General features: G+C 55.7%; 92 protein-coding genes and 1 other RNA gene (2 of these 93 running past the window's edge). 50 read left to right on the top strand and 43 right to left on the bottom strand.

The window, feature by feature from the left end; all coding sequences use genetic code 11:
- Both O2597_RS05650 and O2597_RS05645 read right to left on the bottom strand, forming a co-directional pair.
- A protein-coding gene (locus tag O2597_RS05650) for a hypothetical protein (protein ID WP_269523271.1) crosses the window boundary here: on the bottom strand, nt 1-634 show its beginning. Its footprint begins 1,457 nt before the window's first position; only the first 634 of its 2,091 coding nucleotides appear in the window; the start codon lies at nt 632-634; the stop codon falls past the left edge of the window.
- 105 nt (nt 635-739) lie between these two features.
- Nucleotides 740-1,615, bottom strand: a complete 876-nt coding sequence (locus O2597_RS05645; protein WP_269523268.1) for a substrate-binding domain-containing protein — start codon at nt 1,613-1,615, stop codon at nt 740-742.
- Between the two features lie 117 nt (nt 1,616-1,732).
- On the opposite strand from O2597_RS05645, the gene O2597_RS05640 reads away from it, so the two are divergent.
- On the top strand, nt 1,733-2,887 hold the full coding sequence (locus O2597_RS05640; protein ID WP_269523266.1) for a LacI family DNA-binding transcriptional regulator: 1,155 nt from the start codon (nt 1,733-1,735) through the stop codon (nt 2,885-2,887).
- A gap of 44 nt (nt 2,888-2,931) precedes the next feature.
- Here O2597_RS05640 and O2597_RS05635 read toward each other — a convergent pair whose 3' ends face one another.
- Nucleotides 2,932-4,653 carry a sugar phosphorylase gene (locus O2597_RS05635; protein ID WP_269523264.1) on the bottom strand — a complete coding sequence of 574 codons (1,722 nt, stop codon included), beginning with the start codon at nt 4,651-4,653 and terminating at the stop codon, nt 2,932-2,934.
- Nucleotides 4,654-4,968: 315 nt separating this feature from the next.
- On the opposite strand from O2597_RS05635, the gene O2597_RS05630 reads away from it, so the two are divergent.
- From O2597_RS05630 to O2597_RS05620, 3 genes are all read left to right on the top strand, one after another.
- Nucleotides 4,969-6,234 (top strand): SGNH/GDSL hydrolase family protein, encoded by a 1,266-nt coding sequence (locus O2597_RS05630; protein WP_269523262.1) that lies wholly within the window; start codon nt 4,969-4,971, stop codon nt 6,232-6,234.
- On the top strand, nt 6,231-10,463 hold the full coding sequence (locus O2597_RS05625; protein WP_269523260.1) for a carboxypeptidase-like regulatory domain-containing protein: 4,233 nt from the start codon (nt 6,231-6,233) through the stop codon (nt 10,461-10,463). The genes O2597_RS05630 and O2597_RS05625 overlap by 4 nt, the downstream gene beginning before the upstream one ends.
- Nucleotides 10,464-10,617: 154 nt before the next feature.
- Nucleotides 10,618-11,664, top strand: coding sequence for a glycoside hydrolase family 130 protein (locus O2597_RS05620; protein ID WP_269523258.1), 1,047 nt, complete (start codon nt 10,618-10,620; stop codon nt 11,662-11,664).
- A gap of 211 nt (nt 11,665-11,875) precedes the next feature.
- On the opposite strand, the gene O2597_RS05615 is transcribed toward O2597_RS05620, so the two are convergent.
- The 12 genes from O2597_RS05615 to O2597_RS05560 all read right to left on the bottom strand — a co-directional run bounded on the left by O2597_RS05615 (nt 11,876) and on the right by O2597_RS05560 (nt 35,428).
- Nucleotides 11,876-12,283 carry a GxxExxY protein gene (locus O2597_RS05615; protein WP_269523256.1) on the bottom strand — a complete coding sequence of 136 codons (408 nt, stop codon included), beginning with the start codon at nt 12,281-12,283 and terminating at the stop codon, nt 11,876-11,878.
- A 210-nt stretch (nt 12,284-12,493) separates the two neighbouring features.
- Nucleotides 12,494-14,107, bottom strand: a complete 1,614-nt coding sequence (locus tag O2597_RS05610; RefSeq protein WP_269523254.1) for a beta strand repeat-containing protein — start codon at nt 14,105-14,107, stop codon at nt 12,494-12,496.
- A 321-nt stretch (nt 14,108-14,428) separates the two neighbouring features.
- Nucleotides 14,429-15,751: an FAD-dependent oxidoreductase gene (locus O2597_RS05605; protein ID WP_269523252.1), complete on the bottom strand. Its 1,323-nt coding sequence runs from the start codon at nt 15,749-15,751 to the stop codon at nt 14,429-14,431.
- A gap of 12 nt (nt 15,752-15,763) precedes the next feature.
- On the bottom strand, nt 15,764-16,633 hold the full coding sequence (locus tag O2597_RS05600) for an SGNH/GDSL hydrolase family protein (RefSeq protein ID WP_269523250.1): 870 nt from the start codon (nt 16,631-16,633) through the stop codon (nt 15,764-15,766).
- Nucleotides 16,634-16,639: 6 nt separating this feature from the next.
- Complete coding sequence (locus O2597_RS05595; protein ID WP_269523248.1) at nt 16,640-17,518, bottom strand: SGNH/GDSL hydrolase family protein; 879 nt, start codon at nt 17,516-17,518, stop codon at nt 16,640-16,642.
- 9 nt (nt 17,519-17,527) lie between these two features.
- Nucleotides 17,528-19,045 carry a sialate O-acetylesterase gene (locus O2597_RS05590; RefSeq protein ID WP_269523246.1) on the bottom strand — a complete coding sequence of 506 codons (1,518 nt, stop codon included), beginning with the start codon at nt 19,043-19,045 and terminating at the stop codon, nt 17,528-17,530.
- Between the two features lie 3 nt (nt 19,046-19,048).
- Complete coding sequence (locus O2597_RS05585; protein ID WP_269523244.1) at nt 19,049-20,788, bottom strand: NHL repeat-containing protein; 1,740 nt, start codon at nt 20,786-20,788, stop codon at nt 19,049-19,051.
- A gap of 16 nt (nt 20,789-20,804) precedes the next feature.
- A complete protein-coding gene (locus O2597_RS05580; protein WP_269523242.1) occupies nt 20,805-24,332 on the bottom strand; it encodes a FlgD immunoglobulin-like domain containing protein in 3,528 nt (1,175 codons plus the stop codon).
- 175 nt (nt 24,333-24,507) lie between these two features.
- The gene (locus tag O2597_RS05575) at nt 24,508-28,512 is read right to left on the bottom strand and encodes a FlgD immunoglobulin-like domain containing protein (protein WP_269523240.1); all 4,005 of its coding nucleotides are present in this window, start codon (nt 28,510-28,512) and stop codon (nt 24,508-24,510) included.
- 99 nt (nt 28,513-28,611) lie between these two features.
- Nucleotides 28,612-30,744, bottom strand: coding sequence for a glycoside hydrolase family 36 protein (locus O2597_RS05570; RefSeq protein WP_269523238.1), 2,133 nt, complete (start codon nt 30,742-30,744; stop codon nt 28,612-28,614).
- A 116-nt stretch (nt 30,745-30,860) separates the two neighbouring features.
- On the bottom strand, nt 30,861-31,565 hold the full coding sequence (locus tag O2597_RS05565; RefSeq protein ID WP_269523236.1) for a hypothetical protein: 705 nt from the start codon (nt 31,563-31,565) through the stop codon (nt 30,861-30,863).
- Complete coding sequence (locus tag O2597_RS05560) at nt 31,565-35,428, bottom strand: hypothetical protein (RefSeq protein WP_269523234.1); 3,864 nt, start codon at nt 35,426-35,428, stop codon at nt 31,565-31,567. The genes O2597_RS05565 and O2597_RS05560 overlap by 1 nt, the downstream gene beginning before the upstream one ends.
- A 626-nt stretch (nt 35,429-36,054) precedes the next feature.
- Here O2597_RS05560 and O2597_RS05555 point away from each other — a divergent pair.
- Nucleotides 36,055-36,714: a Crp/Fnr family transcriptional regulator gene (locus O2597_RS05555; RefSeq protein ID WP_269523232.1), complete on the top strand. Its 660-nt coding sequence runs from the start codon at nt 36,055-36,057 to the stop codon at nt 36,712-36,714.
- A gap of 271 nt (nt 36,715-36,985) precedes the next feature.
- Here the strand turns inward: O2597_RS05555 and O2597_RS05550 are convergent, their stop codons facing one another.
- The 5 genes from O2597_RS05550 to O2597_RS05530 form a co-directional block, all read right to left on the bottom strand.
- On the bottom strand, nt 36,986-37,621 hold the full coding sequence (locus O2597_RS05550; RefSeq protein ID WP_269523230.1) for an anaerobic carbon-monoxide dehydrogenase catalytic subunit: 636 nt from the start codon (nt 37,619-37,621) through the stop codon (nt 36,986-36,988).
- Nucleotides 37,622-37,829: 208 nt separating this feature from the next.
- Entirely contained in the window at nt 37,830-38,252 is a 423-nt protein-coding gene (locus O2597_RS05545; RefSeq protein WP_269523229.1) for a hypothetical protein, read from the bottom strand.
- Nucleotides 38,253-38,295: 43 nt separating this feature from the next.
- Nucleotides 38,296-38,847: a hypothetical protein gene (locus tag O2597_RS05540; protein ID WP_269523227.1), complete on the bottom strand. Its 552-nt coding sequence runs from the start codon at nt 38,845-38,847 to the stop codon at nt 38,296-38,298.
- Nucleotides 38,848-39,166: 319 nt separating this feature from the next.
- Nucleotides 39,167-39,961 carry a transglutaminase family protein gene (locus tag O2597_RS05535; RefSeq protein WP_269523225.1) on the bottom strand — a complete coding sequence of 265 codons (795 nt, stop codon included), beginning with the start codon at nt 39,959-39,961 and terminating at the stop codon, nt 39,167-39,169.
- Nucleotides 39,962-40,730: 769 nt separating this feature from the next.
- Nucleotides 40,731-41,831 carry an AraC family transcriptional regulator gene (locus tag O2597_RS05530; RefSeq protein ID WP_269523223.1) on the bottom strand — a complete coding sequence of 367 codons (1,101 nt, stop codon included), beginning with the start codon at nt 41,829-41,831 and terminating at the stop codon, nt 40,731-40,733.
- A gap of 159 nt (nt 41,832-41,990) precedes the next feature.
- Here O2597_RS05530 and O2597_RS05525 point away from each other — a divergent pair, with 159 nt between their 5' ends.
- A complete protein-coding gene (locus tag O2597_RS05525) occupies nt 41,991-43,088 on the top strand; it encodes a sugar kinase (protein ID WP_269523222.1) in 1,098 nt (365 codons plus the stop codon).
- Nucleotides 43,089-43,196: 108 nt separating this feature from the next.
- On the top strand, nt 43,197-43,823 hold the full coding sequence (locus O2597_RS05520) for a bifunctional 4-hydroxy-2-oxoglutarate aldolase/2-dehydro-3-deoxy-phosphogluconate aldolase (protein WP_269523221.1): 627 nt from the start codon (nt 43,197-43,199) through the stop codon (nt 43,821-43,823).
- Between the two features lie 15 nt (nt 43,824-43,838).
- Here the strand turns inward: O2597_RS05520 and O2597_RS05515 are convergent, their stop codons facing one another.
- Genes O2597_RS05515 through O2597_RS05500 form a run of 4 tightly spaced genes read right to left on the bottom strand, consistent with a single transcriptional unit; the run spans nt 43,839 to nt 47,051 of the window.
- A complete protein-coding gene (locus O2597_RS05515; protein WP_269523219.1) occupies nt 43,839-44,588 on the bottom strand; it encodes a polyamine aminopropyltransferase in 750 nt (249 codons plus the stop codon).
- Nucleotides 44,588-45,724, bottom strand: a complete 1,137-nt coding sequence (locus tag O2597_RS05510) for a hypothetical protein (protein WP_269523218.1) — start codon at nt 45,722-45,724, stop codon at nt 44,588-44,590. Before O2597_RS05510 ends, O2597_RS05515 begins: the two co-directional genes overlap by 1 nt.
- The gene (locus tag O2597_RS05505; RefSeq protein ID WP_269523216.1) at nt 45,724-46,431 is read right to left on the bottom strand and encodes a hypothetical protein; all 708 of its coding nucleotides are present in this window, start codon (nt 46,429-46,431) and stop codon (nt 45,724-45,726) included. The genes O2597_RS05510 and O2597_RS05505 overlap by 1 nt, the downstream gene beginning before the upstream one ends.
- A gap of 20 nt (nt 46,432-46,451) precedes the next feature.
- Nucleotides 46,452-47,051 carry a DUF4013 domain-containing protein gene (locus tag O2597_RS05500; protein WP_269523214.1) on the bottom strand — a complete coding sequence of 200 codons (600 nt, stop codon included), beginning with the start codon at nt 47,049-47,051 and terminating at the stop codon, nt 46,452-46,454.
- Nucleotides 47,052-47,058: 7 nt separating this feature from the next.
- Between O2597_RS05500 and O2597_RS05495 the strand changes: the two genes are divergently transcribed.
- A complete protein-coding gene (locus tag O2597_RS05495; RefSeq protein WP_269523212.1) occupies nt 47,059-47,961 on the top strand; it encodes a polyprenyl synthetase family protein in 903 nt (300 codons plus the stop codon).
- Nucleotides 47,962-47,964: 3 nt separating this feature from the next.
- Here O2597_RS05495 and O2597_RS05490 read toward each other — a convergent pair whose 3' ends face one another.
- The gene (locus O2597_RS05490; RefSeq protein ID WP_269523210.1) at nt 47,965-50,250 is read right to left on the bottom strand and encodes a zinc-dependent metalloprotease family protein; all 2,286 of its coding nucleotides are present in this window, start codon (nt 50,248-50,250) and stop codon (nt 47,965-47,967) included.
- A 226-nt stretch (nt 50,251-50,476) separates the two neighbouring features.
- Here O2597_RS05490 and O2597_RS05485 point away from each other — a divergent pair, with 226 nt between their 5' ends.
- Together O2597_RS05485 and O2597_RS05480 are read left to right on the top strand one after the other, a co-directional pair.
- Entirely contained in the window at nt 50,477-50,944 is a 468-nt protein-coding gene (locus O2597_RS05485; protein ID WP_269523208.1) for a hypothetical protein, read from the top strand.
- Nucleotides 50,941-52,746, top strand: coding sequence for a PA domain-containing protein (locus tag O2597_RS05480; protein ID WP_269523206.1), 1,806 nt, complete (start codon nt 50,941-50,943; stop codon nt 52,744-52,746). Before O2597_RS05485 ends, O2597_RS05480 begins: the two co-directional genes overlap by 4 nt.
- Here the strand turns inward: O2597_RS05480 and O2597_RS05475 are convergent.
- The 5 genes from O2597_RS05475 to ffs all read right to left on the bottom strand — a co-directional run bounded on the left by O2597_RS05475 (nt 52,743) and on the right by ffs (nt 56,823).
- Complete coding sequence (locus O2597_RS05475; protein WP_269523204.1) at nt 52,743-54,134, bottom strand: alkaline phosphatase; 1,392 nt, start codon at nt 54,132-54,134, stop codon at nt 52,743-52,745. The two genes, O2597_RS05480 and O2597_RS05475, sit on opposite strands and share 4 nt — an antisense overlap.
- A 77-nt stretch (nt 54,135-54,211) precedes the next feature.
- Nucleotides 54,212-54,862, bottom strand: a complete 651-nt coding sequence (msrB, locus tag O2597_RS05470; protein ID WP_269523202.1) for a peptide-methionine (R)-S-oxide reductase MsrB — start codon at nt 54,860-54,862, stop codon at nt 54,212-54,214.
- 86 nt (nt 54,863-54,948) lie between these two features.
- Nucleotides 54,949-55,155 (bottom strand): hypothetical protein, encoded by a 207-nt coding sequence (locus tag O2597_RS05465; RefSeq protein ID WP_269523201.1) that lies wholly within the window; start codon nt 55,153-55,155, stop codon nt 54,949-54,951.
- Nucleotides 55,156-55,283: 128 nt separating this feature from the next.
- Nucleotides 55,284-56,417 (bottom strand): DNA polymerase III subunit gamma/tau, encoded by a 1,134-nt coding sequence (dnaX, locus tag O2597_RS05460; RefSeq protein ID WP_269523200.1) that lies wholly within the window; start codon nt 56,415-56,417, stop codon nt 55,284-55,286.
- Nucleotides 56,418-56,725: 308 nt separating this feature from the next.
- Nucleotides 56,726-56,823, bottom strand: an RNA gene (gene ffs, locus O2597_RS05455) — signal recognition particle sRNA small type.
- Nucleotides 56,824-56,981: 158 nt separating this feature from the next.
- On the opposite strand from ffs, the gene O2597_RS05450 reads away from it, so the two are divergent.
- The 4 genes from O2597_RS05450 (at nt 56,982) to O2597_RS05435 (ending at nt 60,313) form a co-directional block, all read left to right on the top strand.
- The gene (locus O2597_RS05450) at nt 56,982-58,043 is read left to right on the top strand and encodes a hypothetical protein (protein ID WP_269523198.1); all 1,062 of its coding nucleotides are present in this window, start codon (nt 56,982-56,984) and stop codon (nt 58,041-58,043) included.
- Between the two features lie 36 nt (nt 58,044-58,079).
- Nucleotides 58,080-58,490 carry a PGPGW domain-containing protein gene (locus O2597_RS05445; protein WP_269523196.1) on the top strand — a complete coding sequence of 137 codons (411 nt, stop codon included), beginning with the start codon at nt 58,080-58,082 and terminating at the stop codon, nt 58,488-58,490.
- A 226-nt stretch (nt 58,491-58,716) separates the two neighbouring features.
- Complete coding sequence (locus O2597_RS05440) at nt 58,717-59,685, top strand: MBL fold metallo-hydrolase (protein WP_269523194.1); 969 nt, start codon at nt 58,717-58,719, stop codon at nt 59,683-59,685.
- Nucleotides 59,686-59,704: 19 nt separating this feature from the next.
- Nucleotides 59,705-60,313, top strand: a complete 609-nt coding sequence (locus tag O2597_RS05435; RefSeq protein ID WP_269523192.1) for a 3'-5' exonuclease — start codon at nt 59,705-59,707, stop codon at nt 60,311-60,313.
- A 27-nt stretch (nt 60,314-60,340) separates the two neighbouring features.
- Here the strand turns inward: O2597_RS05435 and O2597_RS05430 are convergent, their stop codons facing one another.
- The gene (locus O2597_RS05430) at nt 60,341-61,966 is read right to left on the bottom strand and encodes a sigma 54-interacting transcriptional regulator (RefSeq protein ID WP_269523190.1); all 1,626 of its coding nucleotides are present in this window, start codon (nt 61,964-61,966) and stop codon (nt 60,341-60,343) included.
- 458 nt (nt 61,967-62,424) lie between these two features.
- On the opposite strand from O2597_RS05430, the gene nifH reads away from it, so the two are divergent.
- The 14 genes from nifH to O2597_RS05360 all read left to right on the top strand — a co-directional run bounded on the left by nifH (nt 62,425) and on the right by O2597_RS05360 (nt 79,806).
- Nucleotides 62,425-63,249 (top strand): nitrogenase iron protein, encoded by an 825-nt coding sequence (gene nifH, locus O2597_RS05425; RefSeq protein ID WP_345783003.1) that lies wholly within the window; start codon nt 62,425-62,427, stop codon nt 63,247-63,249.
- A gap of 100 nt (nt 63,250-63,349) precedes the next feature.
- Nucleotides 63,350-65,008: a nitrogenase molybdenum-iron protein alpha chain gene (gene nifD / locus O2597_RS05420; RefSeq protein ID WP_269523186.1), complete on the top strand. Its 1,659-nt coding sequence runs from the start codon at nt 63,350-63,352 to the stop codon at nt 65,006-65,008.
- 27 nt (nt 65,009-65,035) lie between these two features.
- Entirely contained in the window at nt 65,036-66,412 is a 1,377-nt protein-coding gene (gene nifK, locus O2597_RS05415) for a nitrogenase molybdenum-iron protein subunit beta (RefSeq protein ID WP_345783001.1), read from the top strand.
- A 205-nt stretch (nt 66,413-66,617) separates the two neighbouring features.
- Nucleotides 66,618-67,103 (top strand): ferritin, encoded by a 486-nt coding sequence (locus O2597_RS05410; RefSeq protein WP_269523182.1) that lies wholly within the window; start codon nt 66,618-66,620, stop codon nt 67,101-67,103.
- A gap of 119 nt (nt 67,104-67,222) precedes the next feature.
- Entirely contained in the window at nt 67,223-68,620 is a 1,398-nt protein-coding gene (nifE, locus tag O2597_RS05405; RefSeq protein WP_269523181.1) for a nitrogenase iron-molybdenum cofactor biosynthesis protein NifE, read from the top strand.
- 25 nt (nt 68,621-68,645) lie between these two features.
- The gene (locus tag O2597_RS05400) at nt 68,646-70,052 is read left to right on the top strand and encodes a nitrogenase component 1 (protein WP_269523180.1); all 1,407 of its coding nucleotides are present in this window, start codon (nt 68,646-68,648) and stop codon (nt 70,050-70,052) included.
- 35 nt (nt 70,053-70,087) lie between these two features.
- On the top strand, nt 70,088-71,410 hold the full coding sequence (locus O2597_RS05395) for a radical SAM protein (protein WP_269523179.1): 1,323 nt from the start codon (nt 70,088-70,090) through the stop codon (nt 71,408-71,410).
- A gap of 63 nt (nt 71,411-71,473) precedes the next feature.
- The gene (locus O2597_RS05390) at nt 71,474-71,782 is read left to right on the top strand and encodes a (2Fe-2S) ferredoxin domain-containing protein (protein WP_269523178.1); all 309 of its coding nucleotides are present in this window, start codon (nt 71,474-71,476) and stop codon (nt 71,780-71,782) included.
- 118 nt (nt 71,783-71,900) lie between these two features.
- Entirely contained in the window at nt 71,901-73,034 is a 1,134-nt protein-coding gene (locus tag O2597_RS05385) for a homocitrate synthase/isopropylmalate synthase family protein (RefSeq protein WP_269523177.1), read from the top strand.
- 3 nt (nt 73,035-73,037) lie between these two features.
- Entirely contained in the window at nt 73,038-73,580 is a 543-nt protein-coding gene (locus O2597_RS05380; protein WP_269523176.1) for a hypothetical protein, read from the top strand.
- A gap of 49 nt (nt 73,581-73,629) precedes the next feature.
- Nucleotides 73,630-74,088, top strand: coding sequence for a flavodoxin family protein (locus tag O2597_RS05375; protein WP_269523175.1), 459 nt, complete (start codon nt 73,630-73,632; stop codon nt 74,086-74,088).
- A 107-nt stretch (nt 74,089-74,195) separates the two neighbouring features.
- Nucleotides 74,196-77,780 (top strand): pyruvate:ferredoxin (flavodoxin) oxidoreductase, encoded by a 3,585-nt coding sequence (gene nifJ / locus O2597_RS05370; protein ID WP_269523174.1) that lies wholly within the window; start codon nt 74,196-74,198, stop codon nt 77,778-77,780.
- Nucleotides 77,781-77,981: 201 nt separating this feature from the next.
- Nucleotides 77,982-78,755, top strand: a complete 774-nt coding sequence (locus tag O2597_RS05365; RefSeq protein ID WP_269523173.1) for an NAD(+)--dinitrogen-reductase ADP-D-ribosyltransferase — start codon at nt 77,982-77,984, stop codon at nt 78,753-78,755.
- 109 nt (nt 78,756-78,864) lie between these two features.
- Nucleotides 78,865-79,806, top strand: a complete 942-nt coding sequence (locus O2597_RS05360; protein ID WP_269523172.1) for an ADP-ribosylglycohydrolase family protein — start codon at nt 78,865-78,867, stop codon at nt 79,804-79,806.
- 136 nt (nt 79,807-79,942) lie between these two features.
- Here the strand turns inward: O2597_RS05360 and O2597_RS05355 are convergent, their stop codons facing one another.
- The 4 genes from O2597_RS05355 to dnaK all read right to left on the bottom strand — a co-directional run bounded on the left by O2597_RS05355 (nt 79,943) and on the right by dnaK (nt 84,804).
- Entirely contained in the window at nt 79,943-80,593 is a 651-nt protein-coding gene (locus O2597_RS05355; protein ID WP_269523171.1) for a hypothetical protein, read from the bottom strand.
- A 197-nt stretch (nt 80,594-80,790) separates the two neighbouring features.
- Nucleotides 80,791-82,440 (bottom strand): chaperonin GroEL, encoded by a 1,650-nt coding sequence (gene groL / locus O2597_RS05350; RefSeq protein ID WP_269523170.1) that lies wholly within the window; start codon nt 82,438-82,440, stop codon nt 80,791-80,793.
- A 43-nt stretch (nt 82,441-82,483) separates the two neighbouring features.
- Entirely contained in the window at nt 82,484-82,759 is a 276-nt protein-coding gene (locus O2597_RS05345) for a co-chaperone GroES (RefSeq protein ID WP_269523169.1), read from the bottom strand.
- Nucleotides 82,760-82,854: 95 nt separating this feature from the next.
- Nucleotides 82,855-84,804, bottom strand: a complete 1,950-nt coding sequence (gene dnaK / locus O2597_RS05340) for a molecular chaperone DnaK (protein ID WP_269523168.1) — start codon at nt 84,802-84,804, stop codon at nt 82,855-82,857.
- 232 nt (nt 84,805-85,036) lie between these two features.
- Here dnaK and O2597_RS05335 point away from each other — a divergent pair, with 232 nt between their 5' ends.
- Both O2597_RS05335 and O2597_RS05330 read left to right on the top strand, forming a co-directional pair.
- Nucleotides 85,037-85,324 (top strand): helix-hairpin-helix domain-containing protein, encoded by a 288-nt coding sequence (locus O2597_RS05335; RefSeq protein WP_269523167.1) that lies wholly within the window; start codon nt 85,037-85,039, stop codon nt 85,322-85,324.
- Nucleotides 85,325-85,350: 26 nt separating this feature from the next.
- On the top strand, nt 85,351-86,031 hold the full coding sequence (locus O2597_RS05330; RefSeq protein WP_269523166.1) for an LON peptidase substrate-binding domain-containing protein: 681 nt from the start codon (nt 85,351-85,353) through the stop codon (nt 86,029-86,031).
- Here O2597_RS05330 and O2597_RS05325 read toward each other — a convergent pair.
- Nucleotides 86,028-86,762, bottom strand: a complete 735-nt coding sequence (locus O2597_RS05325) for a hypothetical protein (RefSeq protein ID WP_269523165.1) — start codon at nt 86,760-86,762, stop codon at nt 86,028-86,030. The two genes, O2597_RS05330 and O2597_RS05325, sit on opposite strands and share 4 nt — an antisense overlap.
- Before the next feature lie 98 nt (nt 86,763-86,860).
- Between O2597_RS05325 and O2597_RS05320 the strand changes: the two genes are divergently transcribed.
- Complete coding sequence (locus O2597_RS05320; protein ID WP_269523164.1) at nt 86,861-88,132, top strand: mechanosensitive ion channel family protein; 1,272 nt, start codon at nt 86,861-86,863, stop codon at nt 88,130-88,132.
- A 5-nt stretch (nt 88,133-88,137) separates the two neighbouring features.
- Here the strand turns inward: O2597_RS05320 and O2597_RS05315 are convergent, their stop codons facing one another.
- Nucleotides 88,138-89,499, bottom strand: coding sequence for an Lcl C-terminal domain-containing protein (locus tag O2597_RS05315; RefSeq protein ID WP_269523163.1), 1,362 nt, complete (start codon nt 89,497-89,499; stop codon nt 88,138-88,140).
- A gap of 165 nt (nt 89,500-89,664) precedes the next feature.
- On the opposite strand from O2597_RS05315, the gene O2597_RS05310 reads away from it, so the two are divergent.
- Nucleotides 89,665-90,066: a hypothetical protein gene (locus O2597_RS05310; RefSeq protein ID WP_269523162.1), complete on the top strand. Its 402-nt coding sequence runs from the start codon at nt 89,665-89,667 to the stop codon at nt 90,064-90,066.
- A 50-nt stretch (nt 90,067-90,116) separates the two neighbouring features.
- Complete coding sequence (locus tag O2597_RS05305) at nt 90,117-90,449, top strand: DUF2288 domain-containing protein (RefSeq protein WP_269523161.1); 333 nt, start codon at nt 90,117-90,119, stop codon at nt 90,447-90,449.
- A gap of 21 nt (nt 90,450-90,470) precedes the next feature.
- Here the strand turns inward: O2597_RS05305 and O2597_RS05300 are convergent, their stop codons facing one another.
- The gene (locus tag O2597_RS05300; RefSeq protein ID WP_269523160.1) at nt 90,471-91,181 is read right to left on the bottom strand and encodes a DUF6901 family protein; all 711 of its coding nucleotides are present in this window, start codon (nt 91,179-91,181) and stop codon (nt 90,471-90,473) included.
- Nucleotides 91,182-91,257: 76 nt separating this feature from the next.
- Here O2597_RS05300 and dinB point away from each other — a divergent pair, with 76 nt between their 5' ends.
- The 3 genes from dinB (at nt 91,258) to O2597_RS05285 (ending at nt 93,752) form a co-directional block, all read left to right on the top strand.
- Complete coding sequence (gene dinB, locus O2597_RS05295) at nt 91,258-92,307, top strand: DNA polymerase IV (RefSeq protein WP_269523159.1); 1,050 nt, start codon at nt 91,258-91,260, stop codon at nt 92,305-92,307.
- 98 nt (nt 92,308-92,405) lie between these two features.
- The gene (locus tag O2597_RS05290) at nt 92,406-93,257 is read left to right on the top strand and encodes a glycine betaine ABC transporter substrate-binding protein (RefSeq protein WP_269523158.1); all 852 of its coding nucleotides are present in this window, start codon (nt 92,406-92,408) and stop codon (nt 93,255-93,257) included.
- Nucleotides 93,258-93,287: 30 nt separating this feature from the next.
- The gene (locus O2597_RS05285) at nt 93,288-93,752 is read left to right on the top strand and encodes a hypothetical protein (protein ID WP_269523157.1); all 465 of its coding nucleotides are present in this window, start codon (nt 93,288-93,290) and stop codon (nt 93,750-93,752) included.
- Nucleotides 93,753-93,789: 37 nt separating this feature from the next.
- Here O2597_RS05285 and O2597_RS05280 read toward each other — a convergent pair whose 3' ends face one another.
- Nucleotides 93,790-94,866, bottom strand: coding sequence for an alpha/beta fold hydrolase (locus O2597_RS05280; RefSeq protein WP_269523156.1), 1,077 nt, complete (start codon nt 94,864-94,866; stop codon nt 93,790-93,792).
- A gap of 147 nt (nt 94,867-95,013) precedes the next feature.
- On the opposite strand from O2597_RS05280, the gene O2597_RS05275 reads away from it, so the two are divergent.
- The 3 genes from O2597_RS05275 (at nt 95,014) to O2597_RS05265 (ending at nt 97,817) form a co-directional block, all read left to right on the top strand.
- Complete coding sequence (locus O2597_RS05275; RefSeq protein ID WP_269523155.1) at nt 95,014-95,481, top strand: hypothetical protein; 468 nt, start codon at nt 95,014-95,016, stop codon at nt 95,479-95,481.
- A gap of 561 nt (nt 95,482-96,042) precedes the next feature.
- Nucleotides 96,043-97,443: an ammonium transporter gene (locus O2597_RS05270; RefSeq protein WP_269523154.1), complete on the top strand. Its 1,401-nt coding sequence runs from the start codon at nt 96,043-96,045 to the stop codon at nt 97,441-97,443.
- A 35-nt stretch (nt 97,444-97,478) separates the two neighbouring features.
- Entirely contained in the window at nt 97,479-97,817 is a 339-nt protein-coding gene (locus O2597_RS05265; protein ID WP_269523153.1) for a P-II family nitrogen regulator, read from the top strand.
- Between the two features lie 119 nt (nt 97,818-97,936).
- Here the strand turns inward: O2597_RS05265 and add are convergent, their stop codons facing one another.
- Together add and O2597_RS05255 are read right to left on the bottom strand one after the other, a co-directional pair.
- A complete protein-coding gene (gene add / locus O2597_RS05260) occupies nt 97,937-99,046 on the bottom strand; it encodes an adenosine deaminase (protein ID WP_269523152.1) in 1,110 nt (369 codons plus the stop codon).
- 425 nt (nt 99,047-99,471) lie between these two features.
- Nucleotides 99,472-99,681, bottom strand: a complete 210-nt coding sequence (locus O2597_RS05255; RefSeq protein ID WP_269523151.1) for a hypothetical protein — start codon at nt 99,679-99,681, stop codon at nt 99,472-99,474.
- Nucleotides 99,682-99,883: 202 nt separating this feature from the next.
- On the opposite strand from O2597_RS05255, the gene ppk1 reads away from it, so the two are divergent.
- From ppk1 to O2597_RS05240, 3 genes are all read left to right on the top strand, one after another.
- Complete coding sequence (gene ppk1 / locus O2597_RS05250; protein ID WP_269523150.1) at nt 99,884-102,046, top strand: polyphosphate kinase 1; 2,163 nt, start codon at nt 99,884-99,886, stop codon at nt 102,044-102,046.
- 145 nt (nt 102,047-102,191) lie between these two features.
- A complete protein-coding gene (locus O2597_RS05245) occupies nt 102,192-103,133 on the top strand; it encodes a L,D-transpeptidase family protein (RefSeq protein WP_269523149.1) in 942 nt (313 codons plus the stop codon).
- A 383-nt stretch (nt 103,134-103,516) separates the two neighbouring features.
- The gene (locus tag O2597_RS05240) at nt 103,517-103,972 is read left to right on the top strand and encodes a DUF5069 domain-containing protein (protein WP_269523148.1); all 456 of its coding nucleotides are present in this window, start codon (nt 103,517-103,519) and stop codon (nt 103,970-103,972) included.
- Nucleotides 103,973-104,024: 52 nt separating this feature from the next.
- Here O2597_RS05240 and O2597_RS05235 read toward each other — a convergent pair whose 3' ends face one another.
- Entirely contained in the window at nt 104,025-105,026 is a 1,002-nt protein-coding gene (locus O2597_RS05235) for a hydroxyacid dehydrogenase (protein ID WP_269523147.1), read from the bottom strand.
- Nucleotides 105,027-105,158: 132 nt separating this feature from the next.
- Nucleotides 105,159-106,175, bottom strand: coding sequence for a LacI family DNA-binding transcriptional regulator (locus O2597_RS05230; RefSeq protein WP_269523146.1), 1,017 nt, complete (start codon nt 106,173-106,175; stop codon nt 105,159-105,161).
- 186 nt (nt 106,176-106,361) lie between these two features.
- On the opposite strand from O2597_RS05230, the gene O2597_RS05225 reads away from it, so the two are divergent.
- The 8 genes in view from O2597_RS05225 to O2597_RS05190 are tightly spaced (at most 57 nt apart) and all read left to right on the top strand, a layout consistent with a single transcriptional unit that may run on beyond the window.
- The gene (locus O2597_RS05225) at nt 106,362-107,681 is read left to right on the top strand and encodes a sulfatase family protein (protein WP_269523145.1); all 1,320 of its coding nucleotides are present in this window, start codon (nt 106,362-106,364) and stop codon (nt 107,679-107,681) included.
- Nucleotides 107,682-107,723: 42 nt separating this feature from the next.
- Nucleotides 107,724-108,605, top strand: a complete 882-nt coding sequence (locus O2597_RS05220) for a tetratricopeptide repeat protein (RefSeq protein WP_269523144.1) — start codon at nt 107,724-107,726, stop codon at nt 108,603-108,605.
- A 45-nt stretch (nt 108,606-108,650) separates the two neighbouring features.
- Complete coding sequence (locus tag O2597_RS05215) at nt 108,651-110,495, top strand: ABC transporter substrate-binding protein (RefSeq protein WP_269523143.1); 1,845 nt, start codon at nt 108,651-108,653, stop codon at nt 110,493-110,495.
- A gap of 35 nt (nt 110,496-110,530) precedes the next feature.
- Entirely contained in the window at nt 110,531-112,039 is a 1,509-nt protein-coding gene (locus tag O2597_RS05210; RefSeq protein WP_269523142.1) for a carbohydrate ABC transporter permease, read from the top strand.
- 21 nt (nt 112,040-112,060) lie between these two features.
- Nucleotides 112,061-112,900, top strand: a complete 840-nt coding sequence (locus O2597_RS05205; protein WP_269523141.1) for a carbohydrate ABC transporter permease — start codon at nt 112,061-112,063, stop codon at nt 112,898-112,900.
- 57 nt (nt 112,901-112,957) lie between these two features.
- The gene (locus O2597_RS05200; RefSeq protein WP_269523140.1) at nt 112,958-114,073 is read left to right on the top strand and encodes an ABC transporter ATP-binding protein; all 1,116 of its coding nucleotides are present in this window, start codon (nt 112,958-112,960) and stop codon (nt 114,071-114,073) included.
- A 36-nt stretch (nt 114,074-114,109) separates the two neighbouring features.
- On the top strand, nt 114,110-115,105 hold the full coding sequence (locus O2597_RS05195; protein ID WP_269523139.1) for a glycoside hydrolase family 130 protein: 996 nt from the start codon (nt 114,110-114,112) through the stop codon (nt 115,103-115,105).
- A 37-nt stretch (nt 115,106-115,142) separates the two neighbouring features.
- Nucleotides 115,143-115,343, top strand: the 5' end (the start) of a protein-coding gene (locus tag O2597_RS05190) for a glycoside hydrolase family 31 protein (RefSeq protein WP_269523138.1). The gene runs 1,893 nt beyond the window's last position; only the first 201 of its 2,094 coding nucleotides appear in the window; the start codon lies at nt 115,143-115,145; the stop codon falls past the right edge of the window.

Raw genomic sequence — 115,343 nt, 5'->3', positions numbered from 1 at the left:
GAAAGTCGCAGATAGCTGCACCCGCCGCACGTGGCAGCATATCCATCGGATAACTCCCGCCCCATCCATCGGTAAAGAATTTCTCGATCGTGGAAAAGGCATCCCCGGCATCAACGACTTTCTCCAATTCCAAGGTCGAGACATCTTGCTGGATTAAAGTCGCGCCTTCGGCCACACCACCGATCTCCCAAGTGGATTGCTCTAACATCCAGTGTATCGGCATACCCGAACATTCGTAGCTGAGCTGCATGGTTAGGCCTTGCCACTCATTTTCGTAGAGCGTCTCGGCAATTGGCTCAAAGCGCCAGATAAACAACGCTTCCGGCTGCTCGACACGACGGCTCTTCACCCGTGCCTCTCCCATGGCATCTGCTTGTTGGATACGCGGCAAGGCCACACCTTTGGATTTTAAAACCAATTCGACAGCTTCACCCGCCTGCCGAACCTCTTCCAAACTGAAAGTCTCGAAGCGAACCGCACGTTCCTCCACTTCCGACTCGGTGTAAAAATTCCAAGGCAAAACGGAAGCTCGTAAAGGCACCCCCTGATATTCGACGACACCGATGCCGAGAAATTTATCCTCCTCAAGTATGAGCTGTAGCGATATGCCGTTCGAGAATGCGAGGTCTTTCATGAGCCCTCAAACTAATAGCCCCCTGACAAACGAACAGGACAACAGTATACACACAGCTAAAAACTGTATCAATCCGCAGAGGCAATGCGATCTCAACGGGAGGGATTAGAATTCGCGGGCGCCCTCACCTTTGACGAGATGAAACTCAATCAACTGTCGTTCCGGAGTCTCACCCCGTAACTTGACTTGTAGCGCCTGCAACAAGGCATCCGCAATGGGATTGACACTCACTTCCATCCAATCACAAGGAAAAGGCACGAGGTAAGGCGACTCCACATTACGGTGCAGGATCAACTTCAAATCCTCGGGCACCCGCACATGGCGCTCGACAATGGCGGAGACGACCCCACGCGCCGTCACATCCGGGTAGATAAACAACCCGTCCGGACGCGATTTCAGATCCCAAAGGGATTCAAACTGATGATACCCCTTTGTTTCCATCGCTTCACGCGAAACAATGATCCATTCGTAATTGATGTTGATTCCGATTTCAGCACTCAGGTCGTCCAACATTTCCAGCACCTTGGAATTGGCAGGTTCCGAAGGGATCATAAGCCCTACAGAACGGCATCCCAATTCGGCCAGCCGACGAACGGCTTTTTCAATCATCCCTCGTGAATCGAAGACAACATCCACGCTGCTGCCATGAAGAATCGTCATGGGAACGCCCGAGTCCCGGATCCACTCGACCATGGATTCATAGGCCATAATGGCAATGTAACCATCGACCGCCCCCCCCTTTTGAACCTGGGCATTCTCCGGTGGAGCACCGTAACGATTCTTCTCGGGCCGCGTATCCATGAGCGGAACCATCTCAAAGCCCAATTGACGCCCCCGCTCCATAATCGCCCAAAATAAATGCAGATAAAACAAGGAACTCTGCTGCTTCCGAGCATCGGCCCCCGAATAGACCACAACCCGCGGTGCTGCGGATTGCGCCAAGGTATTCGTCTGCGAAGCTTTTTCGGGGCAACTGCTCATGATTAAGTCGAGTATTGAGGCAGGTGCTTGGATGTCCACACCATACACTATGATACAGTATGCTTATCTGTGTAATGCGACTTGTCATCGCATCGACATGGCCCATTCTCGAACCCAATGGCACGCCATCGTCTCAACAAGAACCTCCCCCCACTCGCTGAAGCATTTTCCGGATTTGATGGCTTTCCGGAAAACTGTAGTCGTCAGAAGATTCTGACTGACTGTTTGAGACAAGGCGCACTCGAGATGCAGGGCGACAGCCCCTGCCCCTTCTATTCCATGCGGGAAGTGGCTGAATATTTCGGGGTCCCTCTGCGCACGGTCGCACTCGCCTATGAATCCCTCGACCTGGAAGGGATTCTCCACAGAATCCGGGGCTCGCAAACCATGCTGACCGGTCGCAAACCGAGCACCCGCCAACCGGTTAACGCCATCGTGGGGCTCCCGATATGGTTGCAAGCCATGATCACTTCCCCCTTTGAGTGTAACTTGCAGATTGAACTGGAGGAACGCCTGCGGGCGCGGGGATATGTCGCGGACTCAATTTTCTACAGAAGCCGTGAAGACTTCGATCCTGATTTCACCGAACGACTACTACGCCACAATCTCGATCTGATTATCTGGCAATCCCCGCACCCACTGTCGTCGCACGTGCTGATGTCATTACGCGAGCGGGGCATGCGTTTGATCCTGCTACAACCAACAGAGAATACACTCAACCTGCCTTCACGCACCCATTTACTGGACTGGCAACCCGCCTATCATCAATTGTTAAAGCACTGGACTGAGCTGGGCATCAAACGTGTTGTCGTCCCTGAACCGGACAACTTGGTCGCGCGCCGTGCCATCCGGAAATTCAAGACACAACTCGCTGAGTCTGGGTTGACATACGTATCAGTCGAGGCCAGCCCCGAAGGCTTGCAATCATCAAAAATGGAGCCAAACAGCGAAAAATCAGTCCTCGCCTTCTTTGACTTCCAGATCGCCGACAACCTCTGCAACGGCTACTCCGATCTAATCGAACAAATTGCCTCGGAACACCGATTGGCCTTCTGCCGTGGCCCCGTCCGTGTGCCACGCTTGACGACTTTAAAAACCGAAATCGATCTGGTACAGCTCAACCCGATCGAGTTGGCCGAAAAGGTTGTCGAGGACCTCTGCGACCCACATCAGACACAGGAAGGCACGCGCAGCACCATCACCGCGACTTTCCATGTCATGCAAAGCATGCCCGGGTTAAATGACTTCGACCGCTTCCAGTTGAATATGTAAACGGGAAAGCACTGGTAGGGAAAACGCGCCAGAGACTGGCGCGGCTACAACGAACGCGAGAGCATATTGCACTGGAGCCAATAGATTCCGTAGGGCTCGACCGACAGTTCTCCTGCCTCAAGCGACTTGCAGCTGAGCACATCCGTTGCGGCATGACTCAAGTCGAAGGATTGCGGATCGGACGTCACATTGTGCACGCAAAACATCACCTCACCAGTAACTATAGTCTCACGACGCACGACAAAAAGCCCCGGCCCCGTATCGACAATCACCTGCTTCGCATTCGGATGCAAAGCCGACAGCGACCGACGACAAGCCAGTAAGTGCTTGTAAGCGGCAAAGACCTGACTGCGCAGACTGGACTCATCACCGAGCGCGGCCTTCAATTCCACCTCACACAACTGTTCGCGGTTAATACTACGCGCACGGCCCGTTACTTTCACCCCATCGTAGTCATTGCGTGAGCCAAGCAAACTGTGGATATAAATCCCCGGGATTCCCATCAGAACAATTGGGATGGATTGCGAGACCATAAACCGCTTGACCTGCAACGACTTCGACTCGTCAGCATTCGGATCATTGATGGCATCGAAGTAAGTCAAATTCAATTCATAGGGGGAGACGGAGCCATCACTGTTCCGCTTCCCCGTCATATCGCCGCCGCGGTCGTAAGACATTTGCACCAGCTCGTTGCGTTCATCCTCAGTTAAAATCCCTTCAGTCGGACGCATCCCGATACCATCATGAGTTGCCGTGATATTGAGATAAGTTGCCTTCGGACCGATGTATTCCAGCTCCCGGGCCCAGTTGGACAAAACAGAAGCATCCCCCTTGAACAGGCTCCAAACGATTAAGGGTGCCAGGGAAAAGTTGTAGATCATTTGCGCCTCATCGCCCTCCTGACCGAAGTAACTGACGTTCTCCTGGTGCGGCACATTCGTCTCGGTCAACAATAAGACATGCGGCGCAACCTGATCATAGATATCCCGCATCAATTTAATCAGTTCGTGGGTTTGCGGCAGATGCGCGCAGGATGTGCCGAGTTCCTTCCACAGGTAGGGTATGGCATCGAGACGAATCATACCGGCCCCTTTGACAGCATAAAGCAACAGTACATCCAGTATCTCCAACAGAACTTTTGGGTTGTCGTAGTTGAGATCCACTTGGTCGGCAGAAAAAGTCGTCCACAACCATTCGCCCCCACGGCAAGTCTCGAACTCATGAAGCAAAGGTAGATTACGTGTCCGAAGCACAGAAGAGGTATCAGTCTCCGGATCCAGAGAGACAAAGAAGTTTTCGTATTCTAAATCACCGGAAGCGTAAGCTTTCATATAGCCACTGGAGGCAGAGACGTGATTGATCACCCCATCGTAAACCAAACGATAATCAGCTGACATCGCTTCCAAGTCCGACCAATCGCCGAGGTCCTCACGAACCGCTCGAAAGTCGACTACGGAAAAGCCATCGTCACTGGTGTAGGGATAGAACGGCAACAAATGAACAAAGGTCAGCAAGTCCCCCACTTCCGACTGAAGAAAGGCATGCAGCGACGGCAAAGGAGCCGTGTCCTCCCCCAGAATGGAATCTCCATAGGTGATCAGGAAAGTGTCCCGCTGCGACCAGCCAGCCTGCCCCAGGGGAATCTTGCATGCATATTTGTCCATCAATGCCTGCAATTCATCCAAGATAGCCGGAGTCCGCTCTGCCCCGTAGACAAATTCCAGGCGCCGGCGGATCATCGAAAGGTCGATCGCATGTTTTTCCATTCAAGGATGACAAGAAATCAAGCGCATCAAAACAAGACCCTGAACAGGGGACAGATTGTATACAGGCATCTTTCTGCTGGAATTGTAGCCGTCTCAGTCTCTGAGGCGCATCGCCCAAGCAGCCAAGGTAAGCGAGCCGGAAACTGTATCTCAATGCCGAGACAAGAAGAAATCAATATATAGCATTCATTGCTAAAAACTTACGTCGATTGAAATGAATCATCGTATCGTTCCGGTATTTTCACAGAATAGTATCCGTCTGTATTCTGTATAGCTTATCCCTAAAGCCCCGATCTGCGAGCATGTTAGCTGAACATGCAAAAATCCCGAATCATCCGTGCTGGTCTGGCCTTGGCGGCCGTTTTCCTATCTGCCTGTGCCTCCACAACCTCAACGCAAATGAACGCCCCCGCTTCCCCGGCGAAACAAGCCTCTGTAGCCAGCTTCCATCAACGCGCGCAAGCCGGCGAACCATTGAATATTGTCTTTTTAGGCGGTTCATTAACTTGGGGGGCCAATGCCAGCGACCCTCAGATCACCAGCTATCGCGGGCGCATGACGTCATGGCTACGGGAGCAATATCCCAACACCCCTTTACACATTCATGACGCCGCCATCGGTGGCACCGGTTCGGACCTAGCCCTATTTCGTCTGGAGCGCGACGTGCTCGCTCATGATCCGGACCTGGTTTTCCTCGATTTCACGGTCAACGACAACGCAGGCGGCACGGACCATGAACGACTCGCCTGCTACGAAACGCTCATGCGCCGCATTCTCGACTCGGACGCGGCGTTGATCCAGGTCACCATGATGTTCAAATGGCATGTAAGCCCGGAAAAGGACGGCAATGAATTCCCGCCCCGCCTCCGCGATCATATTGCACTGGGCAAAACCTACAATGTTCCTGTGGCGAACGTCATCCCGCACGTGCGCCAAACCGTTAAAGAAGGCACTGCGATCGAAACACTCTGGCCTTTCGACGGCGCACACCCCGACGACCCCGGCTATGAACTCTTTTTTGAAGCGGTTCGCGACCGCTATGTAGAAGCAGCACAGGACAAAAGCCTTGTCGCCACCATCCCGAACACTCCCGTGTATGGTGATCGCTATGCCATACAAACACGCGCCCTGTTGAAGGATCATCCTTTACCCGACGGCTGGGAAATCAAAAAGACCTGGCGCACAGCGCTCTGGTTTGACGGACAGGCCAGTCGTTGGATGGGCGACGTCGCAACCGCATCGAAGGAAAACGAATCAGCCGCACTTGACTTTGAATTTAAGGGCTCGCTGGTCGGCTTCTTCGGCGAGCGAGATAGCATCGCACCGGATGTGAAAATCTGGATCGACGGGGAACTCGTGCTCCCTCCGAATGCGAAGAAAGATCAAACCACCTGGCACATGGCCAGCGATCGTTTTGCACCGGTCAAAAAGGGGAGCGGCAGGTTGTTTATCTGGAACCTGATCGCCGATGATTTGGAAGACGGACCGCACACACTCAAGATCGAACCGGTCTGGGATGGCGCCGACGACTCAGCCGAGCTTCGCATCGAAAGCATCTGCTATGCAGGAAAGGCACAATGAATTTATCTTTACTCTGTGAAAAGTTGGCCGCCGGTCACTTTGAAACCGCCCGCCGAATCGGACTCCAGCTTCTAGCCGAAGACACGGAGCCCAAAGATGAGGTGCTCCTCATCCTACACGATGCACTCGTCAATCTCGCCGACTTCAAGGGTGCACGCGAACTCCTGGAGAACCACAGCGAAGCCCTGGCCAAGCGCCAATTCGAGAGCAGCTTGAGGCTCGCTCAGGATCTCCGAACCCTAGCCAGCGAGAATCACTACCGTCTTTCCGAAGAAGCCGGGCAGGGTTACAGCTGGGATGAGTATATTGCTAAATACCGTAAACTTTCCGCGGAAGCTTTGATCGAAGCCCGTAAATTGGCACAGACCCCCGACCAGGAAGAACAAGTCGACCACGCCCATGCGGAACAAGGACGCGGGCCCTACGACAATCCGAAGCCACTGGAAGTGCCCGAATTCCCGCCCAATCCGGGCAGTAGTCTCAGCGGAACCATTCAATGGCCCGACGGCAGTCCGGTCGCCGGGGCCACAGTAACCCTTGGCCTCAAGGTCGAAGTCGAAGTCCCCGATCCGGACACTTTCACTTCGTCAGCCATGGACTTCGCCCCCCGCATCGGCCCGATGCGAAAAATGACAGCAAGGACCGACGCCAAAGGTCACTTCTCGATTCAAGATGTGCCCGTAGGCGTGCACGACTTTCTCGCGGTCACGATGGACCCGCTCCAACACGCCTTACCGACACGATTCTTAACCCGCGGCATTCAAATCGAACAGGCAGGTCATACCGAACTCGGCACACTGACCATCGAGAAATGGACCAGTGCACCCGCCAAAGCAATCGAATCCCCCCATCCAAATCAGTTTGAAGCTAACGGCACACAATGGATCAAATGCGCCGAGTGGACTCTCGAAAACCCATTCTACTATGATTTCCCCACCCAGCTATTAACGCTACCGATGGATTCCACATCGGGCTCTCTGCGTGTGCGTATTGAATCCGAGGAAGATCATCCCTTTCAAATCAATGCCCGGAACGAAGTCTGCCTGTTGACAGGACTACCCCGGAATCAGCAACGGGTCATTGCAGTTTATCAATCGGAGTCGAGGGACTACACACCCACCGATCCGGCCACATCGATCCAAATCGAAACCGACTCGGATGGTATCCTACAAATCGATACAGGTTGTGCCAGCTTCCGCATGCCCGGGCCCGAGGCGGCCATCGGGACAGCACCGCTCTTAGCAGTCAAGGGTGTCGACGCCCTCTGGCGCGGAGAGGGACGCTTTCAACTCCCCGAGGGTGTCCAGATCTCAGAGCAATCGTCATGTATCGTCGAGACAGGTCCGATTCTGGTCACAGTCGCACACGACTACCGACTGAGTGACGACAGCCAACTCTCACTCTCATTCACCGCACTCGCCGGACAAGCGCTGCTACTGGCCGAAGAGCGCACGACTGCAGCCGACGCCGCTTTTGAGTTTTCCCTTCGCGAGTTTTCCGGTGGACGCAGCTACCTGCATTGGTGTGTCGAAAACGGCTCTCGCCATTGGACTCAAATCGAAGCGAAAGACAGCACACTGGCCCAACTTCAGGAATCCATCGCCTGGTGGATCCCGCCCAATGGCTTTGCCTGTGCCATGACTCCGGAGGGGCTCGAGAAAAAGGACTACATCGGCGTCTTCAGCCGCCTGCGCGGGCAATGGGACGACAAGCTGTTCGAGTCCTACTCCAAGGGTCCCCTGGACCGCGATGGAACACGAAACCGCGAACTCGAATGGCCTTACCCGGAAATGGTGGGGTCAACCGTCTCTATGATTTCAGCTCACAGCTCGGCCGACGCCGACGCTTATTTCCGCTTTCCCTTCTTTGAAGGCACTCGTCACTGGGGCCTGCTGGTGTCATCCTTCGACCAGAATGATGGACATGATAAAGCTCTCGGACGCATTCAACACGCCTATTCCTCCCCGCGCCTGCAGGAGCTTAAAGACTGGCACTTTGATGAACCGGATCAAGTCGAGCGACCTCACCTCATCACCGAACGCAAGGATTTGATCCACCTGCGCAAGAAGGCACAATCCGGTCCTTTTTCCGGTTTGTGGCAAAAGATACAATCAGAAGAAAAAACACCGGGCCCCCGTGACGGAGTGGTCTTTGCCATCGACGCCGACCCCATGCTGGCTTGGAAAAAACGGATTCAGTTGACCGAGGAGGTGAATATCCGGTCCAAGATGACGCTTCTTGGGCGTGATTGGGGCGACATGTATTCACCGGTTGGCGGACGCAGCATCACAACCGCAGTCGAAGAATACGACTGTCTCGCCCCCAGCGGTGTCTTTACGAAGAAGGAGGAACGCCGTATCCGCGCACACTTCATCCTCATGGCCCACATGTTTATGGAGCCGGACTTCATGAATTGGAAGTATGGTGGTCGTAACGCCAACTTCGAAGCCGACCGGGTCGACATTGTCGGTGCGATCGGGCTGGTCTTCCTCGGACATCCGGATGCGGAGAAATTCACCCAGCACGTCATCGAACGCAACCAAAGCGCCCTGCTCGCCTATTGCACTCCGGGCAGTGGCCGCTGGTATGAGAACCCGGCCTGCTACTACCTGCACGCCTCGCGCTGCCGGATCAATCTGATCTTCCACCTCGCCCACAAGGGCTTGATCGACATCAACGAAATCCCGCGCTTAAAGGACTTCCTCCGCTGGGGCATCCATCTGCTCACGCCGCCGCATCCGGTCGACTACCAAGTCATGCACGCCGGCGACGCCGAGAGCTACGCTGCAGCTGATAAAGTGCGCAAAGTGCCGCCCGTGGGTGACCATGCTGGCATCGGACGCTGGCTCTCCGAGCACTATGCATTCATCAGCAAGCTCTACGAGACGTCGGATCCGGAATTCGCCGAGGAGCTCAAGCAGGCCTACTTTGCCGCCAACGCCGATGGGCAACGCCTGTTGGGGCAAGGCTCCTGGGAAAACAACGGCCCGGAAACCGGACCGCATTCCGAGTTCACTTCTGCCAATTTCGGTAACCTTCCGCTGTTCTTCTGTAATTTCGAAGCAGACGACTTGCCGTCCACATTAACCGTGAAGCCGACCGGCCGACGTCTGGAAGGCTTCGGTGCGGTCTTCCGCAATCAAGTGAACCAATCCGATGAAAGCTATCTCTTAACATATCAAGGACCGGGGGGCTATCGCTACCAGCGTTCCCAAGGCAGCTTCATCTACTTTGCCAAGGGCATCCCTTTAGTCTTCGACGGTGGTGAAGCCGGCGAGACATGGCGTCACAACACCCTCTCCTTCCATGACGTGCACATGCCACTGTCCTCAGGACATGTCGAACGACACTTCGATGCTGAAGGGATTCAGTTTTGCCAGGGCGTGCACCCGGTCATTCTCAAACCGGGCGATCCCGTTTTCCTCAATGACGACTGCCGCCACACACTTGTCGAGGAATGCTACCGTCGCTTCGAGATCGAACAACCCGCGGTCTCTCGCTGCTTCACCTGGATCGATGACGACTATCTCATTATCCACGACGACCTACAACACGCCCAGACCGTAAAATCACACTGGCACATTCAAGTCGCGGGCGAAGCCCCTCAGGCGATGGAAAACAATGGCTTCCGTTTCCCCGGACGCTTTGGACTGGACCTTCAAGTCATCCTTCCTGATCAGACCTTTATCGCCCAGAAAAGCGAGAAGATACCCGTTTCCTATTACTCCGGCACACCCGACGAGTGGTTTGCCATGCAGCATTTGCAGCTGAGTGGCTCCAATCAAACGAGCTACTTGGCCGCGCTCAAGCCGCTCGAGGCCGGAGCGACCTCTGACTTCAAATGCGAATCCCTGAAACAAGGCGAGCAGATCATCGGTAGCCACATCACCGAGGCAGCCAATGAGGACTTCCTATGGTTCCAACGCGACGGTCTGACCTGGAACAACGATCAGCTTTCATTCGCAGGCAGCTTCGGCGCCTACCTACAAAGACCGGATACAACCCGCTGGGTGCTACTGGCAGCCGGCAGCCTCACTACCGACGAACTAAAGCTGGAAAGCGACGGCCCTTCCGTCGTCCTCAACCTGAAAGATGGCCAGCTATCGATCCACGCCGAAGGACAAGGCAGCATCCGTATCCAAAGTTGCGACGTCTCACAACCGACCGAGATTAATGTCGACGGTTCTATTCACGAATCCATCGATCCCAGCGCTGTGCTGACCACATGACTGAAAGGCCAGAGCGACGCGATAAAAATTCAAACCAAAAGGTAGGGATCGTTATCCTTAACGATCCGCCCATGGTTTCCCACGTGGCCTCGGTTCTCAGAACCGGGGTCCGAACAACATTCAACTTTCAACAAGCAACTAACAACCACTTCACATGAACATCGAACGTCTTCCCACCAACCCGCTCTTCACTCCGGACAATATCAAGCCGTCCCGCCCGGACGTCGAAATCATGTGTGCCTTCAATCCCGGGGCCACGCGATTCAACGGCAAACGCCTCCTACTCCTCCGCGTTGCGGAAAAAGCGATACCGGATGAAGGCTGCGTGGCCACCCCGATCTTCGATCCGGAAACCGGCGAGGTGCACATCCAACAGTTCAAACTGGATGACCCTGACCTGGAGCTCTCCGATCCGCGTTTCTTCAAGCACAAAGGCACGATCTACCTAACCAGTCTCAGTCACTTCCGTATCGCCACCTCGGACGACGGATTGAATTTCACCATCGACGATAAGCCCAGCATCTTCCCGGTCGGGCCCTACGAGGCCTTCGGTATCGAGGACGCCCGGATCACTGAAATCGAAGGAACTTACTATATCAATTACACCGCAGCTTCTGACTTCGGCGTGGTCACCGCACTGATCACGACCACCGACTTCAAGCACTTCGAGCGAAAGGGCATCATCTTCGGGCCGGACAACAAGGACGTCGCGCTCTTCCCTGAGAAAATCCACGGGCGCTTTCAGGTCTTTCACCGCCCGGCCGTCGTCCACACGGGTAAGCCCTCCATCTGGACCGCTGCTTCGGAGAACATGCTCGACTGGGGACGTCATGAATACGTTATCGGCCCACGCAGCGCCCACTGGGACTGCGAACGCGTCGGTGCCGGCAGCGCCCCCATCAAGACCTCAGAGGGCTGGCTCGCGTTCTACCACGCGGCGGACTACAACACACGTTATTGCCTCGGCTTACTCCTGCTCGACTTGGAAAAGCCCTGGAAAGTCCTCGCCCGTTCCAACGAGCCCTTCTTTATCCCCGAGCTGCCCTACGAATGCGAAGGCGGCTTCATGCCGAATGTCGTCTTCCACAACGGCACGATCGACCTCGGCAACGGTAATCTCGAACTCTACTACGGCGGTGGCGACCTCGTCACCTGCGGCGCCAAAGTGAAGCTCGACGATCTGATGAATCAGTTGAAGTAGCTGTTTCCCTGCGTCTTAGGAAGATCGCGAAGGGATTCAAAGCTTTCGCTCAAACCATGATGTATTCTCTTTGAACCGTTAATGGACATTCATTAGCACACATTGAGAAGCATAAGCGCAAATGAGCGAACATAAGCGGTCGCCAGCTAGGCTGGCCTTCCAGCACGTTGTCCGGCAGAGCCGGAGACTACTTATCTTCGCTTATTTACGCTTATATTTCATCGGGGATAAACTCTTTGATCAGATATCGCTTCCATTCCAACTGGTCGAGTGGACCAAAATTGATGAGATAGCCGACAGCTTTCCTCGTCACACGCATGTAATTCAATAATTGTCGCTCATGGTCCTTATTGAGTCCTTTGACCGCCTTCAACTCGACCACAACTCCACTGCTGACGTAGAGATCCGGAACAAACTTCTTCTCCAGAATATGACCTTTGTAGTAAACTGAAAGCTCCTGCTTGGAAACAAAGGGTATCGAGCGAAAACCAAGCTCCATTTCCAAACTTTCATGATAGATTTCTTCACTCAAGCCACCTCCCTGTTCTCGATGCACCTCAAATGCAGCACCGATCAAAGTATAGCCTACACTTCCCATATATTCTCTGTTTTCATTCATAGTGAACACCTCATCGGAATAATTCTGAATGGAAAAGATAAAATAACGTAGTTATCATATTACATAAGCGTCAATAAGCGAACATAAGCGGTCGCCAGCTACGCTGGCCTTTTCACACGTTGTCGGACGAAGTTCCAGAAACATGATCGAAACCCACAAAAAAGGAGGCACCCATACGGATACCTCCTTTGTAGATATGGTTTAAAGTTCTTAGGCCCGACGGGGACGCTTCGCGATGAAGAGGAAGCAGAATCCACCGAGAATCGCAGCAAAGGCTGAGGGCTCGGGAATGGCTGAGATAGTCAGAACACCGGTAGACTCGGTGAAGGTGTAATCACCCAAAGTCCACACACCCGCTTCCGACTCGGTAAAGTCCTGTACGGCAAAGGTCGCTCCATACGATTCGGCGACGCCTGCCCCGATAATCGTCCAGCTGTTACCGGCGGTGGCATCGGCGCCGGACAAGTCAAAGATCAGAAGACCATCCAGAGCGAGATTGGCAGTGCCCAAGAATCCATTGTTCACCCCGTTGGCGCCAATGTAGACTGTCATGCTCGCACCGTCGGCCAAAGTCACCGTGCCGGCGTTGACCGTTACGTCGCCCGTGAAGGTATTGGTTTCGGCGAGGGTGAAGTTGGAATTGCCGGCTTGAATCAGAGAGAGGTTGCCGGTGATGATCGTGTCGTCATCGCCGCCTGCCATCATGCTACGGTCCGTCGATCCGGTCAGGGTCAGCACCGAAGCATTGCCGTTGTCCGTATTGGTCAAGGTCCGCGTGCTGGCACCAGCTTGGTTATTAAAGATACCGTCGAGGGATTGGTCCGTGCCGTTCAAATCGAGTGTCGAATCTGAGCTGACTTGCCCCAACTGCACAACCGTCGACGTCGGCAAACGGTTATCCCCATCAGCCAGCTGCATCGTGCCACGGTAAATGAAAGTGCTACCGGTGTAGGTATTCGCGCCGGAAAGAATCAAGGTGCCCTGTGTTGCGGAATCATTATCGTGGCTGAGGCTGAGGTTCTGTCCTCCAGCCCCTGAAATCACCCCGCTGAGTTCCAGTGTGGCGCCGCCTTGGGTGCCGAATCGAGTGCTGCCGTCCATGACGATATTCCCGGCCACTTCGGCGGTGTCGCCATCCATAGCGAGAATCGCCCCGAAGGAACTGGACCCTCCACTACCAGTAGTATGAATGGTTTCTCCGGCGTCTAGAACGACGCCATCACCGACACGGATTGCGCCATTAGCGGAAGTGATTGTTGTTGTGTCCGATCCTGCGACGCCTGAAGTGGCGCCAAAGGCGGTGTTGCTGGTCACATGGATGATGCCGTCATCGACGGTAGTGGCGCCCTCGTAGGTATTGGCGCCGCCCAGCACGAGATCGCCGTCACTCGTCGCACTTAAGTCCAAACCGTCGTTGCCGGCCAGGATGACATTGACGGTCAGGTCACGCCCGTTCGATAGATTCGTGGTAATGCTCGCCGCGCCGCTGGAAACGTCCATCGTAAGCGTACTGGGCCCGTTAATGGTGAAGTTGTGGGTGCTGCCGCTACCACTGCCATTGGCAATGATATTGCCGATCGTAAAGGGGCTGTCCAAGGAGATGGTGGCGTCATTTGCACCACCACTGCCACTCGCAGTAAAATACTCGATCGTAGCCGTGGCATCCGTGCCCGAAGCGATGGTGCCACCGCTCCAGTTGATCGAATCCGACCAGTTGCCGGTATAATCGGGATCGGAATTGGCAGTATCCCAGGTGCCATCCAGCGCGTAGGTGGCAGAAACGGTTAAGAGTAGAGCAGAAGCAAGGGGGTAAACAGTCTTCATGAAAGCCGATGAAATGGAAAAACAGGACCTACGACAAGACGAACTACTTACCAATATTACCTAAATAGTTATCTATATTGAGAATCTATATCCCCTATCGGTTCTGTATCTTTATCGGGAGCAAAGGCTTCGATAAGTCCTTCACGATGAATTCACGGGATCGCTAGAAAACGCCATCCTCGCCGAGCTACACCCTCACGGGCTCCGCTTCGGATGGCACACTGTAAACAGGGACTGGAGTCACTATAAGCATCGCGCTACCCATGCCCCCGAACCAAGTTCGGAGGCCACAACACGACGGCGCGATAGGGATATCGCGCCCTACCGTTCGAAGCATTGCGACAAACGAAGAACACACGACACCACATGCTCCGTCGGCCAATTGGTCACGCGCTCTCCGACTCGAACCGCATCTGCGGCGAAGGCACCGGCGGCTTCACCCATCGCGACGGAGTTTCCCGTGACCCGGTAGCTGGAGTGGGCAATAAAGTCTCCGCTGATATTGCGGCCGGCCATCATCAGGTTGTCGACGTCTGCGGCGATCAAGGACCGGAGCGGCACATCGTAGGGCTGGGTCCGGATCTGGTTTTCTTCGTCGAAATCACTGCTCTGCCCTTCTTTCCTGGTCGAGTGCACATCGATGGGAAAATGCACCCGGCAGACGGCATCGGGGTGACTGCGCCCTTCGATCATGTCGTCGACCGTCACCGTATAACGGCCACGAATGCGACGCCCTTCGCGCACACCGATCTGGTTGGCAGTCGCGACCACACGCAATCCTTCCCAAGCCCCCCCCGCCTCCCGAAGCGATTCGATCGTACGCATGACTTCATCCCGTGCCTCGAAAGTCGCTTGGCTCAGCTCGCCTGCATTGAGGGCGCTGCCGTGCTTATGGTTGAGCATGAGTGCATAGAGATCCGGACGGACTTCAAAGAAGACCGGCGAGGCATAGCTGGTCACCACCCCACTCTCGGCAAAGGCTTCCCGTAATTCTTTGCCGGAGAGCCGTGACATCGGTTGCAGCCGTTCCGGAAAAGGCGTCTGCACCAAGCACATCAAAGTTAAGGGCTGCACCTCGCCGGTCCCGGGACGCCCCAAGTCAAAATTACATCCCGCCTGCGCCGCGACATCGCCGTCGCCGGTGGTGTCGATATAGACCTTCCCTTGCCAAGCCTCACGCCCGGATTTCGATTCGGTGATGACCGCTTCGATCTCGCGTTCGTTATCCGACCGCTTGACCACGTCGCAGACCCGGGTGTGCAGGCGCACATGAATCCCGAATTCAAGACAGAGGCGCTCCAAGACCCATTTCATACTCTCGGGTTCATAGATAAAACTATCCTTGGCCCAATCCAAGTTCGCGACACGATCGTTTTCGTGCCAGCGTGCATGCTGGCCCTCGCGCTTGTTCAACTCGTCGAGAATACGGCGTGTCACCGGGCTCTGTCCCTTGCCATCCAACACGTAGGTCAACAGGCCCGAAGTCCAAACGCCACCCAGGCAACCGGCACTTTCAATCAGCACTGTTTCGGCGCCCGAGGCAGCCGCTGCGATGGCTGCGGACACTCCAGCCGGCCCCGCGCCACAAACAACGACATCCGCCTGACGGACCAAAGGAGTTTGGCGAGATGGTTCTGAGATCATGATCGTGTCAAATTATTGAATCGGTGCCTCGATCAAGGCTTCGACATCCTTAGAGAAAGCGTCAGTCAGCATATCCCCAACCGAAGACTCGTCAGCGGCGACCGCATTTAGCTTTATGTAATCGGCGACAGTTACATTGGCATACACATTCAGTCGCACCGGACGCTGCAACCAGACAGTTCGGCCCTTAGCAATCTGATCCTCGCTCAAGCCGAAAGCCTTAAGGATTTCGGCGGCCATGAGCATATCACCGAGCGGATTCATGTGTACGCCGTCGCCCGTCAAATAGAGACCTTCGGGACGGGGTCCGGAGGGCTGGTTGAGTTTCTTCCAAAAGGCCGCGTTCAGATCGACTAATGGCAGATCGCGTTCGGCCGCCAGTTCACGGAGAAAGGCATTATACCCCGCCAACTTTTCGTTCAGCTCATTGGGGACTTCCTTAATCGGAGTCGCAGTCAGGATCATCACCGTCACACCTGCTGCTTCACAACGGTCCACGATTTCGGTGATGTTCGTCTTGTAATCCTCAAGCGGGACTCCACGTTCCCCGTGCCAGACATCGTTGACGCCACAGCTCAGCGTCATCCAGTCCGGCTGCTTACTCAACACATCGCGCTCCAGGCGTGCCAACATTTGGTTGGACTTGTGACCACTGATGCCTGCAAACACATATTCGGCATTCACTCCGTTTTCCATCAGACCGATTTTCACGAGACGGGCGTAGCCACTCGGGTTGTTCGCACCATACTGCGTGATGGAGTCACCGAGGAAGGCCAACTTTTGGCCGGACTGGATCCGGATGCCCTCTGCATGAAGGGAGGCTGCACTGACAAGCAAGGCAACGCATGCCGCAAGTCGACGAAGATGTGTTAGGGTGGTCATGGAAATTTATTCGGTTGGTTCTGTAAGGAGCTCCTTCACCGCATTCTTATAAGTCAGATTGAGGAGATGGCCGGGAGAATCCTCCTTTTGCTCCGCTAATTGACGGAGCTTCATGTAGTCCTCAACCCGTAGATTCGTGCCCGCGTTAACTCGAGTTTGCACGTTCATCCAAGCGGCTTCGGCCTTGGCCAGTTGCGCTTCGTCCAAGCCGAAGGCTTTGAGAACTTCTGTGGCCATTAGCATATCGCCGACTGGATTCATGTGCACACCGTCCACGGTCAGGAATAAGCCCTTGTAACTTGGTTTCGATTCGGTTTCCAAGGTCTGCCAAAATGCGGCGCTGGTATCAGCTAAGGGCAGGTTCCGTTCGACCGCCAGTTCTCTTAAAAAATCATTATATCCGACCAGCTTTTGATTCAGTTCGTTCTCGACTTCCTTGATCGGCGTCGCCGTCAGGAGCAAGATCTTCACGCCTGCGGCTTCGCATTGATCGACAATCTTGGTGATATTCTCCTTGTATGCAGGAAGGAGCACTCCGGCATTTCGGCTCTGGTGCCAAACATCGTTGACCCCACAGCTCAAGGTCATCCAATCCGGTTGCTTCTCAAGCACATCACGCTGCAGGCGGCCCAACATCTGATTCGATTTGTGCCCGCTCTTGCCTGCCGGAATCACCTCGATTTTGAGATCGTTGGCTTCCAAGCCCATCCGCACGAGATTGACATAGCCGCTGCTCGTGCGAAAGCCCTGCTCGGTGATCGAGTCACCAAGGAAAGCAATTTTCTGTCCTGATCGAACCAAGGGTTCTGCCGACATAAATTGTGTGGTAAACAGACAGGCAACCGCCATCAATGCGGAACGTGCGGACTTCGTGGACGTGAACATTCTAGTAAATTATTTGATGGTTTGACTGAAAGGAGCGATCGGCAGTTTGGCTGCGTTGTAGACATTAACCACCGGGACATTCGACCATGCATAGCGGACGTATTTGGGCGCTTCGATCCCCTCTGCAGAGAGAATGACCCGGTCCTCATTGATACGCGCAGAGGCCGGCACAAACTTCTTATCGACACCCGACAGCTCGAAGCCTTTGGCCGGTCCATCCACCGCCATCAGCCCATCCGCATCCGCAAAATAGAGTGTCAGCTCGGCCCCCTCGACTTCGACCGACTCCAGTTGCGGGCTGTAACCCAGAATCGGCTCACCGTAGGCTAAAACCCGCGCGGCCAATGCAGAACGCACACCGACCGGTTCCTTATTGGGCGGATGGATATCCTGTGGATCGCCAACATCCATGGTGACCACTATAGCCGTGTTGGGCACATATTCTGCGCCTTCCTGCTGAACGACACGGAAGATGGCTTCGGTTTTCTCATGATCCGGAAGTTGAATCACAATAAAAGGAAAATCCCCCCGTCCCCATGCTTCGCGCCAGGAACCAATCAAACTGCGTAGATAATAGGGGTAGTTACGAGGATGGTTCCGGTCCTGCTCCCCCTGATACCACAATGCGCCTTTGATCGCATAGGGCATGAGTGGTGCGATCTTGCCATTGTAGTTGGCCCCCATTCGATAAGGATCCGTAAAGGGGTTACGCGGTTCGTGGGGCTTCTTCGGCTTTTCTCCACCGTTGACCTCGTAGGCTTTGAGCCTCGCTTCATATTCGACCATATCGGCTTCATACTTTTCCAAGGCCGCCGGATAGCGTGCATGCACCTTAGCAAAATATGCCATGGTTGGTTCCAAACCCGGTTCTGCATTGAGCGCATCCAGACTCATCCAGTTGGCGATCCCGGTGGCGCCGACGGCAGCCGTGATGATGCCGACGGGCACATCACCGCGCGCTTTACTCAAATCGCGGGCAAAGAAATAGCCGACCGCGGAAAACCCTCGAGCATTTTCCGGAGTGCACACTTCCCACTCGCCAGTGCTTAAGGCATGCGGTTCATCGGCTGTTCTCCCCCGCACCTTGAACTCACGAATCTGCGGATAGTCCGCTTCGGCCGCCGAGGCCTCCCAGTAATCACGACGCGGCAGCACCTGCGGCGGAGGCACCAGCGTGCGCGCCATGTTGGACTGTCCACTGCAAAGCCAGACTTCACCGACTAAAACATCCTCAAAAGTAAGACGCTCATTGGCACCTGAAATGACCATCTCATAGGGGCCTCCTGGCTCCAGTGGCTCCAGTTTCACTCGCCACTGCCCGTGAGCATCGGCTTGAGCCTGCTGCCTCTGCCCTAGAAAATCAACCGTGACGGTTTCACCGGCCTCAGCCAATCCCCAGATCGGACAAACCACACCATGTTGCAACACGGTATGATCCGAAAAAAGCGGATCCGGTTGCAGACCGGATCCCATCAGCCGTAGACAGCTGGCCGCCACCACAGATGACATAACTAAAAGTTCTTTCATGAGTTATTCAGACAATTCGAGTTTCACGATACGTTGGTTAGCTGAATCAAAAACCACTGCGCGATGTCCATTGACTGCAATCACCTCGGGCGCATCCAAGTCATTGATGCCATCTCCCGATACATCCGTAGTACCGAATCCTCCCAAAGGAGTCAGTTGCCCCTCACTCACATCAAACACTCCCACACGATTACGCTCGGTATCCGAGATCCAAAGACGATCCTCATCGGTATCAAGATAGAAGCGGCTACCAAAGGAACGTGCCGCATCTGCCCCCCAGCCTTTCCAACGACGGGTCTCCTGCCAACTATTCCCGTTTTGCGCGAGTAAGAGCAATTCACCGTCAGCCGCCACCCAAAGCGAATTCCTCGGACCGGCTGCAATTGAGTCGAGGCGTTGGATCGGCTTCGACGTTTTCAAGCTAAGATCAGCTATTTCCCCACCTAAACTACCATCCGAATTCACGGAAAATAGCTTACCCGAACCGTCGGCCCGCACCAGAAGAGCGGCATTGCGCTTGTTGATTTTGATCAATGCCATGGAGGCATAATCTTCCATCGGATCCCCTGTGCTACTTCGGCGAGCGGGACCATCCAAAGAGCCGCTATAGGACATCCCCCTTCCACCACGAAAGGGCCCCACCGCAACGAGCATATCGTTGTCCAAGACATCGGCGCCGAACGGTCCTCTGTAATCCGGGCTTTTAGTCGACAAGGGCGCGCCGGCATCAGGGATCCCATGTTCAAGCGGGGCATCCGGCCCATCGCTCCACTTCCACACGCCCCCATGAAACCAGACATTCCCCAGACTATCCATAGCGAGCGCCTTACAACGGCGCACAGAACCGATGCGACGAATGATTTTAAAACGCAAGGCATCCGGTTGCCATTGCAGGAGATGCAGAATTCCGGTACTACCGGCAACCGCATAGATGTGGTTCTCCAGATAAGCCATACCATTCCCATGATTGATCTCGTAGTTGCCTGGCACATAACCAATGAAAGAGCCTGAATTGCCGCCCAGCACCACGCCGGGATCCATTTCAAGATCCGCATTGAAACGGCGTATAGTGCCGTGATAGCCATGCCCAAACCAGAAACCATTCAGCCATTGAAATTTCAAACCGGGCATCTCCAATGGGGTACCCATGTTTTTAATATTTTTATACTTCCAATTTTGAAAGACGAATACTTCTCCATCGCTACCGACTTCCACTTCCCGCGGACTCCCGTCCAGCGTGGCCAAGGGTTCAACCACGCCGTCCAGATTAAAACGGAAGATCTCTCCTTCTTTAGCAGCAACCCCCCAACCATCGGGCGTCGTATTAAACGAAATAAGGTCGGCACGCGTCGATAGCTCCACGGGCTCCGTACCAACCAACGCATCCAGGGGAAGTGTGTAGAGGCGGTCACCGAAATTAAATACCAGAGTGTCCCCCAGACGGGTCATTTTGTCTAAAAACGACTGTCTCCCCTTATAATTGGCCGAATAGGTTCCAACCTGACGTCCGTCAACCGTGTAGCGCTTGATTTCAGATTTGCCGCCACTGGACCACAATGTACCGGAGCTTTCGTCGTAGACCACTCCCATGCCGTCGACAATCCCCGGAGCGAAGCGGACCAGTGTCTCACCTTGTTCGCCGGAATTGCCAAAGACACCGGCCACCTCGACTGAAGCGGCTGGTAAGCTCAACCCAAGTGTGAGTAGAAATCCTGAGAAAAGAAAGTTACGTTTGGTCAACATAGGTAAAGATCTTTGATTATTCATCCAAAGTGCCTCCAAACTTGATTTCGCTCCACAAGGAAGGCTGGAGCATAATTTCACCCGGCACGTCATTGACGAGGCCGGTTGCCTGATTCGACCAGTAGTGACGGAAGGTATTGATCGTGCCCTCGGCATCGCCAAAGATCACACCGAAATCACCTCGTAACGATTTGCCGTCGAGATTCTCCAATCCGAGTTCAACCAGCGGTATCGCAACTTCCACTTCATAGCGTCGACTGTATGTCCGTACGGCAATCTCTGTGTCAGCGAGGCGTTTGACCACATCCACGCGCTCGCTGCGCCACGGGCTCTGAAAGAGCACACCGTCTTCCTCAGCAGCCCCCGGCACACGATGACGATAGAGCACGGCAACATCGCCTTCAGCACTCGGGGCGATAAACAATCGTAGGTCACCCTCGACCGGGCTCTGACGTTTCGGATTGGCCTCCACATCGGTCTGCATTTGCAGGTCAATACCATCACCGGTTTTGAAGAGGGACTGCCAGTCACTGCCTTGGTTGCGCCATGGGGATTCGTCCTCCACCACGTAATAGAGATAAAGGTTGGTTGCATCATAGGCCGCTTTGACTTCGACCGGAAACTTATTCCCCTCGGACCATTCGATGGTATTGGCCTTCGGCCAGTCGTCTGGCTTACCATCGATCTGTGGAGCTTCCGAACGCAGTTCGATTTCAGCCAAGAGCACCGAGGAGGCCTCAGCCTGCTGTCGAGCCACATTGCGCTCCACCGCCTGCACCTGCTCGGCCTTGACTTCGAGCTTACCGTTCTGACGCACGGTCTCGCCGAGTCCCTGAACTTCGTAAATGCGGTATTCGATGCCACCGCCCTGGAAGTAGTATTTACCGGTTTTTTCAGATCTGCCAAAGGCACCGCCGAAGCACTCGCCCCCCAGAATCCCGATGCCGGACGAGAAGGAGTTTTTCATCATTCGGACATCCGGAAACATCTCGTCGAGATAGAGTCCATCGGAAGTCATGACAAAGGCGCGGCCATGATTACCGTTTAACACAAAGACATCCGACTGGTTATCCAGCGATGCCATACCACTGAAGAACAGCGCACCTTGCAGTTCTCCGACACTCGGAAGCGGCGCTCTATGAGAGCCGTGCACACCGACCCAGTTATTCGGGTAGGTCCAGAGCGTCTTGCCATCCGGCGCGTAAGCTGTCATCGGCGATTGGTTCACGATCAAGTTACCAAAGCGATCAACCGCCGTGTCATGCCGCAACATACGTTCCTGCTCAACTGGAATGCCTGCCTTCACCGCTTCATTCAGATCAGGATAATTCGGAGCACCGCTCGACAACCAGCCCTCCGGATCCATTTGAACCAAACGCACTTCTCCATCGACATTTGCGAGAAAACGCAGCGTCAGATCATGAAAATCGTGACTCCAGCCGCTTCCCGCCATTCGGTGAGCGGCGGTGGCGAATTGAACTTCATCTGCTTGCAGTTCACCGTCACCATTCTGATCGACCCAAAGCGCCCCATAACCTTTGCCCGGTTGGATGCGTTCAATACCGGAACGTTTTCCGTATTCAATTTTGATATCAGGATATTCGCGCTTGAGTGCGTCGATAAATTCCATCGGTGGCTTCCAGCCTTTGCTGTAGGCATACTGGTGTGCAGTCGATATAAACGCCAGTGGCTTCATCGTACCGTCATCCAGAACTTCCTGAATATACGTAGCTTTGCCGGACGTGATGACAAAGGTGCGCCCATCCTCACGATGAAAGACATGGCGGCGTCCACCTTCACCCCCTAATAATTGAAGCGGCTTGGAGGTTTTATTTTCGAAATCGAGTTCGAACAAGGTATTCTGACCAATCCAGTAGCGCTCATCCTCATAGTCGAAGCCGGCACCTTGAGCACCGTAGTTCGTCGGGCCGAAAAACTCTTTCGCAACTTCGCGCGACTCGGTGTCGATGGCCACATAACGCTTAGGTAACCAGCGGTCCTCCTCGGTCACCCAGAGGAGCCCATCAAGAACAGTCATGCCGGCCGGATTGGTGAATTCCAAGGGATCATAAGGCCCCGGACCGGAGCCACCGGGCTTGCCAATCACCGCCAATTCTTTGCCATTCGCATCCAGTTCGCGTATCACCTCGTCCCCATCGTCGCTGACATAAAAGTGTCCATTCGGTGCAAGCGCCAAACCCGCGGGCTGACCGGGCACTTTGGCTAGTTTAGACATACGGCCCGTCGCGGGATCCACTTGCAACAATGTACCCGACTCATTCAATGCAAACATCTGATCCCCCAGGACTGCTAGTCCAACCGGAGACTCAAATGGCGTTTCGCGAAGAATTTCCCCGGTCTCGGGATCGATCACCAGAAGACAGTCATTAAAGGTATCGCCTAGATACAGTTTGCCGTCGAACAGCACGAGCCCACTTGCGGCGTACTTTTCCATACGCGCGTCAGGCGAACCGGGTCCCACTTCATACTGCATCAGCTTTTTCCACTGCTCACGCGGGCCGAAGCCTTGGATTTTGCCACTGCTAATGTCGAAGCGAACCAGTGAAGTCTCCTTTTTGACCTTCCAGTCCGGCTGACTTTTGTCAGTCTTAGTGCCCCATTTGCTTCCATCATAGATCGCGTAAACATATTCATCGTCGGCCGCGACCTGTATCCGCTGAAGGCCGACACCATGCGGGGCATTCATCCCACGAATAAATTCTCCGTCAGAATTAAGCACGATCACCTGATACCCGCCTTCACTGACCGAAGTGGCGAGAACCACCTGCGATCCGTTGTTCGTCGCGGCATGCAGCGTGCCGTGATTGGAGCCCTTCGCATCGACAAAGGACATCTGATACACGGGTTTGAGACCAGGATGCGAAATCGAACGCCATACATACTCCCCGGGAAGCACGACGAGACCGGCTTCATCCAAACCATCCCAGACGACACGATGCAGCCCCTTCTCTTTAAACTGCCCAGAGACCAGATTACGCACCCGATTGCCTTCCGTGTCTTCAATCACAATGGTGGCTTTGCCATCCATCGGCTGGTTGAACATGAAAGCAATCTCCAGACGACGATCCTCCAATAAGCGCTCGAACTCGATAATATCCAGCGGTGCCCAATTCACCGAATCATCGGCCAAGCCTGCGTGTGCAGCCCTCGAACCGTTCTGCAGATAGCGTTGCTCTAACCGGGGAAAACTCTCAGCGCCCTGCCCCGCCCATTGGACGGCGAAGGCAAAACGCAAGCGACTCCAGTCGTCAGCGGTTTCAATCAAATCCTCGAAGGGAACCACAAAGGTGAAGCGGGCCGTATTGCTGTCCTCTTTGGTTTCACGTTTCGCGTTGTCGATACTGTTCAATCGAAGCGTCTTAGCGGCCTCCAATCCGACCTCCACGGAAACATCCTGAGCACCCACAGCATAGCCTGCCACCTCGACTTCGACCAGCAGTTGATCGCCCTTGCGCATCAAACGATAGGCCACATCCGGCGTCAATGGATTGGAAACCGGAAGCAGTTCCGAGATCGCCGGCATCGGAGCTGCCTGCGTCGAATCGGCCCTTGAACTCGTTATCGAACCATCCGGCTGCTTCGACAAGTCAGACGTTTCTGGTGTGCAGGCAGCAAGCGCAAACAGTGTTGCGAGAATAGCGAAAGATCGGAAAAGAGTCATAAATAATCGAGGAATGAACAGGCTAAGAGGAGGCCAATTACTTCACCTGCACTTCCCCCCAGTATTCAGGATACAGGCGGGCTTCTGTCGGCACGTCATCTACCATTGTCGTCGACGAAGTGGAGGGTGTGAAAAGATAATTGCGGCTGACTGCCTGCAATCCCCGTTGGCCCGCACCAGAAAGGCGAACTTCGACGTCGCCGATCAGTTCGTCACTCTCAAGGTCGAATTCAAGGAATTCACGTGGCACCGCAATGGTGGCGACATAGCCGCCATCGACCTCTTCGAAGCCGACCTTGGCTCCCGGAACTTCGCCAACGAAGTCGAACTCCCAACGGCCTGCAGCCGGTGTTTCATACACATCAGGCTGTTTGTGCTGCTCGGACACCGCCTTCATGGCAATCACCCGTGGCTCGCCCTGAATGGAGGCCGCCATGATACGCACATCGCCGAGTTCCGGATCCTTACGCTCCCCCTTTGGCCCAAGCACAAAGCCCACACTGTCGCCGCCCTTGAAGGCGAGCTTGTTTTCAATTGCACCGTTTTCAAGCGGCGTCGCATCGACCACTTGGATGCGTGCAAAGAGGAACTCGTCGTTGTAGACAAATTGTGCTTCAGCCAAGTCTTCATCATTGCGGGTCAGAGAGGAAACCGGGACATTCTTCCACGCGTCCGAGGCGAGAGCGTGATCTCCATTGAGCGAAACAATCTGAATCGGATCGGCCACCGCATCCGCTCCAGCCAGCGCATAGACTTTATCGAGCTCGACGGTGCCGTAGCTGCGACTCTCGTTTTCGACCCGACCATCCTTGAAGCCTTCGACCTTGTAAGCCATGCCCGAAGAGTAGGCCCAGACTTCGCCGCTGTCTTCAAAGTAAGCCACGCGGCCCCCGCTGGTTTCGCCACCGAAGGTATAAGGTCCAGGGCCGGAGGGATCGCCGGGGTTGTTCATCAGGGCGTCGACGAAGAAGCCGTCCTTGGTGTAGAAGTAAATCTGCCCCCACTCGCTACCGGAGGCGATATATTCATCACCGACGATGCCAGCCATATTCCAGTGGTGATACATCTCCCCCGGCTTGGCACCGGCAGTCGCCTTACGGCCCGCCATCCAGATGAGTTCACCCTCAGGATTGAATTTTGCAAACTTAACGACGTTAAAGCGCGAGGTGTGGCCCATGCCTTCCTTCATTCGTTTGGCCGTGGCTTCATCCGCGAAGTCATATTTGCCGCCCTCACCCGGTAAACTGTGATTGAAGGCCACGTAAATATTGCCTTCGGAATCGAGGCGTGTGCCAAGCAGACCGGTGCGGTAGGTCGTAAAAACTTTATCTTGTCCCGGAAAAACGACCGGAACCGCCTTATGCGCTTTGGAGAGATCCCATTGGATCTGCCCCTTATCATCAAAACCCGTGGCCGGCACGCGAACAATCCGGTTACTCTGGGTCGTAAAGTAAAGGTCACCATTCGGCTCCATATGCAGGCCCGCGGTCGAATGTGTCATCCCACCAATCATGTCATCATCGGCCAGCTTGCGCCACTCGTGCACTTCGGAGTCTTGCTCCATGCCATCCGCATTTTCGTCGATCCAAGCACGAACCCAGCGCTTATCCATGGGTAAATGCCTGCCATTATCATCCCGATCTTGCGGCTCCCACAAGGCGATCGGACGCATAGTGTCTCCTTCAAACACCGCAATCATGTGCTGCTTGGAGTCTTTGACAAAATAGAGTTTTCCGTTATCGGCATAAAGAACCTCAGGCTGCGGAATGGCACCTTCGATATTCCCCACGTGTTCATAACCCGCTTCGGCAAGGTCCCAGTAGGCGTTCGGCACGCCGACTTTTCCTTCGCCGCCGAGATCGGCACGACCGATGGCATGCACCAGTTGATAAAAGACGTTGCGCGGGTTGTCCGGCATGGGCCATGTGCCATTCCAGTAGACGCCGGGTCCATACCAGCGGTTTTCAAGTTTGCCGTTTTCGAGGTCAATCTTCGAGAAGACTTTGGGCGGAGAAGACTCAGTCACCAAAAGGCTGCCATCGCGATCGATCGCCAAACCTGCTGGGCGCAGGAAAGAAATTGCTTCAGGATCATATGCGCCCTGCCAAAGACGCCCACCCTCGTTGCCAATGGCGTCGACAGCTTGTCCTTTGTGATTAAAGACTTTAACGCGTTGTGACTTTCCAAGATCACTGACATAGATGCTGCCGTCTTTGTGAACTGAGACATCCCACGGGGCTTCCAAGTTTTGATTGATGACAGTTGTGGACGTTCCTTTTGCATGGGCAAACTTCACGACTGCCCCCTTTCCGACTTCCGGGAAGGAAACCGCATAGAGGTCACCATTGGGTGCCAGTGATACACCTCGAACACCGGGGCAATCGAGCACATCCAGTTGCTCACCACTTTCAGTATCCATCACGAAAATCTTACCGGCACCGTAGCTGCCTACGTAAACCTTTTCATCCTCCGCCGCCATGCCAGCGCCATCTGGTTGGCGCGCCAGTCCATCCGTGTAAAGTGGCGAGTATTTGCCACTGGGCTTCGGAATCGGTGAAGCAATCGTTTCCTTCGGAAGGAGTTTATTGTCCGCGACGACGACCTCGATTTCGTCGCTACGTGTAGCGGGGTCCCAGACAGTCAACGCGCCCGTGTCTTTGAGCAAACGCACGAGACGCACCGAAACTTTATCATCATCGGCCAACACTCCGCTGTCGGAGCGTGAAAGGAAGATATACTTGTCATTTTCGGCAATCGAATAGAACGGGCCAAAACCACCACCTACAAAGGGATCCTTGCGCCAGACGACTTTGCCGTCCTTATCCGTTTTCACGAGAGACTGCCCCGCTTCCGCCACAGACCAGAGGAAATAGATATGATCCGCATCCGTCGTCACATCGATCGGATCGGAGTGGTCGCCCCCCCATCCGCCTTTGTTGTCCAGAGTCTTGTAAAAAGGAATGCCCGAGGAACCGACGCCGCCCTGATAGACCGCCTTGATCGGCTTGCGGAAATAAGCAGCCCAGCGGTATTCACCGACAGGCAGTGACTTCATGAAAGCGTCGCGACCATCCCAGTAGACAGTCAGTGGGCCTTTCGGATGTGACTCTGCTGCAATCACCTCGCGCACCACGGCGCCATTTTCATCCACGATATTGACGGAAACTTTCAAGCCATCGCCCGGCACTTCAACCGTAAAGGGCACCCCGACTTTTGCGGGCTCGACTTGCAACTCCGCCTTGGCATCGGCAATAATGGTTTCCATGCTTGGACTGAGTCGTTCAGCAGGTGCTTTGGCAACGTACTTGAGTTTACCCCACGTATTCGGACTACGGAATGCAAAGGTGCCCGGATGCTTGTTGTAATTGACTAAGGAACGTGACTTATCTCCACCGATCCAAAGAGACTCCGCCGTGAAAACACCCGTCTCACCAACTTTAAATGGATTCTTCCCCTCCGGCACATTCACCGCCGACCAGGGAATTTTCGCTTCCAAGACATAATGATCCGAGGATGCCACATCCATGGCGATGGCGGAGCCTTCCGGGTTAATAGAACTGCCCTGTTTAAATTTCGTTCCAAACTGAAGCGCAATAAACGGCTGCCCGGTTTGCGTATTGGTCCAGAAACTAGCGTGCACTATCCGGTCGCTTTCCTCATCGCGATTCCAATCCAGCGGATACTTCAAAGAGGCATCGGAGCTAAAGCGTATTTGCGCGATATCCTGCGACCAATAGGCATCCTGCGGGTTATTGTTATTGGTGAAGGGGCGATTCGGCATCGCAGCCACACAGGACACATAAAGGGCTTCGTCATCATACATGACCGCCCATTCGGCATTCATAAGTTCCGCCGTCTGGGCGGAGATGTACAGCGGCTCCTGAGCCGTCAGGGTCCAATCCGACAAATCGGCATCAATTGTCGGCGCACCCGACTCAGGAACAGGCACCGCCAGCATTTCGCCCTGGGCGAAATCGACCGCAAATACCGCATTAGAGACTAGAATTGTGCTTACCGCGAGACAGAGGGGAACAGACTTCAAAGAGATCATAATTTAAGGTTCACAATCCATCGAGACAATGCGGCAACACAAAGCATACAATTCACATACAGCATGACACAGTTATGAATAGGGTGCCTTCTACCTGCGTTCCAGATGTAGAGCGTAACCTCGATACTCGGCACCTAGCGGCAAGTGTAAACGCCCCTCGTCCCAAGTTGGGGCATCGGTGGTCTGGTCCGACAAGCCATCCACCAGCGCCCACTGCCCGGAAAGCGGCAAGGCAATCTCCCGGGGCATCGAATGGGGCTGTTTGTACTCATGAATCACCACCAAAGCGGCCCTTCCGTCCCGGCTCAACCGACAGATGCCCGACCATCCATCGGGTTCCATCCAATCCAGCGGCGTGTCACCCAGGTAATGCGTGACACCCTCGCGGATGATCATTGCCACCGACTCATAAAAGGCCACCGCGCGGTGAACGATTGCCACCTGGGCATCCGAGAGATCGTGCACCGGACCGGAGAGACACATGCGCCCGTAGAATGTTGCGGTCAATGAATACATGAATCGCTCCGGGCTGTCAGAGGTATAGAGCACCGCCCAGATCTGCGATTGCCGTGGCGGCATCAGGTGATGCAACTGCCGGGCGATAATCGGAATATTCATCGACTCATGGGCGTCCGAAAACGAGCTCATCGAGCTCAAGGCCATCATAGACGGCTCGAGACGGTGGCCGCCGGAGGAACAGTTCTCGATGACAAACTCACCCAAGATGTCCTTGATACGCTTAAAATAACGATGGATCCCCTCCACGTGGTGACGCAGTCCCTCACCCAGCGAGTCGGCATGATCGCAGCCGACTCCAAAGGTATCGTTATAGTCAACCTTCAGGTAGCCGAATCCATTCTCCTTGAGAAACCCGATCAGCTTTTCATCCAGATAGTCTACAACCCAGGGGTCATTCAAATCCCAGAATCGACGCGAACCAACCGACAAGGCCTCCCCATCCCGCTGCAAATGGTGCGCAGTTTGCCGGAATGCCTCCGAGGCTGGATTACAGACCTCGAATTCAAACCATACACCGGGAATGAAGCCCATCTCACGGATCGCATCGCAAGTGGCCCGCATCCCATGGGGAAATTTCTCCGTATCCAGAATCCAATCGCCATTCGACTGCATTTTCGCCTCAGGCGGACGCTTGGCCCAACCATCATCGATCACGATATACTTGACCCCGGAACCTTGTAAACGCCTGGCCAGGGCGAGGGTCTTGTCATGACTCGGCGAGCCCCAATTGGTGCACCACTCGTTAAAAACCACCGGTAAACTCTTTTCGCATTCCGGCGGCTCCGGCAGCAGTGCTTCCTGCAGTTGGACCAATCGCCCCGTCAAATCAGCCAAGCCACCTGACACGCAAGCGATATGTGCTTTGGGGCTTTTAAAACGTTCTCCCGGTTGGAGTGCTTTCTTCCAATGCCCGAATTCAAAATCGGCCAAACCTCCACTGATCGAGACACTGTCAGCCCGTCGAGTCACTTCAATTTGCCAGGAACCGGCCCAAGCCAATTGCGCACCCCAGAGCACACCGGCTTCCGTATCTTCGATGGCCACAAATGGGAAAAACTTGCGCACGGGCATGGTGCCAACCTGACCGAAACGCTCGACGATTTGATTATTTCCGTGCCAATTTCGTATCAAGTGGATGTCCTCGAGACGTACACATTCATGGCGCCCCTCATTACTCCACCAGGAACGAAAGCGGTGCAGCTTTAAACGTCCGGGCGCATCATCCACCGCATACGGCGTGATCCCCGAAAGGACAAAACTGGACAGAAGCTCGAGCGACAAGGGCTGATCGGATGTATTGGCAACCGTAGTCCATGAGATTAAAGTGCCCTCGACAGGAGTGGGCGCCAAATGCTGACAAACCCGCAAGCCGGACTCGGTGATAAAACTCGTGGTAAGCACCTCCTCCGAAAGTCCTTCGGTATCCGATGGCTCCGTCGCCACGGACTTCAAGCCGAGGGTCGTCATGCTGTCCTGCATCGTAATCCCAGGCAGAAACATGCCACTCATGGAATCCGAGCTCAGCTTGACCTGAACCATGCGATCCGGCTTTTCAGAAACGGCATAGTTTTCACCTCGGTCTGGGCGACGAGGCACCATGAGGCCCTGCTGATCGAGGGGGCTCAAGCGCAATTCGAGCCCTTCCTCTTCGACTGGAATTCGAACGATTTGAAGACCGTTAAGTTCAGACTGTGTTGTGTTCATTGACATAGAAAAACAAATCCAAAGAAAGTTTTCGCAGGAACGGTAAACAGAATCCGCACCTCGATAAACAAACGAAAGATCCTACCCCAAAACAGTATTCGGAATGCTCGAAACGGTTAATTCAAAAGATTCGGCACCGACTCGCCCAAAAAGCTGACCGTCGCAGGTGTAGGCACTGAATTTGGAGGCATGAGGGGATCCACCATATAATCAAAGACTAATAGATACGCACGCCGATTAGCATAGGCGATTCTGTTTTTGCGGAAGGTCATATTCCAGCCACCTCCTTTGTTCGCAGCAACTTTCAAAGTCGTAGCACCATCTCCGTAGGGAACAGTCAAAGACGCACCACTCTTGATTTGATACATCTCTTTATTCACCGCCAGCGCTGCATCCATTTTAGAGAAGTTAATCAACCTAAGTTGGCCGGCACCATGCGAGCCATAATCATCCTTAACTGGAAAGACTTGGTATGAAAAACCCTCACCGGCCAACACCACCAGAATAAACCGCTGGACATCAATGGGTAAATCGACACGGGCTACAACGACTTTTACCGGCTTTGCATCAGTCGGACTATCAGGAGGAGGCGGGACCAGGCGATACAGTTCCAACGGCCCATCGGGCAATTCTATCGGCTCGGACAACTTCGATCCGATTCGCAAGGCATGACTTTCATCTTTCGTGTCATATCGCAAATTTGAAATAGACCCAACAGGTGTGAAAACACGAAAAACACGTGGTTGCTCCTGAGCCGTCACATTGCAGAGAAGACATGCAAAGATGGTGCAAAGAAAGAAGATGAGATGGTAAGGTTTCATTAAATTTCAGAATCATCCAACCAGCGAAACTTCACGATTTTAAACTTACGTCCAAATTTAAGATTTGTTCCGGAAATATTCGGATCATTCAACGCAGTTTCAGGCGAATTCTGATCATCCACAAACTCCGGAATCCTCTGAACAATCGCCTCACACCACACATGGGCAATCACCGATTGCGAAACCGGATCAACCGTCTCCCCGTAAGCTCTAATTTTGAAGCTATCGGACCGCGGCGAAAGTGCCGGGCCTATCGTTGAAAGCACGTCCGCTTGCGTCAAATACTTTGGGCCATTCGCATAGAGTGCTGTATATGAAGCACTTTCAGGTATGCTGGTGATGTCTTCCGCGCTGCCACCGATAAACATTTCTTCATCGTAATCATCGAACCACTTTGTTTTCCCGTTATACTTAAGCGGCGGCATTTTCATATTCCCCCCCTTGATGGAAGTCCATAGCTCATGAGGATTCGCACTGGAGCTTTTCATACGATCAATCGCAGATTGCAACGCACCTTTAATTCCTTCCGGGTCGGAATCGTTATCTGTGAGAGAGCGATTCACAAAATCAGAGAGTGACAAAAAAGGCCCACGAAGACGAACTTGCTCGACCATCGTCCGCGCCAGCTCATTAACCAAGCTATTCACATTGTCATTCTGAGTCGTGTCATCTGGATTGTTCAGATAAAGTCCACGGTTTCCGTAGTAATATTGTTCATCAAACCCACGACTTCCCCCGGTATCGAGTGTCATAGTAACCGTGTAATCCAGATAAGGCCCACCCGAATGACTCGTATCAACCAGTGACGATGAAAAGCGTGAGAAAGGAATAATCTCTCCGACTTCATCACCAGCCACAGCAAAGTCCTCATTGCTGGGAATATCATATGTTCCCGCTAAGACGGCTCTCCATGCTTCCTCCGAGGTCGAATTTACATTAAATGCGCCCGCATTCAGCAAATTCGCGGCAGCTTTGTCATATGCGGCGTTCCCCCCCGATATGTATTTGATATCATCTAATTGAAGGCTGCCAGCAGGTGAATCTGCAAACGGTACTAACCTTGAATTATGCATTGCCTTACCGGAATCCAAATCGGATTGCGAGTAATCCATCGGAACTGTGGAAAGAAAATACTTATCCCACATCGAACGATTGAGATGATAAGACAAATCATAGAGCGTATCATCACCACCATCATCGAACCGAGGAACGTTATTTGCACGATACGAGGTTCTACGATCCAGTCGGTATTCTCCATACGAGTTCGCAAAGGGATAGGTCGTATTGTGTGTATAACGAGCGAAAGGAACATGTTGAAATTGCCCGATCGAGAGCAAGCGCTCGGAATCTTTTAACACATCGAAATAGACACCAAGCAAAGCAGGAGACGTAGCACTAGGAGACGACGTCATGCTCAAAGCATATTCATTTACAGAAGGGTATATATTAACATCGCCATACTTCAGCGCCCATTCACTTGCCAATACAAATCCGTAAATGCCATTTCCACGACAGGCAGTGTTATTATAATGACTTTCTCCAAGCTCGGACATTGTCGAGGTTCCAAAAGGAGCGCGGAAGTTCCCATGCCGAAGCCAGGCTCTAGCATGGTAAGGCAAGCCGATTAAATTCGGATCCGAATAAGTGCCGCCGCGGCCTTCCCCGGCATTACCATAGCGTAAAGCCATCCGAGGCCCTGTCGTTACATCCCACCAGATATCTTCATCCGTAGTCTTGAGTCTTAAATTTGCATATTTAAATGGCATCGTATACGGCCCGATATCCGTGGCCGGATCAATAACATCTCCCGTTACCGGATCAACAACCTCATCCGTCTGACCTAAAACATTAATAATCTGCCTCCAATTACCTGGCCCGTACGTAGCGCAGTAAATATCTTTTGTGTAACTAATATAATTCTCTTCATCGAGAATCCCACTACCCTGATCCAAGGCTAAAATGACATCAGCTTTAGGGCTCCCTCTAGAATATGAGAAATCCCACACATAATTAACTTCATTAATTTTAGTGCGCCCATTCACATACATATAATAGTCAACATTATCAGGATCTAAAATGACACTGCCGGGCATCTTACAGAAATTTAGAGCTGTGACCTCCTCATCATCTTTACCACGGACCATTGTCAATCCATTGCTGTATTCAGCGCCAGTCGTGCTTAGCTCATAAACATGCGTCTCACCTGGGGGAATTTCCAAACCTTCAATATTGAAATATATAATGTCACCGTCACTGGTAACATCTGCTGTCGTTTCAATCCGGTTCTTCGCCCAGTTGATGTAACACTTTGTTGTCAGGTCGATGTATTCATCTTCGGAATCCTTGGGTTCCCCGGTCACAGGATCGATTTCCTTTTTAGCCGTAGCCACCTCAAAAATAGCACCTTCTGAAAAGCGGAAACCAAGCTGGTAATCCTCAGCTTTAATCGCCACTGGATAAGGGTTACACAGAGCCATAGTCGGAAACAATAAAACATTCAATTCTCCTGAAGGCGCAACTCGGATGTCGAAGCCAATAGATGCCAAAAGCAAAACCGGTCCTAGCCCTGCATTTGTATCCGAAGCGACCTGAGGCGTAATCGCTCCATCCGCATCCGGGTGTGTGCGCGCCCAAGTCCTCAAGTGCCCCCACGTCGGCAAGTGCTCCTCGCCTGTAGAAATCGGTGTAAAAATCGGATCCGAATCGTCCGGACGATAGCTAAAATTAGGAGACGTATCAGCAATATCAGAAGTCAGATCCTTTTTGAGTCCTCCCGCATAAGTATCGGCCAACACACCAAAACTATTTGCTGTTAGGTTATGAAAGTGTCTGGAAGCAATCGTCTTCAGTCGATCCTGGGCTGCCGTATCCGTCAAAGTTAGCGGCAACCCATCTAGCCAAGTGATACGGCTGATGGTATCACTATTAAGGTCGTAATCACTACCAATATAAGTCCCGTTCAAAACTCCTTCGAGGAACTCAACACCACTGCGCTGCGAGATGATAAAACTCTTAATCTCGTCGTCAGGGTCGGCAGACTTAAGGTAACCGTTTTGAAGATCCACACGTGCTTTCACCCCTTCATCGCCAACCCACCAAGCATAACGACCGGAAGGACTCCCCCCAGTTCCGTCAATATCGACCAGCGGGGCCACTACGTATTCCTGATTATCACGATTCGTATCAAGCGCGCTCCCCCCGCCGACCAGCATCACAGCGGGTTGACCAGCCACTGTCGGATTCGACGGGTCGCTTAAATTGACTGCCGCGGCCGGACTGTAATTGACCTGCGGATTCCCGGCACCATCGTCGCCAACTGTCACTCCCCCATTATTTCCACTCAAAGAATAAGCAGCGCCTTCATTACCACTAATCAGCCAAGTCATTAGAGCCGGTGTGATCCCCCGGACATTGCCATTCGCCGTCGGCATGTCATCCGGTGAGATTTCGTAACCAATCTTCGGCTGTTCATTCCCCCAGATTCCGGTCCAATAACGAGTCCCCGGTGTAACCGTCATGCGAGGTGTCGTTGCTGTATAGAGCGGAGCCGGTGTCGCATTGCCATTGATGTCCGTCTCGGCCAACAAATCCGCGGTAGTCGACACCCGCTGGTCCGGCCCCGCATATTTCTGAAGCTCACCGATCGCAATCTGCATTGCGAGTAAGGCATTATTTTGCGCAGATGCATGATACGAAGCCGACTGGGAAACAGTACTTTCGACTTTAACCATTGATGCAATCGTGACTAGCAACAGGACCATGAACGACATGAGCATGATGGCCACGATGAGTGCGAATCCCTCCCGACGACGAGCGGGTGCATCCTGCTCATGATATTCGAGAGGTGAAGCGTTATACATCATGTTAGGGGACGTGGAGGTCAACAGGTGGACAGGTCTCTTCACTGCTCCTCTTAAAGGCGAGCAGTCATGGTCGTGGGAATGCAAATGAATCTAAGGGGAAAGTAATGAAACGGGGATAGGAACGTACGGTGATAGCGCTCGCTCAAACCATCCGCTATGCTTGTTTTCAGGTATTCTAAAATCAATGGAAAACCGGCACCTGAAAAGCTAGCCTGGGCGGGCACGAACCCAGCATTAAAACCCGAAACAAAGAACATACTTCCATTTGCCTGACAGCAACTTACAAATTTTCAAATACGCGGAAAAAGCAAGATTCAAGGCTCTAGTAAGCATGCTGTATGTTTACTGTTTCCTAGCTGCCCACGCCTAGATCCATCTGATCGAAGATACAATCAGCGGTGCTGACTCTAACTGTATACAAGTGTATCACCCCGATATGAAACCTGCCCTGACTGTCGGCTTGAGCCGGCCGTCATACTGTAGAGGACAAGCAGCTCCTCTACTTATACGGAGAAGACTGACTGGAAAGTTGCTTCGGAAACAAGTTCGAATGCCAAGGGGAATAGGTCCTGCTAAAGCGCATCCGAATCACTTGCCACCTATGTTGGGCAGCAGCACACGAAGCGATGAGATTTTTGGATGAGAACCTGTTGGAGCACCTTCAGCGGCCTGAGTTTGCGGAGCTCTATGCTTCCCTGACGAAGCGAAGCTATCCCAAAGGTGCGTTCCTATGTCAGCCGGGCATGGGCGACAACCGGGTGTTCCTCATCGCGAAAGGGCGTGCACGGGTCTACCTCGGCTACGAGGACAAGGAATTCAACCTCGGCATCCTCAGTAAAGGCGACATCTACTCGACCCATACGCCCGCCTTCGTACAGTCTCTGGAAAAGGTCGAGATCCTCACCACGGACGCGATGACCTTCCGGCAAAAGATGCTGGATGACCCGGAAGTCGCCAAATCCATGGTCGGGGTCCTGGGCGGCATGCTCTCCACTTCCTTCCAGATCATTGAGGGCTTGGTCTTCAAGGACGTGAACAGTCGCCTAGCCACCCTGCTCAGTTCGGAAGCTACGCGACACGGTGTCACCGGTCCCGATGGCATCGTGGTGCAAATCGATCTCTCGATCGAACAGATCGCCAACCTGCTCGGCTCCACCCGACAGACCGTCTCTACTCTGCTCAATGAGCTCTCGCGCAAGGGCCTGATCCAGAAACTGGAGCGCGGCAAGTTTCTCATCCCCGATCCGGCCGCACTCGAATGCCTGGCCAATCCGCAGGGGTTTTGAATCACTAGGCATGACAAACCACCCCGTCTCCCGCGTTGCGGGATCCACCCCTCCTGGAAAAGGCGGGGAACTTTAAAAGGGTTAAAGCATTAAATTGAGCTAAAATGGCAACGAAAGACGAAGTTCCTTCCCTTGGTTAAGGGAAGGTGGGCTCGCAGAAGCGAGCTCGGAAGGGTTCGTCTGAAGCTAGATCAGTGCGGACTAACCACCTCCCCTCCTAACGTCGGGACTCCTCCTGCCATGGAGGAGAATTACATCGGGCCAGCCCCGCTCAGGAATACGTCTCCATGCTGCAGTGGTAGCGGTCCGACCAACCCAGCGCCAAACGTTTCTCGTGGATGTAGTCGTCCAGGCTGTCGGTGGTCTGCTGCACGTCACTGGCCATCGTAAACACGCGATCATAAGCCCCCGGCAGAACACCGTCAATAGCAGTGGCCATCCCCACGAACGGCAGCCCCTTCAACTCCTTCGAAGACTGTCCCGAAAGCAGCGTGAACAATTCGGCCGAATCCGCGTCATGCTCTGTCCCTTCGAGCGCGATCACAGGCATGATCTCAATATAGTCGCAAATCTCGGCCAGACCTTCCCCCGCATAATCGAAGGCGTCCTCGCCCAGCAAGCCGGCAGCTTCAAAGTCCTCCGCAAGACGCCCAGTCACCGCGACCAGAATGTCCCGCTGGATCAGCTCCTGCGTCAAGGCGAGGAACGGAGCCTCCGAACTGTCGTGATTGCCACTGAACAGGGTCACCACGCCCCGTACCCGTCCGAATTGGAGGGACTTGTAAAAGACATCGGAAAACTCCGTGCTCGGACGCCAAGGCTTACGGTCGCCTTCGACAGTCGCGTTCATACTTTCCTGCCCGTGGTTCACGGCAGACGGTTCGGCTAAATCTAAATTCGGGTTCATGCTGTTTCTCTGGGTTACAGTACCGAAGCATAGCAGCTTGCGCCGCGGACGTCTGTCAGCTGGCTGACAGAAACGCCACTTTTTGGAGCAATTTGGTAGAAGCGTCTCGTCCATCCCGGACGGTCGCACGGCTAAAGCAGTGCGACTACGTAGGCGGCAATTCCACAGCTGCCCCCTCCCCCAAAACATCCGTTCCGCAGATCCACCCCTAGTGCTCGGGCTTCGAGGCGACAATTTTGTAAGCCCCGTCCTTGATCCCCAGTCTGTAAGTGGTAGCGGTCACCCTCGCGTCGTCCTTGGTGGGCTTATATTTGACAACAAATTCCTTTTCAATGCGAAGGGTCGGAACGTAGGCAACTCCCTCATAAGTGAACCCTGTCTTCGAATCCTTGGGAAGCTCCCGAAACGCAACGCCTTCGATCTCCTTTACCCGATCTTCACGCAGGCTTTCCTTCAGCATGTCATTGAAAAGCCCCGGCGCTTCCTCGGAAAATTCAACGAGTGCATACATCGCTTCATCGCCTTCCGATATCGCATGGAAGAATGCGCGTTCGAAGCGGTCCTCCTGCTCTCCGGCAAAGAGACCCAAAGCGCAAAGCAGAAGTGAGATGACAAAAAGCTTGGTTTTCATATACTTTATTGGACGTAAGTGAGAAGCGCACCAAAGACGAGACTCACTCACTGGTTCGGTCTCCTTTGCGTTGCTCAAGTTCATCAACGCTCAATCTTATCTGTGCAGCGTTCCACTCTAACTCTTCATCTCCTGGAGAAGTCAAAATCTCTTTAACTCCTTGGAGGTCACACGTTCTCGGGGCCGTGATTTCGGACCGAATCAATTCAACTTTTGAGACCATTTCGAAAACATTATTTCCAACTTCACCATCCGCGAAGTATAACTTTTGAGTTCGATCAATTCCATCGCTGTCACGCTCGGAAACAATCTCAATGCTCAAACCTGATCTGAACAAACTGAGATAACTCTCTTTCTTCTCTTCGTTTCCCTGGCTGAGAAATTCTGCGATCTCAACCGCATCCATGCCAAGTGCAACTCTTAGATCAATATCTTCTGCGGGATAAAATGTGAGTTGGAGTTCTGTTTTCTCTTTTTCGTGCCAAGGGCCGTTAAGCGCTTCCTCAACTTTTTCTCCAAAGATGAACAACGCGCCCAGTGCGACACATGCCAATGCCGCTATCGCTGAGATAAATCCGAATATGAAGTTCTTCATTTTTCTGCACAACAAGTTATTATCGCGTCTTGTGAGTTTCTGCCGCACCTTACAAGGCAAACCTTATTTAGACTAGTAAATTTTCGTATTCCGAATAAGATATCATTCCAGTTCGGAAGTATCCACATTTTGTGAGATCCCTCCAGTAATTCGGTGACCGGAAAACGCGAAATCGTCGGCACTGTATGCCCCATAGGGGGCAGCTTCACCGTTTCGACAGGCTCAAGGCCCCGAGTGAGTCGAAGGGCGGCACCCGCGATAGCTCGAGCACTCACACAAGTCCAAACTGACTAATTTTCCAGTAAGGGTCCGAGGCTCCTCAGTAAGACGTCTCGATACGATCCACACTTACATTCATGGCCAGTAACTCTACCGGGTCGCCAAATTGCGTGTAGATGGCAACATCCGCGGCGTCCCGACCATAGGCGATCGCCACACGCCCACCCTGCAAGTCATCTCGGGTGGGATCGAAGGTATACCATCGACCACCGACATAGGCCTCAAACCAGGCATGCAGATCCATCGGTTCAAGATTCTCCAAATAGCCGACCACCATCCGTGCCGGGATGGAAAGTGCGCGACAACAGGCAATACCAAAATGCGCCATGTCGCGGCAGACCCCCTCGGTTCTCTCATGGACCTCGCAGGCACTCACAATGTCCTGACCAGCACCCGGCGTGTAGCATGTCGTCTGGCGAATGTAATCGACGATCGCAGCGCACTGGTCGTATCCGGGAAACCGGCCCGCGACGATCGAAGCCGCAATCTGGCTGAAGCGATCGGATTCGCAATACCGACTGGGCAGCAGGAACGGCAATGTTTCGTCAGGGAGTTGTTGCACCTCGATAAAGGGAGCCCCGGGAGTCGCATCGGATGCCACGGCGCATTCGACATCAACCGAAGTATGGACGGAAAATCTACCAGGCGGGGCCATGAGCCGCTGGCAAAGATTGCCAAACGGATCGGTAAACTCGACCGCCGGAACGCTGGGGTTCAAAACATATTCTTCGCGCCCCACCCACTGCTGCCACCCACTGCGCGGGCGCAGCATAAACAGGAACGGAGTCGCAACCGGAATATGGAAGTCAAGAAAACAGGTTGCATTGATCCACATGGCAGCTTGATCCCATCAGAAGAAATGATTCGGCTAAGGGCCCAAAAGAGACAGACATAATGGAACTCGAGCAAGCTTGCCGGCGCAAGTGTAATCGCGAACGACACCGGGAACCAGGCCGGACTGAAGGGTCTAAAAAAAGCTCATGCTCGATTTCCGGGAAAGTGCGGCATTGGACATGAGTGCTCGTATATCCCGACCCCTCCGTCTCCGCTGCGCGGATCCACCTCCCCTTGACAAGAGGAGGAGCTTTTATGTTGCAGCCTCCACTTGGAATGGATCGTGAGGCACCCCTGCTAAACAAGTTGCCATCAGGAGCAAACCACACCCTGGAACTCCTCCTCCATGGCTCGGCGTAGTCTTAGACGAAGACGGGTGCTTGCAGGGAAGGCCTGTTACGGCGTATCGGAGAGAAGCCGGATGGCCCGGCTCGTCCGGGACGGAGGGGTTCACAATCAAGCCCTCCCATAGAATCACTCGGCTGGATCGAGCCCATGGATAACCTTTACGCAAGTCTGCCCCTCTGGAATCCGTCCATTCCAACAAGCCCTTTCCCGGTAAGTGACGATGAGCTTGAATGGCACGGACTTAAGGCAATGATCCGTAGTGGCGACTTCAGTCGCCAGCAAGTCGACGCACCTGCAGGACGTAATATGGCAGCTGAAGCAGCCACTACCGCCCCAAGCCTCTATCGGCCCAAATATTCAATTCCCCTCATTAAGTCCGTGCTATTCACGATGAGCTTAAAAAAGCTGTGCGACGACGCATCCTACGCTTTCCTAAACTGGGTCGGCGAGAGGCCGACGATTTTTTTAAAGGTGCTGCTGAAATGCGGGGCGTGGCAAAATCCGGTCATGGCGGCGATGGTTTCGATCGGCTCCTTGGAATAGTTGAGCAAAGCCTTGGCTTCATTGATCCGCAAGCGGATGAGGAACTCTCGGATGCTGCTGTGCATTTGCTCGCGGAAGCGCAGCTCGAGAGAACGGCGGCTGAGCTTGAATTGCTCGGCGATCTCGGCGGTTCCAATGGAGCGGCGATAATGGCTCTTCAAATATACGAGCACCTCACGGATCAGGGGATCGGTTACGGCCAGGGCATCGGTGCTCTTGCGCACGGAGATGCCGCGCGGTTTGATCAGCTTGAGGCGCTCCGTCAGCGGCTGGTCGGCCATCAGCTGGTCCAACATGGCGGCCCCCTCGTAGCCGATGCGCTTCAGGTCATGGCGCACGCTGGAAAGCGGCACCGCCTGACTCTCGCAGATCAGCGGATTGTCGTCGGCCCCGAGAATGGCGATATCGTCGGGCACACGGAGGTCGACGTCGAAGCAGAGGTTACAGAGCCAGGCGGAGTCGTAGTCGCTCTTGGTATAGATCGCGCAGGGCTTGGGCAGTTCAAGCAGCCGCTGTCGGATAAAGGCGGCGTCCTGCGGACGCTGGGTATCGAGACGGATACATTCGATCCCGGCCTTGGCCAGCTCGTCGCTATAGCCCTGATAGCGGGTCTGGCTAACCGGATTGCTGGCGAGGGCAAACCAGGCGCAGTTCCGGTGCCCCATTTCGATAAAGTGCTGCGCCCCCACCCGCCCGATCTCGTCGTTATCGGCGGCCACACGGGGCAAATCAATGTCCTCACGCCAGATCGAGAGGTCGACCGTCGGCACCTTGGCATTGAGGATAAAGTCCTCCAGCTGCCGGCTGTTGTTCATGGAGGTGATGATGCCGTCGCCCTGCCAGTGCTCAGGCAGCTGGAAATCCTTCAAGATACTGACATTCAGGTGCCAAGCATGTTGCCCTGCATAGCGGGCAATGCCTTCATGGGCCGATTGATCATAGCTCCCCAAAACCATGAGGACATGCTTGGTCTGAATCATTGCGCATTTTTGTAAATATTTTCTACAATATGCAATTTTAATTCATTAACAGAACTTCGTATCTTCATTTCGTCTTGAAGAAGCCGCTCCCGCGTCTTGTCTTCCTGAACACGACTCCCCAACTTTCAACAAACAAGCTTAACACAGAACTCCCCCCTTATGGCTATCGATATCAAACCTGCTGAATCTTGCGAATACGCCTGCGTTTCCCTTGGCGAAGTGATGCTTCGTCTGGATCCGGGTGAAGGCCGTGTGCACACCACACGCCAGTTCACCGCCTGGGAAGGTGGCGGTGAATACAATGTGACCCGTGGCCTGCGCCGCTGCTTCGGTCTCAAGACAGCAGTGGTCACCGCCTTTGCCGACAATCCGGTCGGCCGTCTGGTCGAGGACTTCATCCTGCAGGGCGGCGTCGACACGCAATACATCAAGTGGGTGGACTACGACGGCATCGGCCGCACCGTCCGCAATGGATTGAACTTTACCGAGCGCGGCTTCGGGATCCGCGGTGCCGTGGGCTGCCCGGACCGTGGCAATACCGCCGCCAGCCAGCTCAAACCCGGCGACATCGACTGGGAGGAAATCTTCGGCAAGCGCGGCGCCCAGTGGTTCCACACCGGCGGCATCTACGCCGCCCTGAGCGCCACCACTCCGGACGTCGTGCTGGAAGCCGTGAAGTGTGCGAAGAAGCACGGTACGATCGTCAGCTACGACCTGAACTACCGCCCTTCCCTCTGGAAGGATTTCGGCGGCCTGAAGAAGTGCCAGGAAGTGAACCGCGAGATCGCGAAGTATGTCGACGTGATGATCGGCAACGAAGAAGACTTTACCGCCTGCCTCGGCTTCGAAGTCGAAGGGGTGGACGAAAATATCTCCCACATCCCGGTCGAAGCCTTTAAGGCCATGATCAATACCGCGATCAAGGAGTTCCCAAACTTCAAGGCCACCGCCACCACCCTGCGCGCGGTGAAGACCGCCACCGTGAACGACTGGGCCGCCATGGCCTGGCACGACGGTGAATTCTACGAATCCCTCCAGTTCCCGGGACTCGAGATCCTCGACCGTGTGGGCGGCGGCGACAGCTTCGCTTCCGGCTTCATTTACGGGTTCCTTTCCGAGAACGACCCGCAGGAAGCGGTCGACTACGGCTGCGTGCATGGCGCGCTGGCCATGACCACACCGGGCGACACCACCATGGCTTCACTCAAGGAAGTGAAGAAGATCAAGGCTGGCGGCGGTGCCCGCGTGGATCGGTAGCGCGCATTGCGCGCTACAGTTGCCGGTTGTTGGTGATCGTTGATTGGCAGCAACCGACTTCACTGGTCAGAAGAACCATCTAACAACTTTCAACAAACAACTGACAACATGTCCCAACTCGATCAATTTCCCGTCATTCCGGTCATCGTCATCGACGATGCCAACGATGCCGAACCGCTCGCCGAAGCACTCATTGCCGGCGGCCTGAACATCATTGAGGTGACCTTCCGCACCGCGGCGGCCGCAGAAGCCATTGAGCGCATCGCCAAGGCCTTCCCCGACATGATGGTCGGTGCCGGCACGGTGGTCACTCCCGAACAAGCCAAACGCGCGATTGATGCGGGCAGCAAGTTCGGTCTGGCCCCGGGCACGGATCCGGAAACCATCGCCTACTTCAAGGCGCAGGGCGTGCCCTTCATTCCGGGCATCATGACCCCGTCCGACATCCAGGCCGCGGTCAAGGCCGGTTGCCAGCATCTCAAGTTCTTCCCGGCCGGCGCCGCAGGCGGTCCCAAGCTGCTCAGCGCCATGGCGGCCCCCTACGGCAACCTCGGTGTGAAGTTCTGCCCGACCGGCGGGGTCTCGCTCGACAACATGCTCGACTACCTCTCGATGAAGGAGGTCTTCGCCATCGGCGGATCCTGGCTCGCCACCAAGGCCCAAATCGCCGCCAAGGACTGGGGCGCGATCACCCAACAGGTGAAGGACGCACTGGCCAAGGCCGAGCAAGCCTAGGTCTACTTTCGGGGATTACCTCAAGGCGTCAATTTTGTAGCGACGGCCGACCCCATAGCTGGCGGGGTATTGCCGACAGATCGCGCGGAGTTGCGCCTTGTAGGTGTCCTTATCTAATTCAACCGGACTGAAGGCCACAATCCTGTTTTCGTAGCCTTCGATCAAGCAGACCATGGCATGCGGAAATCGCTTTCGTAGATCCGCACGCTTGAAGGGTGGCAAGTGCTTCACCTTTTCAGGCTCGACCAAATTGTAAACCAGCATTCCCTCCGGCTTGAGCAGGCTGACCATGGATTCGGCCCATTCCGCATCCAGCGGCGCGCAGCGTACCGGCAAGCCATTCTCTTCCGCATACAGGTCGTCGACCACATAATCGAATTGCCCCTCGCAGGAACCGGAACGCACCCACTCGACCGCATCTGCCGCAACCAGCTCGCAGCCTTCGGCACAGTCGAAAAAACCGTCCGCGATCGACAAGTGTATCTCGTCCAGATCGACGCCCACGATTCGATCCGGCTGGATCAACTCACGCATCTGGCGGCCCACCGCACCGGCGCCGAAGCCAAGGATACAGATCTCACGCAACGAACCGACAGGCCGGTGTAAGGCCGGCAGTGTAATGAGATCCCAGATACAACCGGCCAGTGGCCGGTTTGGATTCCATTGGGAGTGGTTCACCCCGTTGCGGTAAAGACGCAGGGTCGCCCCAGCCGTCCGCACCTCGTAATAGTTGCCTTCGATATTCCGCTGCCAGACAATCGCCATTAGCCTGCCGACTCCAATTCCAGCCGAATCGTCTCGTGCGTCCGTTTCATGTCCTCGAACTCACCTAGAAACTTGGCCAAGGCACCGATATACTCGAATTTCTGTTCCGAATCCAACAGTGTCTGGTAGAGAATGCCGAGGGTCACGGCACTGTTGTAATAGGCCGGGTTGATACGGGGCAGGCGCAACTGGATGAGCTCGACCCGGGCCTGAAGGGCCACACGAACCGGATCTTCGGAGCGATGTGTCCATATCCTCCGGAGGTTCAAGGGGGCATCCCCTTCCAATTCAACAGTGCTCAAGTCCGCCACTTGCTCCATCCATGCCCTCGACTCGTCCAGACTCTCAAATACGAAATGGCTGCGTCCCAGCAATTCCTGCAGGCAAGCCTGCCACCAGCCGTCCAAACTCCCCAGATCGGACTCGTCCGGCTGCAGAATTGCCTCCAGAACCGGTGCGATGTCCTGCCCCTGGAGGGAACGCAGCATCAACTCCCTCACACGGACCGGTGCCAAGCGAATCAAGCGGTCCAGTGAAACCCAAAGCCAGTAACCATCACGACTGGCATACGCAGCTGTCGCATCGTAGCCTTTGAGTTCCAGGATCCGGTTCAATTGTAACGGGATCTCCTGCCGGGACGACTCGACCATGGTGGAGATTTGCCCCGGACGCAACTGCAGGTAGCTGCGTGTGGCCAAGGCTGCGACCGGCCAGGTCCGGGTATTGGCGAGTGATTTCAATCCCGCATCATAGTACAAGTAGCGTGTCACATAGGCGAGAGTCAGCGCATAGCAGGTTTGTTCCAGCGACAAAGTCTCGTCCCACCGGAAATCGAGGGCGATTTCGCCGTGGGCACCGATACTCAGTAAATAATGCTCGCTGAACCCGGCCTTATCAGCGGGGCGCAAAGAAACTTGAATGCTGCCTCCGTAATCAGAAGACCGGATGCCCAGATCACGACGCAAGTTTTCAGCGATAAACCTGCCCAGCTCATGCATGCGCACGACGGAGCGCCGGTCCAAGCCGAGGACCTCAAAATCAGCGTCTTGCTCAATGTAGAAATCATCCGCGGCCAAGAGGCCCAGCGGTAGCCCCAAGACGCAGAACAGCCATGCAATGCAAGCGATGCGGCGCATTAGCGCAAATTCAAGCGGATGCTACCATCCTTCAGCTCGAGACTTTCCACACGCTCCCAGACGCCCTGAAGGGAAAGGTATTCTTCAGAACTGCTGTATGCGCTAACCAGAAAATCACCGAGTTTCTTTGCCAGGCCAGCCTGCACCGGCACCGAGGCAGAGTTAACATGAAATTCGTCGACGATAAAGTCAGGGCTGGGGCCGGAGGTAAAGTGACCTTTGGCAAATGCGGTAAACTCAAGATCGAGACCATAGAAGAGCAACTGCGAAGGCAGGCTGATATACATGGCTTGCCCCTCGGTGTAGAAATTGGGAATCCCCGGAACCACCAGAATGTTCGCTTCGCCTTCAAGCTCATTGGCATTGCCGGGCTTGAAGCGTGCCCCCATCCAGGCATTCAGCTCTCCGGCGGTCAACTGGAGCGTCACCGGATCCCCACTCAGGGCCTGAAGGCGCTTGGACACCCAGCTGTTCGTACGTAACTCAGGGCCCTGCATGTAATAGGCATCCCCCGGCATGGGGTACGAATCCAGTTTGGAGGACACGAATTCCTCAGTCTCGGCGGGGGTGGAAAACGCCCGGGCCGGGAAGGAGGCCAGACAGAGAAACCCGAGCAGGCTTCCGATCAGGGCCATCAGGACCCCAAGGATGAGTATCCCAATCAAAGTGGGTTCTTTTTCAGCGTTCTTGGCAAGTGCGGCAGACATGGTAGATACGTTTTCGCTCTTTATGCACTTTGTCTTTCAATCTGACGATAACAAAGACTTGTAAAAGCGAGCACTCCGAGGAAGCCCGCAAAGAGTGCCAAACCGTAGAGAGGCAACAGCAGGACGGAAAAGCCGAGCAAAGCCAGCGCCGGCACAATATACCGGGGCAACAGGGTCCAGGTCATCCGCGCGATCAGGCTCAGGTCGAGCAGGTCCTTGAAATCGGAGCGCATCTGCAAGCGGTAGAGCGCAGCACTGAAAAAGAGCGGCGCGCACAGGCAGACCGACATAAAGATCAGGTAGCCAAGCGCACCGACATGCAAAATCGCCATGAGTGACGAGAGCCCGCTGGCCAGCAGGACCGGCAAGAGCCAGAACAGGACCCACACAGCCCCGAATCGCAGGCCGTCCAGAAAGAGGCCCTGCCACTCGTTCCACTCCGGCAGGGCCGGCTGTCCGCTGCGCCTGAGTTGTGATGTAAAGCGATACAAATATCCGAATGCCAGGATATTGACGACGGGGATAAAGGACAGCAGTCCTCCGATCACGACCTTCAGGGTGAATTTCGGCTGGCGAATCAGCTGGCGCTGAACTTCCTCGAAAATTGGCGTTTCCTTCATAGTTAGTATGCGCCAAGCTACCGGGGTGAACGAGCTATTGAAAGCAAAATTAGAAACTTGCCGCCAACAGGTGGAAGCCGGCATCGACCAGTTGCTCCCTCCCGCCACGACGCGCCCGAAACAATTACATGCCGCCATGCGCTATTCCATGGAGGCCGGGGGCAAGCGACTGCGCCCCGCCCTGCTCATTCTCGCCAGCGAGCTCTTCCCCTCGGCGGCCGACCCGCTCCCCGCGGCGGTCGCAATCGAGTGCCTGCACACCTACACCCTGATCCACGACGACCTGCCCTCGATCGACGACAGTGACCTGCGGCGCGGTCGCCCGGCCTGCCACACCCAATTCGATGAAGCCACCGCCGTCCTCGCCGGCGACGCACTGCTCACCTACAGTTTCCAGTTGCTGGCCGGACATTACCGGGCACAGCCGGAGCTCTGCGCCGCCCTCGTGTCGGAACTGTCCGAAGCATCCGGCAGCGAGAAGCTGATCGGCGGCCAGATGGAGGACATCCTCAACGAAGGGAAGCCCGTCGAACCGGCCACCCTCGCCTATATCCATGAGAACAAGACTGCGGCGCTGCTCACCGCCGCACTGACCATGGGATTGTCCTTCTGTACCCCGGAATCGGAGCAAGTGGACCGGATCCGCCGGATCGGTTACCACATGGGCCTGACCTTTCAAATCGTGGATGACATCCTCGACGCCACCTCCAGCGCCGAAACCATGGGCAAGCCGGTCGGCAACGACGCCGCCGCCGATAAATCGACCTATGTCGCGCTGCACGGCCTGGAAGGCGCCCGCGCCGAAGCCAAGCGGCACAACGACCTGGCCATCGCGGAAGCCGAGGCACTCGGGGGCAACAACACGCTCCTCATCGCCCTGATCCAGGCAATGGAGGCGCGTTCAAACTAAGCCCTACTCGCTGACCTGCAGGCGGAAATAACGGGCGCCTGCGCTGACCGGGATTTCGATCGTCTGAACGGATCCGATCGGCACGAGTGCAGGCTCCGGATCCGGCGCGTCGGAGTCCCAAATGATCCCGGCACCGGTCCAGTCACGGATATCATCCGTCGCCTCAATGTAGTAGCGCACCGAGCTCTGCCCGCGGTTGAAGCAGAACTTGACCGACTGCGCCGACTCAGACTGGGTGAACTGAACCGGACAGGCCGCGGCACGCAGCACGGGCGAGCCCCCCACCGCATACTCCAGGAAATTACAGAACCCATCCCCGTCCGGGTCGCCCCCCGCAGAAGCATCCTCGATTTCGGGATAGTTTTCAAAGAGCCATTGCAGGAAGTTCGCCGGCACGTCCGAAGCCGCTTCGTCTTCGATCCGGATGGCATCAATGGCAATATCGCTACGGTAGCCGTTGCCCACATTGGCACGGAAACGAAGCCGCACCACCTGCCCGGCATACGCATCCAATGAATAATCCGCCTGTTGCCAGGCATCCCCCTGGTCACCCACGATCAGCACAAGCGTGCTCCAGCTTTGCCCCTGATCCGTGGAGATCTCAAGCTGCAGGATGCCCATCGTACTGTCATACTGGTCATACATATGATAGGCGAATTCGATCGACGGACTGTCCATGTGTGTAAAGTCGAACTCCGCCTCAATGGCGGCCTCTGTGGAGTAGTGCGAAGTCGCTTCGACGTAGCCGTAATAGACATCGCCATAGGCTTCGGTCGGTCCGGTTCCGTTGCTCACCGTAGCACCGGCCTGGTAGGTATTCCAGGAGTGCACGTACCCGCGGGGATGAAACCAGGCGTTGACCGAGCTACCGAAGGAATAGCTGTAGGGGAAACTCTCATATCGAGGCAGTTGGTAGCTCCCGCGGAAAGCGGCATTGTAGTAGCGCCCTTCACGGATAGTCCGCACCGCATTGCCTTGGTTGGCTTCGCCCATCGCGACCCCGTTGTACTCACGGTACGGATCCGAAAAATAAGGAAGGCGATCATATTCACGGGTCCCGTCGCTGTCGAAATTCTCGTAGGTCATCACCGAGCAATAGCCGACCGAATACGGGCTGCCCGCGTCCGCCCACTGCCAACCCGCGGCGAAAGGCATGACGCCCTGGCCATCGTAGCTTTGCTGCGTCTGTGTGCGCGAATGCCCGACCCCGAGGTTGTGGGCCAGTTCATGCGCGGTGGTGTTCGTACTGGCCGAATCGCACTGCTGCACGCGCAGCAGTGAAAAGGCTAGATCCGGCCGACCGAAGGTATCCGGACGCCATGCGGTCCCACCGATCTCATTCGTATCTATCAGCAGGCTGACAAAGTCCGCTTCGTACTCGTTCCGCCAACTGTGCACCTCGTCCATCACACCATCGGCATTGGTCAAGGCCTTCAGGTCCTCCTTCGGGTCGTCCGTCTCCACGAATGCAATTTCCGCCGTGTGCACCAGATTGTACTCCACCCCTGTCTCACTGTTCTCATGCACGATGTTGACCAGAGTGACCGCCACGGACAAGGTCGCTTCCATGTTGGCAAGCGTACCCTTGGTCGCCAAGGCGGCGGGCGTGTACACCATCATGAGGTCAAAGACCACATTGGCATCCAATTCATCGCCGTCGGGCGCAGCCACTGTGTCCGTCCCGACCTCGTCTCCGGAGGCATCCGCTGCCATGGCAGCCCCGTCCACAGCATCGGCTTCCGCTCCGCAACCCGGGAAAAAAGAGTTCAAGCGGTCCACTTCCAGCAAAACATGGCTCCCCGACTCCGGGACATAGCGTATTTCGTAGAGATGCCGGCCGTGCCCGACACTGGCCGACAGCCTGAAAACGCCGTCGACCGACGCAATCACGATAAAATCCTCAGGATCTTCCGTCGAACGGGCGGTCGCCGCAAAGGTCCGGCCGGCTCGACCCCACATCCGACTGTCCGTCACCACAGCCTGTAGAGCTTGCCCGTCAAAAAGTGCCAACTCGACGATATCTCCCGGCTCCAGCGTCGTGCGGTCTGCGTCCAGCATAGCGGAAGGAATGGTCACTTCCTTCGCCCACCGAGCCGCCGGGCTGACTTCATTCCAGACCACATCCGCACCCAAGTCCCCAATCAGTGACACCACAGATTCATGCCCCGCACGACCTGCCTCCCGGTGCTCCGGTCGCGCGGCAAGCCCCGCAGCTGCCTGTTGCGCCCGCTCCGTCTTTGCTGTGAGCGGCAAGTGATCCGGCTCCTCAACTGCCAGCGGGGCGGGCATGCGTTCCCACCTGCTGAGAGACAGCAGGAGTAAACAAAAAATAATTAGGGCAGTAAGACGTGCGCGCGACATGCATTCATGGCAAAAGTACCACATTCCACTGAAGGAAAGCTAGTTACAGAAACTGTGATATCTTTTGGCCAAAGGATTCTCGATCAGGTAGGGCCGTTCTTCTCCAGCAAAATGCTCGCAATTATTTATGAGACACATAAGATTTACTATTGGCATGCCTCATAAAAATCCCCGCCTACGAATCATCGCATTTGCTGCTGTCTTGCTGGCAGCTGGCTTCCTGTATCTGCAACATGATCACAGGCAAGAAGCGGCAAGCCATACAGTGACGGAAAAAATGGTGGAGCATGCCTCCCGGAAACCGGTATCCACTCAGAAATTACAAAGCTATGCTATCGAAGAACGGCTAACGGGTAGTACCACAGTTGAGGACCATGACAGGCAACAGCTGCAGTTGATCTTTAGAAATGTAAATATTTTGCTAAATGTCGAGAGAAATAACGATGGTCGCGAATCCGCACGGCTGGGAGGACAGCACCGGAGCGTATCCGCCGCCCGCCGGCTTCCTGACGGCCGTATCGAGACCTCCTGTTTCGTCGATTACGAATCACTCTACGACTTCCTGTATCAGCCGGCGGATACAAGCAGTCCTTCCCCTTCCATCACAAAGGCGTTCAAATGAACTGGTTCGATCGGATCTGCTGTGGACTGGCCTTGAGCTTGGGGAGCGGCCTCCCGGCTGCTTCCTTCACCTTCGTGTACACGGACCCGCCGGACTTCGGCTACTACGACAGCACGGCAGTCAGCCCCGTCGGAGGCAATCCCGGCACGACACTGGGCGAGCAACGGCAAAACCTGCTGGCCTATGCGGCCAACTACTGGGGACAGTTCCTGGACAGTGACGTCAGCATAGTGATCTCGGCCAGCTACGAGGCGCTCGGGGGCACGCCCACCAGTGCCACCCTCGCCTATGCCGGGCCGGAATCCGTCTTCAGCAATTTCAGCGCCGAGGCGATTCCGGATGTCTGGTACATTTCGGCTGTGGCCGACAGTATTGCCGGTGTCGACCAGGACCCGGGCGAGCCGGACATGAGCGTGACCGTCAATGAATCTGTCGACTCCAGCAATGCGGTTCTCGGTGGGGACGGTTTCTATTACGGCTACGATCATAACTTCGGCACCCAGACGGATTTGCTGGCGACACTTCTGCACGAGATCGGCCATGGCCTGGGCTTTCTCTCAACCGTCGACCTCTCCTCCGGTAACTACTTTTTGGGCTATCCCGACAGCTTCACCTTTTGGATCCGCGATGAAGAGTCGGGCCTGCTTTGGACGGAGATGACCAGCAACCAGCGCCGGAACTCGGCGAAGAACGATCCGGATCTCGTCTTCACCGGCCCTGCGGCCCAGCAAGCCGGCCTCCGGCAGTTGAAAGCGGAGCCCGATGCGATGGCCGGCGGATCCTTGCTCTCCGTGCTCAGTCCCGAAGGGGCCGTGGGTGAGATTGAAGCAGCGCAGGGCGAATTCGGCCGCGGGCTCCCGCCCTGGGGAGTCTCCGGCACCGTGGTACTGGTCGATGACGGCACGGCCCCGGTGACCAACGCCTGTGAGGAGCAGCCCTTTATCAACGCGGATGAGATAGTAGGCCGGATCGCCTTGATCGACCGGGGAGATTGCAACTTTGTCGACAAGGTACGTCGCGCTCAGGAAGCCGGCGCGATCGCCGCTATAATAGTGAACCATGAAGGCGATGATCTTGTGGCAATGTCGGGCTCGAACGAAGACATTGGCATCCCATCGGTCTTTATCGGTCTCAGCGACGGCGATGCGATCAAATCATGGCTGCCCGGCGTCGTCGTCAAAATGAGCAACAACGCACCACTGGCAGGCACGCAGAATGACTTCCCCCGCTTGTATGCACCCAATCCCCTGCAGTCCGGATCTTCCGTCTCGCACTGGACTCTGGACACCTATCCAAACCTGATCATGCGTCCGCAAATCAGCTCGGTCCTGCTCAAAGAGCTCGACCTTACCATCCCGGTGCTTCGCGATATCGGCTGGAAAGTCCAGAACCTGACTATCCCCTACCTGAGCTATGATCTCTGGGCCGCGGAAAACATCAGTTCGCCATCCAATGCTCCGAGCGAGGACGCAGACGGCGACCTGCAGAGCAACTTCGCCGAGTTCGCCTATCTATCCGACCCCGAAGACCCGGCTGCGACGCCGGCGCCGGTTGCGGTCAGTCCCGGTAGCGGAGGCATTTTAAATATCCAGTTTACCCGCAATGGCATCGCAGCCGATGTCCTCTATGGCCTAAACCAAAGCAGCGACCTGACGGCAGGCTTTAGCCCACTGGTCCCTGGCACAGGCTATCGCCAGAGCGGCAGCGATTTCACCGATACTGCCGAGACCGTGACGCTACAGGTGGACGCGGATGCGAACCAAGGCTTCTACCAGGTGGAAGCCGCAACGCCCAGCCCCTAGCCGGCCAACCCCAGCGACTGCCGCATGATCCCGTTGATCTTGTAATTCTCGACAAAAGCGGGAATCCGCTCGGATCCCGGACCGAGGGCCAGCAACTCGACGCATTCAGAGGTGTGGTTGTTCGACGTCCAGCCCACTGCAATGAGATCCAAAAGGTCATCGCCGAATATTTGGGTCATCGCACTCGACAGGTACTCCGTATTACCGGTGATAGCCTCGTTCACTGCGGCGACTTGCGATTCACTCGGCTGTATGCCCGTCAGGCGGCTGAAATGAGCGGCGTCAAACTGGCCGAGCTGCAGGTAATAGGTCTCAAGGGCGGCGAAACTGGCACGGATGCCGTTGATCCGCTCCAGCGCAGGCCCACTCTCGCTGTATTTTTCGCCCCATCCGTTTAACTGGCAGCCCCCGGTCCCGTGGTCGGTCGTGATGATCAGCAAGGTATCGGGATGCGCATCAATGAAGTTAGTGGCGATCCGGATGCAGCGGTCAAACTCCAGCATCTCATGCAGGGTCGCGGCGGCATCGTTGACGTGGCAGCCATGATCGACTCGTCCCGCTTCCACTTGGAGGACGAAGCCCTTGGGGGAGTGGCTCAGGCTCTGCAGGGCCGTCTCAAACATCTCTGTCAGGCCCGGCACCTCCGAGAGCGCGGGGTCGTTTTCGCGGTCCACTTGGTACGGCACATGGCTCTCGGAAAAGAGCCCCAAGACCCGTGCCTGCCCGCTGGCTTTCTTCAACTCCGTCCGGTTGGTGGCCAGCGCATATCCCGCAGCCTGGAATTCCGGCATGAGGTTCCGTTCTTCACGTTCAAAATGACGACGGCCGCCGCCGAGGATCACATCGATCCCACGGTCGAAATACTGGTCGGCAATCTGGTCTTCACTATCCCGGTGGCGCACATTCGCGGCAAAGCCTGCCGGGGTGGCATGGGTCACGCGGCAGGTCGTGACCAAGCCGGTGGCCTTCCCCGCCCGCTTGGCCAAGCTCATGATCGGGGTCAGCGACTTTCCCGCCACACTCGTGTTGATCGAACCGTTGTTGACCCGCTGGCCGCAACCCCAGGAGCTCGAGGCCGCGGCCGAGTCCGTTACCGGGGAACTGGCCGATGCCGTATCCTGCATCGCGGTCACGAGGTCCGGGCGCTGGTAGAGCTCCATCCGGTTCAGGTGCTTGCTCTGGTTCCGGAGGCTCCAGTGGTGCGCCAGCGAAAGCGTGCCCGTACCCATACCGTCCGCCACAAGGAAAATCACATTCCTGGCCTTTCCGGAGGCTGTCCCCAGTGCCTGGCTGCCCGTACTGCTACAGGCGGTGTTCAGAACGGCGGCGGCGCCCGCCAGACCGGCGCCCTTTAGAAAGGTACGACGAGAGTGATTCGATTCAGACATGCCGAACCTCTAAGCCGAAATTGCCATTCTGCAAAGCGCGGGACTGTTAAATTCAGGAAAACTCCAAGCAGAGCGCCCTAGGGCACCTCGGTCTTTTCCGCCCCCTCCGCGTACCAGGCCTTCACCTTCTCCATGATGGCCTCCTCCGATGCAGCTTCTTCAAACTTCAGTGAGGCCGAGTTGATACAATACCGCAGACCAGTCGGCTTCGGACCATCAGGAAAGACATGCCCCTGGTGCGAGCCGCAGACCGCGCAATGCACCTCGATCCGCACCATGCCGTAACTGGTATCTCGATGTTCACCGAGGGTACGTTTGTCAATCGGCTGCGTGAAACTGGGCCAGCCTGTACCGGAATCGTACTTGTCCGTGCTGCTGAACAAGGGTGTCCCACAGCCCACACAACGATAGAGGCCCATTTTCTTGTTGTCGTAGTAGGGATTCGAAAACGGACGCTCCGTCCCCTGCTTCCGCGCCACATGATACTGGAGATCGGTCAGCATCGCTTTCCATTCCGCCTCGCTGCGCTGCACCGGAAAGTCCCCCGAGTCGAGATCGACATGCGAGGGCAAGGCACAGCCCGAGGCGCATTGGGAGACAGTCATATCGCCGGCGTCGGGCGAATCGGGTGCGTTGGAGGTGTCGGTCATGGTCGCGGCCACCAAGCCACAGCTCAGAAGAGCCGGCAGGGTGATATATTTCAGGATAGAGGGAGGGATCAACTGCATAGCAGTGGTAGGAGCCCACAAGGGAGCAGTTTATTCCGGCTGATGCAAGGGCCGGCCGACGATTAACCGTCGGCCGATTCGGATGCCTAGAACAAATGGTCCCGCTCGTCCGGATGACGCACCCCGGTCAATTTCCCTTTGAAGCGCTTGTCCAGGACCTCCAGCACCTCGGGACCCACCTTACGGCTGGCTTCCTCGAGGCTGAGCAAGGGTGAATCCGAGGAATTCATGCGGACCGGCAGCTCATGAATCATGGAAGGATCGTCGTCCTCGTCCATCATATCGAGCGGCACATCGACAAAGGCGTCCGGTACGCTCTCCGGCTCAGCAGTATCCTCCAGCGCACTGGCGAGTAGATCCGATGCGGACCCGGCAGCCGGCCCGCTCTCAGCTTCCGGCGTCCGTTTCGCCTGCGGCGGCCTTAAGGCTTTTTTTTTTCGCCCTGGATACCACCGGCGGCCGCGACTTGCTTGATCAGGCTGTCGATGGCCCGGGAACGCGACTCTTCTGCCGCCTTCAGCAGGATCACCTCGAAGTTCACCTTTTCGGACAAGCCGCGCTGCACCGTGCCTTCGCCCCGTTGCAGGGCGTCCAGCATGCGCATGAGGGATTCCGTGCTCATATCCACGCCCAGACGGGAAGTCGTGCCCTGATTCTGGATCGCGTCGAGCAAGGCGCTGCGAGCAAAGGCTTCAAGGTCCTGCAAGATCCGGAACAGGTCCCGCCCTTCAGCGGCAAAAGCGTCCACCGCAGCGACAATCGCGCCGTAATCGAGCGAGGCAATGGCTTTGGCCAGCTCGGCGATACGATCCGCTCCCACCAGGCCATAGACATCCAGGACATCCGCCTCGGAGATCTCGCTGCCACAGAAGGAAATCATCTGATCCAGGATCGACTGGGCGTCCCGCATCCCGCCGTTGGCCAGCCGGGCGATCGACTGCAACGCGGCAGGGTCCACTTTGACCTGCTCCGCATCCACGATGGTCTGCAGCTTGGCCGCGATCACTTCGTCGGAAATCGGACGAAATTCGAAGCGCTGGCAGCGGGACACGATGGTCGGCAACACCTTGTGCGCTTCGGTCGTTGCAAAAAAGAATTTCACGTGCTCCGGCGGCTCTTCCAGGGTCTTGAGCAGAGCGTTGAACGCCGCCGTGGAAAGCATGTGCACCTCGTCGATAATGTAGATCTTGTAGGTGCATTGCGTCGGCGCGTACTGGCAGTCTTCCCGCAGGTCACGCACCTGGTCGACACTGTTGTTGGAGGCACCGTCGATCTCGATCACGTCCATGCAGGACCCGTTCATGATCGCCTGGCTGATCTCGGACTCATTATCCGGTGTCGCACTGGGCCCGCCTTCGGCATTCAGAGCCTTGGCAAAGAGGCGGGCGGTACTGGTCTTCCCCGTGCCACGGGGCCCGACAAAGAGGTAGGCGTGGGCAATCCGCTTGGTCTCGATCGCATTCCGCAGGGTGCGCACGATGTGGTCCTGCCCCACCAGCTCATCGAACTGCTTGGGACGCCAGCGGCGCGCGATCACTTGGTAACCTTTTTCCATCAATCGCTAAAGAAAAGCTGGCAAATCCGCCCCGTGGCAAGGGACTTTTTGAAATACTTTCGCCCTCCCCACTCAGGCCCCACTCGGACAGGCTTCGGAGGCCTGCGAGTGCCTGCTTTCCCGCGAATCCGTAGACATTTCGGACACAGTAAACAGACGTGATCCACACAGCACAAAGAATCTTTTCGAAGTGGTATCAGGGAGGGCGACTGTCCTAAATCTTCAATCACGATTGAGCAGACGGGCAACCAGATGCTTCTTAAAAATCTTCCAGATCCTTTCAGCCAATCGCGGGGTCCGGACACAAAAGTGGCCAGGCACCCTACGGCACACGAGGATCTAACTACCGCTGCTCCCTTCCGGGCCTGACGGGGTTTGCTAGTCCGGCGTTGCATAGGACCCGGCCATCCACAGTAGACATCGGAACTTCAGATTCGTTCAACCTTAAAATCGAATATTTCACCCGCCGGCGCCCCCGGATGGCACAAATACCGCTGAAAATGAGGCGTTTAAAAATTCAGGATTGGACCGTCCGGCATCGGCGTCCATCCTGTAAATCTTCACATGCAAGCCGTCGCGACCCAACAACGTAAACAATTCTTCCCCATCAACGGGCTCTTCCGCGAGTACCTCAGCGAGTACGACCGGGCGATGGAATTGCCGGTGACCTACGAGGACCTGCTGGACTACCAGGATTCCTTCCCCCTGATGAACAAGGACGGTGAGGACACGCTCTGGCAGACGCTCATTTTCGAACAGCAGCGCGGGCGTGAGATCTACGACGGCTTGAAGCGGATCTATGTGATCCTCCGTTCCGGCGGCGACGAGTCGATCCTGCCCAATCTCTACATTGACCGGGTCGATTTCTGCACATTCGGCAACACCAAGCCGATGCGGGTGCGGGTGGTGAACCAGTACAACGACAACCACGACTATTTCTACGTCAAGAAGGCCGACGCCTCCCGGATCTACGGGCTGGAACTGGAGGAGCTGTTGTCGCCCAACCACATCAATTTCCTGGTCCACGGGGACACCCTGATCGAGGAGCACATCATCGGGGTGCCGGGCGACGATTTCATCCGGGAATACCTGCCCCGCCCCGACCTGCACGAGGTGCGTCTGGCCAAGGAATTCATCAAGTTCAACGAGCGCTGCTTCGTGCGCCTGCTGGGCGACATGCGGGCCTACAATTACGTGGTCGAGGTCACGCCCGACTTCGAGCAGAACCAGTACCGCGTGCGGGCCATCGACTTCGACCAGCAGAGCTACGAGGGCCGCCGCACCCTCTACCTGCCGCAGTTCTTTAAAAACAACCTGCCGGTAGTGAAGCTCTGCACCGACCTGATCAATATCGAAACCAGCCGCCAGTACCAGCGCGAGGAGCGCACCCTGATCAAACGACGCCTGAACTTCGCCCTCGAGCGTGTCCACCACATCCGTCACTGCATGTGCGCCGACCAGATCTCCAGCACGGAAAAGACCCATCAACTGCGCAAGGAACTGGCGGAAATGCACAAGGACTTCCGCTTCCTGCTCTGCCAGTCGATGGGCGAGATCACCTTCTTGAACCTGACCGTCACACTCGGGCTCAGCCGGGAGGAAGGCTACTTCCCGGAAGGCTCCTGAGGCCGGAATCGCACCTTTTCATTCCCAGAATCGCCAATGCCACCGCTTCCCACATTTGCCGCCCTCAGCCAGACCGAATGGCTACTGGCCGGACTCGCAGTGGTAAGTCTGGTCACCTTTCTCGCATCGCTCGTGATCCTGCCCCTGGTCATCGCCTACATGCCGGCCGATTATTTTCAAAGGGAGCCGGTCGGGCTGAAGGAACTGCGCCCGATCCGCCTGGTCGGGCGGCTACTCAAAAACCTGCTGGGCGCGGTGCTCTTGCTCGGCGGCATCGCCATGCTCTTCCTCCCCGGCCAGGGACTCCTCACCATTTTCCTGGGGAGCAGCCTGATCGACTTCCCCGGAAAACGGAAGCTCGAGCAGAAACTCATCCGGAAGCGGGCCATCGAGCGTCCGATCGTGTGGATCCGCCGAAAAGCCAAACGTCCCCCGCTCCAGTTTTAGCAAGGCTTCTTCCGGCTCCGGAAGCGCACAGATTCGTAAAAAAACGGGTATCCGTACGGGTGGAGGGAAAATCCGGTTGCCAAAAGCGCCCATTCACAGTCTCTTGATTGCCATTCACTTGTGGAGAGATGAGCCCAACCCGCCAATCGATAACCCTAGATTTCCCATCCCGCCTTTGTTTTGACTCAATTCCAACGAAACGAATAATCCCCAGTTCAAATTGAGTATGCAAGCTGTCATATGGGGCTCCTGCGGCTCCCTTCCGTCCCCGGCCTCCTCGGCGACTATTCGCCGCAAGGTCAAGTCGGCGCTATGGGCCGCACGCAAGGAGCGTTTCGCGACGGAGGACGAGGTCGACCGCTTCCTGGACGGCTTGCCCCACAGCGCAACCGGCACCTACAAGGCAAACACTTCCTGCGTACAAATCGTCCATACCGGTGAAGAAGTCATCCTCTGCGATGCCGGTACCGGCATTCGGGACTATGCATTGACCGTCGACCCGACGGTGCCCCACACCTACCATATCTTCATTTCCCACCTGCACTGGGACCATATCCAGGGCTTCCCCTTTTTCATGCCGGCCTACCACGCCGGGAACCGCATCATTTTTCACGGCTTTCATCACGAGACCGAACAGGCCATCCGCTCCCAAATGGCGCCCCCATGCTTTCCCGTCCCCTTTGAGACCATGCAGGCCGACATCGAGTTCGATATCCGTACGGACGGTGCCGGCTTCCAGGTCGATGACGTCCAGGTTTCGACCATCAAGCAACAGCATCCGGGCGACTCCTGGGGCTACCGCTTCGAAGAAAACGGCAAGTCCATCGTCTATTCGTCCGATTCGGAGCACGGCCCGGACGCCAGGGAACCCGACTACCCCTTCGTCGCATTTTTCAAAAACGCGAATGTGCTCATTTTCGACGGGCAATACACCTTTGAGCAAGCCACCAACGAGAAGCGCCACTGGGGACACTCCGACCATATGACGGCGGTCGAGCTCGGTGCCCGGGCAAAAGTTGGCAAGTTGGCAGTCTTTCATCACGAACCGGCCCACTCAGACAGCGAAATTGAGGAAATGAACGCGGACGCCCGGGAGTACTGCCGGGATTTCAATGCGAGAATCGCACCGGGACAGGAGGCATGCTATCCCGGGTCGATCCATATCGCTTACGACGGAATGATCCTGGAGGCCTGAATCCCAAACACAGTTAAGAATGCCTGATTCACTGGACACATCGACGAAGCAAAAACGCATCTCCAAAGCGGAAATCAACGAGTTGCCCATGATCGGGTGGGATGGCCCGGTTGAAATCCTGGAAACCGCCGAGGCCATGGCAGACGCGGTAGCCCGCCTGGAGAACGAAACGCACCTTGGATTCGACACCGAGACGCGCCCCAGCTTCCGGAAGGGCGAATACTACCCGCCCGCCCTGATCCAGCTGGCGACCCAGAAAACGGTCTACCTATTTCGTATCAATAAAACGAATACGCTCGCCCCGCTCCTGCCGATCCTCGAATCCCCGGACATCATAAAGTCCGGAGTGGCGATCAAGGACGACGTCAAGGAACTGCGTGCGGTGGAAGACTTTACACCCGCCGGATTCGCCGAGATTACGGAACTGACCGTAAAACTCGGCTATGAGAACCGGGGTCTGCGGCCCCTCGCAGCCCTCCTCATGGGAGGCCGGATCAGCAAAGCGGCACAGGTGTCCAACTGGGCCCGCGCCGAACTTGACGACAAGCAAGTGCGCTACGCCGCCACCGACGCGTGGATCAGCCGCGAACTCTACCTGCTAGCAAAGGCGGAGATGGAGAGCAAATAATACCCCTTTTCCTGAAGCACAGGCGCACTACTTGAACCGCGTCAGGTCGATATCGTACTTCTTGACCCGAAGCCCCATCTTCCGCTCCGTCAGACCGAGACGGCGCGCGGCTTCCGCCATGTTGCTGCCGGTATCCTTCAAGGCGTCGACAATCAACTCGCGCTCAAGCGCCTCAATGGACTCTTCAAGCGTGGCGTAGTCGTTAACCTCCAACGGCGACTTCATTTGCAGGGTCGGCGGCAGGTGGTGCGCCTTGATCGACTGTCCCTTGGCCAGCAAGACCGCACGTTCGATGCAGTTTTCCAGCTCACGCACATTCCCCGGCCAGTGATAGCTGACCAGCAAGTCGATCGCGGCCGAGGAAATACGGACCGGCTTCACCCCTTGGCGACGGGCGTATTTCTCAATGAAATGGTCCGCCAGCAGCAGGATGTCGCATTTACGCTCCCGTAACGGAGGCATATAGATGGGAAAGACGTTGAGGCGGTAATACAAGTCCTCCCGGAACGTGCCCCGCGCCATCATTTCCTCGAGGTTGCGGCTGGTGGCTGCGAGAACGCGCACATCCACCCGCTGGGTCTCCTGGCTGCCGACCCGCTCAAATTCCTTCTCCTGCAGGACGCGCAGCAATTTCACCTGGGTGGCCGGCGAAACGTCACCGATCTCGTCCAGGAAAATGGTGCCGCCCGCAGCCAGCTCGAAACGCCCCTTCCGCATCGAAAGCGCACCGGTGAAGGCGCCTTTCTCGTGCCCGAAAAGCTCGCTCTCAATGATCGAATCCGGCAGGGCCGCACAGTTGAATTTAACAAAGGGCTTGTTCTTGCGGTCGCTCTTGTCATGGAGGGCCTTGGCCACCAGCTCCTTCCCCGTGCCGCTTTCCCCGCGAATCAGGACCGTGGTCACACTCTGCGCCACCTGCTCAATGTGGTAATAGACCGAGCGCATCGAGTTGGCCGTCCCGATAATGTCCTTGGGACGGAAATCGTGGGCAATTTCCTCCTGCAAGCGGTTGTTCTCCTCACGCAGGCTGTGTATCTGCTCGGCCGCATCCTGCCGCAGGCGGGCCGCCTGGGCGATAATGGAAGAAATCATGGAAAGCAGACGGAGGTCGGCCTCCCAGCCCAGCCGCGGGTTGTGCGGACGCTCTACACTCAAAGTCCCGACAATTTCGTCGCCCAGCTTCATCGGCACACTGATCAGGCCCGTGCCGGGCTGCAGGTGCAATTGTTCCGCGATATCCTCATCCCGGCTATTCTCACGGATCCAATCCAGGAATTTCGGCACGATTACCGGCTCGGCCTTCTCGATTGTCCGCTCAAGGTGCGTCCGGACCAATTGCAGGTACTTGGACGCGGGCACCTCCCGCGGCAAACCAATCGCCTCGGACAGTATAATACTGCCGTCATCCCGGTTCACAATCGCGATCGTACCACGCTCCATTCCCATCATGTCACGCAGCCGTCCCAAAACCGGCTTTACGATGTCCGTCAGGTCAAAGCTCTTCTCCAAGGTCTGGCTGACCGCGAATAAGAGACTCAATTCCTGAACCGACCGGCAGTTCACTCCGATCGTCCGGTCCAGAATCTCCAGTGAAGGCCCCTCGACTGCCAGGGTGCACTCCCCTACATTACATGCTCTCCTCTCTTCTACCATTGTGCTTTATATAGCTTAAAAAGTGCCTACTTGGGCTCGGAGGCCGCATAAACACAAGGATCATACCACGAAGACCCGGGTATTAGTAGCGCGGCGAACCCCCTGCATAAGAAGGTACGATAAAGCAAAGTCCGGCAGCGTACCACCTAAAATTTCCCATAAGTTATACTAATCCAATAAAATCCTACAAAAATGTAGGATTATGGCCTACGCGACGCCACAAATGTAGGAATCCGGGTCTCAAATCGGGGGCTAAATCGGGGCCAAAATCGCGGTCGAAAATTTTAGATTTTTTATCCTACTGCCCTGCAAGTGCTTACAAAAGTGCAAAATCAGTTGGCACGCGCCTTGTTATATGTGCCGGCGAGTAACCTCTCACAACTCGAACATTAAACAAGGACTCGAAAATGGTATCAACAGCAGAAGCACCCACCACCGAAAAGATTGCCGAGAAGGCAATGCGTAAAGTCGCCATCTATGGTAAAGGCGGTATCGGTAAATCCACTACAACACAAAACACTGTCGCTGCACTTGCCGAAATGGGCAAGAAGGTGATGGTCGTCGGCTGCGACCCGAAGGCTGACTCGACTCGCCTCCTTCTTGGCGGCCTGGCTCAACGTTCCGTGCTCGACACCCTTCGCGAAGAAGGTGAAGACGTCGAACTGGAAGACATCCGCGCCGGCGGTTTCTGCAACAGCCTCTGTGTGGAATCCGGTGGTCCTGAGCCCGGCGTTGGTTGCGCAGGCCGCGGTATCATCACCTCCATCAACATGCTCGAGCAACTCGGCGCCTACGACGAAGAAAACGAACTCGATTACGTTTTCTACGACGTTCTGGGTGACGTGGTTTGCGGTGGTTTCGCGATGCCGATCCGTGAAGGTAAGGCTGAAGAAATCTACATCGTTTGCTCCGGCGAAATGATGGCCATGTATGCTGCCAACAACATCTGTAAGGGCATCCTGAAGTTCGCTGAAACCGGTGTAGTCCGTCTCGGCGGCCTCATCTGCAACAGCCGTAACTGCGACCGTGAATCCGAAATGATTCAGGAATTCGCCAAGCGCCTGGGCACTCAAATGATCCACTTCGTGCCGCGCGACAACGACGTGCAGCGCGCTGAGATCAACCGTAAGACCGTGATCGACTGGAATCCGGACTGCCCTCAAGCCAACGAATACCGCACTCTGGCCAAGAACATCGACGCCAATGAGCTGAAGGTCATCCCGACACCGCTCTCCATCGACGAGCTTGAGAAGCTCCTCATGGAATACGGTCTCTTCAACTAAGCCATCCAATCTCATGAGGGTCGGGGCGACTTTGCTCTGATCAGCAGGCCCCCGGCCCTCATTCATCCTTTCCGATCCGAAAATTCAACTTTCTCGTATAATGTCCGAAGAAAACAAATCTGATTCGCCAATGGGCCCGAACGGTCCTAGCGCAGCGGAAGCCCGCGAGCAAATGCTCGAGGTCTATCCCAAGAAGACCATGCGGAAGCGCGGCAAGCAAATGCTTGTCAACTCCGACCCTGGCACACCTGCTGAAATCGGTGCGAATAGCCGCACTGTTCCCGGCATCATCACCCAACGCGGCTGCTCCTACGCTGGCTGTAAGGGTGTGGTGATCGGTCCGATCTACGACGTCCTCCACATCACTCACGGCCCGATCGGCTGTGGCTGGTATAGCTGGTTGTCCCGCCGTAACATGAACAAGATCCGCAAGGAAGGTGAAACCAATTACCTTCAATACAGCATGTCCACCGACATGCAGGAAGACCACATCGTCTTCGGCGGTGAGAAGCAACTCGAAGCTGCGATCCAAGAAGCTTACGACGAATTCAAGCCCAAGGCGATCTCGGTGTATGCCACCTGCCCGGTCGGTCTGATCGGTGACGACATCCACTCCGTCTGCCGCAAGATGAAGGAAAAGCTTGGCATCAACGTGTTCGGCTTCTCCTGCGAAGGCTACAAGGGTGTGTCCCAGTCCGCGGGTCACCACATCGCCAATAATGGTGTGTTCAAGCACATGATCGGTGTCGACGACACTCCGGTCGAAGCCAAATACAAGATCAACATCCTCGGTGAATACAACATCGGTGGTGACGCTTGGGAAATCGACCGTATCTTCGCCCGCTGCGGCATCAAGATCATCGGCACCCTTTCCGGTGGCGTCAGCTACGATGATATCACGAACTGCCACATGGCCGACCTCAACGTCGTCATGTGCCACCGCTCGATCAACTACATGGCCGAGATGATGGAAACCAAGTTCGGTATCCCCTGGTTCAAGGTCAACTTCATCGGACTCGAAGGCACGAAGAAGTCGCTCCGCAAGATCGCCCAATACTTCGGCGAAAAGGAACTGATTGACCGTGTTGAAGAAGTCATCGCCGCTGAAATGGCCGAGGTTCGCCCGGTTGTCGAAGATGTGAAGACCCGCACAACCGGCAAGACCGCTGCCCTCTTCGTGGGTGGTAGCCGCGCTCACCACTATCAAGACCTGTTCAATGATATGGGCATGAAGGTGATCGCCGCCGGTTACGAGTTCGCTCACCGCGACGACTACGAAGGCCGCGACGTTCTTCCGAACATCAAGATCGACGCCGACAGCCGTAACATCGAAGAAATCGAAGTCGAAGCCGATCCGGAGCGCTACAACATGAGCCATGCCGATCGCAAGAAGGCCCTCGAAGAGAGCGGATTCACCTTCAGCGACTACGAAGGCATGATGCGCCAAATGGCCAAGGACACACTGGTGATCGACGACATCTCCCACCACGAGTTGGAGAAACTGATCGAGCTCTACAAGCCCGACGTCATCGGTTCCGGCGTGAAGGACAAATACGTAATCGAAAAGATGGGCGTGCCTTGTAAGCAGCTCCACTCCTACGACTACGGTGGCCCATACGCCGGCTTCAAGGGTGCGATCAACTTCTTCAAGGAAATCGACCGCATGACTTCTTCCAAGATCTGGAAGCTGGCCCGCGCTCCCTGGCAGTCCGACGAAGACACCAGCGCAGAACCGGTCGCTGAAACAGCAACCGTTTAATCGAAAACCTTTAACTGGAGAACTCTTATAATGTTAGAAGGAACCACAGCAGAAATCCGCGAGCGCAAGGCACTCCGCATTAATCCGGCAAAAACTTGCCAACCGATCGGAGCCATGTATGCCGCACTCGGCATCAACAAGTGCATGCCGCACTCGCACGGTTCTCAAGGTTGCTGCGCCTATCACCGCAGCCACTTGACCCGCCACTACAAGGAACCCGTCGTTGCCACGACCAGCTCCTTCACCGAAGGTGCCTCCGTTTTCGGCGGCATGGCCAACCTCAAGACCGCACTCGACAACATTTTCTCGATCTATGATCCGGAAATCGTCGCCGTGCACACCACTTGCCTCTCTGAGGTGATCGGTGATGACATTCCGATGATCATCAAGAAGTCTGTTGAGGATGGCATCATCCCCGAAGGCAAGATGGTCATCCATGCCAACACACCGAGCTTCGTCGGCAGCCACATCACCGGATTCGCAAACCAATGCGAAGCATTCGTGAAGTATCTGTCCGAATCCACCGGTGAGACCAAGAATGTCATGAACCTCTTCCCGGGATGGGTGGAGCCGGCTGACATGCGTGAACTCAAGCGCCTGGCCTCCATGGTCGGTGTTGAATTCATCATGGCTCCGGATACTTCCGACGTGCTCGACAGCGCGATGGACGGCAAATACCAAATGTATCCGGACGGCGGCACCAAGATTGCCGATCTGAAGGCCATGGGTGACAGCTTCCTGACACTGGGTCTCGGACCGCTCGCCAGCACTCCGGCTGCCGTTCAACTCGAGAAGAAGTGCAAGGTCCCGAACAAGATCCTCGAGCTTCCGATCGGTGTGAGCGCAACTGACGCCTTCATCGACGCCCTTCGCCTGGCTGGTGACACCAGCGTGCCGAAGGAACTCGAACGTGAGCGCGGCCGCCTCGTCGATATGATCAGCGACATGTCGCAATACCTCCACAACAAGAAGGTAGCGATCTTCGGTGATCCGGATCACCTCACCAGCATGGTGAGCTTCCTCGTCGAAATCGGCATGACTCCGTCCATCATCGTCACCGGTACTCCCGGCAAGAAGTGGGAAGCAAAGATCAAGGAGATCTGCGCACCGGTCAACGAAGACGTCGAAGTGCACGCCTTCAGCGACATCCACTACCTCCACCAGTGGATCAAGGCCAACCCGGTCGACCTGCTCATGGGTAACACCTACGGCAAGTTTGTCGCCAAGACAGAGAAACTTCCCTTCGTCCGCTTCGGCTTCCCGATCATGGACCGCGTCGGCCACCGTGCCTTCCCGACTCTGGGATACACCGGTGCAATGCGCCTGGTCGAAAAGATCACCGATGCGTTCTTCGACAAGCGCGACCGCGAAGACGCCGACGAAAACATCGAACTCGTTCTCTGATTATTCTGGGAGGGGCGGCGTGCTGCAATCCGCCCCTCCCTTTAAATTTCAAACTGCAGTCTTTTGTTAGTCATATGTGTAATTCCCGGGGCCCGTGGCAGTCCGTTCAGCGTTCTAGTCGTGTCACGCCTCCATCAACATCCACGGGTTCCCGGGTCATACACAAACTCCTCGATACAAAACACACATTTTTCCGAACTATAGAATGAACGCTTCCTTACAAGCCGCACTCACTGATCAAGCCAACCACGAGCTTTTCGCCGCACACTCCTACCGCGCCATGGCCATCTGGTGCGCCGCCGAGGACTTTGCCGGCTTCGCCGAATTCTTCAACAAGCAAGCTGAAGAGGAACTGGAACACGCCGACAAGTTCATCGAACACATGCTCGACCGCGGCATTGCACCGGCACTGAGCGGGATGGACGCACCGAAGACCGAATTCAAGGGTTTGGTGGAAATCGCCGAGTACGCCGAGATCCTCGAACGCCGCAATTCGGAAAACATCAACCAGTGCTACGACATCGCACTCGAGATCAAGGATTTCGCAAGCCAACCCATGTTGCTCAAGTTCATCGACGAACAAGTCGAGGAAGAAGCCTGGGCCGCCAAGATGATCACGCTCTGCAAGCGGGCCGAATGTCCCGGCGGCATCTACAACCTGGACCGGCACATTATTAAGGAACTCGGATAAGCCTTTTTCATCAATCACCCCGGCAACCGAGCCGGGGTGATTTTGAAAAGGAAGCCCGACAACAATTTAAATCCAAACATCACGCCTACCCCGTAACCACCGAACACTACCAAACAAGAATGAATACAGTCACTACAGGCGATGCCATCACGGTTCTAACCGACCGCAACGATCAAGTCTGGACCAAGGGATCCGGCAAGGAGTTCGTATGCGATCGCAAAAGCACCGCCGGTTCCGTGACACAACGCGCATGTGCCTTCTGCGGCTCGCGCGTTGTCTTGTATCCGATCGCCGACGCCCTGCACATCGTACACGGCCCGATCGGGTGTGCGGTGTACAACTGGGACATCCGCGGGGCCCTCTCCTCCGGCCCCCAACTCCACCGTAACAGTTTCTCCACCGACCTGGCTGAAAAGGAAGTCATCTTCGGCGGCGAAAAGAAGCTCAAGGCCTCCCTCATCGAGCTGATCAATTTCTACAAGCCCAAGGCCGCCTTCGTTTATTCGACCTGCATCGTCGGCCTGATCGGCGACGACGTCGAGGCGATCTGCAAATCCGTGACCAAGGAAACCGGCATCGACTGCATCCCGGTCGACTCCCCCGGGTTCAAGGGTACCAAAAAGAGCGGCTACCAAGCCGCCTGCGAAGCCGCCTACAAACTGGTCGGCACCGGCAGTACCGAAGGCATCCAGAAGCACAGCATCAACCTGCTCGGCGAATTCAACATCGCCGGCGAAGCCTGGATGATCCGCAAGTATTTCGAGCGCATCGGCGTGCAAGTCGTCTCCACCATCACGGGTGACGGCCGTGTCGACGACCTGCGCCGCTGCCATGGCGCGTCGCTGAACCTGGTGCAGTGCTCCGGTTCGATGACGCACCTCTCCAAGTTGCTTCAAGACAACCACGGCATCCCCATGAAGCGCGTCTCTTTCTTCGGCTTCGAGGACACCGCGCAAGCACTCTACGAAACCGCCGAGTTCTTCGGGGATCCGGAGATGATGGAAAAGGCCCAGAACGTGGTACGCGAGGAAATCGAGAAATACGCACCGCGCATCAAGGCCTACAAGAAGCAGCTCAAGGGCAAGAAAGCCGCACTTTATGTGGGTGGCGCCTTCAAGGCCTTCTCACTGGTCCTCGCCCTCCGCGCACTGGGCATGAAGACGGTCCTCGCCGGCACGCAAACCGGCAACGCCGAAGACTACGAGCAGCTCAAGGAAATCTGCGATCCCGGCACCGTGATCGTGGACGACTCCAATCCGCTCGAACTGGCCAAGTTCATCCTGGAAAAGGATGTCGATCTCTTCATCGGAGGCGTCAAGGAACGCCCCATCGCCTACAAGCTCGGCGTCGCCTTCTGCGACCACAACCACGAGCGGAAGATCCCGCTGGCCGGCTTCGAAGGCATGCTCCACTTCGCCGACGAAGTCGCGAAGAGCGCGCTCAGCCCCGTATGGAAATTTGCTCCCCGTCGTTCACACCCCCTACGCCCAACTCTACCAGAAACGGACACGCACTAACCAAGCAAAGGAAAGACGACACGACATGACGACTGGAACCTGCAACGATATCACAACCGCTGACGGAGCACCGACCGAGGGTCCGCTTCCCAGCGCCGCCACCCGGAACGCCTGCAAGCTCTGCGCTCCACTTGGTGCGGCCATGGTTTTCAAAGGCATCCGCGGCTGCCTCCCCTTCCTGCACGGCAGCCAAGGCTGTGCGACCTACATTCGCCGCTACATGATCAGCCACTTCCGTGAGCCGGTCGACATCGCTTCCTCCAGCTTCAGCGAAGACGACGCAATCTTCGGCGGCTCCCGCAACTTTGAACTGGGGATCGAAAACGTCATCAGCCAATACCAGCCGGAACTGATCGGCGTGGCCACCACCTGTCTCTCCGAGACGATCGGTGAAAACATGATCGGCATGATCAAGACCTACAAGGACACGCACGCATCCGACGGTCCGCCCATGGTGCACGTATCGACTCCGGCCTACAGTGGCACCCACAGCGACGGCTACTACGCCACCATCCGTGAAGTCGTAAAGCAATTTGCCAAACCATCCAAAGGACGCCTGAGCCACCGCGTCAACATCCTTCCGGCCATGATGTCCTGCGCGGATCTTCGCCATCTGCGCGAACTTTGCGGGCTCTACGGACTCAGCGCTGTGTTGGTCCCCGACTACAACGCCACACTCGAAGGCGGCAGTTGGGACGCCTACCACCGCATCTCTCCCGGAGGCACTTCCCTCGATGAAATCGAGGAAATGGGCGCATCGGCCGCCACCATCGAGATCGGGCATTCCCAGGCCAATGCCAAGGAAACCGGAGGCAGCTATCTGGAAAAGGAATGCGGCGTCACCCGCCACGCCCTGGGCTGGCCCCTGGGGATCCGCCTGAGCGACCAATTTTTCACCTCGCTGTCTGAAATCTCCGGCCAGGAAATGCCGGAATGCCTGCAGGAGGAACGTTCCCGCCTGGTCGATGCCTACGTCGACGCCCACAAGTATGTTTCGGGCAAGACCGCAGCCATCTACGGCGAACCGGACTTCGTGATCGGCATGGCCGCCTTCCTCAGCGAGATCGGCATCCGTCCGGTTGTCTGCGCCACCGGATCCAAGGTCAAGGGCTGGTCCGAATTGCTGGCCAGCGAGATCGAAGGCGGCATGGCAGATATCGAAGCCATCTCCGGTGCCGACCACGCAAAACTTTCCGCACGAGCCCGTGAGTTGAAGCCGGACCTAGTCATCGGCTCCAGCAAAGGCTACCCCCTCGCGCGGGAACTCGGTGTTCCGATTGTGCGCACCGGATTCCCCATCCACGACCGGATCGGGGGCCAGCGCCAACTCAACATCGGTTACCGCGGCACGCAGGAGCTCTTCGACCGTGTGGTCAACGCACTCCTCGAGGCAAAACAAGAGTATTCCGATACCGGATACAGCTACCTGTAAAACAACACAACTTTAACACGAACTGGAAAATTAAAATGAGCACTGAACCGAACAACGCAGAAGAAATTTCACCGGACAACATCAACCTGGAGAACCATCCTTGCTTCAACAAGGAAGCATGCTCCACCTACGGCCGCATCCACCTGCCGGTCGCACCGAAGTGCAACATCCAATGCAACTACTGCAACCGCGACTTCGACTGCGTCAATGAAAGCCGGCCCGGCGTGACTTCCACCGTCCTCTCCCCCGGACAAGCACTCGCCTACCTGGAAAAGATCATGGAGAAGCGCGACGACATCGCCGTCGTCGGTATCGCCGGCCCGGGCGATCCTTTCGCCAACGCGGAAGCCACCATGGAAACCTTCCGCCTCGTCCGCGAAGCTTTCCCGAAGATGATCCTTTGCCTTTCCACCAACGGTCTGGGCCTCACGGAAGACTACGTCAAGGAGCTCGCCGAACTCAAGGTCAGCCACGTGACTATCACAATGAACGGCACTGATCCGGAAATCGCCGGCAAGGTCTACGCCTGGGCCCGCGACAACACTCGGATCTACCGTGGCACACAAGCCGGCGAGATCATGATCGAAAAGCAACTGCAAGCGATCAAGTGGATCAAGCAATATGGGATGATTGCCAAGGTGAACTCCATCATCGTCCCCGGGATCAATGACGAGCACCTGAAGGTAGTTGCCAAGACAGTTTCCGAACTCGGTGCCGACATCATGAACTGCATCCCCCTCCTTCCGACCAAGGACACCGCCTTCGAGCACCTGCCGGAACCGGATGCCAAGATGCGTTTCGCCCTTCGTCTGAAGTGCGGCGAGTACATGAACCAAATGACGCACTGCGCACGCTGCCGTGCCGATGCCATCGGCAAGCTTTCCGAGCCGATGAGCGAGGACATCCACGAGCTCATCCAAAGCTGCTCGCGCCTCCCGATCAACCCGAAGCAAAACCGCCCCTACGTGGCCGTCGCCACCCGCGAAGGCATGCTGGTCAACCAACACCTCGGTGAAGCACGCGAGTTTGCGATCTTCGGCATCGATCCGGAAGACGAGGAAGAATTCGTCCAAGTCGAAACCCGTCCGGCTCCGGAACCGGGTGGCCGTGAAAACCGCTGGGAAGCGCTGGCTGGCAGCCTGAAGGATTGCCGCGCAATCATCGTCAACGCTGCCGGTAGCACACCCAAGCAAGCACTAACCAAGGAAGGCATCCAAGTCGTCGAAATGGAAGGCATGATCGACATGGGACTGACCCATATCTTCCACGGCCAAGAACTGCCGCCCACACTGAAGCGCCAGTTCAAGTCCTGCGGCGCAGGCGTGTCCTGCGGCGGTGACGGCACCGGCTGCGGTTGATCCACCCGTATCTCGTATCTCGTATCTCGTATCTCGTATAATTTATCTCAAACAAGCTATAAAATGAACAAACCAGAACACCACCTATTCATCTGCGGAAGCGCACGTGCCACCGGCGAACTCAAAGGCGTTTGCTGCAACAAGGACTCCGTTGCACTTCTTTCCTACACACAGGGCGAAATCCAGGACCGCATGCTCAACGGCGTCGAAGTCTCCATGACCGGCTGCCTGAACATGTGCACCCGCGGCCCCGTCGTCATCGACTATCCGGCCGGCAACTTCTACGAGAAGGCAAACGAAGCTCTCATCGACGAGATCCTCGACGCCATCGAAGACGGCGAAGTCTGCGAAACCAACCTGATCAAGGACTAAAAGGAATCACACATCAGTTGGGAGGGCGACTGTCCCCAGTCGCTTCGAGAATCCAAAAGATCTAGAAACGAAAGGCGGTTGAGGACAACCGCCCTCCCACACTGAACCTCCAAAAAACATGAAAGCAACCAAGCCATATCTGATCGACACCACGCTGCGTGATGGTGAACAGGCTGCCGGCGTTGTTTTCGCTTTGTCAGAAAAGCTCGGCATCGCCCGAGACCTCGCCGCACTGGGCATCCCCGAGCTCGAAGTCGGCATCCCCGCCATGGGCGCCAGTGAGGTGGCCCATATCCGCGCCATCGCAGCCTCCAACCTCCCCTGCAAGATCCTCACCTGGGGACGCGCCAGCCAATCCGACCTCCGCGCGGCCATCGCCACCGGCGCACACGGATTTCACTTTTCCCTGCCCGCCAGCGCCCTTCACCAACGCATTTGGAAAAAGGACGAGTCGTGGGTGTTCGACACCATGCGTTCGCTCTCGGGCTACGCGAAGGATCATTTTGAATATTTCAGCATCGGGGCACAGGATGCCTCGCGTGCAGACGCAGATTTCCTCAAACGTTTCACCGAAACCGCCGAATCCTGCGGAGCCAAACGTGTCCGCTTTGCGGATACAACCGGGCGCCTGAACCCACTCAGCACCTTCAAGTCAATCGAGTCCCTGCGGGCCTGCACCGACATCGAGATCGAATTTCACGGGCATAACGACCTGGGCATGGCCACCGCCAATACGGTGGCCGCCATTCTGGCCGGTGCCGACTGCGCCAGCGTCACGGTCAACGGACTCGGTGAACGTGCCGGCAACGCACCTCTCGAGGAAGTCGCCACAGCGCTCGCCTGTTCCGCCTCGATTGACCTCGGACTGGACATCACCCGCTTCGCCATGCTCAGCGATCTGGTTGCCCGCGCCTCCGGACGTCGCCTGAAATGGGACAAGCCGGTAACCGGCCCCGGCAGTTTTACCCACGAGTCCGGCATTCATTGCAGCGGACTCATGGAAGACCGGAGCAGCTATGAGGTGCTTTCCCCCGAACAGGTCGGCATCCAGCGTCCGGACTACATGATCGGGCGCCACAGCAGCAGTAAGGCACTGCTGGCGGCCGCACAAAACATGGGCCGTCCGCTCAGCAAGGAACAGGCGGAACACGTACTGCCGGCCATACGTCAATTCGCAACCGACAAGGGCCGTGCCCTCACTCCCTCGGAGCTGACACGCCTCTTCGACACAATCACCCTCAACAAGGAATAAGCCATGGCATTCTGGTTATACACGAAGACGGACAAGCACTTCACCCGCAAGGAAATCGTCAAGTTCACCGGTGCCAACGGACTGTTCGCCCGGTTTCTCCAAGAGCACAAGAACGCGGACGCACCCTTCCGCTGGGAATTGAAAAGCGCAGATATCATCCGTCTGATCAATCCCAGCCTAAACCCGGCCCGTCATGAAATACTCATCGACATGCTGCCGGAAGCCTTCGTTGAGGTCAGCCTCTACCGGATCACCTCCATCCAGGGTGTCTCGCAGTACGACGAATCCGACATCGTCATGGCCTGTAAGCTTCTGCACCAAGGCAGTTCAAGCGAGCCGGCCGGTAGCTTCAAAAAAGCATTCCGGATCCAGCAACACGAAAGCGAACGCCAAATGGTGGAAGCTTTCCGCCTGACCGGAGGAGTGGGCCAGGGAACTTACCTCTGGGGCAAACCCAAAATGGACATCGGCGCAGCCATCTGCCCCGGATCCAAGAAAGCAGGCATAAAGGATTCCCACACCCCGGCCGAAGCGCTCAGCGCATAATTTTTATTCACCTAAAATAGAAAATCACACGACAAATAAGGAGCCAAATATGAAACTAACAGTTCTCTACGGAACCGAAACCGGAAATTGCCGCGGCCTTGCGGAAAAAGTCGCCAAAAAAGGCGAAAAAAACGGCGTTGAGGTCGACACCATCGATCTTGCCGAATACAGCATGGCTCAGCTCGAGACTTTGGACAACCCGTTCCTGGTCATCATCTCCACATGGGATGACGGCATGCCGCCGCCGAAGTGTGTGGCTTTCTGTGACGAACTGGCTGCCAGCAGCGCCGACCTTTCCGGCAAGCAATTTGCCGTGCTCGCCATGGGCGACACCGACTATCCGCTCTTCTGTGAATGCGGCAAGAAAGTCGACGCCAAGCTCGCCGAACTGGGTGCCACTCCCGTAATGGCCCGCACCGACCTGGGAGCCGACTTCATGGTCAGCTACATCGGTTTCTCCAAGAACTTCTGGAAGACCATGGCTGGCGTTTACGGCGTCGCCAAATAAGCGGACGCCACAGACCGCGATAAAATCCCCTCCTCTCTGAGGAGGGGTGACCCGTCTGCGGGTCGGGGTGGTCCCCCATTAATTTTCACCTTTCACAACCCAATCCAATGGTTACAACCACAGAACATAAGCGAATCACACGTGACGCCAACGAAGCCGTTGCCAACGTCGCATACCGGATGAGCGAGCTCATCTCGATTTATCCAATCACTCCATCGACTTCCATGGCCGAACTCTGCGACGAGTGGGCTGCAGCCGGTAAAACAAATCTTTGGGGTGAAATTCCCCGCGTCATGCAGCTGCAAAGTGAAGGTGGTGCCGCCGGCACGCTTCACGGCACAGCGATGGGCGGTAGCTTGAGCACGACTTTCACAGCGTCTCAAGGTCTGCTCCTGATGATTCCGATCCTTTACAAGCTGGCCGGCGAGTTGACCCCTTCGGTCTTCCACGTTTCGGCCCGTGCGATCGCCACGAACTCGCTCTCCATTTTCGGGGACCACAGTGACGTGATGGCCTGCCGTCAAACCGGTGTCGCCATGCTCGCGTCCAACTCCGTGCAGGAAGCCCAGGACATGGCTGCCATCGCCCACGCGGCGAGCTTGGCATCGCGCCTGCCCTTCATGCACTTCTTCGACGGTTTCCGCACCTCGCACGAAATCAATTCGCTGAATGAACTGCCGAACTCCGTCATCGACAGCCTTTTGGATCCGGAATCCCTTGCCGCATTCTACGATCGCGCACTGTCTCCGGACAATCCGACCATTCGTGGCACCGCTCAAAACCCGGACACCTACTTCCAAACCCGTGAAGCCGTCAACAGCTTCGTTAAGGCGACGCCCGCCATCGTCGAGGATTTGATGAAGAAGTTCGGCGAGCTGACCGGCCGCGAGTACAAGCTCTTCGAATACTACGGTCACCCGGAAGCTGAGCAGGTCATCGTCATGATGGGCTCCGGCGTGGAAACAGCCGCACATACCGCCGAATACCTGAATGCCACCTCCGACACGAAGTACGGCGTTGTCGCGGTTCGTCTCTATCGTCCGTTCTTCCCGCGTGCCTTCAATGAGGTGCTGCCCAAGACCGTCAAGTCTGTCGCCGTGCTCGACCGCACGAAGGAGCCGGGCTCGATCGGTGAACCGCTCTACCTCGACGTCTCCCTCGCCCTGCGCAAGGTAACCCGTTGCCCGAATGGTTGCCGTGACGTCGATCCGTATGTCGTCGGCGGCCGCTATGGTATCGGTTCGAAGGAGTTCACGCCGGCAATGGCCAAGGCGGTCTTCGACAACCTGCTCGAGGAAACACCGAAGGATCACTTCACCGTCGGTATCCGCGACGATGTCACCGATCTCTCGCTGGATTACGATCCGTCCTTCACCGTAAAGAGCGAAGGCGCCAAAGCTGCAATGTTCTTTGGTCTCGGTTCGGACGGCACCGTCGGCGCCAACAAGAACACCATTAAGATCATCGGCGGCAGCACGGAGCTCTACTCGCAAGCCTACTTCGTTTACGACTCCAAGAAGTCGGGCGGCTTGACCACTTCCCACCTCCGCTTCGGGAAAAATCCGATCAAAGCCCCCTACCTCATCGATGAGGCTGGCTTCATCGGTTGCCACCAGCCGCAGTTCCTCGGCCGTGTTGAAATGCTCGAGTCCCTGGCTGAAGGCGGCACATTCCTGCTCAACTGCTCATGGTCCAAGGAAGAAGCCTGGAACCATCTGCCTCGTGAAGTACAGGACGCACTGATCGAAAAGAAGGCCAACTTCTATGTGATCGACGCCTACAAGGTTGCCGCCGAGGTCCACATGGGCCGTCGGATCAACACCATCATGCAGGTCTGCTTCTTTGCGCTTGCCGATGTGATCCCGACCAACGATGCGATCAAGGAAATCAAGAAGGCCATCGAAAAGACCTACGGCCGCAAGGGCCCGAAGATCGTTGAGATGAACTGTGCCGCGGTTGACGCCGCTCTCGCCTATCTCGAACGTGTCGAAGTACCGGCCGAAGCCACCGCCAAGGCCGTTCCGGTCGAATGGGTGCCGGAAGATGCACCGGACTTCGTCAAGAAGGTCACCGCACATCTGCTTGCCGGTCAAGGTGAGCTGCTGCCGGTCAGCGCCTTCCCGGTTGACGGGGTCTGGCCCACCGCCACTTCCCAGTTCGAAAAGCGCTCCATCGCCACGGAAATCCCCGTATGGAATTCCGAAAGCTGCACTCAGTGTAACAAGTGCGCGATGTTCTGCCCGCACGCCGCCATCCGCCCTGCCGTTTACAGCAAGGACGCGCTCGACGTGGCCCCGGCCAACTTCCCGTTTGCCGACTATAAGGGTCCGAACAGCGATGGCAAAGTCTTCACCCTTCAAGTCTATCCGGAAGACTGCACAGGCTGCAACGCCTGCGTGGAGCTCTGCCCGGCCAAGGACGCGGAAGGCAAGAAGGCGATCGAGATGAGCCCGCTGGAAACCATCCTGGAACAAGAAAAGAAGCACCTGAAGTTCTTCGAGTCCCTGCCCAAGGTGAAAATCGAGACGGAAAAGCTCAGCGCCAAGACCCTGCCGCTGCGCCAGCCGCTCTTTGAGTTCTCCGGCGCCTGCTCGGGTTGCACGCAGACACCTTATGTCCGCAGCCTGACACAGCTCTTCGGCGACCGTCTCCTCGTTGCCAATGCCACCGGCTGTTCCTCCATCTACGGGGGCAACCTGCCGACCACTCCGTATTGCACAAACGAATACGGCAAGGGACCGGCTTGGGCGAACTCGCTCTTCGAAGACAACGCCGAATTCGGTCTCGGATTGCACCTCTCCTCGCAACGCCGCACGGCAGTCGCCCGTCAAATGGTCGAAGCCTGCCGCGAAGCGCTCGGTGCCGATCTCGCCGATTCCCTGCTCGCCGTTGATGGCAATATCAATGAAGGCGACCTGCGCGGACTGATCGTCAATGCCAAGACCCGCCTCGAAGGCAACACCACGCTGGAAGCCACGCGCCTGCTGCAAAACATCGACTATCTCCGCCCGAAGACCACATGGATCCTCGGTGGTGACGGCTGGGCCTACGACATCGGCTTCGGTGGCCTCGACCACGTGCTCGCCAGCGGTGAGAACGTCAATGTCCTGGTCCTCGACACCGAAGTGTACTCCAACACCGGCGGTCAGGCCAGCAAGTCCACACCGACCGGCGCCATGGCCAAGTTTGCCGCCGCGGGCAAGAGTATCCCGAAGAAGGACCTCGGACAAATCGCCATGAGCTACGGCGGCATCTATGTCGCCCAGATCGCGCTTGGAGCGAACGAGCAGCAAGCCATCGAGGTGATCCGCGAAGCGGAAAGCTATGACGGCCCCTCGCTCATCCTCGCCTACGGTCCCTGCCTCGCACACGGCATCGACCTCGCGCTCGGACCGAACCGTCAAAAGGATGCGGTGGCCAGCGGCTACTGGCCGATCTACCGCTACGATCCGCGCAACCAAGGTACGGGCATCCCGGCCTTCCGCCTCGAATCCTTCGAACCGTCCATGCCCGTCGCCGACTTCATGCGTAAGGAAAACCGCTTCCGCGCGCTGGAACGCAGCAATCCGGACCGTGCCGGCGCCCTCTTCGAGGCCGCGCAGGAACAAGTGGACCAACGCTGGAGCAAACTCGAAAAGCTCGCCGCCGCCGGCCTCGAAGACGAGGACGACGATGACGACGGTTGGGGTTGATCCGCTGACACCGGCATTTGGACTGGTGGATTTCGAATAATATATTCGCGGTTCACCAGTCCGATCCATTGAATGACTCATGTGGCTCCTCCCCTCCAAGGGAGGAGTCACATTTATTCCGAATCCACGACTCGACATTCACCATTCCCCTGCCCCGTGCCTCCGACTCAAGAACGTCCAGGAATTCCAGAAGGTATCCACATGAACCTGTGCGACCTCCCCGCATGGGTGATCGCCTCCTGCGACTTCAACGCGAACCCGATCGCACTGCACCTCGCGGGCGTCCGGCGCTCGAACAAACACTTCTTTGAAAAGCTGGCGCAGCAGGAAGACCCCAAGGAACGCGGGCGCATCTTTCACGAGTACCTCGATGTTAAATTCGCACTCCACCAATGGTCGGAATATACAGGCAAGGCCCGCAGCAGCCTGCGCAACAGCTATGTGCGTTTCCTCCATGGTTGGGGCGTGGACAGCAACAGTATCGAAGGCGCGGTGATGAAAAGCTGGGTTCAAAGCCGGTTCGGCGTCCTGCCGACCTATCACAAATCGATCCTCAAGCACCAGGATGGCGAGGAAGACGCACGCTTTGCCAGCGACCGGATGAAAGGCAGCGCACGCACCAACGCCATCTTCTCGCAACTCGACCTCATGTATGAATTTTGCCAGTACGAGCTCAACCGGCGCTGGCCCGAAAAGTCCTGTTTGACGCTCTACCGGGGAACCTACGATCCTGAGGAACACTTCGTCCAGAAAGTCGAAGACAAGCGCCAAAGCATCGTACGCCTCAACAACCTGGTCTCCTTCACCTGCAACCGTGAAAATGCCTGGGAGTTCGGCTCCACCGTCTGGCAAGCCACGGTCGCCGCCTCCAAGATCGTCTTTTTCAGCGGCCTGCTGCCCAACAGCATCCTCAACGGTGAAGACGAATACCTCGTCATCGGTGGCGATTACCTCGTAAAGGAGCTACTTTATTGATGAAAGCCAATAAACAGGTAGCGGCGCGTGTCCCCACGCGCCACCGAGACGGACTGACAACTACGATTGGCGCGTAGGGACACGCGCCGCTACCAAAATCCAATTCCTAATGCTCGCCACAGAAGTCATGCCTGCCGAAAAATCCCATACCGACCGCGTCCGAGACGGGATGTTTGGCTTACTGGTCGGTGACGCCTGCGGCGTGCCCTATGAGTTCCGGCACCCTTCGGAGCTGCCGCCTTTCGAGCAGCTTGGCATGTACCCGCCAAAGGGCTTTTTCCGCACCTACATGCATGTGCCGCTGGGGACCTGGTCGGATGACGGGGCACAAGCGCTCTGCCTCTACGTCTCGCTCAAACTCTGCGGCATGTACCACGCCTACGACTTCACCGACCGCTTAATCAAGTGGCATGACCGTGGTTACATGGCGGTGGACAACTATGTCTTCGATATCGGCAACCAGACAGCCACCGCCATCGCCAAGCTGAAGCAAGGCATGACCACCCGCTACGCGGGCCTGCGGGGTGACCGCAATAATGGCAACGGCTCGCTCATGCGCTGCCTGCCGCTTGCCCTCATGCATGGGGGCAAGGATGTCGCCCTCGTCTCGGAAGCCCACGCCCAGTCTCAAGTCACCCACGCCCATCTCCGCTCCCAGGTCTGCTGCGCACTTTACTGCCTGTGGGCCCGGCGCGAGTTGGAGGGACATGCAAATGCCTGGGAAAGTGCCGTCACCACGCTTCGGGACATCTACCAGAAAGACCCGGCATACCTTCACGAGCTCGAATCCCATGTCCGTCCCGACGAGCCGCCTCACGGCACCGGTAGCGGTTACGTACTGGATACGCTGCATTCCGCCCGCCTTGCCTGCGAGGCCGACAGCTACGAAAACATCGTCAAGACCGCGATTTCGCTGGGCTATGACACCGACACCACCGCCTGTGTCGCCGGCGGCATCGCCGGCATACGGCACGGCATGGAATCCATCCCCAGCCACTGGCTCAGTGGGCTCCGCGGCAAGGATATGCTAGAGGCAATCGGCTTGTTGTAAGCCTTAAGATCATCGCTTACGAGCCTCGAGGGGCAACGAGACGTGCATAAACTCTCGAAACCCCAGCCAGTATACGGGGCTTCGCTAGCAAAACCCCGCTTTGATTCATTCTTGCCGATACGTCAGAGCAAAGGAATCAAGGCCACAAGTGTAAGCCAGAATTTGTGATGTCCCGTATGATCCTTTGGAGATCAGGGCTGAGACCGACACAAAAGCCCATAAAGAAGGCAGCTGCAATAAACAGCAGAAAGCCGCGCCAGATTCGCGACCAGTTCATAACAATGAAAGCGAGTTGAAACACACCGCCAACGGCCCTCAAATGAGAGGGATCCACTCCTGCAATAACGCAGGTAAACAGAATCAGCGGTAAGATAATTAGACCTGTAACGATCCAAACGACACCGGATTGAAAGAACCGGACGAGCAGTGTTAACGCCGCGAAGAGATAGGTAAGGGTAAAAACCAATTCCCACCAGCAGATGATGGCCGTTATCGTGGTTATATTATGTAGCAACCCACGTGCGACCCAGGGCAAAATCCATCGACCGTCATCGATAAAAAGGCAGAGGCTCCCCACCATGCCAGCGCAGAAAGCGCAAAGCAGGCTATTGAATTCCAGAGAATGGGAATACAGCCAGAGCAAAAAGCCACCGGATTCATTGTTCTCCCTTGCACTTCGGGCAGAGGAAGGCGAGGCACTCTGCAGATAGTCATAGACTGAAATCGGGGCGTCGACCTTCTTGGCGCAAGTCTCGCCGGGAACTCTCCTCTTTCCTGCTGAACTCATGTAATCTATATTTATCAGTATCCAAGCGAACAATCCGCTCAGCTATTTGGCGTTATTCAAACAGGTTGAATCATCCATTCTACTGATCGTAAACATCAATCATCTAAATATCGCACAAAAAAAGCCCTCCGGAATCCGGAGGGCTTTGTGTGAATTGGAATCTGTGATGCGTGTGAACGGACGGTAATCCGGATGGATTACATCATGCCGCCCATGCCCCCCATACCGCCCATGCCGCCCATGTCAGGCATGCCTGCGCCGCCCTTTTCTTCGGGCTCGTCGGTGATCATGCACTCGGTGGTGAGGAGCAGACCGGCAACCGAGCAGGCGTTTTGCAGCGCGGTGCGGGTCACCTTGGCGGGGTCAACGACACCGGCAGCGATGAGGTCAACGTATTCGCCGGTCGCGACGTTGTAACCGTTGCCGGCCTTGGCCTTGAGGACTTCGGCGACAACGAGGGAACCTTCCACACCGGCGTTGGTGCAAAGTTGGCGAAGCGGGGCTTCGATCGCGCGGCGAACGATGGCCACACCCAGGGCTTCGTCACCTTCGAGGCCTTCAGTCGAGGCTTCGATTGCCTTGGCAGCGCGGAGCAGGGCCACACCACCGCCCGGAAGAATACCTTCTTCAACGGCAGCACGGGTTGCGTGCAATGCGTCGTCGACGCGGTCCTTCTTTTCCTTCATTTCCGGCTCGGTTTGCGCGCCGACATTGATGACGGCCACACCACCGGCGATCTTGGCAAGACGCTCCTGGAGCTTCTCACGATCATAGTCGGAAGTGGTTTCATCGATTTGGCGACGGATCAACTTCACGCGGCCTTGGATGTCGGAACTCTTACCAGCGCCTTCGACGATGGTGGTGTTTTCCTTGTCCACGGTGATGCGCTTGGCCTTACCAAGGTCGCTGAGCTGAACGTTCTCGAGCTTGATGCCGAGGTCTTCAGTGATGCAACGGCCACCGGTGAGCACAGCGATGTCCTCAAGCATAGCCTTGCGGCGGTCACCGAAGCCGGGAGCCTTGACGGCGGCCACGTTCAGCGTGCCACGGAGCTTGTTGACCACAAGTGCAGCCAGTGCTTCACCTTCGACGTCTTCGGCGATGATGAGGAGCGGCTTGTTGGTCTTGGCAACGTTTTGAAGCAGCGGAAGGATTTCGTTGAGGCTGCTGATCTTCTTTTCGTGGATCAGGATGTGTGCGTCTTCGAATTGAACTTCCTGCGCTTCGGCATCGGTGCAGAAATACGGGCTGAGGTAGCCCTTGTCGAACTGCATACCTTCGACCACGTCGAGGGATGTTTCGATGGACTTGGCTTCTTCGACAGTGATGGTGCCGTCCTTGCCCACGCGGTCCATAGCCTCGGCGATGATTTCACCGATTTCTGTGTCCCAGTTGGCGGAAACGGTAGCGACCTGACGGATTTCTTCGCGGTCCTTCACCTTCTTGCTTTGCTTCGCGAAAGCAGCGGTTGCAGCCACAACAGCCTTGTCGATACCACGCTTGAGGTAGATCGGGTTGGCACCGGCAGCCACGTTCTTGATACCTTCGCGGTAGATCGCTTCAGCCAGGACGGTTGCAGTGGTTGTGCCGTCACCGGCGGAGTCTGCAGTCTTGGAAGCCACTTCGCGCACCATTTGTGCGCCCATGTTTTCGTAAGGATCGGAAAGATCGATTTCCTTGGCAACGGTCACACCGTCCTTGGTCACGGTCGGAGCACCGAACTTCTTGTCGAGGAGCACGTTGCGGCCCTTCGGTCCAAGGGTCACCTTGACAGCCTTGGCAAGTGTTTCCACACCTGTGAGGATCTTTTTACGGGCTGCTTCGTCGAATAGAATTTGCTTAGCCATATTAGTTATTCGTTTTCTTTGTTATTAAGATGCGGGTTAAACCTTAAGCGATGACGCCGAGGATGCTGTCTTCGTCGATGAGGATGAACTCGACCCCCTCGACCTTGACCGGAGTACCGCCGTATTGCGGAAGCAGCACCTTGTCGCCGACCTTCACGAAGAAAGGAACGTCGTCCTTCTTGCCAGTGCCAAGCGCAACAACTTCAGCTTCCTGCGACTTTTCCTTGGCGGAATCCGGAATGATGATGCCGCCACGGACTTGTTCGTCTTCTTCAATGCGCTTCACGAGAACGCGTTCACCGAGTGGTTTGATTTTCATATGATGTGTTATGGTTTAGTTGGAGATCTATTGTATTGATATATGTGTATACAAATGCCGCGCGTACCGGTTCCGGCACACGCGGCGTTGAAAACTTACTTCTTGTCGTCGTCGACCACTTCGAAGTCGGCATCGACAGCGTCGTCGTCGGCTTTCTTCGCGCCTTCGGCGGCACCAGCCTGAGCACCGGCAGCGGCGGCGCCCATGTCGGGACCTGCACCTTCGGCACCGGCCTGGCCGTACAGATCCTGAGCGAAGGACTGCATGATGTTCATGATCTTTTCCTTCGGAGCCTTCAGGGACTCGGCATCGGCTTCCTGGTTTTCCAGTACCGCCTTGGCTTCGGCAATGGCGCCTTCCAATTCGGTCTTCTTGTCTGCCGGAATCTTGTCGCCCAGTTCGCCGATTTGCTTCTCGGACTGGTAGACGATGTTGTCGAGCTCGTTGCGGGCTTCGACGCGCGCCTTGAGGGCTTCGTCTTCCGCAGCGTGGGCCTCGGCCTCGCGCTTGAGATTTTCGACCTCATCCTTGTCCAGACCGGAAGAACCGGTGATGGTGATGTGCTGTTCCTTGCCCGTGCCTTGGTCCTTGGCACTGACGTTGAGGATACCATTGGCGTCGATATCGAAGGTCACCTCGATTTGCGGGACACCGCGCGGTGCGGTCGGGATACCGTCGAGACGGAAGTTGCCCAGAACCTTGTTGTCCTTGGCCATGGGCCGCTCCCCCTGGAGCACCTTGATGTCCACCGCAGTCTGGTTGTCCGCGTAGGTGGAGAAAGTCTGGCTCTTCTTGGTCGGGATCGTGGTGTTACGCTCGATCATCGGAGTCGCCACGCCACCGGCGGTTTCAATGGCAAGAGTCAGCGGAGTGACGTCAAGCAGTAGCACGTCACGGACATCGCCTTGCAGCACCCCACCCTGGATGGCGGCACCGATTGCAACCACTTCATCCGGGTTCACGCCTTGGTGCGGCGCCTTACCTGTCAATTCCTTGGCAATCTCAACCACCTTGGGGGCACGTGTCATACCACCGACAAGGACGAGTTCCTTGATCTCGGAAGCGCTGTGACCGGAGTCGGACAAGCAGGACTTGAACGGGTTGACCGTACGCTGGTAAAGACCGTCACAGATTTGTTCCAGCTTGGAACGGGAAAGCGAGATATTCAAGTGCTTCGGACCAGTGGCATCGGCCGTAATGAACGGCAGGTTGATGTCGGTGCTTTGGGTCGAAGACAGGGCGATCTTGGCCTTTTCCGCCTCTTCCTTGAGACGCTGAAGCGCCATCTTGTCGTTGCGAAGGTCGATACCGTCGGACTTCTTGAATTCCTCGATCAGGTAGTCGATCAAGGCACTGTCCCAGTTGTCACCACCAAGGTGCGTGTCACCATTGGTAGCCTTCACCTCGAAGACACCGTCACCGATTTCAAGAATGGAGATGTCGAAGGTGCCCCCACCCAAGTCGTACACGGCGATCACTTCGTCATTGCCCTTTTCGAGACCATAAGCCAGCGCCGCAGCGGTCGGCTCGTTGATGATACGCTTCACCTCAAGACCGGCGATTTGACCGGCATCCTTGGTGGCCTGACGCTGGGCGTCATTAAAATAAGCCGGCACGGTAATGACGGCTTCAGTCACCTTTTCCCCCAAGTAGGCTTCCGCATCGGACTTGAGCTTCTGCAGCACCATGGCGGAGATTTGCTCCGGTGCAAACTTCTCAGTCTTGCCCTTCACTTCACACTCGATGTAAGCGTCGCCGTTCTTGCCCTCGACCACCTTGTACGGCAGGCTCTGGGCTTCCTCCTCCACTTCGGAGAACTTGCGGCCAATAAAGCGCTTTGCAGAGAAAATCGTGTTTTGAGGATTGGTCACAGCCTGGCGCTTCGCAGCCTGACCAACCAGACGCTCGCCATTTTTGGCAAATGCCACAATGGACGGCGTGGTGCGTGCACCTTCCGAGTTCGGGATCACAACCGGCTCGCCGCCTTCCATCACGGACATGCAGGAGTTGGTTGTGCCAAGATCGATTCCAATAATTTTACCCATGCCACCTATTTAGCACTCTAGATGCCATGCCCCATAAATATATTTAAGTTCCTATACAACAGTAAGTTACAACACGCCCAAAAGCACATAGCCCCAAAATAGCGCCAAAAATCAGGCCAGATTGTCACACTTTGTGTCACAGTTATAATGACATGACGCAGCCAATTGGCACACTTGCCCCGTTTTGTGAAATGCGATTTGCCAAGTGGAGCCAGTTGGCTTGCATGAAGTCATGTTTTTCCCGGAGAAGAAAAAAAAGAAGGTCGATTACGAAGCACTGAACTCCTCGCTCATGCGGATACCGCGCATGGATGTCGCCGCCGCACGCAGCTTGATCGACCTCGGGATCCGGGAGATCTATGAATTACAGGGCCGGGCTCCCGAAGTCCTGATGGAGGAAGCCAAACGCAAAAATCCCGGCACACCGGACGACCGGATCCGTTTTTTCCGCTTGGCGGTGTACTATGCGGAAAATCCCGAGCATGAGGCATCGAAATTGCATCCGGATGCCTGGAACTAAAGAGTCCAAGATTGCGCCCAGCCAAGATGAACCAGGAAATCGAGATCCCCAGAGAGGTCCCTGTGATGACACTGCGCAGCACTGTGCTTTTTCCGCAAGCGATCCTGCCGCTTTACATCTTCGAGGAGCGCTACCGTACGATGCTGAACGAAGTCCTCGCCGGTGACCGTATCTTTGCTGTCGCGTCTCTGGATGAAAGCCGCAATGACAGCCCCGGGATGGAAACACCCCATAAAGTTGCCGGCATCGGCATTGTCCGTGCCTGCAAAACGAATGAAGACGGAACTTCCAATCTCATCCTGCAAGGTCTGGCCCGGGTCGAATTTGAAAGTATCGTGAGTGAAAGTCCGTTCCGACGCGCACGCATCCATCAACTCTGCAGCCAACGGGACGGACCGGAGGACAGCTTGTCGCTGATTTCCGAAGAAATTCTGCGTATTATCGAAACGCAGATACGCCTGGGCGCGGAGATTCCCCGGGAAGTCGTCAGTTTCCTAGCCAATGTCCAGGACCCGGAAGCGATGCTGGACCTGGCGATCTCGACCCTCTGCGCATCCGGCGAACTGAAACAAAGACTTCTGGAAACGGGAAACGTCGCGGCCCGTCACCGCCTGTTCGTCGACTATATGCGCAAGCTGACGGCCAAAATCAAGCTGGACCAAAAACTCAAAGGCGACCTGGACGAAGGCGACCTGTACAACAACTAGCCGCGGGGCTTCTCAAAGAAGAAGCTCAATAGTCCGACATTTACTTCCACCTGCTCCAGACGGATAAGGCACACCGTTTCGCCCCCCATCCGGTTCTCGATCTCGAAAGCGAAAGGATAGCCGTCAACCAGGCGATAATCACGATAGTAGGTCTCCATCGTGGAAGTACCGTCCTTGTACAGGATCGCCTTCTTTTGCAGGTAGAACTGCGTATCATCGAGATAGAAAAGCATATCGGGGGCTTGCTCCTGAACCACCCGTATAACATAGCAAAGCTTCTCTCCGACCCGTTCCGTCCCTTCAAGAGAGACCGTATATTCGGGCTTATCGAGGAAGTTAAACAGCGGACTGTCGAAAGTGGCTTCATCCTTCAAGCGCCGCGTCTGCTCCGGCGACAGGTCCTTCACCTCAACCGTATCACCTGTAGCAATACGCAACCATCCGGACACACCGTTGTAGCCCGCCGTCATTAGATCATCTCCGGAACGCAACTGGTAGCGTATAGAGGACGGCCGCTTCTTGTGGACAATAATCGATTGCGTCTGCTCTCCCTGTATTTGCACGCCTTCGGCTTGCACGGATTCGATGGACCGGGCCTCCAGGTTACCACCATAAGCTTCTGTATAGCCCATTAGAATACGGTTGAGTACACGCGTATCCGACTGCCCGAAGCATTGGCACACCAGAACAACCGGCAAGAGCAAGGCAGACAATGCATAACGGAAAGGCATGGAACAGGCGCTAACCTGAATCAGGGCAAAGGCAAGCCTATCATCAGAGGAATATGACATTGAAAAGATCGTAGGCACTCCACATCAAAGAATGGCTTATGACCCCCGACAACATCGCCCAGTGGCTCATCCAGTTTAATATCGACTCATTTCTAGCCGAGATGATCGGCACCGTAACAGTCATGCTGTACGTGGCCATTCTGGCCATGTTGGCGAACTTCATCGCCAAGCGCATCATCGCGAAGATCATACACCCGCTGATCAAACGTACGACAATCGCATGGGACGATCTCCTGATTGAAAACAGTGTGCTCATACGTTTTTCCCACCTGGTACCGGCCGCCATCATCCGCGCGCTAACCCCGGTCCTGTTTGCCTCCATGCCCGAAATCGTACGACTCAGCCATCTGGTGCTGAATGTGTACTTGATCGTCATCGTCCTGCTCATCGCGGACGCCCTGCTGAATTTCACCTGCGGGGTCTGGGAACGCGGCCCCGTCGGCAAGCGCTACCCTGCCAAAAGCGTCATCCAGGCGCTGAAACTGGTCATTTACCTGGTCGGCGTGATCTTTATCCTGTCGGTCATCCTGGGCAAATCGCCCCTGGTTTTCTTTTCCGGCCTGGGCGCGATCACAGCGATCCTCCTGTTAATTTTCAAGGACGCCATACTCGGGCTCGTGGCAGGCATCCAGCTCTCGGTCAACAACATGGTCATGGTCGGTGACTGGATAGAGATGCCGGCGCGCGGGGCGGATGGCGACGTCATCGACGTCTCCCTGACGACGGTCAAGGTACAGAACTGGGACAAAACCATCACCACGATTCCGACCTACGCCCTGATTTCCGACTCCTTCAAGAACTGGCGCGGCATGAGTGAATCAGGAGGTCGCCGGATCAAGCGGCCGATCCACGTCGATTTACGTACCATACAGTTCGCCGACGAGGAACTGCTGAACCGCTTCAAACGCATTCGTATCCTGCGCCCCTACCTCGATTCCAAACTCGAGGAAATCAAGAAATACAACGACGGAGTGGGTGATGACTTGCACGAACTGATCAACGGTCGACGGCTGACCAACATCGGAACCTTCCGTGCCTATTGCGTGGCTTATCTGCGCAATCACCCGAAAGTACATCAGGACATGACCTTGTTGGTCCGCCAACTGGCTCCGGCGGAGCACGGACTACCGATGGAAATCTACGTGTTCACTAACGATACCGTCTGGGCCAACTACGAAGGCATCCAAGGGGATATCTTCGACCATCTCCTATCGATCCTTCCGGAATTCAAACTGAGCGCTTACCAGAGCCCCAGCGGAGCCGACCTCGAAAAGGCCGGCCTGAGGCTACAGCTTAAAGGGGAAGCCTGAGGCATTCAACGCGGGGGCGGACGGCCAAAGGGAGGCGGAAAGGGTAAGCCCCCACCCGGCCCCTCGGACAAACCGGATCCGCCGCCTGCAGGCAGGTCGCGATACTCCATCGCTTCGGGCTGGTAGCGCTTGCCATTCACGCAAATCGTATTCGGATAGGCATCCGTACGCTCCACTCTTGTGCGGCCCGCTTCCATCAGGACCGCTCCGCCACGTACACAGCGGACAAAGTTCGCCACACGCTGGGCATCACCCTGTGGGCCATGCCCGATACGGGGCTGCCCCTCCTTCAGGTCACTGCGTTGCGCACCGGCCCCATGCACATCCATCACCTGGCCGTGCATCTGCCCGATCGCCCGGCCAAAGGACAGGTAAACCGCCTGTCGTGCATTCGGCCCGTCCACATGGGTCGTCGAGGTCCAAAAGTATGGATAGTCCGCCTCCCCGGCTTCATTCTTGATTTTCGAAGTGGCGAACACCGGAGCAATCGCGGCGGAATCCGTCGTATTCGGAGACCGGGCGTAATCGACAATTGATTGCAACTCCTTGGCATTCGGCAATCGCCAGTCCTCATGATCGGCCAGTTTCAAATTCTCTGCATATTGAAGCGCCTCCACCCAATTCATTCCGACTCCACTGTCTGCCTGCATCCAGGTCAAACCTGTGGCCAAGTCAGTGACCGTACCGTCCCCGTTGTCCTGAAAGTTATTGTCCCCATAGCCCACACGCCCTCGCACATAGCGCACGTAGAATTTCTTTTCCTGGCCCCTGCGCGGATCTTGGAGTCCATAGCCTTTGATCCGCCCGTCCGCAAAGTTGACGCCAAACAAGGTCGCCTGTCCGCGCATGGTCGTACTGACATACTTTGTACAGCTGAGCCATTGGGCATCAATGAAACGCTCCCCCGCATCGACCGCCCCATATCTGAAATCGAAGTAGTCGGTATTGATGTATGGAATCGCATTATCCGGAACCGTCGTAAACTGCCCCGGCCGCGAGGTACCGGTACGCCCCCTGAAATCGACCAGCGAGTAGAGCTCCTTGATCGTAGGCACCCGCCAGTCGTCGAAACCTGCAAGTCGCATGTCCCGGGCCTGCGCTTCCGCTTCTTCCAATGTGGCTTTCCGGACATCCACAGCCTTGGACCACATCAGCCCGGTATTCAAGTCGCTCACCGTACCATCAGCATTATCGCGGTAAACTGCGGCGACTCCGGCATATTGTGCATCCTGGCCGAAATACTTTTGGCCCATCCGGGGCATCTCAATCGGCTCCAGCACATCATAACAACGATCCTGCATGGTATCGACCACCACGGCGGGCGGACGCTCCGCAAAGCAAGCAAAGACCGGTGCAATGAGAAACAAGGGTATTCGGGATATGCCTGTCATATTCATGCGCTCATCCTAACAAATCCCATCTGAACATAAGATGAAAGCCATGAAATATCAAAATGTGCGTGCTCACAGTCAAACACTCAGAAATTCCGGTGATTCATCCGGCATTCATGTTACGGATGCTAAGATGCAGCCATGACAATTACAAATACAGTCAAAGAGAGCGAGTCCCTCATACATATCACACGCCTTTTCGGTGAGTTTGCCGAAGACGAGCACATCGTACAAAAACAAACAGAGGAAATTGAGATACTCGTTCAGGATAGCTATGCCGCCATCCTGGTGGATCTGCACAAGCTCTTCGGTGGCACGGACTACCTGTTCCAAGCGGAAATCGACCCAAAGGACCTGATCTTCGCGGACATCGACAGCAAGCAAGGCTTCCTCTTTCTGACTGCGGTGCAGGATTGCCCGGAATCAAGAATCCGCGTCACGGTACACGCGACCAGCTTTCGTGGCATCGTTCATTTTAGACATCTGAATGTCGTACTGAAGACCGTGGAAACGGCCTCGTGCTGCAAGACACGTATCGTCTGAACCGCTCAGCCTGCTCTTGACCCATCCCGGCGCACGGTCAGCCTCCGGACATGTTTAACGATGATTTCAGCCCGGCCGAAGACCGCCTCACAAATGGGGAAAAACTGGACAAGTATACCGGCGATGTGGGCTGGAAATACCTGCATCCGCACTACCAGGCCGGCAATCTGATCTATGTCGATCCCTCTATCGACCTAAAGACAGCGGGCCTTGCATTTGCCGAAGACGACAAGGAACAAGTTCAGGCATGGCTCCGCAGTGGCGATCTGGTCCAACCTTGCGACCTGCACGTCGAACATTGGATCAAAACAGGCACCCGCTTCAATGCCATGATCGTACGTCCATTCATCCTCGCTCAAGCGATCCTTCAGTCTTCGGAATAAGCCGCAGCCCCGAAGATTCGACTAATCCATGTAGCCCTCGAAAAGCACTTCGATTTCCTCGAGCATCTCCTCGGAGATAGAAAAATCGATAATCTGGGCAAAACAGTCGAGACTGGTCAGGGCGTTCATCGTCGCCTCACTGATGCTTTCGGTCCGGAAACGTCGCGAGAAGTCGATATTCAGCCGGTTCACATCCTGATAGATTTTTTGTAGCCCACTGAAGTCGAGATCCACCGACAAGCCCCGTTTCTGCCTGAAATACTGGGCCAGCGCATACATCGAGAGGGCACGGTAAACGGTTTCCTCGGTATTCGCAAAGGGAAGATGGAAGCGCGCCATGGGACGCAACTTATCCATTACAGGGCAGCCGCTCGTCACCATATAGATCCCAATGATCGAACTGATCGCCGGATAAAGGGCGGTCTTGCCACGTTCGGTAAGCCGCTGGCGTGTATTCACGGTGACCACGGCCTCTTCGACCGATTGCGCATCCTGGAAAAATTCGACCACATCGATCAAGCTCACTGCCACCGGGCAGCGGGGATGCTCCGTCGCCGAAAGCGGACAATGACGACACTTGCGATATTCCAGTCGAGTCCATTCCGGATAATAGTCACGGCTCGGCTGGATCAGGGAACAATTCTTCCGTAACAATTGTACATCGAAGACCTTGCTCGAACCGTCCGGAAAATCGAATTGGTAGGTCAACGTAAATACGGACTCGTCAGACATAAGCAGGGAAATATCAGTCCCTATACTTATTTCTTTCCTGCAAACTTTGTCAAAGACATGTATTAAGAGAATCAGGATGAAGGCAACGCGGCGTATCATACACATTGACATGGACTGCTTCTATGCGGCGGTGGAGATGCGGGAACGCCCCGAACTCAAGCAGAAGCCGATGGCGGTCGGCGGCAGTACGGGCCGCGGCGTCCTGACCACCTGCAACTACCCCGCCCGAGCATATGGCATCCGTTCGGCGATGCCGGTCTTCAAGGCCCGGGAACTGTGCCCCCAGTTGATCATCCTGCCTGTCCGGTTCGAACTATACCGCTCGGTGTCCCGACAGATTCGGGAAATATTCAAACGTTACACCGACCAAATTGAGCCGCTCTCCCTCGACGAGGCCTACCTCGATGTCAGCCACCTGAAACAACGCGGGGTGGACATTGCGGCGGAGATCCGCGCCTGCATTCAACATGAAACGGGCCTGACCGCCTCCGCCGGTATCGCCCCCAACAAACTGATCGCCAAGATCGCCAGCGACTGGAACAAGCCCGACGGACAGTGCGTCGTACACCCGTCCCGGGGCGCCGCCTTCATGGAAACGCTTCCGGTTCGACGGATCTGGGGAATCGGGCCCAAGAGTGCCGCCAAACTCGCCGAACTCGGAATTGAGACCTGCGGACAGCTGCAATTGCTGGAGCAAAGAGAACTGGTCCGCCATTTCGGAAGTTTCGGTTTAGAGTTGTACCAGCTATGCCGCGGAATCGACGAACGTCCGGTCGTCGCCAACCGTATCCGGAAGAGCTTGAGTAACGAACACACCTTTCAACAGGACTTGGAAAGCCTGAATGACTGCAGGGCGGTCCTTCGGCGGCAACACACCGAACTGCTCGAGGACCTCAAACAATCCGCGGCCGACCGGCCCATAGCCAAATTATTCGTCAAGTTGAAGTTTTCGGATTTCCAGCGGACGACTGCCGAGATCAGCTCCGGCCAACCCGCCTTCGAATCCTATGACAGCCTGCTCCGGGAGGCTTGGGGGCGCAGTGGAAAGTCAGTCCGACTACTGGGGCTGGGGGTTCGCTTCGCGGAAAGCCGCGCACAAGCCGAGCAATTGGAACTCGGCCTCTAAAATGACAAAACAGTTTGTCTTAGACCAGGAAATGGACCATGTTTTTCTCATTCTCACTACGTTACACCTAGACCACACAGTCATCCCCCGAACTGACCATGAAAACACTCTACACGCTCCTCCTTGCCGCCTTCGTTGCAATTCAGGCACAGGCCCAAACCGTCAAGATCGCCTATCCGAACTGGCCGGAAGGCATCGCGATCACCTATCTGGCAAAAGCCCTGATCGAAGACGAATTGGAATATAGGGTGGAGCTGACACAGGCCGAACCGGAAGCGATCTTTGCCTCGCTGGCCAGCGGCGATCAGGATGTCTTTCTCGATGCCTGGCTCCCCTACACCCATGCCGCCTACTGGAAGCAGTACTACGACCAACTGGAACGTCTGGGTACGGTTATGCCCCATGGAAAGACGGGACTGGCGGTCCCCGCCTATGTCAAGGTTCAGGATCTCTACGCGCTCAACAAACTGGCCCCCGAGCTGGGCGGAAAGATTATCGGGATCGAAACCGATGCCGGCATCACACGAAAAACCAACACTGCCATTCGCGAGTATAAGCTGGAATTGACCCAGAGCAATACCAGCACCGAAGCAATGATCACCGCGCTCGATGCCGCAATCCAAGCGGAGAAACCGATCGTGGTGACAGCCTGGACCCCGCACTGGATGTTCGCCAAATACGACCTTCGTCTCCTGCCCGACCCGCAGAATGTGTATCAGGCGGAGGGCTTGAGAAAGCTCGCACGGCTCGGCTTCAGCAAGGAAATGCCCGAAGTCGCCCATATTTTGAACCAGTTCAGCCTCACAGAGAGCCAGCTCAACGAATTGCTTCTTCAAATCGAGGAATCCGGCAAGGGCGCCGAAGCAGTCACACAAGCCTGGCTCGAAGCCCATCCTGAGCTGAGACAACAATGGACGGCCAAGAAAAGTTTCTGGAAGCGTCTATTCTAAACCATCCGCCCCGCCAAGCCTGCCATCACCATGCAAAAGCTCTACCTCCCGCTCCTCGTACTGTTTCTCTGCAATCCGCTTCTGCGGGCCGAATCTGTCTTCGAACAACTGCAACTGGTCGAGACGGACTACCGTGTCACGGTCGACGACATTGAATTGAAAGTCATCCAACAGGGAATCAGTCTGCGAGCCGTCGTGGATGAACGCGCGATCCAATCCCCGGAAGATGAGACCGTGACCAACCATGTCGGCTATCGTTCCTACCATCTGGAGTTGGCCTTCGACCCGTCGCTGGATCGGTTTCATTATTCTCGGCTCGAGTTCTACAAGGGCAACGAGCTCCTGCACCGCATGTCCATCAGTGATGACAGCCGCACAATGAAAACCAGCAACCAGCGCGTGTACCGTCGGCATTTCATGGCGGTTAATTTGAAAGACGTCCCCTTGACCCTGTTGGACGAAGCGGACCGCATCAATCTGGTCTACCGAGACTGAGCCGCAGGCATTCAGTGACTACGGGCTTTGCGCCGGATCATTGATCCAGAGCCCGGACCACGATCCGATCGTCTGCCTTAAGCCCGAGCGTAGCCACGGCGTCCTTATAGTTCCGGCAGATCAAGAGATAGCCCTGCGCGTCCCAGAACCCGACCCAGTCCCCGACCGGAACATCGGTATAGGTCCTGCCAAGCTTGACCCGCAGGACATGCTCGCCCGTACGCATTTGAAAGTAATCCCCGTGTTCAATCCCCAGCGCCTGCATGTCGGCACTCACGAAATTCGTAATGAAATTACCATAGACGGGCACGAGGGTCAGGGCTCGGCCGATGGCTTCTCCCTCTGAAAAGGAGACTGTGGAGTCCGGATGCAAAGCAATCGTGGCGTCCCTTCCGGCAACAACCTCTCCTTTCTCGACCCAGTCGACCAGCCCCATCAATCCGGCCGCCTGCTCCGCTTCGTTCTGGTTGACGTGCCCATCCCGGTGGATGGTCCAGAGGACCGGGGGCACTGTTGCCCCTTCCGACAGTTTCACATAGGTGGCCGGACCATCGAGTTCCGAGGTATTTGTAAGGAAGAGGACGGGGATGCGGGGCAGCCCATTGTAGTAATCCGCCAGCGTGGTCGAACTTTCGCCGGAGGCACCGATCGGCTCAAAGAGATAGGCTCCCATCGCGAGGACCCCGTCAAAGCGTTCCGGTTCATGCTCCGCCAGCCAAGTCGAAATACCGCCGCCCATGGAGTTTCCCATCAGATAGACCGCCGATGGTTCAAAGTCCGTCTCTCGCAGGATCCAGTCGTGCAATTGGATGATATCTTCGGCGGCATCCTCCATGATCCAGCCGTTTCGGCGGTAACTGGTCGAGGCGACTGCCCAGCCATCCGCCACCAGCTTCTTCGACAGCCCGTGACTCGATCCGACATCCGCCTCAACAGGCAAGCCTTCAGGCCGGTAACCATGCGCCAGCATTAGGAGTCGACCACCCGGTTCAGCAGGTAGATCCACCTGGAACTTGGCGCCTTGAATGACACCGGTCAACCGTTCTTGGCAAAAGCAAACCGCTGTCAGAGCACAGGATACTGTAAGTATGAAAGTCAGAAGCTTCATCGACATATCCTGAGCCTAAGCAGGAAGCGGGCAAATTGCCTCAGTGAAAGTGCATCGTGAGTTTCGGGTCTGTCCGTTCACGGACCGTTGTATACAAGAACTTCAAGGAATTTCCTCGCCCCCAAGCCTGAAATGTCTTAGCCTTTTTGCGTTATGCAAAACTCTACTATTGTTCTCCTCTCCGTGGCATTGCTAAGCAGTACTGCCACTGTCACCCCACTCCTCTCAAACTCCACGAACAGTCCGGCTCCTCAGCACCAAAACCTGACGGAAGCCGAGGTCGAGACACGCCTTGAAACCATCATCATTGAGGACTTCAAGATGGCCAAAATCCCCCTCTCCAAGGCGCTCGAACAACTGGATGCCATCACCGAGCCGCACGGCATCCAAATCGTTTTCCGCAAAATCGACGACAGGGACCCGATAGTGGACCTCAAGACTCGTAACCTGTCGCTTGCCCGTAACCTGAGCTTCCTCAGCCAACAGTGCGGTTACGACTGGACGGTTGACATGGGCGTCGTGATTGTGGCCCAACCTGGCACCAACGAGGCATTGGTGACCGACATTATCCCGGTCCGCTCGCCCACAGTACGGCGGCTATCCAAAATCGGCGGGCAATAGGCCGTTTCACAGCCGAAAAGGTTCATGCGCACAGAATGCCGGTTGGATCCTGCTGATTCAGCAGGTATTTCTATTTGCGCATATCGATTCCCGCCCGCATGCCTGCAGACGGTCCGCGTCTTTGAATGCCGATTCTAAATGATTCCGGCATCTACATCCAACATACGGCTTACGCCGGACGCGACACCACAGGGATCTCGTGTTGCATCGACGCTAAAGCTAAGGGTCGATAACCGATTTAAAAAATGCCTAATTTAAATCGAAGCGGCATCACACTGCTGTAGTTGGGCTCCGAAAGTGGGAAGCCTAGAGAACAAACGGCTAAAAACTTCTCTAATCCACTCTGAAGGAGCAAGTTAGCAGAGAAGCCAGACTGCTCGAAGTCATTAGCAAGATTACAACAGGTGGGTATTTATATCTAAAAATCTAATAAAGGCACACCCTATGCTCCCTTAATATCTGCTGGATCAGGGGACAGATCCCCCTGCATTCAGCCACGTCCAACAGTAAGGACGCGCTCAAAACAACACACTGATCTGTAGATAACTGAGCAAAATAGATATGAAAGCTATACTGAAAAACTGGGGAATCGGCGGATGGAGCCGGCGCTTGATTGCGGCAGCTGCCATCTTCTCGATTCTACACACTTCGCTTGCCGCGCAAGAGGCGGAAGCGATCGACTACTTGCCGCAAGGCGCGGCAGACATCCTGTGGCTGGTCGTCGCCGGCCTGCTGGTGTTCTTCATGCAGGCAGGTTTCGCCATGGTTGAGGCCGGGCTGACCCGCGCGAAGAATGCGAGCAACATCATGATGAAGAACCTGATGGACTTCAGCCTGGGCGCTCTGGTCTACTGGGCGATCGGCTACACGCTGATGTACGGCGAATCCGGCAACGGCTTCTTCGGCTGGGATAGTTCTCTCCTGCTGATGAACAGCGCGACACTCGGCACCGACAACGCCACCAGCGCAGGTTGGTTCTTCCAAGTCGTCTTCGCCGCAACCGCCGCCACGATCGTTTCGGGTGCCATGGCTGAACGCACGAAGTTCATCGCTTACTGTTTTTATTCACTGATTATTTCCGCCCTGCTCTACCCCATCTCCGGCCACTGGATCTGGGGCGGCGACGGCTGGTTGGCATCGATGGGCATGCGCGACTTCGCCGGCTCCACGGTGGTGCACTCGGTGGGTGCATGGGCCGCACTGGCAGGCGCGATCCTGATCGGACCGCGTAAGGGCAAATTCACGAAGGACGGGCAAGTCCGCGCAATTCCGGGCCACAATATGCCGCTCGCGGCTTTGGGCGTCTTCATCCTTTGGTTCGGCTGGTACGGATTCAACCCCGGCTCGACACTCGCCGCGGTGGACGGCATCGCTCATGTCGCCGTCACCACCACCTTGGGTGCCGCCGCAGGTGCGGTTGCTGCCATGATCACCACATGGATCATGTTCAAGAAGCCGGATCTCTCCATGTCGCTGAACGGCACACTGGCCGGTCTCGTAGCCATCACCGCTCCCTGCGCCTCCGTGTCGACAGGCAGCGCGGTCATCATCGGCCTCGTCGCGGGTATCCTCGTGGTCCTTTCCTGCTATGCACTGGAACACTTCCTCAAGATTGATGACCCGGTCGGCGCCATCAGCGTCCACGGTGTTTGCGGTGCCTGGGGCACGCTCTCCATCGGTCTTTTCGGCTCACAAGCGATTGATGTGCTCTACTGGGACGAGACCAGCTGCATCAAGGACGGCCTCTTCATGGGAGGCGGTTTCTCTCAACTGGCAACTCAAGCCATCGGCGTGGTCAGCGTCTTTGCTTTCACATTCGTGACAGCCTTCATCCTGTTCTTCATCCTGAAGAAGACCATCGGTCTCCGCGTCAGCGAAGAAGAGGAAGACAAGGGTCTCGATATCTGCGAGCACGGCGTCGAATCGTACCCGAACTTCGGTATCGAAGCCGACCGCACCTAAGCGGCTAGAAAGATGAACCATTAATCATCCGAATTATGAAATTCATTATCGCAATCATCAAGCCCTTCAAACTCGAGGAAGTGAAGGACGCGCTCGCTGAAATCGGCATCGACGGCATGACCGTCGCTGAAGTCAAGGGCTTCGGCCGTCAAAAAGGCCATACCGAAATCTACCGAGGCAGCGAATACACCGTGGACTTTCTTCCCAAAGTTCAGGTCGAAGTGGCCGTGGCCGACGACAAAGCCGAAGAAGCGGTCGCCACCATCAGCCAAGCCGCCAAGACCGGCAAGATCGGGGATGGCAAGATCTTCGTCCTCCCGCTCGAACAAACCGTCCGGATCCGGACGGAGGAGAGCGGAGATGAAGCCCTGTAATCAGGATAGCTAAATAGGAACCGAGCCCCTTTCCGGAAACGGAAAGGGGCTTTTTATTGGTTCATCGACCTTATACCGCCGAAATGGTAGGATACCCGCAGAACGAGAGGCTGGCCGCCTCAGTCGAAAGACGCCACATAGTCGTCGATCATGGCGAGGTAATACGCACGTTCCGTATCTGAGATCCATGCGGTGCGGAAACTATTCTTCGCAAGAGCAACCAGGTCTGCACGTGTCATGCCGGTCACCGACTGGGCGCGCAGCATCAGGTCACCCACGTAGAGACCGCGTTTCATGCCCGGATCATCGGAATGGATCGAGATTTCGACCCCCGCGTCCAGCAGGCCCTTAACGGCACCCGCACGATATTCCAATCGTCCGGGAATCTCACGGTAGAACAAGGAAGGCACGCCAGTCAGCCCGATCCCCCTCGCCTTCACTTCGGCCAGCAATTCCGGGTCGTCGAGTACATTCAAGCCATGGTCGATCCGCTCCACCCCAAGGGTACGGATGACACCCCAGTGATTCTCTATTGTGTTCTTCTGCCCCACATCGCAGTGGCTGGTCAAGCGCAGCCCGTAGCCCTTGGCCTTGGCGTAAACCTCCTTGAACTTTTCCGGGAAGTTCACGACCTCCGGATTATCGAGCCCCACCCCCATTAACTGCTTGTGCCAGGGCTTCGCATCCTCGAGGACTTGCATGGCCGTCTCCGCCGGTCGGTCACGCAGGAAGGCCATAATAAACCCGATCGTGAGCTCCATCTCGGATTCAGCGGCAGCCTTGCCCATGGCCAAGCCTTCAAAAACCTGATCCAAGCCCATCCCGCGCTCCAGGTGTAACTGGGGATCGAAGTACATTTCCACATGACGCACCCCCTGGCTGTAAGCCTTCCGGTAGTAATGCAGGGTGATATCCCGGATATCTTCCGGATACTTTACAACGCCGATCAATTCCTCGTAGATCTCGATAAAACTGGGCAGGTCATGAGCCGTCCTCAAACGCTCCCGGACTTCATCCGGTTCGGAATATGGCACTTCCATCCCGTTGCGGGCGGCAATCTTGAGAAAAAGCTCCGGCTCCATAGTCCCTTCCATGTGCAGATGCAGCTCCGCTTTTGGCAGGCCCATCACAAAGCGCTCCAGTTCAGGGTCCGGGCTAAAGCCGGCAAGTGTACTACTCAGACAAGTCAGCAGAGTGAGTTTACGAAGGCAGGATAGGATGTTTTTCATTCTAGGTCTTTGCGTTTGTAGCTCCCGCGGCACGCAGAAGCCATGCCAGATGATCTTGCCTCTCCTACCTGAGCGAGATGCGCCCTCGGACATGAGCCAGAATTCGCCCCTGATGTCGCTCCACGACCCGCGCCGGCAAGGGACGCCTGGCTCCGCAACAAAATGACTTTCCGCCATCCTGACAGAATTTATTCATGTAGCGTCGGCGGTAACCCGATGACGGTTTTCAACGATGCCATAGTTAAATCGAAGTGGTATTATAATTATTCCACAATGGCAGAGGCCGGGATCATGACGGGCAAAGCGGTACACCAGTTTGGTTTCCTGCCTGCGAACGTGATATACCCATGGGCATACGTTTTGCACAAAAAATGCCGCCGATGCGAACATCAGGCGGCATTTTGTGGGAGAAATTCGGATACAAACTAGTTTTGGTAGCCTTCGATGCGGCCATCCTTATAACGCTCCATCAGCAAACCGGAACCGGTCGAACCTTCGTAAGAGGTTTTTTCCGGCGTCATCGTGGTTTCTTGTTCAGGTGCCGATCCGTCATCCGCAGTAGTGGATGTCGTAGTTGTGCAAGCGGAGAAGAAAAGCGCGGCAGACGCAGCGAGAAGGATGTACAGAGTTTTCATGATGCTATTATATGTTGTGACTTATTCTATGCTTATGATTTTTAACGACATTGCAAACTTTCTCAACCTCTTTTCTCGTTAGTTTGCTTCATTTTCTGCCCGAGCTTCGACAGCCTACGGTGAAACCTGTACAAAAACCGCCGGTCTTGCTTGATTTCACCGGCCCAGACAACCACCCTGCAGATAAGTTTCGATCACACCCGTGCCCAAAGATACTAAAAATTCACATCGTTTTCCATATTTTAACCGCGAACTCAGTTGGCTGGCATTCAACCGTCGTGTGTTGGAACAGGCGGAATCCGACAATTATCCGCTGCTGGAGCGGATGAAATACCTCGCATTTGTTAGTTCCAACCTAGACGAATTCTTCGAAATCCGCGTATCCGGCCTCATGCAGCAGGTCAAATCAGGGCTGATCGAGCGTGGCCCGGACGGCCTGGGCCCCAAGGAACAGCTCCGACGTATCCAGAGTATCGCCAAACGCCTGGTCTCGGATCAGAATGACTGCTGGAAAACTCAGATTCTGCCCGGCCTGGAAGGGGCAAACATACTCTTCCGCCAATATGACCAATTGACCCGCAACGAGAAGGCCTGGGTGCGCCGTTACTTCGAAGAGCAGGTTTACCCGGTCCTCACTCCCCTCGCAATCGACCCGGCACACCCCTTCCCTCAACTGGTCAACAAGGCACTCTACATCCTCGCCTCGATCGACGATCCGAAGACACGCATGATCGAGCGGATGATGGCGATCATTCCGGTCCCCCGGATCCTGCCCCGCATCGTTAAGATCGACGTACCGCGGCGAGGCCATCCCGAAGTCTATATCTTCCTGAGTGATGTGGTGCAGCAATTCGTCAAGCAGCTCTTCCCGGGCTTGCGGGTCCGTTCGGCCGAGCCCTTCCGCATCACCCGGAACAGCGACCTCTACTTCGATGAGGAAGAAGTCGAGAACCTCCTGCGCCAGATCGAGGAGGAATTGATGAAGCGCGAAAAAGGTGCCGCCGTGCGCCTGGAGATCGGCAAAAATGCGGATCCGATCCTCCTTCAGGAATTCCTCGAAAAGATCGACCTGAGCCCGGAACAAGTCTTTTCCACGGATGGACCGATCAACCCGCTTCGACTGATGGGTGTCTATGACCTGATCGACCGGCCGGACCTCAAGTTCAAGCCCTATGTCCCCCATGTAGAGGCAGAGTTGGAGGTACCGGATCGCCTCTTCGAGAACATCGCGGCAAAGGACTACCTACTCCACCAGCCCTACGACAGCTTTCAGCCCTTTATCGACTTCATTAAACAGGCCGCCCACGACCCGGATGTCTTTGCCATCAAGCAAACCCTGTACCGGACCTCGGGCGACTCCCCGATCGTTGAAGCATTGATCGATGCCTCTCGCAACGGGAAACAGGTCACCGTGCTGGTCGAAATCAAGGCCCGTTTCGACGAGGCCAACAACATCCAGTGGGCCCGGCAGCTCGAAGATGTCGGCGTGCATGTCGTCTACGGTCTGGTTGGCCTGAAGACCCACTGTAAGACCTGCATGATAGTACGGCGCGAGGGCGATCGCTTGCGGCGCTATGTGCATCTCGGAACAGGGAACTACAACCAGAAAACCGCAAAGCTGTATACCGACCTCAGCTTCTTCACCTCACGTGACGACATTACGGAAGACGTCGCCAACCTCTTCAACACACTCACCGGCTTCGCTCACTCCCCAAGCTTCAGTAAGCTGCTGGTCGCACCGTTCAACCTGCACAGCACCCTGCAGCAATATATTCGGACCGAGACACGCAACGCCAAAGCCGGACGGCCGGCGCGCATCATTGCACAAACCAACAGTCTCGTGGACCAGCAGACGATCGACAATCTCTACCTCGCCTCCCAAGCGGGCGTGAAAGTTGACCTGATCGTCCGCGGCATCTGCAATCTGGTCCCCGGCATCAAAGGGGTCAGCGAGAACATCCGCGTGCGCAGTATCCTGGGGCGCTACCTGGAACACAGCCGTATCTTCTATTTCGAGAATGCCAAGGGCCCCCAAGCCCACATCCTAGCGGGGAGCGCCGACTGGATGCCGCGTAATTTCTTCCGGCGCATCGAATGCGTGTACCCGGTGGAAGACCCGGAAATCCGCAAGCGCGTATACCAGATCCTTGAGACCTATCTGCAGGATACCAAAAATGCACGTATCCTACGCGCCAATGGTGCCTATCAGGGAATCCGGGCCAAAGAAGCCGTCGCATCCCAGGAAATCTTTGCCCAGCAAGCCGGTGAACGTCGCCGAAAACGACCCGACCACGAAAATGTCGAGGCGGTCGCGCAAAGCGCGATTCCGATCATCCCCCTGTTGGGACCAACCAGTAACAGCTGAGAGCCTCACCTGCGTGGCCAAGGCCAAGAAATCCACCTCCCGCTCCGCCTCCCGTACACCCGCTGCCAGCAGCAAGCCGCGGAAAGCAAAAGGACGCTCCGCTCGGAAACCTCGCTCGAAAGGCAAAGGTTTTCCGTGGAAGACCGTGACCGCCCTACTCCTGCTCGGTCTGCTTGGCGTCGGCCTCTATCTGTACCGGGGACAGCTCTTTCATCACGCCCCCATTCAGGGACGTATCGCGGATAACGCAGCCGAAATCCAAATCGCCCTGGCGCGCAGCGGTTATTCACCAGGCTCCATCGACGGACAGTTGGGCAAGCAAACCCGGCAGGCCCTGCAGGCATTCCAGCGCGAATCCGGTCTGGAGCCGAGCGGGGAATATGATGCGTCCACAGCCTCACGTCTCAAGATCGAGGATCCTGTATTCGCACGGCTGAAGCTCTCTGCCGCAGACTTCAAGCGCATCGAGACCAAACCCGCAAGTTGGCGAGAACGGGGACAGCGTCAACGCATGGCCTACAATTCGATCCTGGAGCAAGTCGCTGAATTCACCCAAAGCGATCCCGATTTCCTGAAGGAACTCAATCCGGGCATTGATTGGCTGCTCCTTGAGCTTGGTGACGAGGTCACTGTCCCCCACATGCCGCCCTACCAATGCCCTCGACCCGCCACACAGATCGAGATATCGCTCAGCAAGCGCAGCCTGCAGCTCCGCGACGACCGCGGCAAGCTACTCTTCCATTGCCCGGTCAGTATCGCACGCCGGGTGGATAAACGTCCACAGGGTGAATTAAAGGTCATCGTCCGGGTGGAAGATCCGAACTACACATTCAACCCCTCGATCCTGACCGCCACCGCGCAACGCGAGGGAATCACCGAAAAGTTCATTATTCAGCCTGGCCCCAACAATCCCGTCGGCTCCGTCTGGATCGGGCTGAACCTGCCGAGCTATGGCATCCACGGCACACCGGAACCCGAAAAAGTGGGACGGACCGAGTCCAGCGGCTGCTTCCGGCTCGCCAATTGGAATGCCGAAACCGTCCTCCAGGCCGTCGCCGTCGGCACACCTGTCCTCGTACGCCCCTGAATACGACCTTCGGTCAACGCAGCCTTCTTGCATTCGAAGCGCTCGCCTGCAAAGGCGGCCTTCAAAGGTAACCCCAGAAACGGCGTGGGTTCATAGCTGTCCAAGTCGACCAGGATGCGAGGCGATGCCAGATGGTGAAAGGTCCTGCCCATCCAATGCAAACAGTGCTCCTGGATCAGCCCGAGCATATTCGGCAGCCAAGTCTCCGGCAGTTCGCGCGTCGACTCGTCCTCGAACGACATGGCTTTCACATCCGCTCCCATTTCCCCGATCAAAAGCGGGTACTATTTGGAGACCTCGAATAAGGACGCCCTTTTCCAGTCTGCGTCCCGGCAATATGTCGCAGGCATTGCGAATCCGCCAAAGCATGCTATCGGTGGCCTATGGAAGCACCCATCTCACCTTTCACTGAAACGCGCGGCATGCTCTACTTCGCACGCATGCTCGACAAGATCCGCAAGCATGCGGCCGGTACCCTCCGCGAGGACTTTCACAAAAACCTCGGCACCGCCCTCGACGGACGCTGCTGCCAGTTCCTCCGCGTGGACTATTCCGCAGTGGTTGAACGCACACTGCAGGGCGGCAGCGATACCGAGATCCTCGACTGGTGCTTCGAGAACGGCCGCCCCCTCGACGAAACCGACATCTTCATCTGGAGCGAATACACCCGCAAAATCGGATGGAACGACAATCGCAGCGAAATGTTGGAGACCTACAAGGCCGGAAGCGGCCTCGGCCACCGGGACGACCTGATTACCATGTTCGCGTTTATGGATGCTGATGAAGGGCGCGATGCCATTTCATCATGTCCGCGCTCCGCTTCAACGCCTTGTAAATAAAAGCCAGCTTGAAGGATCGGGCAGGCATTCATTCGCAATGCGCGGCTCTCCCTTAAGCCATCTGCTCTATACTGTCCCTGTTCACGGGATCCAATGCTTCCCGATCGGTCAGGAAACGCATCGCTTCCTCAACGGCAAAATCCCCCATACGGAAACATTCATTGCCCAACGAACCTGCGATATGAGACGTCAGGAAAACATTCGGAAGATTGCGAAATTCCGACTGTCTGATTTTCGACTCATCCGCCAGTACATCCAACACAGCAAACAGGTCCGAACGCTCTTTAAGTACGTCCAGCACTTCTTCTTCCTCAACTAAGCCGCCTCTCGCGGTATTGATAAAGACTCCGTACGGTGGCATCAGACGTAGCAGGTCTCCAGTCACCATTCCCGTAGTGCTCGGCAACAATGGCGTATGGAGGGAAACCACGTTGGAATGCCTGAAGATTTCCTCCAAGCTATCCACACGCGTCACACCATATTCATCAAAGATCGCGGACGATACATACGGATCGTAAGCAATCACATCCGCCTGCATGTTGAACAGTTTCTCGCAAACCAATTGCCCGATCGCCCCCATCGAAACGATGCCGACTTTCGAGCCAAGGTAGACCCCCAACGTTCCGTCCCGGTCCAGTAGCTCCGAGTCCAAGCGAATGCTTGCATTATCCAACCAGGCACGCTTCAGTGCGAATACAATCGAGGCGACCGTATATTCGGCCACAGGGATCGCATTCGCTCGATAGGAACTGGTTAACAAAATACCGCGCTCCCAAAAAGCCTCCGTAACAAAATATCTGACTGAACCAGCGGCATAGAAGAGGGCGCGCACGCAAGGTAGTGCTTTGAGCAGCTCCTCATCCATGACCGGACATCCCCATCCAGAAAAAACGAGTTCCACATCGGAAAAGCGTGCCGGATTCTCCAAGAGATCCTCCCGGGTGTATATCTCACCGTCATTACAGGTGATTTCACAGATTCTATCACGCGCAGTCTGACTGTAAATTAGGCCAAAAGCTTTACGCTCCAATAGGTATATTGATCGTGGATGCATTTCAGATGTGGACGGTGTCAGAAGGTATGTCACTTACCCAGATCGAAATGCAATACATTACATATTCGGGCTGCAATTCAAAAATAGCCGCGCACAGCTTTAATCGCCCCTCAGCTGCAGGTCTCCTGCTTTTCAGGAAATACGGGCAACCGATGCCCTCGGCACAACCGCCCCATCTACAATCTGTTGCAGCTGGTTCTTGTCCAGGTTTCTCAAATCATCACGTGACATCTTCATCATCGAAATGAGAGTTTGAGCACTCTTGATCGCCACTTCCTGGTACCCGGTGTCCACAGTCGTCAATGGAGGGAAAAGAACTTCGCCAATGCGATAGTTCCCGAAGCCCATAACCGAAATATCGTCTGGAATGGACAGGCCGAACTCTCGTATCGCCTGCATGGCTCCGGCAGCCACATCATCAGTAATCGCAACAATTGCCGAGGGGCGCCGGCCCTCCTCCAAGACCTTACGCATCGCATCGTAGCCACTCTTGATGTCCCAGAGAGTCGGGACGTAACGATCTGCGGCATCAGGGATTCCCCGCTCCTTCATCAAGCCTCCCCATTTCCCGAAGAGACTGTTGCCCCAGCTTTCCTCGGGCCCGGCAAAGACCAGAATATCGCGGTGCCCCATGTCGATGAGGTAATCCAATGCCTCCCGACTTACGGCATCGTTATCCAAGTGAACGTGCGGTGCATTGACACTTTCGCCATACGCACTGAGCAAAACGAAGGGAGTTCCATGCTCGCGCAATTCCCAGAAATGCTTCTCTCCCGCGTTGTAGTTCACCGTCGAGATGATCATCCCGGACACGCGGTATTCGACCGCATCGTGAAGGCACTGAATCTCCTTCTCGATGTCTTGGTCTGTATTGTAGATGATCGTCGAAAATCCGTTCTGATAGAGATGGTCCTGCATCAAGCGAATTAACCGGGATGTCGTTTCCGCGGCAGAGTTACCGACCACAATCGCCACCAACTTGATCTTCCCTTGAATCACACCGTGAACCAGCTTGTTCGGCCGATACTGCAAGCGATCCGCCAAATCCATGATCCGCTTACGTGTTTGGGCATCAACGATCTCCTGATTGCGTAAGGCACGGGAAACAGTGGCGGTTGACACACCGGCCAACTCTGCAATTTGTTTCATCGATACTATTTTACCTGACATTAGCTTATAAAATAAATTGTGAATCCTTAATTCAATGCTGATTTTCCGCTTTTTATTTGAATTTGAAACTCTGACCTTATTTTCAGGTTGCAATTGCAATGCATTACATTGAGTCTTGTTGGAGCACTGATTCAATCGAAAATACAACGAAACAAAGCCTTTCCAATGCCCCCAAAAAATCATCCCGCACGTAACGTCATCTACATCCACACACACGATATGGGTCGTTACATAAGTCCATACGGATATCCGGTTCCGACACCGAATCTCCAGAAGTTCACGAAGGATTCGACGCTATTCCGTCAGGCTTTCTCGGGGGCTCCGACATGCTCCCCAAGCCGCGCGTGCCTGTTAACAGGGGTCACCGCCCATGAATCTGGCATGTGGGGACTCGCCCACAAAGGGTTCAAACTGAGCAATCCCGAAAACCATCTCGCAGCCTTCCTTCGCCGCAACGGATTCGAAACTGTACTGTGCGGGATACAACACGAGTTCAGCGATCATTCCGAAGACAAACCTTACGATCACATCTACAAGGAGCAACCGTCATCGGACGAAGAAAAGGCGGATGCCGCGATTGAATACCTAAAACAAGAGCACACGAAGCCCTTTTTCCTTTCGCTAGGCTTCTTTTATCCGCACCGGAAATATAAGCAGGCTGATTATAACGTGTATAATCCGGACCACATCCGCCCCCCCGACGGCATACCGGATACAGACGAGACCCGTAAGGACATGGCCGATTACCACTGCAGCGTGGAAGACGCGGATGCCAACATCGGCAGGGTTTTACAATGTATCCAAGAGACTGGTCGTGATCAGGACAGCATCATCATTATTACGACCGATCACGGACTGGCTTTCCCCAGCATGAAATGTAATCTAAACGATCAGGGCATGGGAGTCACTCTGATGATGGACTATCCGGGCAATCCAGCCAAAGGCACCGCGACCGACTCACTCGTATCCCATTTGGATATTTACCCAACCCTGTGCGACTTGCTTGAGCTCGAACCACCGGACTATCTCGAAGGGACGAGCATACGCCCTCTCTTTGAGGGAAACGCAGACCACATCCGGGAAGAAGTTTTTGCCGAAGTGAATTTCCACGGGGCTTACGAGCCGATGCGCTGCGTCAGGACAAACCGGTATAAACTGATAAAACGCTACTACAGCGGCCCCCGACGCCTCTCGAATTGCGACGGGTCCCACACTCGGAATGTGATGCTCGAAAAAGGCTGGCAGCATGACGAATTACCGGCAGTCGAACTGTTCGACTTGTTTTTCGATCCTTTGGAATTCCGCAACTTGGCAGGTTCCCCTACATACGCGGACATACTGAAAGACTTGGAACAGAAATTAACAAACTGGATGAAGGAAACCAATGACCCCTTGCTTCAAGGCGACATCACGCCTCTTCCCGGTGCCTTGGTAAACGTCCCGGAGTCAATCTCCGCAGGCGACGGACCCTTTATCCAATATTAGTATTACCGCATCAACAAGACTCCCAAGCAGCAAAGCCACCCCATGAAAATCCGAAGGACCACCGGCATACTGGCTCTCAGCGCCTTTTTGATAAGCGCTTGCGACAAGCAAAGCGATACGCAGGCATCCACTGACGAATTGATCGAACGGGGCATGTCTGCGTTGAAGACGGTGAGTTACGACTCGGCCTACGACTATTTTGCCCGTGCGCAGGCTACACTCACGCAAGAGGATCCGCGATGGACACAGGTAGTTTACGGTGAGGCCTTAAGCAGTTGGTATCAAAGTCCGGCAAACAAAACTTCAGTCAACACTGCAGTCGGCCTGCTCAACCAGATCATTGAAGCAAAGCCGCAATCAGAGTTCGCCGCCTCTGCCATGATCGACCTTGGACGCATCCACGAGGTGGTGGATTACCCCGGCGACGAAGCGGACGTCGAAGCGGCACAAAGCTATTACAACAAAGTTCGCGATCAGTTCGCTGATTCGGACATGTCCATCCGAGCCAGCATTTATCTCGCTCAGAGTATGGCTCAATCACTGACACCGGAAAACATTCGGGAAGCGATCTCGGTGTTAAATCAAGAGCTCATGAAGCAACCGTCCCCGAGCTGGTCCGGACTGCTTCAACAATACAAAGCACAACTCTACGCCTACTACCTGCACGAACCGAAGCAGGCCCTGGAACCCTACGCGGAGGCCATGAGAGACGGATTCCCGAAAACATCCGACAGCGACAAATACCTGTGGCAACTGGGGGTTCTTGCGGGTGACAACGACGACCTGAAACTCGAATCCGAAGCTTACACCAACATTCTGAATAACTATCCCCGCAGTGCCTATGGCTCTGTGGCCCGTGATGAGTTGACTTCAATCCAGCAAGCGCATCCCGAGCTCGGGATTCAGCTTCCGCAGCAACACTAATCCGATTTCAGACGTTCAACGCATCCCCGCACTTCGCTACATTACATGAAGAAATCAACACTCAGATTTAACCCCAATTGGATCGCGGTCGGCTTGTTACTGGGGGCTTTTATATTCAGTGCAGTCAGATTCTACGTTGTTTCCAAAGGAAGAAGCACGGACAGTGAAACCAATACCGAACTAAAGATCGTCCGCATCACGCACTGGCAATTGGAACCCGGCTTCCGGGAGGCCATGCAGTGGGCGATCGACGAATATAACGCCCTCCCCCAAGTCCGTGAAGCCGGTGTTCGTATTGAACAAAAGGCAATCCCAAGTCGCGTGTTCAACCAGTTCATGAATGTACACCTGATTAGCGGAACCGCCCCTGACATCGCCGTGAACGGGGGGTCCAAGATCAGCGCCGGCAATGCCTTGGCGAAATTCTACGCGCCTCTCGGCAATTATGTGAATGACCCCAACCCGTATAACGCTCCGGAATATCAAAAGAAAGACCTGACGGACAGCGACGCGGCTCAGCTCGAAGAGGCATCATGGATGAACACTTTTGCCGATGGGATGGAAACCGGCTACGATACACGACTCGGCGAATACTACTCGATCCCTCTAAGCACATGGGGCGGGCTTCGTATTTTTTACAACCTAAAGCTTTTGAACGAAGTCAAAGACTTCACCCGGAATCAATTTAAACTCTCGCCGCAGCCTGAATGGCTGAGCGCTCTTTGGCGAACAGCTGAAAACAGCAACGGCTTCCTACCTGAAGCCAAAGGGGCGCAATGGCTGGAAAGTGACAACATCCCCCAAACAATGGGTGAGCTGATGCTTTATTGCTACGCGGTAAAGGCCTACGCACAGGACATCAATGCACCCTTTCTGGTGCCTGTCGCCGGCAGCAGCTATCCTGGTAACGACATCGCCGAGCTCTATCGCGCTGAGTTTCTAAGCTCGTTCTGGAAGGAAATCTCATTCGCCCCCGGCGTCACCATGAATATTATGGAAGTCTTATCCGGCTACACCCGGGGCATCTGGAGCTTCACCTCTCCGGAATTCAAGTCTTACTTCGAATTCACCCACATCATCGGCGACTTCTACCCTTCCGGATTCATGGGCCTGGATCGTGAGTCAGCCAACCGCCGCTTCGTTCAGGGAAAAGCCGCAATCATCACAAGCGGTGGCTGGGACGCGGCAGGTATTTTCCTTGGAGTCAGCCAGCGAAGCAAGCCGGAGGACCGTTTCGAGATCGCCATCGCCCCTGAACCGCTTCCGGTCAAAGGCGAACGCTGGGCGGACGTCTTAAGCGAACGAGTCACCGAGGCAGGTTCGAGCGTAACCCTCAAATTTGCGATTAATAAACAAAGCCAGAATTTCGACTGGGCCCTGGACTTTATGAAGTTCCTGACATCCCAGCGCATCAACGAAAGCTTCAATCAACGCGCACAATGGCTCCCGGTCATTATCGACACGACACCTCCGGCAAGCGTCGCCGCCTTTTTACCCATTTTCGACGGACTCCCGCGTGCCTTTACGCTCGATTTGGACAACTCCAGCATCCCCTCGAATATACGAAGCCTATGGAGAGTCCAAACCAAACTCTATATGACGGGTGACATCAGCTATGAGGAGCTTGTATCGAGGATGGATAGCTTCCTTAGAAACCCCGTCCTCGGAATCCACAAGAACTGGATTACGACCATGCAAACCGAAAAGGAGAAGTCGCGTTCGAACAGCCAGGCGGCTACGATTGAAAGATTCAATACCATGCTGGGCTCTGAAATCTCCGCCAAACGGGAAAAAGCGCTTTTATACGGCGACGCCGTTCAGGATGAAGGCATCCAACTCCAGCTGTGGTGGCATGAAATGCACCCGGATGAACCATATCCGTCTTACTAATAAAATTTATAACCGAAATATCTTACACTAATATCATGCCTCCGAGCCCAGAAGTTCCCCCAATTACGGTTCCTGATGCCGACGTCCGCGGAAAGCTGCGCGCAAAGTTCTTCCAGAAGAGCAAGCTGTTCCTGGCACTCTACCTGTTGGTCTTACCGACGACTTTATCCCTACTGGTCTTCAGCTACTACCCGAAGTTCGATGTCTTCCTGATGTCGTTCTTCCGCTGGCAGCCACCGACCGTGCAGGAGTTTGTGGGACTACGGAACTTCAAGGAAGCTTTCTCCGATCCCATGTTCTGGCAGTCCTTCAAGCTGGTCGGTATTCTGCTGGTCGCCAACCTTGTCAAACTCTGGCCCGGTATCCTTGCAGCGATCGCACTAAACCGGATCAAGAGCGACAAGCTGCGGTATTTCATCCAAGTCTGCTTCGTCGTCCCCATGATCGTGCCGGCGATGGTCTTTCTCTTGATCTGGAAAAACTTCTACGATCCGGACTTCGGTCTGGTCAACCGCTTCCTCAACATGACGGGGGGAATGCGTTTACTCGACTGGATGGATACAGCTATGCCTCAATTGGCGCAGAACCTTGCCCCGATACAGGACAACATGATCGCTCCCGTCTTCGGAAGTGTGGGTGGATTGATTATCCTCGGCGCCTATATCCTCGCGGCAAGTCGTCGCAAGGAGCACGATGCCTCCCGTTGGGGCGACTACGCGGTGCTGTTGGCCGGAGCAATGATTTTACCGGTCGGCACGATCTTCGGCCTGCAAAGCAGCCCGAGCGAAGCAAAAGTCTATGCCGTCGGATTGGCCTTTCTAGCCTGGATGTTCGCCTGCGCCCGCCGCATGGGCAGCAGCTGGATCGCCTGGCCTTTTCTACTGTTTGCTGGGGTCGGCGTCTTCTGGCAGGAACTCTGGCGTCTGCCCTTGGCCCTGTCCCTCGCATTCGGGATCGCCGAACTGATCCGTGCAAAGAAAGATGCTTACCAAGCGCGCCCCTGGTTCAATGTCATTGCCGGCGTCTTGATTGCCTGCGGCATCGCATTTATATTTCTCGGTAACATTTGGACGGAACCAACCGAGCAATTTGCCGGAGGCACGCCAGCTTGGCTGGGCAACAAGGATCTGGTCATTCCGGCGATCCTCTTCTGGGGCTTTCCCTGGGTGGGCACCGTCGGCGTGCTGATCTATCTCTCCGGCCTTCAGAACATTTCACAGGATGTGTATGAAGCCGCCAAATTGGATGGGGTCAGCCCGCTCGGCATGATTTTCAAAATCGAGCTGCCACTGATCATGACTCAGGTGAGAATCAACCTGATCTTCATGACAATTCATACCCTCAGCGCGTATGAGATCTACCTCATTTTGCTGGGCCCCGAAGGCGGCCCCGGAGCGAAGGGCATGGTGCCCGGGCTCTACATGTTCGGCTCCGCCTTCAGTGAAGGCCGTTTCGGCTACGCCTGCGCCTTGGGCATGGTCCTCTTCGCCATCATCCTGATGCTCACCATCGTCTACCAGAAATACGTCAAGGTGGACAAGTAACCCGAAACTTTACTGCGAAACATGCGACCGGAAACATCCAACAAACTCGGCGAGACGATCAAGATCGGCTACCTCGCCTTCATCCTGCTCTTCGCGTTTTTCCCGCTCTACGTGATGATCGTAGTCAGCTTCAAGAGCAACGAGCAGTTCCTCAACAATCCCTGGTTCTTCGACGGAATCAGCAACTGGAACTGGCACAACTGGGTCCTCGGCTGGGACGCCGTCAGCGGCTACATCTGCAACTCCATCTTTGTCTCCTTCCTCGGCACTTTCATCACACTCTGTATCGTCCTGATGTGCTCGTATGCGATCGCCCGATACGATTTTCCCGGCAAGAACTTCATCTTCTATCTGGTCATGGCAACCATGTTCCTGCCCGGCACCGTCGCCGCACTGGTCACATTGTTTGACCTGCTCCGCAGCATGGGCCTGGTCAACAACCTCTGGGCGCTCGTGCTGATGGCCTCGGTGGGCGGACAGGTCGCCGGCGTCTTCATCCTGCGCAACTTCATCGAGGACATCCCCAAGGAGCTCTTCGAGTCCGCCCAGCTCGACGGGGCCGGCCATCTCCAGCAGATCCGCCATATCATCCTGCCGCTTTCGGCTTCGATCATCTCGGTAACCTGCATCATGGACTTCCTCGCATCGTGGAACAACGTCATCCTGCCGCTGCTCCTGCTGCGTGACGACCAGTTACTCACAATTCCTGTCGGCCTCTTCTACCTCGACGGCGAGTATGTGAAGCAATACGGCCAGCTCATGGCCGGCTACGCCATCTCATCGGTGCCACTGCTCATCATCTTCCTCTTCTCAATGAAGTTCTTCGTCAAAGGCCTCTCCGCCGGCGCGGTCAAAGGCTAAGGAACGTCGAACACTTTCACACCTTTTACCTTCCCACTTTCATACTCTAAAAAAGCAATGGCCACTGTTACACTTAGCAAACTCGACAAGACTTACAGCCCCGGCAAGAAGGACTCCTTTCGCGCCGTCAAGGGCATCGACCTGGAAATCCGCGACAAGGAGTTCATGGTCTTTGTCGGCCCTTCCGGCTGCGGTAAGTCGACCACCCTGCGCATGATTGCAGGGCTGGAGGAAATCACCGGCGGCACCCTGAAAATCGGCGAGCAGATCATGAACGACGTCGAACCGAAGAACCGCGGAATCGCCATGGTCTTCCAAAACTATGCGCTCTACCCGCACATGACGCTCTTCGACAATATGGCCTTCGGCCTCAAGTTGAACAAGACCCCGCGAGACGAAATAAAGCGCCGCGTCGACGAAGCCGCCGAGATTCTCGGGCTGACTTCCATGCTCGACCGCAAGCCCAAGGCCCTCTCCGGTGGGCAACGCCAGCGCGTCGCCGTCGGCCGTGCCATCGTCCGCAAACCTGACGTCTTCCTCTTCGACGAACCGCTCTCCAACCTCGACGCGAAGATGCGCGTGCAGATGCGCACCGAAATTTCCCGCCTGCACGCCCGCCTCAACGCCACCATGATTTACGTCACCCACGATCAGGTCGAAGCCATGACCATGGGCGACCGCATTTGTGTGATGAAGGACGGTAACATCATGCAGGTCGATGAACCGCTCAAGCTCTACAATGACCCTCAGAACATGTTCGTCGCCGGCTTCATCGGTTCGCCCCCCATGAACTTCTTCAGCGGCAATTGCATCGAACAAGGCAACACGCAATTCTTTGCGGAAGAAGGCGGTTCCACCGCCTTCAAGCTCAGGCTCGAAGGCCACCTGATCGACGCCGCACGACAACAAGGCAGTAAACCAGCCGTCTTCGGCGTGCGTCCGGAACATATCGAAGTTTCCGCCAATTCAGGCGACGACAGCATCGAAGCCATCATTGATGTCGCGGAACCCATGGGTGCCGAAACCTACCTCTACCTGAACACCCTGTCCGGAAAATCCTTCATCGCAAAGGTGGAAGCCGAGCATGCCTTCAAAATTGGGCAGAAGGTCCATCTGCGCTTCAACCAGGAGCGCGCCGCACTCTTCGACAGGGAATCCGAAAATAAAATCTAAACCCAAACCAAAATGACTGTTTCCGCTTCAAGCCTAATGCAACGCATATCATCCAATCCAGTCCTCCATGAGGACGACATTCCCTGGGACTGCATGTCCGTCTTTAATGCCGGTGTCTGTAAATGGGACGACGGCTATGTGATGCTATTCCGGACCGACACCGGTTCACGCGAAGCACCGGATGCTTACCTGACACGCATCGGCCTGGCCCGAAGCAAAGACGGCTATTCATGGGAAGTCGACCCCGAGCCAGTCTTCGACCAAATGAAAATACGCGAGTGGCTGAAGGATCAATACGACCTGCGCTTCGGCGACAAAGAAGTGGTACGCGTTTACGATCCTCGTATTACTGTGATCGACGGTGACGCCTACTTCTGCTTTGCTGTCGACACAATACACGGGATCCGTAGCGGCATTGCAAAAAGCGCTGACCTGCGCAACTGGGAGCTGCTTCACCTCACCTTACCGGAAGACCGCAATATGGTGCTCTTCCCGGAGCGTGTAAATGGAAAGCTTGTTCGGCTGGACCGTCCCTTCCCCCTCTATTTGCGCGGCGGGCGCGAATCCTTTGATATTTGGATCAGTACCTCGCCAGACGGTGCGAACTGGGGCAATCATCGCCTGTTGCTAGCGGCAGAGGAAGTCCCCTTTGGTAACGCCAAGATCGGCCCTGGAGCACCCCCGATTAAAACCGAGAAAGGATGGCTCACGACCTTTCACGCCGTGTTCAAGCATGAGGATAAAGACCTGTATGCCTGGAGCCCGGATCCATGGCGCAAAGAATACATCGCCGGCCTGATGCTGCTGGATCTGGACGAGCCTTGGAAGGTCATTGGGATGAGCAAGCAACCGCTTCTCCAAGGCGAAGCCCCTTACGAGCTGGAAGGCTTCCGTGGTTCAGTCATCTTCCCAGGAGGCTTCATTCTTGAAGACGATGGCACCGTGAAGATGTATTACGGCGCAGCAGATACGGTCGTTGCCCTCGCAGAAGGCAAAGTCGAGGAGCTGCTGGACGCGATCGAACCACTCTAATCCGACAGGTTTTTCCCACATTTACTCCCGTAATAGAATGGCGACCATCGAACTTGAAAGTACCGAACAAATTGCATCCGGAGTTTGGAAGATGCAATTTGGGACCCCGGAAGCTATTACGCCTGTAAAAGTAAGGCGGTCCGCCCCATGCCTGGATGCCTTGGAAGAACTGCCAAGCCCTGGCGAATGCCCAATCAATATCGAGGATTGCGGAATCCGGGTAACTGCTCGGGGCTGT

The organism is Coraliomargarita parva (genome assembly GCF_027257905.1).
GTDB classification, from domain to species: Bacteria; Verrucomicrobiota; Verrucomicrobiia; order Opitutales; family Coraliomargaritaceae; genus Coraliomargarita_A; species Coraliomargarita_A parva.
The sequence above is the reverse complement of the archived record's forward strand: the minus strand, read 5'-3'. Positions and strand labels throughout refer to the sequence as shown.

What these genes read in the sequence shown, in the direction of transcription:
- O2597_RS05410 (WP_269523182.1), top strand. Translation starts at nt 66,618, where the DNA reads ATGAACGCTTCCTTACAAGCCGCACTCACTGATCAAGCCAACCACGAG.
- O2597_RS05515 (WP_269523219.1), bottom strand. Translation starts at nt 44,588, where the DNA reads ATGGCGATTGTCTGGCAGCGGAATATCGAAGGCAACTATTACGAGGTG.
- add (WP_269523152.1), bottom strand. Translation starts at nt 99,046, where the DNA reads ATGAAAAACATCCTATCCTGCCTTCGTAAACTCACTCTGCTGACTTGT.
- O2597_RS05570 (WP_269523238.1), bottom strand. Translation starts at nt 30,744, where the DNA reads ATGAACACAACACAGTCTGAACTTAACGGTCTTCAAATCGTTCGAATT.
- O2597_RS05275 (WP_269523155.1), top strand. Translation starts at nt 95,014, where the DNA reads ATGCAAAACTCTACTATTGTTCTCCTCTCCGTGGCATTGCTAAGCAGT.
- O2597_RS05330 (WP_269523166.1), top strand. Translation starts at nt 85,351, where the DNA reads ATGAACCAGGAAATCGAGATCCCCAGAGAGGTCCCTGTGATGACACTG.
- O2597_RS05600 (WP_269523250.1), bottom strand. Translation starts at nt 16,633, where the DNA reads ATGACCACCCTAACACATCTTCGTCGACTTGCGGCATGCGTTGCCTTG.
- O2597_RS05500 (WP_269523214.1), bottom strand. Translation starts at nt 47,051, where the DNA reads ATGAAGGAAACGCCAATTTTCGAGGAAGTTCAGCGCCAGCTGATTCGC.
- O2597_RS05580 (WP_269523242.1), bottom strand. Translation starts at nt 24,332, where the DNA reads ATGCCGGCGATCTCGGAACTGCTTCCGGTTTCCAATCCATTGACGCCG.
- O2597_RS05335 (WP_269523167.1), top strand. Translation starts at nt 85,037, where the DNA reads ATGTTTTTCCCGGAGAAGAAAAAAAAGAAGGTCGATTACGAAGCACTG.
- O2597_RS05365 (WP_269523173.1), top strand. Translation starts at nt 77,982, where the DNA reads ATGAACCTGTGCGACCTCCCCGCATGGGTGATCGCCTCCTGCGACTTC.
- O2597_RS05195 (WP_269523139.1), top strand. Translation starts at nt 114,110, where the DNA reads ATGCAACGCATATCATCCAATCCAGTCCTCCATGAGGACGACATTCCC.
- nifH (WP_345783003.1), top strand. Translation starts at nt 62,425, where the DNA reads ATGCGTAAAGTCGCCATCTATGGTAAAGGCGGTATCGGTAAATCCACT.
- O2597_RS05305 (WP_269523161.1), top strand. Translation starts at nt 90,117, where the DNA reads ATGTTTAACGATGATTTCAGCCCGGCCGAAGACCGCCTCACAAATGGG.
- O2597_RS05550 (WP_269523230.1), bottom strand. Translation starts at nt 37,621, where the DNA reads ATGAACCCGAATTTAGATTTAGCCGAACCGTCTGCCGTGAACCACGGG.
- O2597_RS05430 (WP_269523190.1), bottom strand. Translation starts at nt 61,966, where the DNA reads ATGGTAGAAGAGAGGAGAGCATGTAATGTAGGGGAGTGCACCCTGGCA.
- O2597_RS05475 (WP_269523204.1), bottom strand. Translation starts at nt 54,134, where the DNA reads ATGTCTGAATCGAATCACTCTCGTCGTACCTTTCTAAAGGGCGCCGGT.
- O2597_RS05445 (WP_269523196.1), top strand. Translation starts at nt 58,080, where the DNA reads ATGCCACCGCTTCCCACATTTGCCGCCCTCAGCCAGACCGAATGGCTA.
- O2597_RS05230 (WP_269523146.1), bottom strand. Translation starts at nt 106,175, where the DNA reads ATGAAACAAATTGCAGAGTTGGCCGGTGTGTCAACCGCCACTGTTTCC.
- O2597_RS05510 (WP_269523218.1), bottom strand. Translation starts at nt 45,724, where the DNA reads ATGCGCCGCATCGCTTGCATTGCATGGCTGTTCTGCGTCTTGGGGCTA.
- O2597_RS05540 (WP_269523227.1), bottom strand. Translation starts at nt 38,847, where the DNA reads ATGAAGAACTTCATATTCGGATTTATCTCAGCGATAGCGGCATTGGCA.
- O2597_RS05270 (WP_269523154.1), top strand. Translation starts at nt 96,043, where the DNA reads ATGAAAGCTATACTGAAAAACTGGGGAATCGGCGGATGGAGCCGGCGC.
- O2597_RS05635 (WP_269523264.1), bottom strand. Translation starts at nt 4,653, where the DNA reads ATGGAAAAACATGCGATCGACCTTTCGATGATCCGCCGGCGCCTGGAA.
- O2597_RS05355 (WP_269523171.1), bottom strand. Translation starts at nt 80,593, where the DNA reads ATGAGTTCAGCAGGAAAGAGGAGAGTTCCCGGCGAGACTTGCGCCAAG.
- O2597_RS05640 (WP_269523266.1), top strand. Translation starts at nt 1,733, where the DNA reads ATGGCACGCCATCGTCTCAACAAGAACCTCCCCCCACTCGCTGAAGCA.
- O2597_RS05265 (WP_269523153.1), top strand. Translation starts at nt 97,479, where the DNA reads ATGAAATTCATTATCGCAATCATCAAGCCCTTCAAACTCGAGGAAGTG.
- O2597_RS05530 (WP_269523223.1), bottom strand. Translation starts at nt 41,831, where the DNA reads ATGATTCAGACCAAGCATGTCCTCATGGTTTTGGGGAGCTATGATCAA.
- O2597_RS05220 (WP_269523144.1), top strand. Translation starts at nt 107,724, where the DNA reads ATGAAAATCCGAAGGACCACCGGCATACTGGCTCTCAGCGCCTTTTTG.
- O2597_RS05520 (WP_269523221.1), top strand. Translation starts at nt 43,197, where the DNA reads ATGTCCCAACTCGATCAATTTCCCGTCATTCCGGTCATCGTCATCGAC.
- O2597_RS05545 (WP_269523229.1), bottom strand. Translation starts at nt 38,252, where the DNA reads ATGAAAACCAAGCTTTTTGTCATCTCACTTCTGCTTTGCGCTTTGGGT.
- O2597_RS05505 (WP_269523216.1), bottom strand. Translation starts at nt 46,431, where the DNA reads ATGTCTGCCGCACTTGCCAAGAACGCTGAAAAAGAACCCACTTTGATT.
- O2597_RS05615 (WP_269523256.1), bottom strand. Translation starts at nt 12,283, where the DNA reads ATGAATGAAAACAGAGAATATATGGGAAGTGTAGGCTATACTTTGATC.
- O2597_RS05645 (WP_269523268.1), bottom strand. Translation starts at nt 1,615, where the DNA reads ATGAGCAGTTGCCCCGAAAAAGCTTCGCAGACGAATACCTTGGCGCAA.
- O2597_RS05525 (WP_269523222.1), top strand. Translation starts at nt 41,991, where the DNA reads ATGGCTATCGATATCAAACCTGCTGAATCTTGCGAATACGCCTGCGTT.
- O2597_RS05280 (WP_269523156.1), bottom strand. Translation starts at nt 94,866, where the DNA reads ATGTCGATGAAGCTTCTGACTTTCATACTTACAGTATCCTGTGCTCTG.
- nifJ (WP_269523174.1), top strand. Translation starts at nt 74,196, where the DNA reads ATGGTTACAACCACAGAACATAAGCGAATCACACGTGACGCCAACGAA.
- O2597_RS05625 (WP_269523260.1), top strand. Translation starts at nt 6,231, where the DNA reads ATGAATTTATCTTTACTCTGTGAAAAGTTGGCCGCCGGTCACTTTGAA.
- O2597_RS05210 (WP_269523142.1), top strand. Translation starts at nt 110,531, where the DNA reads ATGCCTCCGAGCCCAGAAGTTCCCCCAATTACGGTTCCTGATGCCGAC.
- nifD (WP_269523186.1), top strand. Translation starts at nt 63,350, where the DNA reads ATGTCCGAAGAAAACAAATCTGATTCGCCAATGGGCCCGAACGGTCCT.
- O2597_RS05555 (WP_269523232.1), top strand. Translation starts at nt 36,055, where the DNA reads ATGAGATTTTTGGATGAGAACCTGTTGGAGCACCTTCAGCGGCCTGAG.
- O2597_RS05205 (WP_269523141.1), top strand. Translation starts at nt 112,061, where the DNA reads ATGCGACCGGAAACATCCAACAAACTCGGCGAGACGATCAAGATCGGC.
- O2597_RS05290 (WP_269523158.1), top strand. Translation starts at nt 92,406, where the DNA reads ATGAAAACACTCTACACGCTCCTCCTTGCCGCCTTCGTTGCAATTCAG.
- O2597_RS05535 (WP_269523225.1), bottom strand. Translation starts at nt 39,961, where the DNA reads ATGTGGATCAATGCAACCTGTTTTCTTGACTTCCATATTCCGGTTGCG.
- msrB (WP_269523202.1), bottom strand. Translation starts at nt 54,862, where the DNA reads ATGCAGTTGATCCCTCCCTCTATCCTGAAATATATCACCCTGCCGGCT.
- O2597_RS05565 (WP_269523236.1), bottom strand. Translation starts at nt 31,565, where the DNA reads ATGAAACCTTACCATCTCATCTTCTTTCTTTGCACCATCTTTGCATGT.
- O2597_RS05605 (WP_269523252.1), bottom strand. Translation starts at nt 15,751, where the DNA reads ATGATCTCAGAACCATCTCGCCAAACTCCTTTGGTCCGTCAGGCGGAT.
- O2597_RS05380 (WP_269523176.1), top strand. Translation starts at nt 73,038, where the DNA reads ATGGCATTCTGGTTATACACGAAGACGGACAAGCACTTCACCCGCAAG.
- O2597_RS05485 (WP_269523208.1), top strand. Translation starts at nt 50,477, where the DNA reads ATGCCTCATAAAAATCCCCGCCTACGAATCATCGCATTTGCTGCTGTC.
- O2597_RS05450 (WP_269523198.1), top strand. Translation starts at nt 56,982, where the DNA reads ATGCAAGCCGTCGCGACCCAACAACGTAAACAATTCTTCCCCATCAAC.
- O2597_RS05440 (WP_269523194.1), top strand. Translation starts at nt 58,717, where the DNA reads ATGCAAGCTGTCATATGGGGCTCCTGCGGCTCCCTTCCGTCCCCGGCC.
- O2597_RS05375 (WP_269523175.1), top strand. Translation starts at nt 73,630, where the DNA reads ATGAAACTAACAGTTCTCTACGGAACCGAAACCGGAAATTGCCGCGGC.
- O2597_RS05395 (WP_269523179.1), top strand. Translation starts at nt 70,088, where the DNA reads ATGAGCACTGAACCGAACAACGCAGAAGAAATTTCACCGGACAACATC.
- O2597_RS05495 (WP_269523212.1), top strand. Translation starts at nt 47,059, where the DNA reads ATGCGCCAAGCTACCGGGGTGAACGAGCTATTGAAAGCAAAATTAGAA.
- nifE (WP_269523181.1), top strand. Translation starts at nt 67,223, where the DNA reads ATGAATACAGTCACTACAGGCGATGCCATCACGGTTCTAACCGACCGC.
- O2597_RS05300 (WP_269523160.1), bottom strand. Translation starts at nt 91,181, where the DNA reads ATGTCTGACGAGTCCGTATTTACGTTGACCTACCAATTCGATTTTCCG.
- O2597_RS05435 (WP_269523192.1), top strand. Translation starts at nt 59,705, where the DNA reads ATGCCTGATTCACTGGACACATCGACGAAGCAAAAACGCATCTCCAAA.
- O2597_RS05385 (WP_269523177.1), top strand. Translation starts at nt 71,901, where the DNA reads ATGAAAGCAACCAAGCCATATCTGATCGACACCACGCTGCGTGATGGT.
- O2597_RS05200 (WP_269523140.1), top strand. Translation starts at nt 112,958, where the DNA reads ATGGCCACTGTTACACTTAGCAAACTCGACAAGACTTACAGCCCCGGC.
- O2597_RS05400 (WP_269523180.1), top strand. Translation starts at nt 68,646, where the DNA reads ATGACGACTGGAACCTGCAACGATATCACAACCGCTGACGGAGCACCG.
- O2597_RS05285 (WP_269523157.1), top strand. Translation starts at nt 93,288, where the DNA reads ATGCAAAAGCTCTACCTCCCGCTCCTCGTACTGTTTCTCTGCAATCCG.
- dnaX (WP_269523200.1), bottom strand. Translation starts at nt 56,417, where the DNA reads ATGGAAAAAGGTTACCAAGTGATCGCGCGCCGCTGGCGTCCCAAGCAG.
- O2597_RS05610 (WP_269523254.1), bottom strand. Translation starts at nt 14,107, where the DNA reads ATGAAGACTGTTTACCCCCTTGCTTCTGCTCTACTCTTAACCGTTTCT.
- O2597_RS05590 (WP_269523246.1), bottom strand. Translation starts at nt 19,045, where the DNA reads ATGAAAGAACTTTTAGTTATGTCATCTGTGGTGGCGGCCAGCTGTCTA.
- O2597_RS05480 (WP_269523206.1), top strand. Translation starts at nt 50,941, where the DNA reads ATGAACTGGTTCGATCGGATCTGCTGTGGACTGGCCTTGAGCTTGGGG.
- O2597_RS05225 (WP_269523145.1), top strand. Translation starts at nt 106,362, where the DNA reads ATGCCCCCAAAAAATCATCCCGCACGTAACGTCATCTACATCCACACA.
- O2597_RS05585 (WP_269523244.1), bottom strand. Translation starts at nt 20,788, where the DNA reads ATGTTGACCAAACGTAACTTTCTTTTCTCAGGATTTCTACTCACACTT.
- O2597_RS05360 (WP_269523172.1), top strand. Translation starts at nt 78,865, where the DNA reads ATGCTCGCCACAGAAGTCATGCCTGCCGAAAAATCCCATACCGACCGC.
- groL (WP_269523170.1), bottom strand. Translation starts at nt 82,440, where the DNA reads ATGGCTAAGCAAATTCTATTCGACGAAGCAGCCCGTAAAAAGATCCTC.
- O2597_RS05560 (WP_269523234.1), bottom strand. Translation starts at nt 35,428, where the DNA reads ATGATGTATAACGCTTCACCTCTCGAATATCATGAGCAGGATGCACCC.
- O2597_RS05325 (WP_269523165.1), bottom strand. Translation starts at nt 86,762, where the DNA reads ATGCCTTTCCGTTATGCATTGTCTGCCTTGCTCTTGCCGGTTGTTCTG.
- O2597_RS05240 (WP_269523148.1), top strand. Translation starts at nt 103,517, where the DNA reads ATGGAAGCACCCATCTCACCTTTCACTGAAACGCGCGGCATGCTCTAC.
- dinB (WP_269523159.1), top strand. Translation starts at nt 91,258, where the DNA reads ATGAAGGCAACGCGGCGTATCATACACATTGACATGGACTGCTTCTAT.
- O2597_RS05390 (WP_269523178.1), top strand. Translation starts at nt 71,474, where the DNA reads ATGAACAAACCAGAACACCACCTATTCATCTGCGGAAGCGCACGTGCC.
- O2597_RS05630 (WP_269523262.1), top strand. Translation starts at nt 4,969, where the DNA reads ATGCAAAAATCCCGAATCATCCGTGCTGGTCTGGCCTTGGCGGCCGTT.
- O2597_RS05255 (WP_269523151.1), bottom strand. Translation starts at nt 99,681, where the DNA reads ATGAAAACTCTGTACATCCTTCTCGCTGCGTCTGCCGCGCTTTTCTTC.
- O2597_RS05320 (WP_269523164.1), top strand. Translation starts at nt 86,861, where the DNA reads ATGACCCCCGACAACATCGCCCAGTGGCTCATCCAGTTTAATATCGAC.
- O2597_RS05595 (WP_269523248.1), bottom strand. Translation starts at nt 17,518, where the DNA reads ATGTTCACGTCCACGAAGTCCGCACGTTCCGCATTGATGGCGGTTGCC.
- O2597_RS05215 (WP_269523143.1), top strand. Translation starts at nt 108,651, where the DNA reads ATGAAGAAATCAACACTCAGATTTAACCCCAATTGGATCGCGGTCGGC.
- O2597_RS05310 (WP_269523162.1), top strand. Translation starts at nt 89,665, where the DNA reads ATGACAATTACAAATACAGTCAAAGAGAGCGAGTCCCTCATACATATC.
- O2597_RS05345 (WP_269523169.1), bottom strand. Translation starts at nt 82,759, where the DNA reads ATGAAAATCAAACCACTCGGTGAACGCGTTCTCGTGAAGCGCATTGAA.
- O2597_RS05235 (WP_269523147.1), bottom strand. Translation starts at nt 105,026, where the DNA reads ATGCATCCACGATCAATATACCTATTGGAGCGTAAAGCTTTTGGCCTA.
- O2597_RS05620 (WP_269523258.1), top strand. Translation starts at nt 10,618, where the DNA reads ATGAACATCGAACGTCTTCCCACCAACCCGCTCTTCACTCCGGACAAT.
- dnaK (WP_269523168.1), bottom strand. Translation starts at nt 84,804, where the DNA reads ATGGGTAAAATTATTGGAATCGATCTTGGCACAACCAACTCCTGCATG.
- O2597_RS05490 (WP_269523210.1), bottom strand. Translation starts at nt 50,250, where the DNA reads ATGCCCGCCCCGCTGGCAGTTGAGGAGCCGGATCACTTGCCGCTCACA.